Origin of the sequence: Pseudomonas sp. OV226 (assembly GCF_003148705.1) — a bacterium.
GTDB lineage: Bacteria > Pseudomonadota > Gammaproteobacteria > Pseudomonadales > Pseudomonadaceae > Aquipseudomonas.
This window is the reverse complement of sequence record NZ_QGGS01000023.1, coordinates 1-111,077: the sequence shown is the minus strand read 5'-3', so window position 1 is coordinate 111,077 and position 111,077 is coordinate 1. Positions and strand designations below refer to the sequence as shown.

The 111,077-nt window shown below is 58.0% G+C and carries 106 protein-coding genes, 1 tRNA gene, 1 other RNA gene and 2 pseudogenes; 51 read left to right on the top strand and 59 right to left on the bottom strand.

Going from position 1 to position 111,077, the window contains the following annotated elements:
• Positions 1-360: 360 nt before the first annotated feature.
• The 6 genes from C7534_RS26740 to queA all read right to left on the bottom strand — a co-directional run bounded on the left by C7534_RS26740 (position 361) and on the right by queA (position 6,446).
• A complete protein-coding gene (locus C7534_RS26740; protein WP_046026633.1) occupies positions 361-909 on the bottom strand; it encodes a glycine zipper 2TM domain-containing protein in 549 nt (182 codons plus the stop codon).
• Between the two features lie 121 nt (positions 910-1,030).
• Complete coding sequence (gene secF / locus C7534_RS26735; RefSeq protein ID WP_109787575.1) at positions 1,031-1,945, bottom strand: protein translocase subunit SecF; 915 nt, start codon at positions 1,943-1,945, stop codon at positions 1,031-1,033.
• A 9-nt stretch (positions 1,946-1,954) separates the two neighbouring features.
• Positions 1,955-3,823 carry a protein translocase subunit SecD gene (gene secD, locus C7534_RS26730; protein WP_077431309.1) on the bottom strand — a complete coding sequence of 623 codons (1,869 nt, stop codon included), beginning with the start codon at positions 3,821-3,823 and terminating at the stop codon, positions 1,955-1,957.
• A 64-nt stretch (positions 3,824-3,887) separates the two neighbouring features.
• Positions 3,888-4,223, bottom strand: coding sequence for a preprotein translocase subunit YajC (gene yajC / locus C7534_RS26725; RefSeq protein WP_007982729.1), 336 nt, complete (start codon positions 4,221-4,223; stop codon positions 3,888-3,890).
• 43 nt (positions 4,224-4,266) lie between these two features.
• Positions 4,267-5,382: a tRNA guanosine(34) transglycosylase Tgt gene (tgt, locus tag C7534_RS26720; protein WP_128870527.1), complete on the bottom strand. Its 1,116-nt coding sequence runs from the start codon at positions 5,380-5,382 to the stop codon at positions 4,267-4,269.
• A gap of 14 nt (positions 5,383-5,396) precedes the next feature.
• Entirely contained in the window at positions 5,397-6,446 is a 1,050-nt protein-coding gene (queA, locus tag C7534_RS26715) for a tRNA preQ1(34) S-adenosylmethionine ribosyltransferase-isomerase QueA (protein ID WP_077431307.1), read from the bottom strand.
• Between the two features lie 107 nt (positions 6,447-6,553).
• Here queA and C7534_RS26710 point away from each other — a divergent pair.
• The 13 genes from C7534_RS26710 (at position 6,554) to C7534_RS26655 (ending at position 16,050) form a co-directional block, all read left to right on the top strand.
• A tRNA-Leu gene (locus tag C7534_RS26710) sits at positions 6,554-6,638 on the top strand.
• Between the two features lie 164 nt (positions 6,639-6,802).
• On the top strand, positions 6,803-8,044 hold the full coding sequence (locus C7534_RS26705) for a tyrosine-type recombinase/integrase (protein ID WP_109787574.1): 1,242 nt from the start codon (positions 6,803-6,805) through the stop codon (positions 8,042-8,044).
• A gap of 282 nt (positions 8,045-8,326) precedes the next feature.
• A complete protein-coding gene (locus C7534_RS32975) occupies positions 8,327-9,166 on the top strand; it encodes a hypothetical protein (protein ID WP_256594821.1) in 840 nt (279 codons plus the stop codon).
• A 90-nt stretch (positions 9,167-9,256) separates the two neighbouring features.
• The gene (locus C7534_RS26695) at positions 9,257-9,538 is read left to right on the top strand and encodes a helix-turn-helix transcriptional regulator (RefSeq protein WP_109787573.1); all 282 of its coding nucleotides are present in this window, start codon (positions 9,257-9,259) and stop codon (positions 9,536-9,538) included.
• Positions 9,535-10,143 (top strand): hypothetical protein, encoded by a 609-nt coding sequence (locus C7534_RS26690; protein ID WP_109787572.1) that lies wholly within the window; start codon positions 9,535-9,537, stop codon positions 10,141-10,143. Before C7534_RS26695 ends, C7534_RS26690 begins: the two co-directional genes overlap by 4 nt.
• A complete protein-coding gene (locus tag C7534_RS26685) occupies positions 10,140-10,445 on the top strand; it encodes a hypothetical protein (RefSeq protein WP_109787571.1) in 306 nt (101 codons plus the stop codon). Before C7534_RS26690 ends, C7534_RS26685 begins: the two co-directional genes overlap by 4 nt.
• A 373-nt stretch (positions 10,446-10,818) precedes the next feature.
• Positions 10,819-10,977, top strand: a complete 159-nt coding sequence (locus C7534_RS32640) for a hypothetical protein (protein ID WP_177412281.1) — start codon at positions 10,819-10,821, stop codon at positions 10,975-10,977.
• Positions 10,974-11,258 (top strand): hypothetical protein, encoded by a 285-nt coding sequence (locus tag C7534_RS26680; RefSeq protein WP_109787570.1) that lies wholly within the window; start codon positions 10,974-10,976, stop codon positions 11,256-11,258. Before C7534_RS32640 ends, C7534_RS26680 begins: the two co-directional genes overlap by 4 nt.
• Positions 11,255-11,527, top strand: coding sequence for a DUF3077 domain-containing protein (locus C7534_RS26675; RefSeq protein ID WP_109787569.1), 273 nt, complete (start codon positions 11,255-11,257; stop codon positions 11,525-11,527). Before C7534_RS26680 ends, C7534_RS26675 begins: the two co-directional genes overlap by 4 nt.
• The gene (locus C7534_RS26670) at positions 11,524-14,430 is read left to right on the top strand and encodes a DUF927 domain-containing protein (protein ID WP_109787568.1); all 2,907 of its coding nucleotides are present in this window, start codon (positions 11,524-11,526) and stop codon (positions 14,428-14,430) included. Before C7534_RS26675 ends, C7534_RS26670 begins: the two co-directional genes overlap by 4 nt.
• Positions 14,431-14,521: 91 nt before the next feature.
• Positions 14,522-15,466, top strand: coding sequence for a chromosome segregation protein SMC (locus tag C7534_RS26665; RefSeq protein WP_109787567.1), 945 nt, complete (start codon positions 14,522-14,524; stop codon positions 15,464-15,466).
• Positions 15,429-15,617, top strand: a complete 189-nt coding sequence (locus tag C7534_RS26660; RefSeq protein ID WP_109787566.1) for a hypothetical protein — start codon at positions 15,429-15,431, stop codon at positions 15,615-15,617. Before C7534_RS26665 ends, C7534_RS26660 begins: the two co-directional genes overlap by 38 nt.
• Positions 15,618-15,684: 67 nt before the next feature.
• The gene (locus tag C7534_RS26655; RefSeq protein WP_109787565.1) at positions 15,685-16,050 is read left to right on the top strand and encodes a histone-like nucleoid-structuring protein, MvaT/MvaU family; all 366 of its coding nucleotides are present in this window, start codon (positions 15,685-15,687) and stop codon (positions 16,048-16,050) included.
• Positions 16,051-16,319: 269 nt separating this feature from the next.
• Here the strand turns inward: C7534_RS26655 and C7534_RS26650 are convergent, their stop codons facing one another.
• From C7534_RS26650 to C7534_RS26635, 4 genes are all read right to left on the bottom strand, one after another.
• Positions 16,320-17,312, bottom strand: coding sequence for a hypothetical protein (locus C7534_RS26650; protein ID WP_109787564.1), 993 nt, complete (start codon positions 17,310-17,312; stop codon positions 16,320-16,322).
• On the bottom strand, positions 17,299-19,785 hold the full coding sequence (locus tag C7534_RS26645) for a hypothetical protein (RefSeq protein ID WP_109787563.1): 2,487 nt from the start codon (positions 19,783-19,785) through the stop codon (positions 17,299-17,301). Before C7534_RS26645 ends, C7534_RS26650 begins: the two co-directional genes overlap by 14 nt.
• A gap of 272 nt (positions 19,786-20,057) precedes the next feature.
• Positions 20,058-20,450, bottom strand: coding sequence for a hypothetical protein (locus C7534_RS26640; protein WP_256594820.1), 393 nt, complete (start codon positions 20,448-20,450; stop codon positions 20,058-20,060).
• Positions 20,431-21,564: a polymorphic toxin type 44 domain-containing protein gene (locus C7534_RS26635; protein WP_109787561.1), complete on the bottom strand. Its 1,134-nt coding sequence runs from the start codon at positions 21,562-21,564 to the stop codon at positions 20,431-20,433. The genes C7534_RS26640 and C7534_RS26635 overlap by 20 nt, the downstream gene beginning before the upstream one ends.
• Before the next feature lie 891 nt (positions 21,565-22,455).
• Here C7534_RS26635 and C7534_RS26630 point away from each other — a divergent pair.
• The 4 genes from C7534_RS26630 (at position 22,456) to C7534_RS26615 (ending at position 25,067) form a co-directional block, all read left to right on the top strand.
• A complete protein-coding gene (locus C7534_RS26630) occupies positions 22,456-22,935 on the top strand; it encodes a hypothetical protein (protein ID WP_109787560.1) in 480 nt (159 codons plus the stop codon).
• A gap of 144 nt (positions 22,936-23,079) precedes the next feature.
• A complete protein-coding gene (locus C7534_RS26625; RefSeq protein WP_146206197.1) occupies positions 23,080-23,817 on the top strand; it encodes a hypothetical protein in 738 nt (245 codons plus the stop codon).
• Positions 23,818-24,104: 287 nt separating this feature from the next.
• On the top strand, positions 24,105-24,434 hold the full coding sequence (locus C7534_RS26620; protein ID WP_109787558.1) for a hypothetical protein: 330 nt from the start codon (positions 24,105-24,107) through the stop codon (positions 24,432-24,434).
• Positions 24,435-24,566: 132 nt separating this feature from the next.
• Positions 24,567-25,067, top strand: a complete 501-nt coding sequence (locus C7534_RS26615) for a DUF3916 domain-containing protein (RefSeq protein WP_109787557.1) — start codon at positions 24,567-24,569, stop codon at positions 25,065-25,067.
• Between the two features lie 79 nt (positions 25,068-25,146).
• Here C7534_RS26615 and C7534_RS32970 read toward each other — a convergent pair whose 3' ends face one another.
• Genes C7534_RS32970 through C7534_RS26600 form a run of 3 tightly spaced genes read right to left on the bottom strand, consistent with a single transcriptional unit; the run spans position 25,147 to position 26,826 of the window.
• Positions 25,147-25,503 carry a DUF7079 family protein gene (locus tag C7534_RS32970; protein ID WP_109787556.1) on the bottom strand — a complete coding sequence of 119 codons (357 nt, stop codon included), beginning with the start codon at positions 25,501-25,503 and terminating at the stop codon, positions 25,147-25,149.
• Positions 25,488-26,270, bottom strand: coding sequence for a hypothetical protein (locus C7534_RS26605; RefSeq protein ID WP_109787555.1), 783 nt, complete (start codon positions 26,268-26,270; stop codon positions 25,488-25,490). The genes C7534_RS32970 and C7534_RS26605 overlap by 16 nt, the downstream gene beginning before the upstream one ends.
• 10 nt (positions 26,271-26,280) lie before the next feature.
• A complete protein-coding gene (locus C7534_RS26600; protein WP_109787554.1) occupies positions 26,281-26,826 on the bottom strand; it encodes a PAAR domain-containing protein in 546 nt (181 codons plus the stop codon).
• 671 nt (positions 26,827-27,497) lie between these two features.
• On the opposite strand from C7534_RS26600, the gene C7534_RS26590 reads away from it, so the two are divergent.
• The gene (locus tag C7534_RS26590; RefSeq protein ID WP_109787553.1) at positions 27,498-27,806 is read left to right on the top strand and encodes a DUF3077 domain-containing protein; all 309 of its coding nucleotides are present in this window, start codon (positions 27,498-27,500) and stop codon (positions 27,804-27,806) included.
• A gap of 160 nt (positions 27,807-27,966) precedes the next feature.
• Here the strand turns inward: C7534_RS26590 and C7534_RS26585 are convergent.
• Positions 27,967-28,336, bottom strand: a pseudogene (locus tag C7534_RS26585) (PH domain-containing protein).
• Between the two features lie 334 nt (positions 28,337-28,670).
• Here C7534_RS26585 and C7534_RS26580 point away from each other — a divergent pair.
• The 8 genes from C7534_RS26580 to C7534_RS32965 all read left to right on the top strand — a co-directional run bounded on the left by C7534_RS26580 (position 28,671) and on the right by C7534_RS32965 (position 37,361).
• Positions 28,671-29,147: a formate dehydrogenase subunit gamma gene (locus C7534_RS26580; RefSeq protein ID WP_109787552.1), complete on the top strand. Its 477-nt coding sequence runs from the start codon at positions 28,671-28,673 to the stop codon at positions 29,145-29,147.
• Positions 29,144-30,676: a formate dehydrogenase beta subunit gene (locus tag C7534_RS26575; protein WP_109787551.1), complete on the top strand. Its 1,533-nt coding sequence runs from the start codon at positions 29,144-29,146 to the stop codon at positions 30,674-30,676. The genes C7534_RS26580 and C7534_RS26575 overlap by 4 nt, the downstream gene beginning before the upstream one ends.
• Positions 30,673-33,561, top strand: a complete 2,889-nt coding sequence (fdhF, locus tag C7534_RS26570) for a formate dehydrogenase subunit alpha (protein WP_109787550.1) — start codon at positions 30,673-30,675, stop codon at positions 33,559-33,561. The genes C7534_RS26575 and fdhF overlap by 4 nt, the downstream gene beginning before the upstream one ends.
• Positions 33,558-33,779: a formate dehydrogenase subunit delta gene (locus C7534_RS26565; RefSeq protein WP_077431296.1), complete on the top strand. Its 222-nt coding sequence runs from the start codon at positions 33,558-33,560 to the stop codon at positions 33,777-33,779. The genes fdhF and C7534_RS26565 overlap by 4 nt, the downstream gene beginning before the upstream one ends.
• Before the next feature lie 229 nt (positions 33,780-34,008).
• The gene (locus C7534_RS26560) at positions 34,009-34,374 is read left to right on the top strand and encodes a hypothetical protein (protein WP_109787549.1); all 366 of its coding nucleotides are present in this window, start codon (positions 34,009-34,011) and stop codon (positions 34,372-34,374) included.
• A gap of 128 nt (positions 34,375-34,502) precedes the next feature.
• A complete protein-coding gene (locus tag C7534_RS26555) occupies positions 34,503-36,425 on the top strand; it encodes an alkaline phosphatase D family protein (protein ID WP_109787548.1) in 1,923 nt (640 codons plus the stop codon).
• 14 nt (positions 36,426-36,439) lie between these two features.
• On the top strand, positions 36,440-36,934 hold the full coding sequence (locus C7534_RS26550) for an adenylate kinase (RefSeq protein WP_109787547.1): 495 nt from the start codon (positions 36,440-36,442) through the stop codon (positions 36,932-36,934).
• 163 nt (positions 36,935-37,097) lie between these two features.
• The gene (locus tag C7534_RS32965; RefSeq protein ID WP_256594819.1) at positions 37,098-37,361 is read left to right on the top strand and encodes a prevent-host-death protein; all 264 of its coding nucleotides are present in this window, start codon (positions 37,098-37,100) and stop codon (positions 37,359-37,361) included.
• Between the two features lie 155 nt (positions 37,362-37,516).
• Here the strand turns inward: C7534_RS32965 and C7534_RS26540 are convergent.
• Positions 37,517-38,699: pseudogene (locus C7534_RS26540) on the bottom strand (aspartate aminotransferase family protein).
• Positions 38,700-38,801: 102 nt separating this feature from the next.
• On the opposite strand from C7534_RS26540, the gene C7534_RS26535 reads away from it, so the two are divergent.
• Both C7534_RS26535 and C7534_RS26530 read left to right on the top strand, forming a co-directional pair.
• On the top strand, positions 38,802-39,707 hold the full coding sequence (locus tag C7534_RS26535) for a LysR family transcriptional regulator (protein ID WP_109787545.1): 906 nt from the start codon (positions 38,802-38,804) through the stop codon (positions 39,705-39,707).
• Between the two features lie 74 nt (positions 39,708-39,781).
• Positions 39,782-40,795 (top strand): sensor domain-containing diguanylate cyclase, encoded by a 1,014-nt coding sequence (locus tag C7534_RS26530; RefSeq protein WP_109787544.1) that lies wholly within the window; start codon positions 39,782-39,784, stop codon positions 40,793-40,795.
• Positions 40,796-40,814: 19 nt separating this feature from the next.
• Here the strand turns inward: C7534_RS26530 and msrA are convergent, their stop codons facing one another.
• From msrA to msrB, 3 genes are read right to left on the bottom strand one after another with little or no spacing between them, the layout of a single operon-like run.
• Positions 40,815-41,519, bottom strand: coding sequence for a peptide-methionine (S)-S-oxide reductase MsrA (gene msrA, locus C7534_RS26525; RefSeq protein WP_109787543.1), 705 nt, complete (start codon positions 41,517-41,519; stop codon positions 40,815-40,817).
• A gap of 31 nt (positions 41,520-41,550) precedes the next feature.
• Positions 41,551-43,314: a cytochrome c biogenesis protein DipZ gene (locus C7534_RS26520; protein ID WP_109787542.1), complete on the bottom strand. Its 1,764-nt coding sequence runs from the start codon at positions 43,312-43,314 to the stop codon at positions 41,551-41,553.
• Positions 43,315-43,357: 43 nt separating this feature from the next.
• The gene (gene msrB, locus C7534_RS26515; protein ID WP_109787541.1) at positions 43,358-43,876 is read right to left on the bottom strand and encodes a peptide-methionine (R)-S-oxide reductase MsrB; all 519 of its coding nucleotides are present in this window, start codon (positions 43,874-43,876) and stop codon (positions 43,358-43,360) included.
• Positions 43,877-44,027: 151 nt separating this feature from the next.
• Here msrB and C7534_RS26510 point away from each other — a divergent pair, with 151 nt between their 5' ends.
• From C7534_RS26510 to C7534_RS26500, 3 genes are all read left to right on the top strand, one after another.
• A complete protein-coding gene (locus C7534_RS26510) occupies positions 44,028-44,744 on the top strand; it encodes a response regulator transcription factor (RefSeq protein ID WP_046026664.1) in 717 nt (238 codons plus the stop codon).
• Positions 44,741-46,258: a sensor histidine kinase gene (locus C7534_RS26505; protein WP_109787540.1), complete on the top strand. Its 1,518-nt coding sequence runs from the start codon at positions 44,741-44,743 to the stop codon at positions 46,256-46,258. The genes C7534_RS26510 and C7534_RS26505 overlap by 4 nt, the downstream gene beginning before the upstream one ends.
• Before the next feature lie 154 nt (positions 46,259-46,412).
• Positions 46,413-47,117, top strand: a complete 705-nt coding sequence (locus C7534_RS26500) for a hypothetical protein (protein ID WP_109787539.1) — start codon at positions 46,413-46,415, stop codon at positions 47,115-47,117.
• Positions 47,118-47,180: 63 nt separating this feature from the next.
• Here the strand turns inward: C7534_RS26500 and C7534_RS26495 are convergent, their stop codons facing one another.
• Positions 47,181-47,681, bottom strand: coding sequence for a RidA family protein (locus C7534_RS26495; protein WP_046026667.1), 501 nt, complete (start codon positions 47,679-47,681; stop codon positions 47,181-47,183).
• Between the two features lie 123 nt (positions 47,682-47,804).
• On the opposite strand from C7534_RS26495, the gene C7534_RS26490 reads away from it, so the two are divergent.
• Entirely contained in the window at positions 47,805-49,214 is a 1,410-nt protein-coding gene (locus C7534_RS26490; protein WP_109787538.1) for an aminotransferase-like domain-containing protein, read from the top strand.
• A gap of 76 nt (positions 49,215-49,290) precedes the next feature.
• On the opposite strand, the gene cyoE is transcribed toward C7534_RS26490, so the two are convergent.
• The 7 genes from cyoE to hmpA all read right to left on the bottom strand — a co-directional run bounded on the left by cyoE (position 49,291) and on the right by hmpA (position 56,952).
• The gene (gene cyoE / locus C7534_RS26485; RefSeq protein ID WP_046026670.1) at positions 49,291-50,178 is read right to left on the bottom strand and encodes a heme o synthase; all 888 of its coding nucleotides are present in this window, start codon (positions 50,176-50,178) and stop codon (positions 49,291-49,293) included.
• Between the two features lie 11 nt (positions 50,179-50,189).
• Positions 50,190-50,537, bottom strand: a complete 348-nt coding sequence (gene cyoD, locus C7534_RS26480) for a cytochrome o ubiquinol oxidase subunit IV (RefSeq protein WP_046026671.1) — start codon at positions 50,535-50,537, stop codon at positions 50,190-50,192.
• The gene (locus C7534_RS26475) at positions 50,537-51,163 is read right to left on the bottom strand and encodes a cytochrome o ubiquinol oxidase subunit III (protein ID WP_046026672.1); all 627 of its coding nucleotides are present in this window, start codon (positions 51,161-51,163) and stop codon (positions 50,537-50,539) included. The genes cyoD and C7534_RS26475 overlap by 1 nt, the downstream gene beginning before the upstream one ends.
• A gap of 3 nt (positions 51,164-51,166) precedes the next feature.
• The gene (gene cyoB, locus C7534_RS26470; RefSeq protein WP_046026674.1) at positions 51,167-53,197 is read right to left on the bottom strand and encodes a cytochrome o ubiquinol oxidase subunit I; all 2,031 of its coding nucleotides are present in this window, start codon (positions 53,195-53,197) and stop codon (positions 51,167-51,169) included.
• Positions 53,198-53,200: 3 nt separating this feature from the next.
• On the bottom strand, positions 53,201-54,145 hold the full coding sequence (gene cyoA, locus C7534_RS26465) for a ubiquinol oxidase subunit II (RefSeq protein ID WP_046026675.1): 945 nt from the start codon (positions 54,143-54,145) through the stop codon (positions 53,201-53,203).
• Positions 54,146-54,975: 830 nt separating this feature from the next.
• A complete protein-coding gene (locus C7534_RS26455; protein ID WP_046026676.1) occupies positions 54,976-55,485 on the bottom strand; it encodes a disulfide bond formation protein B in 510 nt (169 codons plus the stop codon).
• Positions 55,486-55,770: 285 nt separating this feature from the next.
• Positions 55,771-56,952 carry an NO-inducible flavohemoprotein gene (hmpA, locus tag C7534_RS26450; RefSeq protein ID WP_046026677.1) on the bottom strand — a complete coding sequence of 394 codons (1,182 nt, stop codon included), beginning with the start codon at positions 56,950-56,952 and terminating at the stop codon, positions 55,771-55,773.
• 148 nt (positions 56,953-57,100) lie between these two features.
• Here hmpA and norR point away from each other — a divergent pair, with 148 nt between their 5' ends.
• The 5 genes from norR to C7534_RS26425 all read left to right on the top strand — a co-directional run bounded on the left by norR (position 57,101) and on the right by C7534_RS26425 (position 61,523).
• Positions 57,101-58,651 (top strand): nitric oxide reductase transcriptional regulator NorR, encoded by a 1,551-nt coding sequence (gene norR / locus C7534_RS26445; RefSeq protein WP_109787537.1) that lies wholly within the window; start codon positions 57,101-57,103, stop codon positions 58,649-58,651.
• Between the two features lie 281 nt (positions 58,652-58,932).
• Entirely contained in the window at positions 58,933-59,835 is a 903-nt protein-coding gene (locus C7534_RS26440; RefSeq protein WP_046026679.1) for a chemotaxis protein CheV, read from the top strand.
• A gap of 27 nt (positions 59,836-59,862) precedes the next feature.
• On the top strand, positions 59,863-60,321 hold the full coding sequence (locus tag C7534_RS26435; protein WP_046026737.1) for a GNAT family N-acetyltransferase: 459 nt from the start codon (positions 59,863-59,865) through the stop codon (positions 60,319-60,321).
• Between the two features lie 42 nt (positions 60,322-60,363).
• Complete coding sequence (locus C7534_RS26430; RefSeq protein ID WP_109787536.1) at positions 60,364-60,690, top strand: hypothetical protein; 327 nt, start codon at positions 60,364-60,366, stop codon at positions 60,688-60,690.
• Positions 60,691-60,773: 83 nt separating this feature from the next.
• Entirely contained in the window at positions 60,774-61,523 is a 750-nt protein-coding gene (locus C7534_RS26425) for a YkgJ family cysteine cluster protein (protein WP_109787535.1), read from the top strand.
• A gap of 67 nt (positions 61,524-61,590) precedes the next feature.
• Here C7534_RS26425 and C7534_RS26420 read toward each other — a convergent pair whose 3' ends face one another.
• Positions 61,591-62,730, bottom strand: a complete 1,140-nt coding sequence (locus tag C7534_RS26420; RefSeq protein ID WP_109787534.1) for a transporter substrate-binding domain-containing protein — start codon at positions 62,728-62,730, stop codon at positions 61,591-61,593.
• Between the two features lie 141 nt (positions 62,731-62,871).
• Positions 62,872-63,129 (bottom strand): hypothetical protein, encoded by a 258-nt coding sequence (locus C7534_RS26415; RefSeq protein ID WP_054045524.1) that lies wholly within the window; start codon positions 63,127-63,129, stop codon positions 62,872-62,874.
• Between the two features lie 370 nt (positions 63,130-63,499).
• On the opposite strand from C7534_RS26415, the gene C7534_RS26410 reads away from it, so the two are divergent.
• The 6 genes from C7534_RS26410 (at position 63,500) to C7534_RS26385 (ending at position 72,012) form a co-directional block, all read left to right on the top strand.
• Entirely contained in the window at positions 63,500-64,660 is a 1,161-nt protein-coding gene (locus C7534_RS26410) for an efflux RND transporter periplasmic adaptor subunit (RefSeq protein WP_109787533.1), read from the top strand.
• Positions 64,657-67,758, top strand: coding sequence for a multidrug efflux RND transporter permease subunit (locus C7534_RS26405; RefSeq protein ID WP_109787532.1), 3,102 nt, complete (start codon positions 64,657-64,659; stop codon positions 67,756-67,758). The genes C7534_RS26410 and C7534_RS26405 overlap by 4 nt, the downstream gene beginning before the upstream one ends.
• A gap of 9 nt (positions 67,759-67,767) precedes the next feature.
• Entirely contained in the window at positions 67,768-68,445 is a 678-nt protein-coding gene (locus C7534_RS26400; protein WP_007916978.1) for a heavy metal response regulator transcription factor, read from the top strand.
• On the top strand, positions 68,435-69,799 hold the full coding sequence (locus tag C7534_RS26395) for a heavy metal sensor histidine kinase (protein ID WP_109787531.1): 1,365 nt from the start codon (positions 68,435-68,437) through the stop codon (positions 69,797-69,799). The genes C7534_RS26400 and C7534_RS26395 overlap by 11 nt, the downstream gene beginning before the upstream one ends.
• Before the next feature lie 280 nt (positions 69,800-70,079).
• Positions 70,080-70,304 (top strand): hypothetical protein, encoded by a 225-nt coding sequence (locus C7534_RS26390; RefSeq protein ID WP_046026687.1) that lies wholly within the window; start codon positions 70,080-70,082, stop codon positions 70,302-70,304.
• A gap of 259 nt (positions 70,305-70,563) precedes the next feature.
• Positions 70,564-72,012, top strand: a complete 1,449-nt coding sequence (locus tag C7534_RS26385) for a sensor domain-containing diguanylate cyclase (protein WP_177412283.1) — start codon at positions 70,564-70,566, stop codon at positions 72,010-72,012.
• 205 nt (positions 72,013-72,217) lie between these two features.
• Here the strand turns inward: C7534_RS26385 and lpxC are convergent, their stop codons facing one another.
• The 18 genes from lpxC to rsmI form a co-directional block, all read right to left on the bottom strand.
• On the bottom strand, positions 72,218-73,129 hold the full coding sequence (gene lpxC / locus C7534_RS26380) for a UDP-3-O-acyl-N-acetylglucosamine deacetylase (RefSeq protein ID WP_008060300.1): 912 nt from the start codon (positions 73,127-73,129) through the stop codon (positions 72,218-72,220).
• Positions 73,130-73,241: 112 nt separating this feature from the next.
• Entirely contained in the window at positions 73,242-74,435 is a 1,194-nt protein-coding gene (ftsZ, locus tag C7534_RS26375) for a cell division protein FtsZ (RefSeq protein ID WP_046026689.1), read from the bottom strand.
• Positions 74,436-74,506: 71 nt separating this feature from the next.
• The gene (gene ftsA / locus C7534_RS26370; RefSeq protein ID WP_109787529.1) at positions 74,507-75,766 is read right to left on the bottom strand and encodes a cell division protein FtsA; all 1,260 of its coding nucleotides are present in this window, start codon (positions 75,764-75,766) and stop codon (positions 74,507-74,509) included.
• Between the two features lie 15 nt (positions 75,767-75,781).
• Positions 75,782-76,651 carry a cell division protein FtsQ/DivIB gene (locus C7534_RS26365; protein ID WP_046026691.1) on the bottom strand — a complete coding sequence of 290 codons (870 nt, stop codon included), beginning with the start codon at positions 76,649-76,651 and terminating at the stop codon, positions 75,782-75,784.
• Between the two features lie 4 nt (positions 76,652-76,655).
• A complete protein-coding gene (locus C7534_RS26360) occupies positions 76,656-77,612 on the bottom strand; it encodes a D-alanine--D-alanine ligase (RefSeq protein ID WP_109787528.1) in 957 nt (318 codons plus the stop codon).
• Positions 77,609-79,069, bottom strand: coding sequence for a UDP-N-acetylmuramate--L-alanine ligase (gene murC, locus C7534_RS26355; protein WP_109787527.1), 1,461 nt, complete (start codon positions 79,067-79,069; stop codon positions 77,609-77,611). Before murC ends, C7534_RS26360 begins: the two co-directional genes overlap by 4 nt.
• Positions 79,062-80,132: an undecaprenyldiphospho-muramoylpentapeptide beta-N-acetylglucosaminyltransferase gene (murG, locus tag C7534_RS26350; RefSeq protein ID WP_046026694.1), complete on the bottom strand. Its 1,071-nt coding sequence runs from the start codon at positions 80,130-80,132 to the stop codon at positions 79,062-79,064. The genes murC and murG overlap by 8 nt, the downstream gene beginning before the upstream one ends.
• Positions 80,122-81,339, bottom strand: a complete 1,218-nt coding sequence (gene ftsW, locus C7534_RS26345) for a putative lipid II flippase FtsW (protein ID WP_046026695.1) — start codon at positions 81,337-81,339, stop codon at positions 80,122-80,124. The genes murG and ftsW overlap by 11 nt, the downstream gene beginning before the upstream one ends.
• Positions 81,336-82,682, bottom strand: coding sequence for a UDP-N-acetylmuramoyl-L-alanine--D-glutamate ligase (murD, locus tag C7534_RS26340; RefSeq protein WP_077431281.1), 1,347 nt, complete (start codon positions 82,680-82,682; stop codon positions 81,336-81,338). The genes ftsW and murD overlap by 4 nt, the downstream gene beginning before the upstream one ends.
• A 6-nt stretch (positions 82,683-82,688) precedes the next feature.
• The gene (mraY, locus tag C7534_RS26335) at positions 82,689-83,771 is read right to left on the bottom strand and encodes a phospho-N-acetylmuramoyl-pentapeptide-transferase (protein ID WP_046026697.1); all 1,083 of its coding nucleotides are present in this window, start codon (positions 83,769-83,771) and stop codon (positions 82,689-82,691) included.
• Entirely contained in the window at positions 83,771-85,138 is a 1,368-nt protein-coding gene (locus C7534_RS26330) for a UDP-N-acetylmuramoyl-tripeptide--D-alanyl-D-alanine ligase (protein WP_109787526.1), read from the bottom strand. Before C7534_RS26330 ends, mraY begins: the two co-directional genes overlap by 1 nt.
• A complete protein-coding gene (locus tag C7534_RS26325; protein ID WP_109787525.1) occupies positions 85,131-86,594 on the bottom strand; it encodes a UDP-N-acetylmuramoyl-L-alanyl-D-glutamate--2,6-diaminopimelate ligase in 1,464 nt (487 codons plus the stop codon). Before C7534_RS26325 ends, C7534_RS26330 begins: the two co-directional genes overlap by 8 nt.
• Entirely contained in the window at positions 86,594-88,333 is a 1,740-nt protein-coding gene (locus tag C7534_RS26320; RefSeq protein WP_175649036.1) for a peptidoglycan D,D-transpeptidase FtsI family protein, read from the bottom strand. Before C7534_RS26320 ends, C7534_RS26325 begins: the two co-directional genes overlap by 1 nt.
• Positions 88,333-88,626 carry a cell division protein FtsL gene (gene ftsL / locus C7534_RS26315; protein ID WP_046026702.1) on the bottom strand — a complete coding sequence of 98 codons (294 nt, stop codon included), beginning with the start codon at positions 88,624-88,626 and terminating at the stop codon, positions 88,333-88,335. Before ftsL ends, C7534_RS26320 begins: the two co-directional genes overlap by 1 nt.
• Positions 88,623-89,570 carry a 16S rRNA (cytosine(1402)-N(4))-methyltransferase gene (gene rsmH, locus C7534_RS26310; protein WP_442963233.1) on the bottom strand — a complete coding sequence of 316 codons (948 nt, stop codon included), beginning with the start codon at positions 89,568-89,570 and terminating at the stop codon, positions 88,623-88,625. Before rsmH ends, ftsL begins: the two co-directional genes overlap by 4 nt.
• Positions 89,567-90,022, bottom strand: coding sequence for a division/cell wall cluster transcriptional repressor MraZ (gene mraZ / locus C7534_RS26305; RefSeq protein ID WP_008025967.1), 456 nt, complete (start codon positions 90,020-90,022; stop codon positions 89,567-89,569). The genes rsmH and mraZ overlap by 4 nt, the downstream gene beginning before the upstream one ends.
• 355 nt (positions 90,023-90,377) lie before the next feature.
• Positions 90,378-90,731: RNase P RNA component class A (rnpB, locus tag C7534_RS26300), an RNA gene on the bottom strand.
• A gap of 75 nt (positions 90,732-90,806) precedes the next feature.
• Positions 90,807-91,712: a 16S rRNA (cytidine(1402)-2'-O)-methyltransferase gene (gene rsmI, locus C7534_RS26295; protein WP_177412280.1), complete on the bottom strand. Its 906-nt coding sequence runs from the start codon at positions 91,710-91,712 to the stop codon at positions 90,807-90,809.
• Between the two features lie 176 nt (positions 91,713-91,888).
• On the opposite strand from rsmI, the gene C7534_RS26290 reads away from it, so the two are divergent.
• From C7534_RS26290 to C7534_RS26275, 4 genes are all read left to right on the top strand, one after another.
• Positions 91,889-93,700 (top strand): penicillin-binding protein activator, encoded by a 1,812-nt coding sequence (locus C7534_RS26290; protein ID WP_109787524.1) that lies wholly within the window; start codon positions 91,889-91,891, stop codon positions 93,698-93,700.
• Positions 93,700-94,062, top strand: a complete 363-nt coding sequence (locus C7534_RS26285; RefSeq protein ID WP_109787523.1) for a YraN family protein — start codon at positions 93,700-93,702, stop codon at positions 94,060-94,062. Before C7534_RS26290 ends, C7534_RS26285 begins: the two co-directional genes overlap by 1 nt.
• 104 nt (positions 94,063-94,166) lie before the next feature.
• Complete coding sequence (locus tag C7534_RS26280; RefSeq protein WP_046026706.1) at positions 94,167-94,760, top strand: phosphoheptose isomerase; 594 nt, start codon at positions 94,167-94,169, stop codon at positions 94,758-94,760.
• Positions 94,757-95,335, top strand: a complete 579-nt coding sequence (locus tag C7534_RS26275; RefSeq protein ID WP_046026707.1) for a BON domain-containing protein — start codon at positions 94,757-94,759, stop codon at positions 95,333-95,335. Before C7534_RS26280 ends, C7534_RS26275 begins: the two co-directional genes overlap by 4 nt.
• A gap of 167 nt (positions 95,336-95,502) precedes the next feature.
• Here C7534_RS26275 and C7534_RS26270 read toward each other — a convergent pair whose 3' ends face one another.
• The 7 genes from C7534_RS26270 to rplM all read right to left on the bottom strand — a co-directional run bounded on the left by C7534_RS26270 (position 95,503) and on the right by rplM (position 100,390).
• Positions 95,503-95,916 (bottom strand): ClpXP protease specificity-enhancing factor, encoded by a 414-nt coding sequence (locus C7534_RS26270; RefSeq protein ID WP_046026708.1) that lies wholly within the window; start codon positions 95,914-95,916, stop codon positions 95,503-95,505.
• 16 nt (positions 95,917-95,932) lie between these two features.
• A complete protein-coding gene (locus C7534_RS26265) occupies positions 95,933-96,550 on the bottom strand; it encodes a glutathione S-transferase N-terminal domain-containing protein (RefSeq protein ID WP_007905304.1) in 618 nt (205 codons plus the stop codon).
• Between the two features lie 150 nt (positions 96,551-96,700).
• A complete protein-coding gene (locus tag C7534_RS26260) occupies positions 96,701-97,483 on the bottom strand; it encodes a cytochrome c1 (RefSeq protein ID WP_046026709.1) in 783 nt (260 codons plus the stop codon).
• A complete protein-coding gene (locus C7534_RS26255; protein ID WP_046026710.1) occupies positions 97,483-98,694 on the bottom strand; it encodes a cytochrome b in 1,212 nt (403 codons plus the stop codon). The genes C7534_RS26260 and C7534_RS26255 overlap by 1 nt, the downstream gene beginning before the upstream one ends.
• Entirely contained in the window at positions 98,694-99,287 is a 594-nt protein-coding gene (gene petA, locus C7534_RS26250) for a ubiquinol-cytochrome c reductase iron-sulfur subunit (protein WP_046026711.1), read from the bottom strand. The genes C7534_RS26255 and petA overlap by 1 nt, the downstream gene beginning before the upstream one ends.
• Before the next feature lie 267 nt (positions 99,288-99,554).
• The gene (gene rpsI, locus C7534_RS26245; protein ID WP_002555064.1) at positions 99,555-99,947 is read right to left on the bottom strand and encodes a 30S ribosomal protein S9; all 393 of its coding nucleotides are present in this window, start codon (positions 99,945-99,947) and stop codon (positions 99,555-99,557) included.
• Between the two features lie 14 nt (positions 99,948-99,961).
• On the bottom strand, positions 99,962-100,390 hold the full coding sequence (gene rplM / locus C7534_RS26240) for a 50S ribosomal protein L13 (RefSeq protein ID WP_007905295.1): 429 nt from the start codon (positions 100,388-100,390) through the stop codon (positions 99,962-99,964).
• A gap of 245 nt (positions 100,391-100,635) precedes the next feature.
• Between rplM and C7534_RS26235 the strand changes: the two genes are divergently transcribed.
• The gene (locus C7534_RS26235; protein ID WP_046026712.1) at positions 100,636-101,676 is read left to right on the top strand and encodes an NADP(H)-dependent aldo-keto reductase; all 1,041 of its coding nucleotides are present in this window, start codon (positions 100,636-100,638) and stop codon (positions 101,674-101,676) included.
• A gap of 118 nt (positions 101,677-101,794) precedes the next feature.
• Here the strand turns inward: C7534_RS26235 and C7534_RS26230 are convergent, their stop codons facing one another.
• Positions 101,795-102,931 carry an acyl-CoA dehydrogenase family protein gene (locus tag C7534_RS26230; protein WP_109787522.1) on the bottom strand — a complete coding sequence of 379 codons (1,137 nt, stop codon included), beginning with the start codon at positions 102,929-102,931 and terminating at the stop codon, positions 101,795-101,797.
• A gap of 243 nt (positions 102,932-103,174) precedes the next feature.
• On the opposite strand from C7534_RS26230, the gene C7534_RS26225 reads away from it, so the two are divergent.
• On the top strand, positions 103,175-104,071 hold the full coding sequence (locus C7534_RS26225; protein ID WP_175649035.1) for a GlxA family transcriptional regulator: 897 nt from the start codon (positions 103,175-103,177) through the stop codon (positions 104,069-104,071).
• Between the two features lie 59 nt (positions 104,072-104,130).
• On the opposite strand, the gene zapE is transcribed toward C7534_RS26225, so the two are convergent.
• From zapE to C7534_RS26210, 3 genes are all read right to left on the bottom strand, one after another.
• A complete protein-coding gene (gene zapE / locus C7534_RS26220; RefSeq protein WP_109787521.1) occupies positions 104,131-105,225 on the bottom strand; it encodes a cell division protein ZapE in 1,095 nt (364 codons plus the stop codon).
• A 91-nt stretch (positions 105,226-105,316) separates the two neighbouring features.
• Positions 105,317-106,672, bottom strand: a complete 1,356-nt coding sequence (locus C7534_RS26215; RefSeq protein ID WP_109787520.1) for a tryptophan--tRNA ligase — start codon at positions 106,670-106,672, stop codon at positions 105,317-105,319.
• 24 nt (positions 106,673-106,696) lie between these two features.
• Positions 106,697-107,326 carry an alpha/beta hydrolase gene (locus C7534_RS26210; RefSeq protein WP_109787519.1) on the bottom strand — a complete coding sequence of 210 codons (630 nt, stop codon included), beginning with the start codon at positions 107,324-107,326 and terminating at the stop codon, positions 106,697-106,699.
• A gap of 144 nt (positions 107,327-107,470) precedes the next feature.
• Here C7534_RS26210 and C7534_RS26205 point away from each other — a divergent pair, with 144 nt between their 5' ends.
• Entirely contained in the window at positions 107,471-107,905 is a 435-nt protein-coding gene (locus C7534_RS26205; RefSeq protein WP_109787518.1) for a YhcB family protein, read from the top strand.
• A 99-nt stretch (positions 107,906-108,004) separates the two neighbouring features.
• On the opposite strand, the gene C7534_RS26200 is transcribed toward C7534_RS26205, so the two are convergent.
• Positions 108,005-108,715 carry an OmpA family protein gene (locus C7534_RS26200; RefSeq protein WP_109787517.1) on the bottom strand — a complete coding sequence of 237 codons (711 nt, stop codon included), beginning with the start codon at positions 108,713-108,715 and terminating at the stop codon, positions 108,005-108,007.
• Between the two features lie 104 nt (positions 108,716-108,819).
• Positions 108,820-109,464: an MBL fold metallo-hydrolase gene (locus C7534_RS26195; RefSeq protein WP_046026720.1), complete on the bottom strand. Its 645-nt coding sequence runs from the start codon at positions 109,462-109,464 to the stop codon at positions 108,820-108,822.
• Positions 109,465-109,674: 210 nt separating this feature from the next.
• Here C7534_RS26195 and C7534_RS26190 point away from each other — a divergent pair.
• Positions 109,675-111,077, top strand: a 1,403-nt coding sequence (locus tag C7534_RS26190) for a M10 family metallopeptidase C-terminal domain-containing protein (protein WP_177412279.1), incomplete at its 3' end; no start/stop codon positions are given.

The window sequence follows — 111,077 nt, the reverse complement described above, 5'->3', positions numbered from 1 at the left end:
CAACCGGCCTGACGACAACCCTGAGCTCCTACACGGCTGTAAGGCCGTTCCACTAATTAGGGTCGTTGGGCATCGATTCTCATCGAGGCGCGGGGTGACAGCCCCACTCAGACGCCGGATAGATGAAAGCAAGCCAAACACGACATCAAAAACAGTATTGCAGAAAAGGGGGTAACCATAGATGTAGGAGCCGGGCTTGCCCGCGATGGCGGTGTGTCAATCACCATGAACGGTGCAGGTGAAACCGCTATCGCGGGCAAGCCCGGCTCCTACAGGTTTACAGGTGTTCCCGCCGTCGTATTCCGGGCACAAAAAAAGCACCCCGAAGGGTGCTTCTTTTCCAATCTGTAACCTGAGTATTCAGCGATTCTCTTCGTTCTGCGACAGGATCAGCTTGCCTTCCTTGTCGACCGGTATCTGGTTACCCGGATCACGATCCATCCGCACCTTGCCTTCCTTGCCATCCAGCGAATACCGAACATCGTAGCCAACGACCTTGTCGCTGATGTCATTCACGGTGTTACAGCGAGTTTGAGTCGTGGTGTAGGTATCACGCTCTTGCATGCCTTCCTGAACCTTGTTGCCCGCATAACCACCGCCGACAGCGCCTGCGACCGTAGCAATCTTCTTGCCGGTGCCGCCGCCGATCTGGTTACCCAACAGACCGCCCGCCAACGCACCCACTACGGTACCGGCGATCTGATGCTGATCTTTGACCGGCGCTTGCCGAGTCACTGCGACATCCTTGCAGACTTCACGTGGCGTCTTGATCTGAGTCTTGACCGGCTCAACGGCGAGTACTTGCGCAAACTCAGGGCCGCTTTTAACCAAGCTGTAGGTGGCAACAGCACCCCCGGCAGTCACACCGACAGCACCCAATACCGCACCAACCAGCATCGACTTGTTCACATGAACCTCCTGACCATCACATGCGGGACAAACCCGCGCTTCTCCCAGCCTTGGAGCACAAAAAAAGGCGCGAGTTCAACTCGCGCCTTTTTGGGCTAACTACCGGGAAATGCGATGGCCGTTATGGACGGTCGTCGACTTCCTTCTCGGTATTGGCCGGTGGAATCAGGTCTTCAGTGCTCAGGTTCAGCCAGATCAGCACCACGTTAGCGATGTAGATCGACGAGTAAGTACCCGCCAGAACACCGACGAACAGCGCAATGGAGAAGCCGAACAGGTTGTCACCGCCGAAGAACAGCAGGGCCGCAATCGCCAGCAACGTGGAGATCGAAGTCGCCATGGTCCGCAGCAGGGTTTGCGTGGTCGAGATGTTGATGTTCTCGATCAGACTGGCCTTGCGCAGTACCCGGAAGTTCTCACGAACCCGGTCGAATACCACGATGGTGTCGTTGAGCGAGTAACCGATGATCGCCAGTACCGCCGCCAGCACCGTCAGATCGAAGGTGATCTGGAAGAACGACAGGATACCGATGGTCACGATCACGTCGTGGATCAACGAAACAATCGCACCGACCGCAAACTTCCACTGAAAGCGGAACGCCAGGTAGATCAGGATGCCGCCCAGCGCCATCAGCATGCCGAGGCCGCCCTGGTCGCGCAGCTCTTCACCCACCTGCGGGCCGACGAACTCGACGCGTTTGACCGTCGCCGGGTTGTCGCCGCCGACTTTCAGCAGCGCTTCTGCCACCTGGTGACCCAGTTGCGGATCTTCACCCGGCATACGCACCAGCAAGTCGGTAGTTGCACCGAAGCTTTGCACGATGGCTTCGTGATAACCCGATGCCACCAGTTGCTCACGCACCTTGGTGACGTCAGCTGGACGCTCGTAGGTCAGCTCAATGAGCGTACCACCGGTGAAGTCCAGGCCCCAGTTCATGCCCTTATGGAAGACACTGAAAATGGCCAGCGCCGTAAGGAACAATGTGACGCCGAACGCAAAGTTGCGAACGCCCATGAAGTTGATTGTACGTAACATGGCAGCCCCTTAAATCCACAACTTCTTGAAGTCACGACCGCCGAAGATCAGGTTGACCATCGCGCGGGTCACCATGATGGCCGTGAACATCGAGGTAAAGATCCCGAGGGACATGGTCACTGCGAAGCCTTTGACCGGGCCTGTGCCCATCGCAAAGAGAATCCCGCCGACCAACAAGGTTGTCAGGTTGGCGTCGAGAATCGCGGTGAATGCCCGGCCGAAGCCTTCGTTGATTGCCCGCTGTACGGTCATGCCCGCCGCGATCTCTTCACGGATCCGCGAGAAGATCAGTACGTTGGCGTCGACCGCCATACCCATGGTCAATACGATACCGGCGATACCCGGCAGGGTCAGCGTTGCACCCAGCAGCGACATCAAGGCCAGCAGCAGCACCATGTTCACCGCCAGAGCGACGGTGGCGATGAGGCCAAAGAAGCGGTAGATGACCATGATGAACAGCGAGACAAACAGCATGCCCCACAGCGATGCATCAATACCTTTGGTGATGTTGTCGGCACCCAGGCTTGGACCAATGGTGCGCTCTTCAGCGAAGTACATCGGTGCAGCCAGACCACCGGCACGCAGCAGCAGCGCCAGCTCGGAAGATTCGCCCTGGCCGTTCAGGCCAGTGATGCGGAACTGAGCACCCAGCGGCGACTGGATGGTCGCCAGGCTGATGATCTTCTTCTCTTCCTTGAACGTCTGGACCGGCACGTCTTTCTCGACGCCGTTAACCATTTGCTTGACGTAAGTGGTCACCGGACGCTGTTCGATGAAGATCACCGCCATGCTGCGACCGACGTTGCTGCGAGTCGCACGACTCATCAGCTCGCCACCGTGACCATCCAGACGGATGTTCACTTCTGGCGTGCCGTGCTCGCCGAAGCCAGCCTTGGCGTCAGTCACCTGGTCACCAGTGATGATCAGGCCACGCTCGATCTGTGCCGGCGGACGCTTGCCTTCACGGAACTCGAAGGTTTCGGAGGTAGCTTTCGAAGCACCCGGCTCAGCAGCCAGACGGAACTCAAGGTTGGCCGTCTTGCCGAGGATACGCTTGGCTTCTGCGGTGTCCTGGACGCCCGGCAGCTCAACCACGATGCGGTTGGCGCCCTGACGCTGAACGATCGGTTCGGCAACACCCAGCTCGTTGACGCGGTTACGTACCGTGGTCAAGTTCTGCTTGATGGAGTATTCACGGATTTCCGCCAGCTTGGCCGGGGTCATCGCCAGACGCAGCACCGGTTGACCATTCAGGTCGGCCGGAACAATGTCGAAATCGTTGAAGTTCTTGCGGACCAGCGCACGGGCCTCTTCGCGGGTTGCTTCATCAGTGAAGCCCAGCTGAATGGCACCGTTGAGTTGCGGCAGGCTGCGATAGCGCAGTTTTTCTTTACGCAACAGGCTCTTGACGTCGCCTTCGTACACTTTCAAACGTGCGTCGATTGCTTTGTCCATGTCCACTTCCAGCAGGAAGTGCACACCACCGGACAAGTCCAGACCCAGCTTCATCGGGTGCGCGCCCAGGCTGCGCAACCATTGCGGCGTGGTTTGCGCCAGGTTCAGTGCAACGACGTAGTCATCACCCAACGCCTTGCGCACGACGTCTTTGGCAGGCAACTGATCTTCAGCCTTGGTAAGGCGAATCAGACCACCCTTGCCGTTCGCCGCCAGCGTGGCAGCCTTGACGTTGATCCCGGATTCCTTGAGCGCAGTGCTCACACGATCCAGATCAGCCTGATTGACGAGCAGCGCAGTACTTGCACCGCTGACCTGAATGGCCGGGTCATCAGGATATAGATTGGGAGCGGAATAAATCAGACCGACCGCCAGCACCGCCAGGATCAGAATGTATTTCCACAGAGGATATTTGTTCAGCATCACGCCGCCCGTTTATGACGCGGGGCGCCTTGCGCGCCCCGTCGATTGAATATGAAGTTGAAACTTAGATCGCTTTCAGCGTGCCTTTTGGCAGCGTCGCGGCAATAGCGCCCTTCTGGAACTTCATTTCGACAGTGTCGGAAACTTCCAGAACAACGAAATCGTCTGCAACTTTAGTGATCTTGCCGGCGATACCGCCAGTGGTCACAACTTCGTCGCCTTTTTGCAGGCTGCTCAGCAGGTTCTTTTGTTCTTTGGCGCGCTTGGCCTGTGGACGCCAGATCATCAGGTAGAAGATGACCAGGAAACCGACCAGGAAAATCCACTCAAAACCGCCACCCATAGGGCCCGCAGCAGGTGCAGCGGCGTCAGCCATGGCATTAGAGATAAAAAAGCTCATTTAGCACTCCAGTTGCAAATGTTGAATCTTGGGGTCAGAAAACTCAGTCCAAAGGCGGAACAGGTAACCCGCGTTTGGCGTAGAAGGCATCGACAAAGGCGGCCAATGTACCCTGTTGAATAGCCTCGCGCAAACCAGCCATAAGCACTTGATAATGACGCAAGTTATGGATGGTATTGAGCATGCTCCCCAGCATTTCGCCGCACTTGTCCAGGTGATGCAGATAAGCACGGGAGAAGTTCTGGCAGGTATAGCAATCGCAGGTCGGATCGAGCGGCGAATCATCATGGCGATGGAACGCGTTACGGATCTTCAGCACGCCGGTATCAATGAACAGATGCCCATTGCGGGCATTACGGGTTGGCATCACGCAATCGAACATGTCCACACCGCGGCGCACACCCTCAACCAGATCTTCCGGTTTGCCAACGCCCATAAGGTAACGAGGTTTGTCAGCCGGCATCTGACCCGGCAGGTAATCCAGCACCTTGATCATTTCGTGCTTGGGCTCGCCCACCGATAGACCGCCAATGGCCAGGCCATCAAAGCCGATCTGGTCGAGGCCTTCCAGGGAGCGCATGCGCAGGTCCTGGTGCATGCCGCCCTGAACGATGCCGAACAGCGCCGCCGTGTTGTCGCCATGGGCTTCTTTCGAGCGCTTGGCCCAACGCAACGACAGCTCCATCGACACGCGAGCGACGTCTTCGTCAGCCGGGTACGGGGTGCATTCGTCGAAGATCATCACGATGTCCGAGCCCAGGTCACGCTGAACCTGCATCGACTCTTCCGGGCCCATGAACACCTTGGCGCCGTCGACCGGGGAAGCGAAAGTCACGCCCTCCTCTTTGATCTTGCGCATGGCGCCCAGGCTGAACACCTGGAAGCCGCCGGAGTCGGTCAGAATCGGGCCTTTCCACTGCATGAAATCGTGCAGGTCGCCGTGCTTCTTGATCACTTCAGTGCCAGGACGCAGCCACAAGTGGAAGGTGTTACCCAGAATGATTTCCGCGCCAGTGGCGGTGATATCCCGCGGCAGCATGCCCTTGACCGTGCCGTAGGTGCCCACCGGCATGAAGGCCGGGGTTTCTACGGTGCCGCGTGGAAAGGTCAAACGACCGCGACGAGCCTTGCCGTCAGTAGCAAGCAACTCAAACGACATACGACTTTGGCGACTCATTCTTTGTCCTCAGGGCCACGTGGTGCGGGGTTACGGGTGATAAACATCGCATCACCGTAGCTGAAAAAGCGGTATCCATGCTCGACGGCCGCTTTATAGGCAGCCATGGCTTCGGGATAACCGGCGAACGCCGAAACCAGCATCAACAGCGTGGATTCAGGCAAATGGAAGTTGGTGACCAGGGCATCGACCACATGAAACGGTCGGCCCGGGTAGATGAAAATGTCGGTGTCGCCACTGAACGGCTTGAGCACGCCATCGCGCGCAGCACTTTCCAGCGAACGCACGCTGGTGGTCCCCACGGCCACCACGCGACCACCGCGAGCGCGGCAAGCGGCAACCGCATCCACCACGTCCTGGCCGACTTCCAGCCATTCGCTGTGCATGTGGTGGTCTTCGATCTTCTCGACGCGTACTGGCTGGAACGTACCGGCACCGACGTGCAGCGTCACGAACGCGGTCTCGATGCCCTTGGCGGCAATCGCCTCCATCAGCGGCTGATCGAAATGCAGCCCCGCCGTCGGCGCCGCCACGGCACCCAAACGCTCGGCGTACACGGTCTGATAACGCTCGCGGTCCGAGCCTTCGTCCGGGCGGTCTATATAAGGTGGCAGCGGCATGTGCCCGACGCGGTCGAGCAGCGGCAACACTTCTTCGGCAAACCCCAACTCGAACAACGCATCGTGACGCGCCAGCATCTCGGCCTCGCCACCGCCATCAATCAGGATCTTGGAACCCGGTTTCGGCGACTTGCTGGAACGCACATGGGCCAGCACGCGATGACTGTCGAGCACCCGCTCGACCAGGATTTCCAGCTTGCCGCCGGAAGCCTTCTGGCCAAACAGCCGCGCCGGAATCACCCGGGTATTGTTGAACACCATCAAATCGCCCGGGCGCAAATGCTCAAGCAAATCAGTGAATTGACGGTGTGCCAGGGCGCCGCTGACCCCATCAAGGGTCAACAGGCGACTGTTGCGACGCTCGGCCAAAGGATGGCGGGCGATCAGCGAATCTGGGAGCTCGAAGGTAAAGTCAGCAACGCGCATGATGGGGTTCGTCTAGCAGGGCCGGGAAGTCTAGCGGAAATATCAAAAATTCTCTATGTACCTGATTGACCGACGGTAATCTCATCTCTATACTTCGCCGCCATTGAGCCCTGATGGCGGAATTGGTAGACGCGGCGGATTCAAAATCCGTTTTCGAAAGGAGTGGGAGTTCGAGTCTCCCTCGGGGCACCATATAGCAGTATCTGAAAGTCTCTACCAGGCTTTCAGACCCAGAGAAACCGGCCACTTGGCCGGTTTTTTTGTGCCTGTCTATCTACCCCTGTCTCTCCCTATACGTTGTATCCCTGTATCCCTGCTTGTATCCTGAGAAAAATACCGAACTTTGGGATACAAGGATGAAGCGCGCAGACATCAAGCGCCGCCCCCTCGCTGACACGACACTTGCGGGGCTGGAGCCGGAATCAAAGGAATACCGGGAGCTCGACGGAAACGGCCTCTACTTCAGGGTCAAACCGGATGGTGGTAAATCCTGGCAGCTCCGCTACAAACGTCCGGCGGGCAATTGGGCTTGGATGGGGCTCGGGGGTTACCCGGAAGTAAGTGGTGCGTTGGCACGGGACAAAGCTGCCGATCTACGCAAAGTAGTGAGTGGCGGTGCCGATCCCCTTGAACAAAAGCGATCCGCGAAAGCTGCTATCGATGCGGCCAAAACCCGAACCTTTCGAGCTGCCGCTGATGCCTGGCTGAAGGCAAAAGAGGAAAAGGGTCTCGCACCCTCCACTCTCAACAAAATCCGCACCTACCTCGACAAAGACATACTCCCGGCACTGGGAGATAAGCCTCTAGACGAAATCACCCGTACCGACTGCGCGGAACTCCAAGCATCCATCGAAGCCAGGGACGCACACAACGTGGCTGAAAAGTGTCGCACCTGGATAAATCAGATCTTCGGTCGAGCCATCGGATTAGGCTTGACCGAAAACGACCCGGGAAGCCGACTTCGCGATATCGCTGCCCAAGCCCCCAAAACTCAACAGCATCCTCATTTGCTGGAACCTGAACTTGGCGACTTTCTGACCGCGCTGAAACACACCCCAAGCAGACTAACGGCCCGAACTGCGGCGTGGCTCTGCATATGGACGGCATCGAGACCGGGAATGGTCCGCTTAGCTGAATGGAAAGAGTTCGACCTTGATAAAGCCACCTGGACGACACCTGCCGCCAAGATGAAGATGCGGAGAGATTTCGTGTGCCCACTCCCTAAGCAGGCGTTATTCGCTTTAAAGGAACTCCGGTGTCTAACAGGGCGCAGTCGGTGGTTGTTCCCCGGCGTCGGAGCTAAGAACCCGACAATCAGTGAAAACACCATCAACAAAGTCTTTGCGACGGTTGGTTACAAAGGTCGCTTGGTCGGCCACGGAACTCGCCATACCGCCAGCACCCTGCTTAGAGAACACGGTTGGCCGAAAGAGCACGTCGAAGCGCAGCTCGCTCATAAAGAAGAGGGGATCTCTGGGATCTACAACAAGGCTCAATATCTTGATCACAGAGTGAAGATGATGCAGTGGTACGCCGATTACCTTGATCAGTTGGCTGTTGGAAATGTCCTCCACGGACAGTTCGATGAGGTGGTATGAGCGCGTATATCCATATCCCCTCCAAAATCCGTGTTACAGGTGTTACTCGTGTAACGACCTGTGGCGAACGCCCGAATTCATTGGCTCCCACGCCTGTTACACGATTGCGCGTCTTCTCGTACACCCGATGTAACGCCGTTCAAACGTGTAACGCCAAAAAAAGCCCTCGTTTACTGCGGGCCGACGTCCGGCGCACGCTCATACAGCGGGACTCTCGCTGGTTACGCCTGCAAAACACAGGGCGTGGGATAGGGCGTTACACGTTGCCAGAGACACTTAGCGATGACTGATCAGCAACCCACTTCACACTCAATGCTAAGCGCTGGGCTGATCAAGTACCTCTCCGCCCAACCGCTTTACGGACTCTGCCGCGAACAACTCGCTGCTGTGTGCCACTTGATCGATCAGTGTTGCCAGCGAATCCAAACCGGTGGCATCGATAGTGATCTGAGCAGCATGTGCATCAAGACGACGATGCATGAGGAGATTATTTTCCAGTACGCCTCTACTGACAACAGAGCGCGCCTCGCTCATTGGGTTCGTCAATACAGCAACTGCTACTCGGCTTCGGACCGCGAAGCGCATGCGGCCTACATCATGGCCTGTGCTGTCAAAGCGCTGGAGGTTCTTAACGACTGGATGCGCGCCGCCGATAACGCGGCCTGGTTGCATATCAAGGAAATACCGACCGACTGGCCATGGGATCTGTACTGCCGGTTTGTGGAATCTCAGGTTGATACAGCCGAGCGCACGAGGGCACTCGACGAGTATGTCTTCTATTTGCAGCCGATCACTTCCCTGCCCTGCTTGATCGATGACGAACTGACACCCCTCGCTGATCAGGCAATGAGGTCAGCTATCCGCAGCAAAGGTGGCATTATCAGCGGGATGGAGCGAAGCCAAGACGTCAACGCCCGAGACGCTGCAATCGTTAGTCAGGCTGACCATTATTTGGCGATGGGCATGCCAAGAAAGAACGTCAAAACAGCCGTGCATGCCTGGCTGAAACGTGAAGTCGCTAAGCCTCTCAAACAGCGCCCTGAGTGGGTCACCCCCGAGACTGAAAAGGTGCTGACTCGCAAAAGCGTGGAAGCCATTCTCGAGCGCAACTTCGTGCTGTAACTGAAATTTCAATTGGAAGTGAACTGCTCACCGCCATTCAATCTCTAGACCATTGCTCTCGTCAGTCCAAATCAATCGAGAGCAATACCTATGAACACCTCTGTCACCGATTTTCCCCGCAGGTCACCTGCTAACGCCCCTTCACATTTCGATGCTTCTTCGACTTTGATCCGAATGCGAGAGTTGGAGGGCATCGTTGGAATGAAGCGCTCCACCATCTACAAACTCATGCAGCGCCCCGACATTGGCTTTCCCCAGCCCGTCAAATTGAGCAACAGCAACGCGCGCGGCGCCCCTGTCGCCTGGGTTCTTTCCGAAGTGCAGGCATGGACACGCAGCCGCATCGAGGCGCGTGACCAGGTGGCCGCATGAAGCGCAATTACTGCCCTTTCAAGGGGCCGTTTCTCGACTCCTACAGCATCGGATTTCGCCTCTATCAAGCGGAAGCAATCAACTGGCGCCACCGCACCATCGCCGGTGTGAGCTGGAACGGCGAAGAGCAAGAAGCGTGCTTTTTTAGCCCTGACGGCCTCGTTCTCCCGCTCAAAGCCAATCCTTGGGAATTGCCCGAACTGATCCGCAAAAACGCGGTGCGCAGAGAGTTTTCGAGCGTCCACGGCACCGGTTATTTCGCAATGAGCGGCAGCCGCCTCGCCTCACTGAAAACGCGTGGTATGACCGACTGGGTCACCTACTGGCTGGTGGATCAATCGGCGGGGTACGCGAACGATCCGGTGGTATGGCAACGCATCACGGATGAGGATCTCGCCGTGGAGAAAACCGCAACCGAGCGCCTTCACCACGACATGCGCTTGACCTCGGATCTTACCCAGTATGTGGATGAATGCCTCGCACAGAGCCGTGATTCGCTGGCTGTCGAACACCGCCGACGTTGCGCCGAAGACAGCAAGATCTTGGCTTGGCTCAAAGGCGAAACACCGCCGCCGCTGTTTGCCTCCGCGCAGGAGGCAGCATGAGCCGAAAGATCGCGAACAGCGCTTTTATGCACCCGTTTTCGGTATTGCGCCGAATTGGCTTTTCGCCCCGCCTCATGCAGCGCCTTGAGCGCTATCGCAGCCAACAGGACAAGCAAGGTCGCGTGGTCAGCGTACTCAGCTGGGCCGACGGCACCTGGTGTGCCCTCTCCCTCCACTGCGAAAAGACCGGAACCGTGATCGTCGATGAAGGCCAGCAAACTCAAGCCTACGAAGACGCACGATCCATGCTCAACGGTGGCTTCCTGCCCCTCCTGTCCCTGCGCTGGGAAGCCCATGCCTGAAACGAAAACGCCTCCGGGAGCGATCCGGAGGCGTTGAGGTAAATCTACATGCACGAACAATTTATGCCGCACCTGAAAAAACCGCAAGTCATGAACACAGTTGCACTTTCAAAAAACGGACGTTACTCTCTGGTCGTCGCTGCAAATTCAGCGACCGGGTTTGGCGACCCGAGTTACTTGGCGCACAGGCGCCCCAACCGACAGCAGGCGCTTTTTTTGTGCCCGCCGTTTCGTGTTATGGCAGCTGTGCGTGGGAGACCTTCGGGTCTGCCGGGTTCCAAGTTCCCGGTTCGCCAACCTGCGCACAGCTGCCACCTTATATCGTTTGGCGACGATCAGTGGCAGCTCCATCTTCAAACTTGGAGTGTCACCTATGCCTGCTCTCAATCCGTCCAAATTTCGCGCCGCTGCCCATCGGGCAATGGCTCTCGCCGCTTTACACGCCAACTCCAGCCTCGCTACACGTCTTGCCCGCTACAACGACCACATGGCCAAAGCCCGCGCACTCGAAACCGCAGGCGGTGCCCAATGAACAGTGCCCTGAGCTGTGCCCTGCCTGAAGACCTGCTCTGCGTTAATCCGAAAGCGGAAGCCGGTGTCCCCATCGACGCCATCACCTGCGCCATTGATCGCGCCGACTCGGTACTGACGCTGCTTGAGGATCACTTCGAAAACGAATCCTCGCGCCTCGCCAATCACATCATTGCCGCCGTTCTTTGGGACGTGCGCGGCACCCTCGGCCTGATCAAAACGCTCGCCTTGCACGGTGACACCACGTCGACTCCTGCGGCGCAGAAAGGCGGTGCGCTATGAGCACTTCCACCACCCTTGGCCACGCCACATTTACTCGCGTGAATGCCACCGATTTGAAGTTGTTCCGGGTCAATGCCGGAATACCGGTCGAGGATGCACTGGAGATGGTTTCCCTGCTGCAACATCACGCAAACCAGCTCAACTTCGACGCCGCCATGAGCGACAGCGGCGAGCGTTTCAGTTGGCCTGCGCTGTACTTGGGCGAGATGGCCAAAGCATTGATCGATGACATCAACGACGCGCTGTTTTTGGCGAGGGCTGACGCATGAGCCAACGCCCGAGCAACTCAGCGAAACGTCCCAGCTTCGCCGACGTGAAAACCGCCGCACTGAAAGACATTGATCGTGTCCTGTCGCACTGGCTGCCAAACGGCAAGCGCGTGGACGGCGGCAAGGAATACACCGCACCGAATCCGACCCGCAGCGACAAACGCGCCGGTTCGCTCAAGATCAATCTGAGCAAGGGCACATGGGCCGACTTCGCCACCGGTGACAAGGGCGGCGACCTGATCGATCTGGTGCGCTATCTGGACGGCGGCACCGACGTCGAGGCCTGCAAAAAGCTGGCAGAGCTGTTCAACGTATCGCCCGGCGCCGCCCAGACCAAGCCAGCGTCTGCCAAGACAAAAGCACCTGAGTGGATTGCCATTCAGCCGATCCCGGCCGAGGCCATGAATAAGTGCCCGGCCAAGCATCGGCAACACGGCGCGCCGTCCAAGGTGTGGATCTACCGCGACGCGCAGGGCCAGCCGCTTATGGCGCTATACCGCTTCGACCTCGCGCCGGATGAAGACGGCAAACCGAAGAAAGTCTTTGCTCCCCTGACATGGTGTCAGCGCGCTGATGGCCAGTCCACGCAATGGCGCTGGCAGGGTCTGCCCGATCCGCGTCCACTGCTGCGCCTTGACGAACTGACCCAGCGCGCTGACGCACCGGTTATTCTCTGCGAAGGCGAGAAAGCTGCCGACGCCGCCGCCGAACTGTTGCCCGGCTACGCGGCCACCTGCTGGCCGAACGGCTCCAACTCCTGGCACAAAGCCGACCTGACACCGCTCAAGGGTCGCGAAGTGCTGTTGTGGCCGGACAACGATGTCAGCGGTAAAGCCTGCATGGAAGCCGTGGCCGACAAGCTGCGCGAAATCGGCGCCGCCTCGGTCCGGTTCATCGCGCTGGACGTGTTCAAACGTAAGCCCACACTGAAGAACGACCGCGCCGCCTTCGCCAAAGGTGGTCAATGGGTCGACGGTGACGATGCTGCCGATGCGCTCGCGAAAGGCTGGACGGCGGCGCACTTCGCCGAGCTGGAAAGCAGCGGAGAAATGTTCGGTTTGGTTGTCGAAAAGACGGAGCCTGAGCAGGCCGAGACCAAACCAGAACCGAAGACAAAAACCGCCGCCAAGCGCCCCGCAAAATCGAAAAACGACCTGATGCCCGGTGGCTTTCGCCTCACGTCCGAAGGCGTGTTTTATGCGGGCGACGACGGCGAGGCGCGGCCGGTGTGTTCGCCACTGGAAATCCTGGCTCGCACCCGCGACGACAAAGGCCAGAACTGGGGCCTATTGGTCGAGTTCGACGATCCCGACGGAGCCAAGAAACGCTGGAATATCCCGGCGCGCACCATGACCGGCGACTTCGGCAAGGACGTACTCGGACCGTTGGTAAATATGGGACTGCGCCTCGCGGGCAGCCGCTCAGGACGCAACGCACGCAACGACCTGCAGAGTTACCTCGGCGGCTTCGACAGCGCGCAACGGGCACGACTGGTCACCCGCTTGGGCTGGCACGACAGCGCCTTTCTGCTGCCAGAGCAACAGGTCGGCGCACACAGCGAACACCTACACTTTTACGAGACGGGTTCTCAGCTTCCGCCAATCAGCGAAGCAGGCTCGCTTGAGCAGTGGCAGGAGCAGATCGGCGCACTGTGCGTCGGCAATCATCGATTGGCGTTCGTCGTCGGCGTGGCCTTTGCTGGCCCGCTGCTGCACATGCTCGGCCATGAGTCGGGCGGCTTCCACTTGTACGGCGACAGTTCAGGCGGCAAGACCACGCACCTGCAAGTTGCTGCCTCGATCTACGGCGGACCGCGTCTGGTGCGTTCGTGGCGTTCCACCGACAACGCGCTGGAATCCATCGCCGCCGCGCATTCCGATGGGCTTCTGGTGCTGGATGAAATCGGCATGTGCGATCCGCGCATCATCGGCGAGACGGTGTACATGCTCGGCAACGGCACTGGCAAGGCACGCGCCAATGATCGAGGGCAAGCAGGCCGCCAAGTACAGGAGTGGCGTCTGCTGTTTCTCTCCACCGGAGAGAAGACGCTGGCTCAGCACATGGCCGAAGCCAACAAGGAGCTGAAAGCGGGCATGGAGGTACGTATGCTCGCCGTTCCGGCCGATGCGAGCAAAGGCCTCGGCATGTTCGATGCGTTGAACGGCTTTGAGGATGCGGCGTCACTCGCCGACGCCCTCAAGGCGCGGGTAGCGAAGTATTACGGCACTCCACTCACCGCTTTCCTCACGGCGCTGTGCGAACCGGGCAAACGTCACGGTTGGTCCGCCATCCTGCGTCGCACGCTGGAAGGGTTTATCGCTCAGTCGCTACCGGCCTCGGCCAGCGGACAGGCACACCGGGCAGCCGCTCGTTTCGGCCTCGCGGCCGCAGCGGGTGAGCTGGCCACCGCGATGGGGATTACCGGCTGGCCGGATGGAACCGCCACCACCGCCGCTCGCGTATGCCTCAACGCCTGGATGAACGAGCGTGGCGGCGCCGGGAACTTCGAAGGTGATGCGATCTTGGCGCGGCTGCGCCAAGTCATCGAGCGCTTCGGCGAAAGCCGTTTTACCCGCTGGGAATCGGCGGCGGCAAAGATCGACGAACACGGCCCGCGCACCATCGACCGCCTCGGCTTTCGCAAGACGCTGGAGCACGGGTTGGGCGACTCCCTTCACACCACCAATACCTACTACGTGCTGCCCGAGTTATGGCGCTCGGAGATCTTCCGGGGCATGAACATCAACGCCGTGAACAAAGAGCTGCTACAGCGCGGCGTTCTGGAGCCGGGAGGTGATGGCAAGGCGTCGAGTTCGATCCGGTTGCCCGGCCTAGGCACGCAACGCTGCTACGTCGTGAAGACGATTCCGGGAATGGATGAGAGCGAGGCTCGGGCTGCCTGAGGGCATCTCTGCTGATCGAGGTAGCGCCGGCTTAATCCCGGCCTCGCCAGCCACTCAACCCACCCAATCGAATTGAACAGAGACTAAACAGATGAACGAGATTCAAGACCTGAAAGACAGTCGCGACCAATTGCTGAGCGAGGCAGAAGGATTGCACGCCGAACTGCTACCACTTGAGGCCGTGCTGGAAAGTGAAGACCCCATCGAACCGGATCGGAAGCGCGAACTGTGGGACAAGTATAACGAGCTGAAAAGGAATTTTGATTCGCGCAACAACAATGCTGACCTTCTAAATCGGAAAATCAGTCGCCGTGAGAACCTCGCCAATTGCGACTCCTTGATGGTGGGTTACATCGAGGCGATGGATAACTGGACCGGTGATGAGCAGGAGCTGAACGAAAAGCGCCAGAGCCTCAGCACCCGCCTGGCACAGATCCAACAACAGGCGGTTGAGGACATGGCCAAAGCCCGTCAGGCCGAAACAGACGCCGCCACTGCGTACGCGCAGGCCGTCGCTTGGGGCGACACCGAAGGCGAGGAGACCGCCAACGCCGACGCACAAAAGGCCGCGAAGAATCTTACAGCGGCCGCCGAACATAACCGTCGGCAAACACTGATGATGACTGCTCTGGAACAGGAGCTAGTCACGGTAGATAAATACATCGCCGAAGCACAGGAAAAGCATAAGGGGATAGAACGCACCGCCCTCTGGCTCTCGCAGACGGTCCTGGAAGAGCAATGGAACGAGGCCGCAAAAGCGTTGTTCGATGTGGGCGGAAAGCTTTGGGCAAATTACAGACTGCTGGGGCTTGATCAGATAAACCTTATGAAACTGGCCGTTCCAGAGGAAGGCGAAAACTTCGGGAAATGGACGTGGCACGAGCTTTCCGACCGCTCTCGTCAATACAGCGCACGGGACTTAGTCCAGCTCAACAGTCTGCCAATACCGCAACAGCCCGAAAACCTGAGCAATCCAGAACAACGCAAGGATGAACGCAATGAACAAGCCACTACAGAACAGCGCGACCTGGTCTGATACGCTCGAAAGTCGGAAAGCCCACCTGAATACCCTGTTGAAAACCATCAACGCAGGTGCGGGCAAAATCAGTCACATACAAACACTGACAATCAACGCGATCAAAGCGGAAATGGCGAATATTGAAAGGCAACTGAACGGCCGTAAATAGCGCTGAACTTGTAACAAGCATGACTATCTTAATAATCACGTAAGCCTCCACAGACCAAGGAATCAAAATGTCCAAACTTGCAGAATACCGTCAGCTGGAAAAAAATCTCGCTGAGCAACTCCAGGCACTGGAGGCACTGAAAGGTGATGATGGCCTAAAAAAAGAGATCGAGTTCGAAACGAAGCTGCGCAAACTGCTCGAGCATTACGGCTTTAGCCTGAAGCACATTATTAACCTGCTCGATCCGCAAACCACTGCACGGCGCCAATCTCCGGCCCCGGCCGCGAGCACACGCAAACCACGCGAACTCAAGGTGTACAAAAACCCCAATACCGGTGAAGTGATCGAAACTAAGGGTGGGAACCACAAAGCTTTGAAAGAGTGGAAAGCAGAGCACGGAGCGGACGTCGTCGAGGGATGGTTGAAGAAGTAAGACAGCTTCACCTGAAAAAGGGCCCACACGGGCCCTTTTTGGTAACTACTTGACTGAAAGTGAACAATTTCGTCGTCAACTCACAGCTAACTTACGAATCTCCAATATTTCCTAGTTTCCACTACGAAGATCGAAGACCACTTCGGGCAATAGCGGACGTTAACGAATGACCGCTTCGGCTAGAAACCACTAATCATAACATGCCTAAGACCCACTCCAGAGATTCATGGGCTTGCAGCATGTCTCAGCGCGACCGTTGATCCGGTCGCTCAGCGTTCATAGTAATAATTGAGGACTTCATTGAATCCCACGTTTTCAGCAATCAGCCTCGCTGCCAGTTTGTTGAGGTGTGCGATACTTGGCAGTTCATTTGTCCCCGATATTTCAATAGAAAAGTCCGCTCTATAACTTTTGCCAATTCTCGAGAACTCACAGCCGAGTTGCTTCAAAATGTCGTCTCTTAACAAAATTTGGTTTCGTCGGAACCGTATCATTCGATGACAGTCGAAGAAATCCGACCTCTTTGTAGAGTCAAATTTCCTACAACTCCAACCAGTAATTCGAGTGGCTCGATATAACGCTCGCTCTTGTATATCGTTCCACACACGAAAATCGAAATGATTGGTCGGGTTTGGATCCTCGTACGTGGCCTGGCGATGGAAGTCGGCAGCCCTAAATTGAAACTTGTCAAGGACCCCCAACGTTCTGTTCTGTGCAGCTAGCACACGTTTCATTGATGTTGGCATGTCGAAGCGCATTACCTTGGTTTCATCTAATATGCGTAATTCTCTTGGAAGCTCCTCGTTCTCTCGATCCCAGTGCCTCTCATTCCGTTTGGGAACACACTGAAAATGCCTACCAAAGAGGCGCATAATGCCGACTGAACTCAAAGGAACTATGTGAATTTCTTCCTGATCATTATCTTCGTGAAGAAAATAATACGCTTTTCCGAGCCGAATTAGAGTTTGTGCTATTTCGCTCACTAGTTCGCGTACTGTTTCGTCTACCGAACGTGGTGCGTGTCTCGTCTTAACGTTGCCAAGGAGTTTTTGCACGACCCTATCGTCGTTCGTTACGATCTCAAAAAGATTCCCACCTCGGCGGTTCTTCGAGCGGAACAATCTCGCAAAATCCTCATCAAACATTCGGCGATGAAAGTCTGCCTTTTGCCGTATTCGATTGAAGAACAGTCTGTCTATTAATCCAAGCTGATTATCAGGATTATATTGCCAGTATGAAGGCTCAGCCTTAAAAACCCTCACCTTGCACCTCGTCGTCGTCGCGCAGTTGTTGTGCTAGGGACGTTATGCTATGGCTTACTTTGAAGTCAATTGGTTTGACCTGGGGAAGAACGTGTTTTGCAAAAAAAAGATGAGATGCATCACAGTTTGACTGCAGGAAATCCCTCACGATTTTGTTTGGATGCGGCTTCCCTCGCCTCATACTTATCTGATCTCCAAAACCGTCGTTTCTCGCACGATGTTCGAACGACATTTTCCAATTAATCCGGATTAAGTCACGCGGTGAGGCACTTGCGCTAAAACTGAACGGGTCTGAAAGAAGCAACATTCTTTTTAGGTATTGTTGCTTGTCGGCAGCTCGCGTGATCCAAGTGTCAAATTTGGCGAGAGCGTCTTTCGATAAGCTCTCATTATTGAAGTATGCATCGTAAAGGATGGCGAATCCTAAAACCGAGGCCAAATCAATGATTACAGTTGAAAACAGATGAAGTCGGTACTCGTCGCTTACTTTCAGTGAAGTGTCTCTAAACTTCGTATCTGCAACAAGTAACGTAAGAGACATGAACATGGGGAGAACCTTGTCCAACTTGCTTTCATTATTTTGCTCAAGCGCACTTATACATGCTTCGCTCAGCTCAAAATAAATCTGCCCAAAGTGATCCGGCATTTCATCGTTGTATCTTGATGTAAAAATGTATCCGACCATGGCTTCGTTGCCGAGCCAGGCAATCGCCTCATCTCGTGCTGAGGCAAGTTGCGCTGCCATCTCGTCAGTATTTACCTCAGGCAGTTTGTATTGCTCTTCAGTATAGTGTCCATAATCATAATATCGACCCATGAGCTGTGTAAGATCGTGAAACCAACGTGGCAATTTCGAATAACTGTGCAAGCTCGCTAGAACAACCTGAGTTGCGGCCTCGGACATTTTCAGCCTTGTCATCGACTCCACGAAATTCGTAATCAAATGCTGATAAAAACTGCATATAGCGGGCAGAACTCCTGCATAATGTTTTAATAACTTTTGGACGGCCAACTGTTGGACATATTTAGGCTTAGATAGGCGCTGCCCTTCAATCTCACGCTCAAATTCGATGCGTTCGATGATAAAGCCAAGCTCCACTTGCATAAAAGCAGGCAGACGACGCAACGACCTCTCGCTCCATTCGTCTGCCTCAAAAAACTGTTTCAACTCTTTCTCAAAGGTCACCATTCGGCGTAGTGTTTCTAAGCAAAGATTGCTCCCCAACGCAGCCCACGTGTCTGCTATGACAATTCTTTTTTTCACTGATTCATCATCCGTTGCTACGTCCGATGAGGACAGAGTATGTTCAATGATCTCCTTGAATTTTATTATCTCCTGCATGCCTATATCGAACTGAAAACGATGCGCATAACCTGATATACGGTTCGAAAAGCGAGCGAGAAGTTTCAATGCGAGATCGAAGTCACCGGCCTGAAACGCAAACTCCACGTGGCCTGCTAATCTGTCCACGATCTCGTTTTCTAGCCATTGATGATCGGTTTTTTCCTCAATCAGAACTTGTTGGCTGCTCGTTCGAAGAGCCATAGACGTCGCGCTATCCCCAGCTAAAAACCATTGTTTGTGTTTTATTCGTCTCGGGAACCAGTAGCTATTTGGGTCGATTGTGTGTTTCTGCTGAAGGTAATGCAGCAGTAAGGCCGCATAGCATTCGCTTAGTGCGGGCAGAGTGTCTTCTAAACTCTCCTTTCCTACTTTGACGCGACCATCAATATAAGAAAGTTGCTCAAGCGCCTTCTGCGCCGCCCTCGAGTGATGATTGGCTAGAGATATCGAAGTCCGAGGACTTGCCGCACCTTCAATGTGGCGAACAATGTTAGGGAGTATTTCACTACGAGCCAAAACATTGAGATCAAAAAAATTAAACAATCTCTGACCCAAAGGAAACAATGCCAAAGCGCTTAGTAAAATTAATCCGGTACCTACTATATAAATGAATAGGCCAGGCTCGTATCTAAACAAAGGGAATGTGGTAGCTATCAGGCAGAAAATCGTTGACAGCACTAAAATTCTAGAATAAATACTGCCCACTTGTTCGTTGGTGAGCATTTGTATGATGTCTCGGCGAAGCCTGGTGTAGCCAGCACTCAGTATGATTCCAGTTGTCGCGAAATAGATCGAGAATATCGCAGTAAGCATTTGGGCATACAGCCTAAGCTGCTCAATTATAAAAACCTTGTCCTTATCATTTAATGGCGGCAACCAAAGTTGACTGCTTCTAACATAGGCCTCAACATAATTTAGCAGCGCCAAAATTGAAACTACCCAAAAAAGGCTTTTGACTCCAATCCACGCAATGGAGCCTGAAACTCGTGCATTCTCCATCGACCCGGTGACTGAAGCGTTCATCTTGTACGAGCTACGATCGAAGAAAAAAACAATTTTTCCTAGCCATGCTCGTGCTTTCCAAAACCAAGACTTGGAACTTGCTAAAACCTTAAGTCGTTCAATCACATTTTTCACTCTCTATGCCTACCACTCATATATAGTTGGCTTCAATTAGAATTGCGAGACTTTAAATCTGAACAAGTACTTATCGTGCAAAAATTTATAATATTTCGGGGGTTTTCTTAAAATCTTCAAGCGAGTCCACGGTACATAACTGTACGCTTAAAGCTTGCTCCACTGCTACATTGCCCCTCACAGCGAACGTCCGCTTTTGGCCGGAGCATTCCCTCTAGCCCTTTGCGATCACCTTAAACAGAGGACCAGGTTCCCTGAGCTGTCTATTTTGGTAGCGCCCCACATGCTTCGATTACATTGCTATCAGTGCGGCTATCGATAGCACCATCAGCCCCGATGTAGACATCGGTGTTCGGCCACTTCGGTTTAACCCGGATGCAGTGCGATACTCCACCGTTGTTCCAATTGAATTCCATAAAAAATTGGTTGTTCGGGAAGATGTGCCCAGCCCCACCAGTTGCTTCGCCGGGATAGATCTCGCCCTTTGAGATGTCGTGCTGAACATTCAAAATGTAACCGAGACGCCCCTGCCCCTTGTCAGAGAAATGGAAGCTCACTTGGGGCGTGGCGACATACCAAAAGACGATTGGGGCGAGTAAAAGCGCCACCACCCAGCGCCAGTAATGCCGTTTCGGTTTATTTGCAAACGTGGTCACGTGTACCATCTCCCCAGCTTGAACGTGGTAGTGCTAAAACTTCATCCATGAGCATCTTTGCCGTAATCCCACCGTTTGGGTGCTGCTTGTACAGTTCGACTCCAATGCTGATAGAGACTCGGTCGCCTATATCGTCCCAAGCCCGCATTCCTTCGATGTCTGCTGAGCGGTGAGGCCCTTTTCGCTCGTCCCACTTCTGAACTTTTCGAATAGAGTCTGATGCAATCTGCTCAAGCCCAGCGCCGTCCAGAAGAACGCTTTCAGAAAGGCCACCAGCGCGCCCTATGTAGCCATAGTGGATGTTCGACCAGATGTCATAGAAGTAGTCCAGCTGACCTTGCTTCTGCCAAGTCCCGCCGAACTGTTGCCCAATCGTCACCTTGTGATCCCATGGCCGATTTTGACCAACCCGCTCAGTCCAAAGGGCCATCGCAGCAGTAGTGTTACCAAGCTCCATTGCTTGGAAATTAGGTGGTGAAAGGCGTGCATACCACGGGAGCTTTTGAAACTTTGCATTTTCCGCTGCTGCATCAAAGCTGATTAGCTTCTTCATTTTCAGTACGGATGGGTGTGTGATGTTGCGGTTCATTTCACCGGCGATGTAGCTGGCCACCTGTTCCATCATGTCAGGGTCTTTGCACGTGACGGGGGCTTTTGATTCAGGCTTTGCCTCTGGCTTTTTCGGAGCGGCTTCGGGGGCTACCAGAGCGTTTGCGGCAACTGCCTTCTCTTTCAACTTCGGGTCAGCGAGCAGTGTGGCCATTTTCTCGTCATCCACAGTGCCATCTGGACGGAATGCACCGAGTGCCATGAAGTTGATGATGGTTGCTCCACCAGCATCGCCCATGACAAAACCGCCACCAACATCGCCTGACCCGGTAATTATCGTTCCACCGTGGCTGGTTGGGCTGCCTAAGTGGGCCATAGGACGCCCGTTCACTTGAATGGATGGGAACCCTGTTGTGATTACGGCGCCACAGCCGCAGGTATCGCCAACACGAGCAGATCCCATGAAGTTGATGTTTACATCGCCACTGGCGGAAGCAATCGGAGTAGTGCCATGACCGGGCATTGGGCAGACATGCTTGTCACCCAATCGAGCGGAGGGAGTCATTCGTCGTCCTTGTCGTGCAATGAAAAACCTCCGTATGGAGGTCAAAAGCGTTCGATAATTTCCGAGAGACTAGCGCACCGGGCGGGGGCGAGTCTGTAAGAAAAGACAGAGTAGCCCCTGCACGGACCTGCTTTGTCCAACAGGTGACCTTAAAATCCCGTTACACCGTTCCGCAGTGTTACACCTGACACAAGGTAAGCCCTCAGCTGGTGTTACATAGCACTTATCCTTTATAAACAGTGAGTTACGAGTAATCGCAACACCTGTAACACCTGTAACACGACATTTGAAAGGTATTTGTCCCCGCTCCCCACTAGCAACGCGTTCCATCAGCGATGAGACCCCAGCAGGTGCCGGGGCCCCTGAGGCGTTTAGATACATGCGGGCTCAGAAACCCGCAGGATCTTGGTAGCGAAAGGATTCCCAGCTTAGTGAACCGGTGAACCCGGTGAACTAAGGTTCACCTGTGCATACGCCCTATCAAATCTGTAATCCGAGTCCACCGTTACCAATGCGGTAACGATGGCCTCTTTTCTTAAAGATCCTTTCAATTTCAAGGTTGAAATTTCAGTAAGCTGGGTCGACTGCCGCTAACAAAATCCCGCGGGTTTCCGACCCCGTACTACGAGATGTTTCCCAGGGGCCCCGCCAATTTAGTCTGCTTTAGGCTGACCACTATCGACCGACTCCACCTACCTGCGCCGCTGATACAAGAATGGGGATAACTGCTCTATCCTCAGATGCACATCGTTGCCCGCTCACTAGACAACATCGGTGATACTCGATAGCTTCGAGCATGAAATCTTCCCCCTAATATCGATGTGCCGACAGTGGTTTCACTAGCTGGTACTGATGCGATTAGGCATAGCCCCTCACTACGCATGGCGCCAAATGACAATTGACCTTCAGTCTTTTATTGCAGGTACTGGATTTACTTTAATAGCAGGATGGCTCACCGCCTTTTTCGCTTTGCGTAAAGATGAACGAGCGATTCATATTGAGCAGGTTACGAAAGAACGAGCCAAGTGGCGCGACAATATGCGGACCCTTACGGAAGAGATAGTAACTATCTTTTTTTTGAAAGAAGATAAAAATAACAAAGGGAAGATTTCAGCGCTGCGATCCCGCCTTACCACGTCTATCAACCCAAAAGATGATACTCATGATCAGGCGATACTTGATCACTTTGACAGGCTTTTTGATGGTAACGGAACTGACATTCATGTATTCACTCGAAGGATTGCATTGCTGCTTAAGCACGACTGGGAAAGAGTAAAATGGGAGTGCATGCCCATATACGAAAAATTATTCACATATCGCTCAACAAAACAGCAACTTTGGCGACGCCCGGATTATAGAGATATCTCCTAGAAATACTTGCTTAAAGCATGCTGCAAATAAATTAGATGACTAAAAAGTCTACCTACCCCAATGGCCTGCCGACCGTAGAGTTGGGCTTAGCGTGAGGACTGACCCCAAACACCCTTTAAATATTAAGCCCAAGCGGGAGAAAAAATGAAGATTCAAAATTTAAAAGAAGGTAAAAAACCAATCCATTTAATAGATCATCCAAGCCTGACCCCCCTATCGCCTCATATAATGTCCTACTTGAAAAAAGGACTAACTGCAATGACTTCGGGAAATACTCGATTTCCTGCATCTAAAATAGAGAACTATGCCAATTATGTATGGGAAAAGGTTGCTGAGCTTGACACTGCATTGGGCTCTTTGCGTTTAGCCTTGAAGTTCGTAACTGAACTTGGTTGCGAGCCCAACCCAAGTCCAGAAGCCTATAGGTATCACTACGAAAACTTTGTCCTAAGAGTTATAGGATTTGTAGACCGTGCACATCGACTGGTCGGGGCATCCCTCTCATTGCCCCAGAGAAAATATGAATCATTTAACGGCAACGCGTTCGTCAAAAGTGAAACAGTAACGAATCATCCGGGCATCCACACCGCACTGGTGGCTGTAGCTACTGCGGTACAAGGCTACCGTGGACCTAGAAATGAGTTAATCCACTCCACCGCCTACTCCAGCCGTGAGCTGGGGTTGTTTATAGCGGTAGAGCACTTCGGTGTGGATACAGGGGATGTCGACATGGATGAGCTCAAGCGAGAGCATTCAGCTGAAGGGTCGAACGAAATTTCAAAAACAATCGGTTGCCTGGTGGAGGCACTCACAGCCTTGATGGAAGAGTTGGGGATTTTATTCGAGGCCGCTCATCAGATCGCCAGTGCCAAGGCCCCATAGCTCTCCTCCCGTTGGCTCAAGGTGGCGATACAGAAAATCAGCAACGACACGCATGTATCCCCAGCTGTATCCCTAACGGTATAATCTAGCTGCAAGCCACGGATTATATGAATGCCTACAGTCTCCCTCGGGCACCAAAATTAAGAAAGGTCTTGCTTAGCAAGGCCTTTTTTTTCGTCTGTAGAAAAGTGACCTCGTCCACCGCTGTCGTGTAGCAGCTGCCGAAGGCTGCGAGCTTTTGATCTTCGTATTCTTGGCCTGTACGACCCTTCTCAAGGATTCACCCCATGGAACTGCAGCTGGAAACCGTCGCCCTGTTCTGCCTCAAGCTTGCTTATGAGACGGAGGATTCGAGTCCGATTCTTCGGGATGATCCAATCATGAGTGATTATGAGCGCGAGGTTTTTGGGTTGTTGGTTCGGCGGGGGGATGTTGAGGGGATTCAGTTTCGGGTGGCGCACTGCGTGAGTTTGGCGCTGGACGTTTTAGGCGGTATTCATACGCCACTGGGACGGGAGCTGCACAGGTTGTCAGCTGATTTCCGCACAGCGCAGACGATGGATCAGCTTGAGGCGCCGCTAATCGCGCTCAAGGATTATCTGAAAGATATTCAGTAATGATTGGGTGGAGCCCCTTCACACCTACTGATACTGGCCGGGGTATGGTTGAAGTGAGAATGGACCTGCCACTAACCCATTACCCCAACTGACAACAACCAAAGATTTTTTCGGCACCACAAGGACGTATCAATGCGGCAAATAGCCCTCAGTAACAAGCCACTCAGAGGCATTCCCCGCCGCCTTCGCGCTCTGGAGCGCTGGGCCTCCAGTTTTCGCGACGAGTTTCACCCGCGATCCGTGAAGATGGAGCGCTACACACACTGGAAGATCCCGGTGCATGCGGCTCTGGTCGAAGGTCCTCAAGCCAGTATCGAAGTTCAAGCCTTCTGCCTTCAGCAACTGCTCGAAGCCGCTAGCCACCTGTCCGACGCTGCTGACCACTCACAAGGTTACTACCGGGTCGCTTGCCTGCTGGTGTGGCCATGGGTTCATCAGAGCGAGGTCACCGTCTTCTATGACCGGGACTATTATTTGGGTTTCCTCGGTGAAACTAACGCGCTCATGCCAGAGCAGATCAGCCATGCTCTTGCGTTGCACACACCAGCGCACTTCATCGAGCACGGACATGACGTAACTCAGCCTGACGATGAAGTCGCAGTACAGTGGTGGTGCATCGGGGAACCGGCTTGAGGCCTAGCGGCATTCGCGAGCAGCCCCCGCTGGGACTGATGACGCTAAACTTAAAAGCAAATCAAACTTCGCTGTCAACTCACAGCCTGCTAACAATCTCCTTCCAGATGTACCCGTAGTTATATTCCAACCAACGAACAAGGAGTTTGTCGTACTGCCTACGAAACCAACTATTTTTCCTGGCGACACGCCTTTCTTCAATCATAGCGTTGAGGGAGTCAGGATCGAAGCCTGTCCATACCGTTGGAAGGGCCGCCGCAATATTGGTAAAGCACACAGGCGCGACTTCGGAGTAAAGGATCTCGTAGAGGGTTTGAGGATCAACTCCTCTCACCTGACTCGCTATGTAATCGTAATTAACCGGGAAATCATTGAACGGATCCGAGAGCGCGACCCTAATTTTTGTCAACTCAGATTGACTCAAAGAATATCCCAATGTGAGAACTCCTCTAATTCCTCATCGAGCGAGTCAGCTACCGTTCCGCCTGCGACGCCCCCAACAACAGTTCCCAGAAACACAACGGCAAATGCACAGATCGGAGCGCCGGGCCCACAGAGCGCGCTGACTCCAAGCCCTGCCAGAATACCGCCCGCCGCGCCGCCGCCCACGATGAGCCCTTGACGCGCCGTTTCCTTTTGTTTGTTTTCAGCATTCAGAATTTGATAAGTCGCGACAGCAGCAGTAATCAAAATGCCAAGTTTGCCCATTAGCTGCATTTTTTTTGTGCCATTTGTGAACTTGGAATTGTCCCGCCCTGCTGCTTCCAAAATTGTGTAATGAACCTTGCTCTGCTCCGTCGGTGAAAGGCTGTCGTAACTCTTTTTGAACAGCTCCTTGGAGTAACGATCAAAGAGCGTTTGAAGCGTTCTGCCATCGGCCTTCTTTTTTTGCACGACAGCCAAGCCCTGCGCAGAGGTAACCTTGCGGTGCTCCATCAAGATCTTGTTTCGCATTTCATGGCTGAACTGCACGCCCTCTCGCGCGGTGATCTTCCCAGCTTTCACATCTGCCAACGTCTGCTGTGACATACGTTTTATGTTTTTCAGGTAGTTCGCCCGGACCTTTTCGTCAGAGATCGCGTCCAGAGAGAACCTAAGTGCAGTGCCCTCCATCAGTTCTAGCGCTCTATCGAGCGGAGAATCTTGCAAGGCGTGCTCACGCTGAACGACATAGCTGCCGGTGACGAGGTATGGCTCTGTCATAGGACGTTCCTTATCCTAGTATCCTGTTCAAAAAGCTCTCTGTAAGAGACGAACTACCGGCGGGAGCCTCATCGTCAAATTTGAGCATCACGCAGGTCTTGCCGGACGGATTCGAAAATTTAACGGCGTTGTCTTTATTGAATACACCTGGCAGAGATGACCCATCCTCAAAATGCGCGGTGCACGGCAAGCCCTCATAGCTTTCGTCAGCAGGAATTCTGAAGCCAATCCAGCTCGCGAAACCAGTTAACGGCGTAGGAGGAACAAACTCGCAGGGGGTATGGGTATCGCCAATTATCACCGTGCCCGAACCACCAATCACGATGCCGCCGTGGGTGCCTACGATATCAATTGTCGCCGCATTCTTGCCGTTAATGAACACGGTCGTAGACAGCCCTGAAGAGAGCGCGCTACCGCAAGTGCAGGTATCGCTCTGACGCGCTGCGGGAAGGCCGTCGAAGAATACGTCGGGAGATCCTGATGCGATAGGGTTGGTACCGTGCCCCGGCAAAGGACAACGGTATAAATCGCTTTTACGCGCTGCTGGCTTAGCCATTTTGACCTCCTGTCAAAAATCCTTTCGAGCGTCATAACCTACCAGATCAGCGCGCCGATTAATTATCGTCGGGCAATATGCATACTCCTATTCAGCGATCAGCATCCACTAAAACTGATCGGCGCTAGCCTCTAGAAATCGAACCAAGATGCAGAAAAAGCCGCTTTAACTGAAGAAGCCGAAAGCCGCTTTCGGCCCAGAGTGGATGAAAATAGATCTGTCACCTTTTCTCCATTTGAAAGCTACTAACTCATGGCAATTGGGTCTTGGAATCGCAACTCTTGCTGGTTGCAGGAAAGACGTCCCCACGATACCCTCCCACCGTCGCTGCCAATTCAGCGGCCGGGCTTGGTAACCCGAGGTAAATCACTGCGCAACAGTGCCATGCGTTCGCAGGCGCTTTTTTTTCGCCTGCGATCTGCGTTATGGCGGCTGTGCGTGGGACGTCTTCGGACGTGCCGGTTTCCTTGATTTCCCGGTTTACCAACCTGCGCACAGCTGCCACCCATTCGCTTGGTAACGAATTGTGGCGGCTCTTAAAAATTAAGGAGCTTCACAATGCGCTGTATGGATACGTACAAAATCTGGCTTTTCCCTCAACGCGACTCTCAGTTGCGTAACGCCCCACCGTCCACCCTCTCCCACCCCCTCTCCGTGATCGGAGGTGGCCAATGACCGATCAATCAGAGCTGAAAACCATCGGCCTAACCCCTGCCATTTACTGCGCAGACCAACCACTCTTCCACGTCACTCGCGGCGTTCCCCTCGGCGATGCATTGGCCATGGCTTCTGACTTTCTGTTTCTCGCCAAGAAGCTGAATGAAGATGCCGCTTACGCCACAGACACAGATCGCCACGCCTGGGCTGCGCATTATTTGACGGCGATGAGTAAGGCGGTGGTTGATGATGCGGTGAAGGTGCTTGGGCGGGGTCGGGGTTCTGCGGCGGCGGCTGAGCGGGCGGCGGCGTCTGAAGGGTAAACGCTGAAAAATGGGGGAGCGGACTGCTTGATGACGGCGGTTGGTTCAGGATTGATGTTGGCTGAACTAGCGCTATCGCGAGCAAGCTCGCACACAGGGATTGCGGCTAGCTGAAGGCCGTTGCTGGCCCCGAGTTTTTCGGGGCTTTTTCGTGTTGGGGTCAGAGGACGTGTTGGGAGATCAGTTTTGAGATTTCTACCATCGATGTCCTGCCGGTGAATTCGAATTTCACTTTGCCCAGTGACGAGAAATAGATCTCCAGCTCTGAATCCAGGTCAAAGGTCCCGGACGTTTCCACCGAGTACGCCACGATGTTTTTGTAGGGCAGCGAGGTGAAGTCTTTTTTGCTGCCGGTGATGCCCTGGACGTTGACGGCGATGATGCGTTTGTTGGTGAACACCACGCCGTCGCGCATGGATTTGTAGGCGTCGATGACCTGCTCCCCTTCCAGCAGCAGTGCTGCTGACGCGTTCGGCGTATTCTTCGTTTTGCTTGAGTTTGAAGAAGCCTTTGTTGTTGAAATCAATCATCTGTCATTCCCTGTTTTTTGAACGTAAATCCCGAGTGCGGGCTGCATACGGCGCCTTGGGCTGGGCCTCGTCTAGACTTAACGGGTAGTAGTCGTAGAAAGAACCAAACACGTCGCTTTGGTGCAGATGAATCAATACCAGCGTGGCAAGCTGCCTTAATGCCCTATAAAAGGTGCGGCAAAGACCGCGCCGGGCACAACAAGATGCCCGCACAGGGTGCCCTGGCCAACGGCCTGACAATGCCACGATACCGTGACGTGGTGTGAATGCCGCAGCCGACACTTTCGGACGACCGACAACCGCCTGGTTTGTCCGTGACCGTGAGGAATGCTGTATGCCTGATGAGATGTTGCAACTGCCTATGGTCAACAGCGTGCTGGAGCGCCACAAGGGCTCTGCGGGTGCATTGTTGCCCATCCTTCATGAGATTCAGGCCGGTATCGGTTACATCCCCGAAGCCGCCATCCCCGAGATTGCCCACGCCCTCAATCAGAGTCAGGCCGAGATTCGTGGGGTGATCAGCTTTTACCATGATTTCCGCACCGCGCCGCCGCCCCGGCATATCCTGCGTCTGTGTCGGGCGGAGTCGTGCAAGAGTCGCGGCGCCGAGCAGTTGGCCGCGCAGTTGCGTGAACGTCTGCAACTGGATGACCACGGCAGCAGCGCCGATGGCAGCATCAGTTTGCGTCCGGTGTATTGCCTTGGCGCCTGCGCCTGTTCGCCGGCGCTGGAGCTAGATGGTCAGGTGCATGCGCGGCTGAGTGCCGAGCGTCTTGATGCATTGCTCGACGCTTGCCGGGAGGACGTATGAGCCTCTATCTATCCTGTGATTCGCTGGCCCGTGCCGTGGGTGCCGATGCGGTGGCGTCTGCCCTTGGCAGCCAGGACCTGCAACGCACCAGCTCTCGTGGCCTCTATTGGCTGGAACCCTTGCTGGAAGTGGACACCCCGCAAGGCCGAATCGGCTTCGGCCCGCTGACGGCGGCCGATGTGCCGTCGGTGCTTGATGCGCTGCAAGGCGAGCCGTCCTCGCATCCACTGGCCTTGGGCCTTGTGGAAGAATTGCCTTATCTGAAGACTCAACAACGCCTGCTGTTCGCCCGCGCTGGCATCACCCGGCCGTTGTCGCTGGACGATTACCGAGCCCACGGCGGTTTCGAGGGTTTAACAAGGGCCGTCACGATTGGCGGCGATGAAACCGCGACCGCGGTGTTCGATTCGGGCTTGCGTGGCCGTGGCGGCGCAGCCTTCCCTGCCGGGATCAAATGGCGCACGGTGCGCGCTACCGAGGCGGCGCAGAAATACATTGTGTGCAACGCCGACGAAGGCGACTCCGGCACCTTCGCCGACCGCATGTTGATGGAAGGCGACCCCTTCCTGCTGATCGAAGGCATGGCCATTGCCGGCATCACCGTCGGCGCCAGCTACGGCTACATCTATGTGCGCTCGGAATATCCACAGGCCATCGCCACGTTAAATGAGGCGCTGGCGATTGCCCGGACTAACGGTTACCTCGGCGCCAACGTCGGCGGCAGTGGCTTGGCCTTCGATATGGAAGTGCGTGTCGGGGCCGGTGCTTATATCTGCGGTGAAGAAACTGCGTTGTTGGACTCGCTCGAAGGCAAGCGTGGGATTGTCCGCGCCAAGCCACCGATTCCTGCGCTGAAGGGGCTGTTCGGTCTGCCGACGCTGGTGCACAACGTGCTGACCCTGGCTTCGGTGCCGCTGATTCTGGCCAAGGGTGCGCAGTTCTATCGCGATTACGGCATGGGCCGTTCCCTCGGCACGATGCCTTTCCAATTGGCGGGCAATATTCGTCGTGGCGGCCTGGTGGAACGGGCCTTTGGCCTGACGCTGCGTGAATTGGTGGAAGACTACGGCGGTGGAACCGCCAGTGGCCGGCCGCTGAAAGCCGCGCAGGTCGGTGGCCCGCTCGGCGCGTGGGTGCCACCTTCGCAATTCGACACGCCGCTGGATTACGAGGCGTTCGCCGCCATCGGCGCCATGCTCGGTCACGGTGGCGTGGTGGTAGCTGACGACACATTGGACATGGCCCACATGGCGCGTTTCGCCATGCAGTTCTGCGCCGAGGAATCCTGTGGCAAATGCACGCCTTGCCGCATCGGTTCGACCCGGGGCGTGGAGGTGATCGACCGGCTGCTGGCCGCGCCGGATCAGAACGGTCGCGATGAGCAGGTGATCATCCTCAAGGACCTGTGCGACACCCTGCAATACGGTTCGCTGTGCGCATTGGGCGGCATGGTTTCCTTTCCGGTCGCCAGCGCCCTCAAGCACTTCCCCGCCGACTTCGGTCTGCAATCTTCGGAGGCCGACCAATGATCACTCTCTTCGACCCGAACACTGATATCGATCTCGGCACCCCGGCCCGCGACAGTCAGGTGCAAGTCACCCTGAACATCGACGGCCGCAGCATCAGCGTGCCCGAAGGCACTTCAGTGATGCGCGCCGCTGCGCTGATGGGCACCACGATTCCGAAACTATGCGCCACCGACAGCCTCGAAGCCTTCGGCTCGTGCCGCATGTGCCTGGTGGAAATCGACGGCATGCGCGGTTATCCGGCGTCCTGCACCACGCCGGTCAGCGAAGGCATGAGCGTGCACACCCAGACGCCGAAACTCGCGACCTTGCGCCGCAACGTGATGGAGCTGTACATCTCCGATCACCCGCTGGACTGCCTGACCTGCTCGGCCAACGGCAACTGCGAGCTGCAAACCGTGGCCGGTCAGGTCGGCCTGCGGGAAGTGCGTTACGGCTATGAAGGCGACAACCATCTGGCCGATGTGAAGGACACTTCCAACCCCTACTTCGATTACGACCCGAGCAAGTGCATCGTCTGCAACCGCTGCGTGCGCGCCTGCGAAGAAACCCAAGGTACTTTTGCACTGACCATTACCGGGCGCGGCTTCGAATCCCGTGTGTCCGCTGCCGGTGGCGATAACTTCCTCGATTCGGAATGCGTGTCTTGCGGCGCCTGTGTGCAGGCCTGCCCTACCGCGACCCTGATGGAAAAAAGTGTGGTCGAGCTGGGTCAGCCTGAACGCAGCGTGATCACCACGTGTGCCTATTGCGGCGTGGGCTGCTCGTTCCGCGCCGAGATGAAAGGCGACCAACTGGTGCGCATGGTTCCCGACAAAAACGGACAAGCCAACCACGGCCACTCTTGCGTCAAAGGACGCTTTGCCTGGGGCTATGCGACCCACCCGGATCGCATCACCAAACCGATGATCCGCCAGCACATCAACGACCCTTGGCAGGAAGTCAGCTGGGATGAAGCGGTGACCTACGCCGCCAGCGAGTTCCGCCGCTTGCAGCAAAAATACGGCCGCGATTCCATTGGTGGCATCACCTCCAGCCGCTGCACCAACGAAGAAACCTATCTGGTGCAAAAACTGGTGCGCGCCGCGTTCGGCAACAATAACGTCGACACCTGTGCGCGGGTCTGCCACTCGCCGACCGGTTATGGCCTGAAACAAACCCTGGGCGAGTCCGCCGGCACCCAGAGTTTCGACTCGGTGATGCAGGCCGACGTGATCCTGGTGATGGGTGCCAACCCCAGCGACGCGCACCCGGTGTTCGCCTCCCAGCTCAAACGCCGCCTGCGTGAAGGCGCTCGATTGATCGTCATCGATCCACGCCGCATTGATCTGGTGGACTCGGTGCATGCCCGCGCTGAATATCATTTGGCCCTGCGTCCGGGCACCAACGTCGCGATGCTCAACGCCTTGGCCCACGTCATCGTCACCGAAGGCTTGCTCGATCAGGCGTTTATCGACGCCCGTTGCGAGGGCAGCGATTTCGCTCGTTGGAGCGAGTTTGTCAGCCGTGCGGAAAACTCGCCGGAAGTGCTGGCCGCCATCTGCGGCGTAGACGCTGCCGACATCCGTGCCGCCGCTCGTCTGTATGCCACCGGCGGCAACGCGGCGATTTACTACGGCCTCGGCGTCACTGAACACAGCCAAGGCAGTACAGCGGTCATGGGCATCGCCAACCTGGCCATGGCTACCGGCAACATCGGTCGGGAAGGCGTGGGCGTGAACCCGTTGCGTGGCCAGAACAACGTTCAAGGCTCTTGCGACATGGGCTCTTTCCCCCACGAGTTGCCCGGCTACCGGCACATCTCCAACGAGGTGGTGCGCGCGCAGTTCGAACAGGCGTGGAACGTCACGCTGCAACCCGATCCGGGCCTGCGTATTCCGAACATGTTTGAATCTGCACTGGCCGGCAGTTTCAAGGGTTTGTATTGCCAGGGCGAGGACATCGCTCAGAGCGATCCGAATACCCAGCACGTCACCGCGGCCCTGTCGGCCATGGAGTGCGTGGTGGTGCAGGACATTTTCCTCAATGAAACTGCCAAGTTCGCCCACGTATTCCTGCCGGGCGCTTCGTTCCTGGAGAAGGACGGCACCTTCACCAACGCCGAGCGGCGCATTTCGCGGGTACGCAAGGTCATGGATCCGCTGGGCGGCAAGGCTGACTGGGAAGGAACGGTGGCTCTGGCCAACGCCTTGGGTTACCCGATGAACTACAAACATCCATCAGACATCATGGATGAAATCGCCAGCCTGACGCCGACCTTCACCAACGTCAGCTACGCCGAACTGGATCGCCACGGCAGCCTGCAATGGCCGTGCAATGCTGCGGCACCGGACGGCACGCCGACCATGCATATCGATGAATTCGTGCGCGGCAAGGGGCGCTTCATGCTCACCGGCTACGTGCCCACCGAGGAAAAGGTCAACAGTCGCTATCCGCTGCTGCTGACCACCGGGCGCATCCTCAGCCAGTACAACGTCGGCGCCCAGACCCGACGTACCGAAAACGTCGCCTGGCACGACGAAGACCGCCTGGAAATCCACCCGACCGACGCCGAGAGTCGTGGCATCAACGAGGGTGACTGGGTCGGCATCGGCAGCCGCGCCGGACAGACCGTACTGCGTGCGCGGGTCACCGAGCGGGTTGCGCCGGGCGTGGTGTACACCACGTTCCACTTCCCTGAATCGGGGGCCAACGTCATCACCACCGACAACTCCGACTGGGCCACCAACTGTCCGGAGTACAAGGTCACCGCCGTGGAGGTCAGCCGCGTCTACCACCCTTCCGAATGGCAAAAACGCTATCAGGCATTCAGCGACGAACAACAGCGGTTGCTCACCGAACGCCGCCAGGCACGCACCGCTGGAACAACCGCCGAGGTGCGCCGATGAGCACTGAAAACCTGATCAAAATGGCCAACCAGATCGCCCAGTACTTCGCCACCGAGCCGGATCAGCAAGCGGCCGTGCTCGGCGTGCGCAATCACATTCAGATGTACTGGACGCCCGGCATGCGCAAGGAATTGCTGGCCTGGCAGACGGAGCATCAGGGGGCAGACATGCACCCATTGGCGCAGGCAGCCGTCAGTGGGGCGGGCTGGGAGGCTTAGGTTCTCTCGAATGACCCCTTGTCCTGTGAAGACAGGGCAAGGGGCGTTCCAGTGATTTTCAAGCCGAGCATTCGAGGGCATGCGCACCCTGACTGACAGACTCAAGTCACGATCTTTCGATCTTTCCTTTCTGTACAAACTTCCAGTTTGATATCTTCCCGCCGTCCAACACTGTGGATTGTGGCCTTAACGCCATCAGCTCACGTGATCAACGAACAAGGAAGACTCAATGATATTCATCGCCCTCTTGGTGTTCTTCGCTGCGTCAGCGGGGATCTGGTTTTGGATCGTTAGAAACCGTGGCAGCTTCAATCTGTGGTTTGCCAACCTGGCCGGGGCCTTGGCCAGTTTCATCGTCGGGATCATCGTGCTGATTTTTATCGGCGCCGAACCACAGGCAGCACGAGGACCGGCCTACTTTCTCTATTCGTTCATGGCGATCATCGGCGCTTTCGTCGGGACATGGCTGTTGGTTATCAACCGACTCAAGCGGGAGGAGTCCCAGGTCCGGAATCATTTGATCGCCGGATCGTGCAGCCTGCTGGCGGCATTCATCACGTTAGTGGTGTGGGCAGTGATCTTTCCTGCCAAGTGATCACCACCCTGCCCCGCCACCTTTCCAAGACACATCCGGTGAGGTTTTAAGCCTTTAGCCATCAGACAACCCCGACCGCTGGCTGCGCTATCATCACGTGCTCTGCGCGCCAAGAGTCCTGAATCTGCATGCCCATGTCTTCGCCACTCCCCGACAGCCATCACGCCCTGCCACCGGTCCTTGTCGGCCCGCTGTTGCGGCGCCTGGAGCCCACACGCCTGGTGTTGTGGCTGGTGGGTTCCCGGGCGCTGGAGCTGACCTTGCGCTTGCAGGGTGTCGGCGATATCCGCCTCGATGGCGGGCAATGCACGGTGATCGCGGTCGGCAAGCATGCCTTTGTGCACCTGGTCGATGTGCCGCTGGACACCGCCCTGCCCTGCGACACGTTGATTGAATATGACCTGCTGATCGATGGCGTTGAATCCGGCATCGCCGATTGGGCGCCGCACCTGTTGTACGGCGATGCCCGTTGCCCGAACTTCGTGCTGCGTTCCCGGGTTGATCAACTGCTGCATGGCTCTTGCCGAAAACCTCATCACCCGGCCATTGATGGCCTGCTCTGCGTCGACCAGTTGTTGGCGACGGAACACGATGCGTTGCAGAGGCCGGCACTGCTGATGATGACCGGCGATCAGGTCTACGCCGACGACGTCGCCGGGCCGATGCTGCGAGCGATTCACGCCTTGATCGAGCGCCTGGGCCTGTTCGATGAACATCTCGAAGGCGCCGTGGTCAGCGACAGCGCCAAACTCTACGAACACCCGGCCAGTTACTACCACCGTGAGGATCTGTTACCGGCGCTTGAGAGCAATGAGACCCTGCGCGAGCGTTTTTTCGGTGGCGCACGCAAGCCGATTTTCACCAGCAGCAGCGCCGACAATCACCTGGTGACGTTCGCAGAAGTCATGGCCATGTACCTGCTGGTCTGGTCGCCGATTCCATGGACCCTGATCGCCCCGCAACCGCCCGCGCTGACACCTGAAAGGCGCAAGCGCTATGCCCTTGAACAAACCCGCATCGATGACTTCAAGTCCGGCCTGGGCCGTGCCGCGCGGGCCATGGCGCACCTGCCGTGCCTGATGATTTTCGACGACCACGACATTACCGACGACTGGAACCTTAGCGCGCAATGGGAGGAAACGGCCTACGGCCATCCGTTCTCCAAGCGCATCATCGGCAACGCCTTGATCGCCTACATGCTGTGCCAGGGCTGGGGCAACAACCCGCAGGCGTTTGGCGATGTGCTGGAAAAAACCCGTCTGCTCGGCGCCACCGGAGGCGATCGTTACCTCGACAGTGCGCTGCAGGATGACTTGATCGATACGCTGTTGCGCTTTCAGCAGTGGCATTACGTACTGCCCACCACGCCCGCACTGGTCGTAATAGACACCCGCACCCGTCGTTGGCGCAGCGAGATGAATCTCAAGCAACCCTCGGGCCTGCTGGACTGGGAAGCGCTCAGTGAACTGCAACAGGAATTGCTGGATCATCCGTCGGCGATCATCGTGTCACCGGCGCCGATCTTCGGCGTCAAACTGATCGAAACCGTGCAAAAAGCCTTTAGCTGGTGCGGTTTTCCACTGCTGGTGGACGCCGAAAACTGGATGGCTCATCGCGGCGCAGCCCAAGTGATCTTGAACATTTTCCGACACTCGCGCACACCGGGTAACTACGTGGTGCTGTCCGGCGATGTGCATTATTCCTTCGTCTACGAAGTATTGATCCGACACCGCAAGGCGGGGCCGAAAATCTGGCAGATCACCAGCAGCGGCATCAAAAACGAATTTCCGCCCACCCTGCTCGAATGGTTCGACCGCCTCAATCGCTGGCTCTATTCGCCGCGCTCGCCACTGAACTGGCTGACCAAACGTCGGCGCATGCGCATCGTCCCGTATACCCCCGAACACGCAGAAGCTGGCGAACGGCTATGGAACTCGGCAGGCATCGGCCAAGTGTTCTTCAATGAGAAAGGACAACCCCAGGATATTTATCAGCACAACTCAAACGGCTCGCCCAAGACCCGGATGGTTGCGCCTGAACATGACGACTGAAACGGCGAGTCACCATGAACCTCACCCGAACGCTGATCATCGGCAACTCTGGCTCAGGCAAAAGCTGGCTGGCTAAACGATTGGCCAAACACCTCAAGGTGCCATGGATCGATCTCGATCGGATTCACTGGGTGTCGGACGAACACAGCATTGCCCGCCCGGGTGCCGCAGTATTGGGCATGGCGCGGATCGCGGCCAGTGAAGAACGCTGGGTAATCGAGGGTGTTTACGGCTGGATCATCAGCGAACTTGTCCACCGAGCGACGGCGCTAATCTGGTTGTGTGTCGATGACGAATATTGCGTCGCCAATATTCGCCAGCGAGAAGAACACGACGACGAGCGACTGATCTCGTTATTGGAGTGGGCCGCAAACTACCATCGCCGTGAAGACTCGAGCGGGCTCGGCGCGCACCGGCGATTGTTTCAAGGGTTTGGAGGTACAAAAATCAAACTCGAGGATCGCGGTGAAATTACGGCGTTTATAGATCGCTTGTTACGGGTTGAGTAATTACTGCGCTGCGGGGTGAGTCCCCAAGCTGAGGTGATGGCAGGCCGGGATGGCGCGTTGTTCGGATGGGGACTACACCGCTCACAGAAACGTCTTTAGGAGGACTGGGCGATACTCGGTACAAGCGTAGAGCTGTCGACTACGCAACGACCATTCAGAGGCAATGCCTTGTCATCCTGTACTCATTTCTGTGTCCCTTGCTTCGAGCGACATCAACTACACCACAGCACGGGTGTATGTGGCTGGAACCATGGATAAGGTCGACGATGACCGAACCCGATGGTTGGAGATGTCTCCTGAACAATACAACGCGCTCGCAGAGACAGCCTATCTACTCCAATCCCCCGCCAATGCTGAGCGCCTTGTCAACTCAATCGGCAATATGAGGGCAGGGAAAATTGAAGCTCGGCAGCTCATAGAAGATTGATCTCACTACCGAACAGTGAATCCAGTCCACTTTTTGATCGTTCCCACGCTCTGCGTGGGAATGCAGCCAGGGACGCTCCGCGTTCCCGAAAGCGTGACGCAGAGCGTCACAAGAGGCATTCCCACGCAGAGCGTGGAAACGATCGGGAACGTATGTCAGGCAATGGTCACGGCCCGACATACGCCTCTGACAATCATCTCCACCTCCCGCTCATCAATCGTCAGCGGCGGCAGCAGGCGAATGGTCTTGCCCCGTGTCACGTTGATCAGCAATCCGTGGTCCCGCGCGGCGATCAAGGTCAGGTCGCGGATCGGCTGCTTGAGTTCGATGCCGATCATCAAGCCCTGGCCACGAATGGCCATGACGTTCGGGTGCCCGGCCAGTTCGGTCTGCAACCTGGCGAGCAAGCGCGCGCCTTGAAGCCTGGTATTTTCCAGCAGACCTTGTTCTTCGATGATGTCCAGCACTGTACATCCGACACGACAGGCCAACGGATTACCGCCGAAGGTGCTGCCGTGGCTGCCCGGAGTGAACAAGTCAGCGGCTTTACCCCGGGCAAGGCAGGCGCCGATGGGGACGCCGTTGCCGAGGCCTTTGGCCAGGGTCATGACGTCCGGGACAATGCCTTCATGCTGGAACGCGAACCATTGACCGGTGCGGCCGATACCGGTCTGGATCTCGTCGAGCATCATCAGCCATGAGTGCCTGTTGCAGAGCTCGCGCACCGCTTTGAGATAACCGCGTGGTGCCAACTGGACGCCGCTTTCGCCCTGGATCGGCTCCATCAGGATGGCCACGATTCTTTGGCCGTGGGCTTGATGCACCTTATCCAAAGCGCCGAGATCACCGAAGGGCACTTTGACAAAATCCCCCGGCAACTCGTTGAAACCCAGGCGCACGGCCGGGCCATCGCTGGCAGATAACGTGCCCAGCGTGCGGCCATGAAAAGCGTTCTCCATGACCACCACCAGGGGTTGCTCGACCCCTTTGTGCCAACCGTGAAGCCGCGCGAGTTTCAGCGCGGTTTCATTGGCTTCGGCGCCGGAGTTGTTGAAGAACGCCCGATCCATACCCGCCAGCGTCGTCAACCTTTGCGCCAGGCGCTGTTGCCAGTCGATGCTGTAGAGGTTCGATGTGTGCAACAGCAAACCGGCCTGCTCGCTGATCGCTGATCGCTGACACAATGCGCGGATGGGAGTGGCCAACGTTGGTCACCGCCACTCCCGCCACTGCGTCCAGGTATTCACGACCGGCCTCATCCCACAGGCGTGTTCCCAGCCCTTTGCTGAAACTCAAGGCCAGCGGTTGGTAAGTGCTCATCAGGCAGGCGGCGGTCATGACATCAAGCTCCATCAATGGTCGGTGTTTTTACAGTATGGTTAGCCACCTGAGCTGGATAAACGCTGTAACACTTCAATCATCTTAAATCTGAGCTTGATAATGGATCTGTTCCAGGCAATGACGGTTTACGTAAAAGTGGTGGAAGCCGGCAGCATGACCGCCGCCGCGCAGCAGTGCGAAATGTCCACAACCATGGTCGGCAATCACCTTCGTTCATTGGAACAACGCCTGGGGGTGCGCCTGCTCAACCGTACAACACGGCGCCAGCGCCTGACAGAATTCGGCTCCGCTTACTACCAGCGCTGCCTGGAAGTACTCGGGCTGGTGGCTGACTCCGAACGCTTGGCCGAACAGAGCCAGGACGCGCCGAGTGGGACCCTGCGCATTACGGCGCCACTGACGTTCGGCACGGAAAGGCTCGCGCCGGCGCTCAGTGAGTTCTCGCTGCAATGTCCGCAAGTCAAACTGGATGTGGTGCTCACCAACGGGCGCCCCGATCTACTCGAGAACAGCCTTGATGTGGCGTTTCGCTTGGGCGCAATCGAGCCGTCCAACCTGATCGCCCGCCCGCTGATCGACTACACCCTGACCATGTGCGCTTCTCCCGAATACCTGGCGCGCCGCGGGATACCGCAAATGCCCGAAGACCTGCAACATCACGCCTGTTTGTCCTTTGCTTACCCGGTCGGGGATGACTGGCAATCGGTCGAAAAACAATGGCGCCTGAGTGGGCCGGAAGGTGAAGTGATGGTGGCTGTCAGCGGCCCGATGCTGATCAATAGTTCGGCGGGGTTGCATCAGGCGGCTCGAACCGGGATGGGCATCGTGATGCTGCCCGATGCGTTGGTAGAGCAAGACTTGCTCAACGGAAAACTGGTAGCACTGATGCAGAACTACCGGCTGCCGAGCCGGCCAATGCACCTGGTATACGCCCAGGATCGCTACCGTTTACCGAAACTACGCCACTTCGTCGACTTTGCCATGCAGTTATGGGGCAAACACTAGCGGGGGCAACGTGCCATGCACTAATCTCGATGCCAGGCGAATCAATTGATATCTGTGCGTCAGGGAGAGCGGTGATGGGGGAAACGTCGAATATCAAGCCGTTGAAGTTCAATGCGTCAGATTTTAGCGAAGACCTGCTGCACACCATTCTGGAACTGGTCAGCGACGGTATTTGGGACTGGAACGCCAACACCGGCTTTGTCTACCGCAATCCCGGTTGGTACAAGATGCTCGGCTACGAGCCTCATTCCCTGGACAACACGGCGTTGACTTGGGAAAACCTCATTCACCCTGACGACTACCCCGCGGTCATGGCCGTGTTTGATGATTACGTGCAACAGCGCGCGCCCACCTACCAGGCCGAATATCGTTGCCGCATGCTGGACGGCAGTTACACCTGGATCGAAGACCGCGGTTATGTGCTGTCCCGCAATGCTGACGGTTCCGTGGCGCGCATGATCGGCGCGCACCGCAGCATCGACGACAAACGTCGCCTGCTTGAAGCGTTGGAACGACGCACTCACTCCCTTGAAGCGACGGTTGAAGAGCGCACCCGGGAATTGTCTCGGGTCAATCAGCAGCTTCAGATCCAACTCGAAGAAAACCGCAAACTGGCGGAAACCGACACGCTGACATCCATCGCCAATCGCTACCTGATGGAAAAAGCCCTGCCTCTGGAATGCGAACGAGCCCAGCGCTTCCGACGACCGCTGTCCCTGATCGCCATGGACATCGACGACTTCAAGATCATCAACGATCACTACGGCCATGCCTTGGGTGATGCGGCATTGGTGCAGGTGGTCGAGGGCGTGAAGCTCTGCGTACGCGAAGGTGATCTGCTGGCGCGGTGGGGAGGTGACGAGTTCATCATCATCCTTCCCGATACCTCGTTGGCTGAAGCCAGACTTCTCGCCGAGAAAATCCGCGACGGATTGTCGAGCCTGCCACCCGTGGGCGAGTTTCAAGTATCCATGAGTTTTGGCGTGGTCCAGCGCTTTGACGAAGAGCAACAGACCGGGTTGCTGGCCAGGGCCGATCAGGCGCTTTATCGGTCGAAGGTAGCGGGCAAGAATGTGATTTCGGGGTGAAACCAACCCCACGTCGATTTTACATTCCAGCCTTCACCAACACCGGTTTCTCCTGGTACCGGTCCGGGTACAGCTGCTTCAACTGCGCCACTTTCGGTAGATCGTTGATCACGATGTACGGATAGCTCGGGTGCTCGGTCAAAAAGTCTTGATGCTCCTCTTCTGCCGGGTAAAAACCGTTGTAGGTTTCCAGCCTGGTCACAATGGGTTTGTTGAACAAATGGGTGGCGTCGAGCTGGGCAATGTAGGCCTGGGCGATGCGTTGCTGTTCGGTGTTTTCAGTGAAAATCGCCGACCGGTATTGGGTACCGCTGTCGGGACCTTGGCGGTTCAGTTCGGTGGGGTTATGAGCCACCGAAAAATAGATCTGTAGCAGCGTGCCATAACTGACCTGAGCCGGATCGAACGTGACTTCGACGGATTCCGCATGGCCGGTGTCGCCCTCGCTGACCTGTTCATATCGGGCGGTGCTGGCCGCGCCGCCGGCGTAACCGGAGACGGCTTGCTTCACACCTTTGACATGTTGAAACACACCTTGGACGCCCCAAAAACATCCGCCGGCAAACACCACCTTTTCACTGTGGGCCTGGGTTGTTTCATCCAGGGCCGGCGGGGGAATGATGACCGCGTCTTCGGCACCGAACGAGAAGGCCGAGCACTGACTGATGATGCCGGCAGCAGCCATCCCCAACAGGGTGCGGCGCCAGGTGATCAGGGTTTTCATGGGACATGACTCCTAGACAAACGAAATGGCTTCAACCGAACGTAAACGCGTAGGCCGACACGCCGGGATCGAGAAACTCGATGCTGAACGTGCGGTCCGTCACGCCGCCGCTCTGGCGCACCAATTGATACAAGCGTTGTTCTTTCACAGTGCCGCTGCCGTCGGGCGCCACATCGGTGCCGTGGGCATCGCCGGGGGCTTTTCCGTCAATCAGCACTTTGAATCGCACTGGTTTTCCGTCGGCAGCAGGGCCCAGCACCAAGTGCAAATCGCGAGCGTGGAAGCGATAGACGATGCGACTGGCGGGGGCGCTGGAAATCGCCCGTTCGGAACCGACATTCCATTTTCCGTCCAGGCTCCAGTCATTGAGGGCCAATTCAGCGGGTGGGGTGTAGGCGGCGACTTTGTCCGGCACAAGGCTGGTCTCGGGAACGAAATGCTCCGCACGCTGGAAACCGACATAGGTTTCCGGTGATTGCACTTCCTTCATGTCCGGCGCGAGCTGAACCCCAGTCGCATCAGCGTTGATCAGGCCATCCGCGACCTTCACCGCTCCCGCTTCACGCAGCAGCTGCTGGATGACCCTCTCCGATTCGACGTACTCGCCTTCACCAAAGTGGTGATAGCGAATGCGCCCCTGAGCATCTGCAAAATAATGGGCCGGCCAGTACTCGTTGTTGAAGGCACGCCAGATCTTGTAGTCGTTATCGATGGCAACCGGGTAGTTGATGCCGAGGTCTTTCATGGCTTTGGTGACATTGCCAACATCCCGTTCGAAGGCGAATTCAGGTGCATGGACACCGATCACTACTAACCCCTGATCGCGGTACTTCTCGGCCCAGGCTTTCACATACGGCAACGTGCGCAGGCAGTTGATGCAGGAGTAGGTCCAGAAATCCACCAGCACGACTTTGCCCTTCAAGGCCTGCGCCGTGAGAGGTGGGGAATTGAGCCACTGCACTGCACCATCCAGTGCAGGAAGGTTGCCTTCAATCGGCAAGACACCGGAGGCCTTGTCACTCGCTTTCATCGTGTCACCGGCGGCCATCATCGCCCCGCTGTTGTTCGGGGATTTGCCGGCCAATCGCCCCACCAATGCCTGTTCGATTCCACCGGTGGACGCGGTCGAAACCCGCGCCAGAATGCCGGTATCCAACCCCAGGGCAATCGCGGCAACCCCCGCCAGCATCGCGGCCCCCAGACCGCGCCGAACCCATTCGCCTGCGCCAATCGAACGTTTCATCGCTGCGAAGACTTTACCGCCCAGCAGCAGCGCCACAGCGAGGGAAGTGGCGGCACCGGCCGCGTAAGCCAGCAGTAGCAATGTGGTTTCGATGCTTGCCCCTTGCAGCGCCGCGCCTGTCAGCAACAGCCCCAGAATAGGTCCGGCGCAAGGCGCCCAGAGCAGGCCCGTGGCAACGCCGATCAGGAAGGAAGCGCCGGGGCGTGGCCGGGCATCGGCGCCGGCGGCCTCCGATAGTCGGCTGCCGGCCGCCACCAGTGGCCGTGTCAGTCGCTCGGCCAGTCGGGGCAGCATCAGCGTCAACCCGAACAGTGCTACGAACAGCAACGCGAGCCAGCGACCGTATTGATTGAGTTGCACCACCCAACCGCCACCCACCGCCGCCAACGTGGCGACCAGCGCGAAGGTCAGCGCCATCCCCGCCAATAGCGGCAAGCCACTTTTCATAAACGGCTGCCCGGTTCGAGCGAAGACAAAGGGCAGTACCGGCAGGATGCAGGGGCTGACGATTGTCAGTACACCACCGAGATAAGCGAGAACCAAAAGCCACATAGCGTCGACCTGCACCAGGTGAATGAAGGGAAATGCCCACGGTTCAAGCCGCCTGCGGCTTGAAGGTCAGCGCCAGGCCGTTCATGCAATAACGCAGACCGGTGGGTTTGGGCCCGTCGTCGAAGACATGCCCCAGATGACCGCCGCATCGCCGGCAGTGAACCTCTTCGCGCAGCACACCAAAGGATCGGTCCTGACGAGTGGCCACCGCTTTGTCCAGCGGTGCCCAGAAACTGGGCCAGCCGGTGCGGCTGTCAAACTTGGTGTCGGATGAGAACAGCGGCAAATCACACCCTGCACAGGCGAAAACACCTGCGCGATGTTCATTGTTCAATGGGCTGCTGTAGGCCCGCTCCGTGCCCTCTTCACGCAAAATCTCGTACTGCTCGTCGCTGAGCAGGGCGTGCCATTCGCTGTCGCTGTGGGTCACCTCGAATACCTCCGCCGCGCCGGCATCACTGACCAGTGCAGTGCTGGCGGCAAATTTTGGCAACACACCGATCACCAACGCTGCAGCCCCCAGCCCGCCGCCCGCTACAAGAAACTGTCGCCGTGAAAACATGGCCTTCTCCAAAATTCCAGGTGCCTGATAGGGAACACAGCCTAGGCTTGGGTTGATCGCCAAATCCTCACGAGGAGTTAAACAATTCGTGATAACTCAGGCTGAGGAAAACCCGCACAATGTGCCCATTCGCGACAAAGGATTGAGCTTTATGGAACAGACCAAACGCGTCCTGGTGGTCGAGGACGACCTGCACATCGCCGACCTGATTTGCCTGCATCTTCGCGATGAGCAGTTCGAAGTGGTGCACTGCGCCGACGGTGATGAAGGCATGCGCCTGTTGCAGCAAGGAAGCTGGGACGCCTTGATCCTCGACCTGATGCTGCCGGGTGTCGACGGCCTGGAAATCTGCCGTCGTGCGCGGGCGATGGCCCGCTACACCCCGATCATCATCACCAGTGCGCGCTCCAGCGAAGTACACCGGATCCTGGGCCTGGAACTCGGCGCTGACGATTACCTTGCCAAGCCCTTTTCGATGCTGGAACTGGTCGCCCGGGTCAAGGCGCTGCTGCGTCGGGTAGACGCCATGGCCCGCAACCTGAAAATGGACTCGGGCAGCCTGATGACGGACGGCCTGTCCATCGACCCGATCACCCGCGAGGTTTCGCTCGACGGGCGGCGCCTGGACCTCACACCACGGGAGTTCGACCTGCTCTACTTCTTCGCCCGCCAGCCGGGCAAGGTGTTCTCGCGCATGGACTTGCTCAATGCGGTATGGGGTTACAGCCATGAGGGCTACGAACACACGGTGAACACCCACATCAACCGTCTGCGGGCCAAGATCGAAGCTGACCCGGCGCAACCTGTGCGCATCCTCACGGTGTGGGGGCGCGGTTACAAATTCGCGGTCAAGGAGGAACAGCCATGAGGCTGACCCTGACACAACGCCTGTCCCTGGTGTTCGCGATTCTGTTGCTGGTGTGCTGTGGCACATCGGCGTGGATGCAAGTGCGCGCCAATCAAATGCATGAACTGGAAGTGGTCCAGGGACTGTCGCGCGATCTGGCGCAACACATCGCCCACGACACCGTGCTGATGGATGCTGGCGGCCTGATGCCCAATGCCGTTCGCGAATTGTTCAGCAAACTCATGCAGGTCAATCCCAGCGTCGAGGTCTATCTGCTGGACTCCGAGGGCAAAATCGTCGGCAGCGCCGCCCCAGAAGGGCGGATACATCGGGAACGGATCGACCTTGGGCCGATCCAGCGCTTGCTCAAGGGTGACGCCCTGCCGATTCTCGGCGATGACCCGCGCAGCGTCGATGGACGCAAAGTCTTCAGCGCCGCGCCATTGCGGGTCAACGGTCAGCCCGCCGGTTATCTCTATGTGGTACTGCTTAGCGAAGAACACGACCGCTTCGCCGAACGCGGCGCCACCAGTGCCGCGCTCAATACCGCCCTGTGGTCCATCGGTCTGGTCGCGTTGTTGTGCCTGATCGCCGGTCTCACGGCATTTGCCCTGATTACCCGACCGTTGCGCCGCTTGACCGAAAGAGTCAGTCAGTTCGACATCGATGGTGTTCCCTCCACACCACCGACCGCGGAACCGCTAGGGAAAGCGGCCAGTCACGATGAAATTGCCGTACTGGACGCAGCCTTCCGGCAAATGCAAACCCGCCTGAGTGAACAGTGGCGCTCACTGACTCGCCAGGATCAGGAGCGTCGCGAACTGGTGGCAAACATTTCCCACGACCTGCGAACACCGTTGGCCTCGCTGCACGGATACCTGGAAACCCTGACGCTCAAAGACGCCACGTTATCCCCCGCCGACCGCCGTCGCTATCTGGGTATCGCCCTGGATCAAAGTCGAAAAGTGGGTGGCCTGGCGCAATCGCTGCTCGAACTGGTCAGGCTGGAGCACGGTTTCGTACAACCGGTGCTGGAACGCTTCTCCATGACCGATCTGGTGCAGGACATCTTCCAGAAATTCGAGCTGACCGCCGAAGCGCGCCAGATCGAACTGAAGGCCACTTTCGCCCCTAACGTTTCCGCGGCCTGCGCCGACCTGGGATTGATCGAGCGGGTGTTGACCAACCTGTTCGACAACGCCCTGCGCAATACCCCTCAAGGTGGAGAAGTCGAATTGAGCCTGCGCCCACAAGGGCCGTTTATCGAAGTCACCGTCAGCGACACCGGCCCCGGCATCGCACCACAGTTGCGCGAAGGGCTGTTCCTGCGTCCCTTCAACATTGGCGGTGCACGGCGCGATGGCGGGCTGGGGCTGCGTATCGTGCATCGGATCCTGCAATTGCATGGTCGCGAGATCCAGCTGATCGATCTGCCCGGACGAGGCGCGACCTTTCGCTTCTCCTTGCCGGTGGATCAGCAAACGGCAGAGCAATGGGCGGTTCGCTCGATGAATCTCAATTCAACCGGGACCTAGTCGGCGGCACACATTCAGGTAACGGCTCGCAAAAATGACGACCAGTTGCCTGTTCACCCGTGACAACGCTGCCACGGTCCAATAGATTAGTCGGCCTGAAAAGGCCCTGTGCTTTCTCGCCTCAATTCAAGTTAAAAGAAGTAGTGAAATTTCAATGTCCGATTCCAACACCGCTGAATCCGTAGTCACCTTGTCGTCCAAAGCGGAATACGAAAACTCCATCAATCTTTCACAGCATGTGCCACAGGCCAAGACCATCAGCGAGATGGTCCTGGACGCTTTTCAGTCCACCCGGGAAAGCGACCAGATCCGCGAGCTGCGCGCCGCGATTCGCCAGGCACATGACAGCTTCGACGACGATAAAGCCTATGAGCTGATGGGCGAACTCAAGCAACTCAAGGACGCGGAAGCGGCCGACATCGCCGCTCTCGAAGACCTGAGCAGCAAATTCCCGATCAGCCGGATTCTCTCCAGCTTCAAGGATGACCCGGCGTTTCAGGAGATCGTCTACGGCCTCGCGCTGAAAGTGCTGAACCAGACTCACCAGGCCATCAGCAATCCGAGCAGTGGCAAAAGCAAAGTGGCTCGCGCCAAGAAAGATCTCGAAGTGTTCACCATCAGCAAGGACGGCATAAACGTCACCCTGCCGCTGCGCACCCCGCGTTCAAGCCTGAACGTTGACCGCAAAGCGCTGGAGTTCCTCGGCTTCACCTTCGTCGGCGAAGGCGATGACGCAGTGATTGAAAGCGAGACGTTCCTCGATAACGCCGGTGTCGAACAAGCGGTCAACCGCAAGAACATCATCACCGCGCTACAGCAGCAAACCGCGTTCGACGGCTACAGCATCGCCGCGCAGTAAATCAGTCGGGTAAACGCCGATGACCGAAAAGCCCTGCCCTTGAAGCAGGGCTTTTTATTGCACTCAGGATGACGGAGCTGACGAATGCAGCGCCACCATCATGTCCACTTCTACCGGCGCGTTTTTCGGCAGCTGATAAACACCGACGGTCGTACGGGTGTGTTTACCGGCATCGCCCAGTACATGCGTAAAGACATCCGATGCGCCATTGGCCACGTCACTGAGATCGACAAAATCAAAGGTGGATTTCACATAGACCGTTATGCGAAGCAGCGCCTTTATGTGCTCCAGTGAACCGATGGCGGCGTAAATCAGCGCCAGCCCACGTATCGCACTGATACTCGCCGCTTCTTGAGCATCTGCCAGGTTGAGCTCCAGCCCCACCCTGCCAGGGTACTGAATTTTGCCGTTCATTCGCGGCACCAGCCCGCTGATGTACAGTTCATCTTCATGTCGAATCAGCGGCGCGTAATGTCCGCCAGCAGCGTTCTCGTCGTAGATATCAAAACCCAGTTCTTTTGCCAGGGCGACGAAGCGTTCGTCGCGAGTCAATTGCTTAATCATCTACCGAACCTTCTTCATCAAGAGAGCGAAAAGCGCAGTTGATGGTAGGCATCAGACACTTGTCTTGTTCAGGGTAAGTTCGTATAGAATCCAACGAACTTTACTGCCAGGGAGACCAGTAAAATGCAGGTTCACCGTGCAGTCATCGCCGCCATCGAACTTCAGCCAGGGATGCCGCTGGTGCAGCAGATCGTCGATCAGCTGACGATGGCGATCAACCAGGGAGGCCTGCCCCATGGGGCCAAACTGCCACCCATTCGCGAGCTCTCGGGCTTGATGAACGTGGGCAAGTCGACAATGGTCGATGCCCTTGACCGGTTGCGCGCCAAGGGACTGGTGGTCTCGCGCCAGGGTTCCGGGCATTACGTTCAGCGAGCCATCAATCCGCCGTCCGCGGTTGCCGGTCCGGACTTGCAACCTCAGGACACGCTCAGCCGGGTCCGCCGTGCACTGTTGCTGGAAAACGGTGCGCTGCGTCCCGGCTGCGGATTCCTCCCCGCCTCCTGGTTGCCCGCCGAAGAACTGCTCAAAGCCGTACGCGCGACACTTCGCGCGACGACGCTGCGCATGGGCGAGTACGGTGAAGTGGGCGGTTATCTGCCGTTGCGCGAGGCATTACGGGTCAAGTTGTCGACCGTCGGTATCGAGGCACCGGTGGAACAAATCATCACCACTTCCAACACCGTGCAGGCGATCGACCTGCTGATGCGCCTGTTGATAAAGCCTGGCGATACGGTAGTACTCGACGACCCGTGTTACTTCAACATGCACGCCAATCTGGCGTTGCACGGCGCCAAGGTCATCACCATTGCCCGCGATTGCGATGGCCTGGACCTTGAGGCGTTCGAGCAATTGCTGATTGCCCATCGCCCCGTGCTGTATATGACCAACAGCACGCTGCATAACCCGACCGGCCACTCGTTCACCGCCGCCCAGGTTTATCGCCTGCTGGAACTGAGTCACCGCTATGGTTTTCATATCGTCGAAGATGACTTGTATGGCGACATCCAGCAGAAACGCACACCGCGCCTGGCCGCGGGCGGGCTGGACACGGTCAGTTACGTCTCCGGTTTTTCCAAGACCCTGACCGCCAACAGCCGTGTCAGCTACAGCGTGTTGTCGCGCCCCTTGGCGGCCCGGATGATTGCTTTGAAAATGGCCTGTGGCGGTGTGACCTCGGAACTCGCGGAGCAGATCACCTGCTCCATGCTCAACAATGGAAGCTACGCCAAACACACCCGCCGCACCGTCGACCGCCTCTACGAATCCAGCAGCCGTGTGGCGCGCTGGCTGGTGGAGGCCGGGTGCTCGGTATCGTCGCTGCCGGGGGAAGGGTTGTTTATCTGGACCCGCTTGCCCGAAGGTTTCCACGCTGAAACCCTGGCCAGCAAAGGCCTCGACATTGACCTGGTGCTGGCGCCCGGCACCTTGCTGAGCAAAGCGGCCGATGCCAGCAGCTTCCTGCGTTTCAATGTCGCGCACAGCGATAACACCCAGGTGCGGGACCGGTTTTTCCGGTTGCTTGATCGCTGAGTTTTTCTGCTTGCCCCCCAACAAAAAGCCCCGCACTTCTCTCGAAGGCGGGGCTTTTGTTTACAGCATCCGACGCTTAAGGCGCGTACGTCAGCAGCAACTCGGTCGGCACTTTGAAGTCCAGGGACATCATCACGCTCAACGCGGTAATGGTGAAGATCGAGAACACGAACAGCTTGCGTGCCCAGACCGTGTCATCCACTGCCTTGTAGCCGGTCCAGGCCATGTACAACCAGTACATGCCCATGGCCGCGGCGACGGCGAGGTAGCTCATGCCGGCGTAGCCGCTGAAGGTCAGCATCAAGGTCGCCACGAGGAAGGCCAGGATGTAGATCAGGATGTGCTTCTTGGCCACCTGGATCCCGCGCTTCACTGGCAGCACCGGAATCGATGCGGCCAGGTAATCGTTGAAGCGGAAGATCGCGATGGCGTAGGAATGCGGCATCTGCCACAGGCTGAACATCACCAGCAGGGTCAGTGCGGCCATGTCGAAGCTGTTGGTCACAGCGACGTAGCCAATCACCGGCGGCATGGCGCCCGACAGACTGCCCACCAGCGTGCCGTGAACCGACTTGCGCTTGAGGTACAGGCTGTAGAAGCCGACGTAGATGATGAAACCGATCACCGCGAACAGCGCGGCCAACGGGTTCGCCACCTTGTACAACAATGCGACGCCGGCAACACCCAGGACGGTCGCAAAGGCCAGGGCCAGTTTCAGGGAGATCAAGCCCTGGACCAGCACCCGGTTCTTGGTGCGTTCCATCTTCAGGTCGATGTCGCGGTCGATGCAGTTGTTGAACACGCAACCCGAAGCCACCACCAGGGACGTGCCGATCATGGCGGCCAGGAAAATGGCCAGATCGACATGCCCTTTCGAGGCCAGGAAAAATCCGCCCGCCACAGAAAGCACGTTACCGAAAATGATCCCCGGTTTGGTGATTTGGATAAAGTGCTTAAAGGACATCCGGACTTTCCTCAGTGCGCCATCATGACGGTGTGGATGCTGAACATGATCCACAGCGACAAGCCAACCAACAGAACGATTACCAATGCGGCGAAAACAAACGCGATCACGTTGTTACGCTGGGCAGCGGAGCGGTCCAGGTGGAGGAAGTACACCAGGTGAACAAGCACCTGGATAACTGCGAAGACCAGTACGATCCACAGGGTCATGGCTTTCGGCAGCGACGGGTACATCACCAGGCCGAAAGGAATGATCGTCAGGATCACCGACAGGATGAAGCCGATGGCGTACGACTTGACGCTGCCGTGGCTGTCGTCGTGACTGTCGTGGCCATTGTGTGAGTGAGCTGCGTTAGCCATTACAGGGTCCCCATCAGGTAAACAACGGTGAATACGCAGATCCACACCACGTCCAGGAAGTGCCAGAACAGGCTCAGGCAGCTCAGACGGGTTTTGTTGGTCGACGTCAGGCCTTTTTTCTGGACCTGATACATCATGATCGCCATCCAGATCAGACCGCTGGTCACGTGCAGACCGTGGGTGCCGACCAGGGTGAAGAACCCGGACAGGAAGCCGCTGCGGTTAGGACCGTAGCCTTCGGAGATCAGCATGTGGAACTCGTTGATCTCCATGCCGATGAAGCCCAGGCCGAACAGGAAGGTGATGGCCAACCAGCCCAGTACCGCCTTCTTGTTGCCTTTGAACAACGCCAGCATGGCGAAGCCGTAGGTGATCGAGCTGAGCAACAGGCAGGCGGTTTCGCCCAGCACGTATGGCAGCTCGAAGATGTCGTGGCCCGACGGGCCACCCGCTACGTTGTTAACCAGTACCGCGTACACCGCGAAGATCGACGCAAACAAAATGCAGTCGGTCATCAGGTAGAGCCAGAAACCGAATACGGTCATCTCGCCCGAGTCGTGGTGATGGTCATCGTGCCCATGTCCATCGACATGGGTGTGTCCAGCATTGGTCACTAAGTTCGACATGGTTTAAGCCTGTTCCAACGAGGTTTCAACACGGGTGGCAGTGGCCGGGATTTTCCCGGCGGCTACCAGACGCTTGTGCTGCTCGGCTTCGGTGCGCTCGATCACGTCGACCGGCACCATATAGCCCTGGTCATCACGGGCAGCATGGATAACGAAGTAGATCACGGTACCGGCGAGGCCGAAGATGGCCATCCACCAGATGTGCCAGATCATCGCGAAACCGAACACGGTCAACAGAGCACCCATGACCAGGCCGGTCGCGGTGTTGTTTGGCATGTGGATCGGCTCGTACTTGGCCGGGGCCTTGTACGCAGTACCGTTTTCCTTGGCCTCGGTGAACGGGTCGATGCAGTCGGCTTTCGGCAGAACGGCAAAGTTGTAGAACGGTGGTGGCGACGAAGTCGACCATTCCAGCGTGTGGGCATTCCACGGGTCGCCGTGTTCGCACATGTTTTCCGGCTTGTTACGGTCACGGACACTGACGTACAGCTGGATCAACTGGCAGGCAATACCGACAGCGATCAGGATCGCGCCAAACATTGCAACGTGCAGGTAAGGCGTCCACTCAGGGTTGGTGGTGCTGTTCAGACGACGGGTCATGCCCATGAAGCCCAATACATAGAGCGGCATGAACGCGACGAAGAAGCCCGAGATCCAGAACCAGAACGCTGCCTTGCCCCAACCTTCGTGCAGCTTGAAGCCGAACGCTTTAGGGAAGTAGAAGCCGAAGCCTGCGATGTAGCCGAATACTGCGCCGCCGATGATCACGTTATGGAAGTGAGCAATAACGAACAGGCTGTTGTGCAGAACGAAGTCAGCACCCGGAATGGCCAGCAGCACGCCGGTCATGCCGCCGATGGCGAAGGTCACCATGAAGCCCAGGGTCCACAGCACCTGGCTGGTCATGCGCAGACGGCCCTGGTAGATGGTGAACAGCCAGTTGAATAGCTTCACACCCGTCGGGATGGAAATCAGCATCGTCGCCAGACCGAAGAAGGCGTTGACGCTGGCACCCGAACCCATGGTGAAGAAGTGGTGCAGCCAAACCATGAAGCCCAGGATCGAGATCGCGCCCGAGGCGTAGATCATCGAGTGGTGACCGAACAGCTTCTTGCCGGAGAACGCCGAGATGACTTCGGAGAAGATCCCGAATGCCGGCAGAATCAGGATGTAAACCTCGGGGTGACCCCAGGCCCAGAACAGGTTGACGTACATCATCGGATTGCCACCAAGTTCATTGGTGAAAATGTGGAAATCCATGTAACGGTCAAGCGTCAGCAGTGCCAGGGTAGCGGTCAGGATCGGGAAGGAAGCGACGATCAGTACGTTGGCCCAGGTGCAGGTCCAGGTGAAGATCGGCATGTCCATCATTTTCATGCCCGGGGTACGCATTTTCAGCACGGTGGCCAGGAAGTTGACCCCGGTCAGCGTCGTACCTAGCCCGGATAGCTGTAGCGCCCAGATGTAGTAGTCCACACCCACGCCAGGGCTGTAGCCCAGTTCCGACAGCGGTGGATACGCAACCCAACCGGTACGGGCGAATTCGCCGACACCCAGGGACACGTTAACCAGCACAACGCCGGAGACCAGCAGCCAGAAGCTCAGGGAGTTCAGGAACGGGTAGGCAACGTCACGGGCGCCGATCTGCAGCGGCACTGCAAGGTTCATCAGGCCGGTGAAGAATGGCATCGCCATGAAGATGATCATGATCACACCGTGAGCGGTGAAGATCTGGTCATAGTGTTCAGGTGGCAGGTAGCCAGGCGAACCTTCAGTGGCCAGGGCCAGCTGGGAACGCATCATGATGGCGTCGGCAAAACCACGCAGCAGCATGATCATGGCCACGACGATGTACATCACGCCGATTTTCTTGTGGTCGACCGATGTCAGCCACTCGGACCACAGGTAGGTCCACTTCTTGAAATAGGTGATTGCAGCGAACACGCCCAGACCGCCGAGCGCGATCATGGCGATGGTCACCATCACGATCGGCTCGTGGAACGGGACCGCTTCCCAACTTAATTTACCAAACATCGTTTACTCCTCTGCCCCGGCAGCTGAATGCGAACTCATGTCCATCCCTTCCATCTGGGCCACTTCTTTCTCTTTCTTCTCGTGGTCCACTTTCGGACCCGGTTTCATGCCTTCGTACTTGTCGACGATGGTCTGGAACAGGTTCGGCGTGAACGAGGAGTAGAGCTCTACTGGATTGTTCTGGCTTGGTTTGGAAAGGGCTTCGTATTCAGCTTTTTCAAGCTGTTTAGGTGCCTTCTTGACATCACTGACCCAGGCATCGAAATCAGCCTGAGAGGTGGCGATTGCTTTGAACTTCATGCCGGTGAAACCCGCGCCGCTGTAGTTGGCGGAGATACCGTCGAATTCAGCGTTCTGGTTGGCGATCAGGTGCAGTTTGGTCTGCATGCCCGCCATCGCGTAGATCTGGCCGCCCAGGCCCGGAATGAAGAACGAGTTCATCACGGTGTCGGAGGTGATCTGGAAATTGATTGGCGTGTTGGCCGGGAAGACGATCTTGTTGACCGTGGCAATGCCTTGTTCCGGGTAGATGAACAGCCACTTCCAGTCCATCGAGACCACTTGAATGGTGACCGGCTTGACGTCGGATTCCAGTGGTTTGTACGGGTCCAGTGCGTGGGTCGACTTGTAGGTGACATAACCCAGGGCAATGATGATCAGCACTGGAATGGCCCACACCGCGATTTCAATCTTGGTGGAGTGCGACCACTTCGGCGTGTAGACGGCGTCGGTGTTGGAGGCGCGATATTTCCAGGCGAACAGGAAGGTCATGACGATGACCGGTACCACGACAAGAAGCATCAGCAGCGTTGCGGTGATGATCAGGTTTCGCTCATCCAGGCCCACCTGGCCCTTGGGATCGAGCAAGGTCATGTTGCAGCCTGACAGCAACAACGTGCCAATCAGCGGCAATAAGCCTAGTAGTCTGGGGTACCTGTTTTTACTCATCTCACGACCTCTAAAGCAGCTTGCGCAATGCAGTTGGGTTTTGATCGCCAACACTTCACCCTGCCAAGGGTTGGCATTTTTCTTGGATTGAATAAGGGCTGCCCGTCGCGCGTCAGACGCTGCTCGACAAATCCTGGGCCAGCGGTAAGTTCTTATTCGAATTCGTGGTCAAAGGCCTTGTTACAGACCAATTCCATTTGGTGCGGATAGTTGGAAGGCTCCGACACCGGGGAGTCGCATGAAGCCTTCAGGCCTCTCGACGCCCTTCTTTCTGCTCAAGCACCTGATTAAGGGTGAGCAGTGCCGGGAATTCAGTGCGGGCGATTGTAGATATGTAACGATTCATAAACCATGTCTCATCCCGAAATAATTTTTATCCATTCCAGCAACAATCATTAACGTATTTCGTAAAAGTCGGGCATGTTATCGAAATTGATTCTCAACAAAAACACCAAAATTAGTAGGTCTATCTCCCGCAGTTCAGACAGCTTCGAGCCCCCTACACCCTCTCCCGAGATTGCCAAAGCCCCCACGTGACAAGGGCTCCGGCAATTCGCCAGCACTTGTTAAAACTGCCTGCCTCATCACTTTCCGGGCGAATTGAATCAGCATCCGGGCAGTCCAATTTTGTTGCCAGACCTTATGCCAATTAATCCTTTTGAAATGCCTTGCGACACTGCCGATGTGACAACATGTCGCACACGTGTCGCACCCCTTCTTGTCGTGCATCAAGGTCTTTCTACCAACCGTCAGAAATGCAAAACGCCCCGGCCCTCTTAACGAGGACCGGGGCGTTTTTTTTGGATGACGCAGCGGTGAAGCGAACTGCCTCAGCGCAGCGTTTTACGGTTACGTGAAGTGAGCAACGGCACCAGCACCACGATCAACACGAACGCCACCAGCGCCCATTGCGCCAGCGACAGGCCGAGGATCGGCGGGTACGGCGTGGAGCAGAAGCCATCGACCTGGAAGCCCAGCGGGAAGATCTTCGCCAGTGGCAAACCATCGACAATCGGTTGCAGCACGTCGATGCCGCAACTGACCGCAGGATAGAACTGGGTGTAGACGTGATGCCCGGCGACCGCGACGCCTGCAATGGCACTGATGACCACCAGCGTCTCGAACACGGTAATGCTGCGACGGGTGCGCATCGCCGCACCGATGAAGGCGAACACCGCGATAAACAACAACGCATAACGCTGGAGGATGCACAGCGGGCATGGCGCCTCGCCCAACACAATTTGCATGTACAGCGCGCCGCCGATCAGCGCCAGGCAGATGATGCCCAGTAACACCAGATAACGCCGTTCGCGTCCCAACCGCATCGATTCCTCGCTCATCGCGTTTCCCTTTTTGATATCAGTTGCCGCCAGTCTACACGCAGGCTCCGTCGTTTGAGAGCCTGCCGCGTGCCGGTGGATTCGGGGGAATAAACGATAAAGCGGTTAAGGAGGGATTAACTTTTAAAGGATTTGTACGGTTCGGAACCGCAGTGCGGCCAATCGCGGGCAAGCCCGCTCCCACAGGAATTGTGCTTGCCCGCAATCTCTCGAACGACACAAAACCTGTGGGAGCGGGCTTACCCGAGATGAAGGCGACTCGGTCTCCCGAGTCGCCCTGACCAGTTACTCCAGCGCCGAGGCCGGGCCAAAGAACTCGTAGCGGCTTTGCTGCTGCGGTACACCCAAGGCCTTGAGGTGACGCTTGATCGCGGCCATGAAGCCTTTAGGCCCAAGGAAGTAAGCATCCAGGTCACGCTGTTCGGGCAACCACTCGCCCAGTTGCTCCTGACTCAACAACCCGACCTTGTGCGCAGCGGCGCTGACGCCGTCATCTTCGGCGTAGCAATAGAAGCGCTTGAGTTGCGGATGACGCTCGGCCAGACCATCGATCCAGTCACGGAAGGCGTGCACGCTGCCGTTGCGCGCGCAGTGGATGAAATGCACCGGGCGCTCGGTGGCCAGCGCGGCTTCGAGCATTGCCAGCGTTGGCGTGATGCCGACACCGCCACTGATCAGCACCAGCGGTTTGTCACTGGCGGCCAGGGTGAATTCGCCCGACGGCGGAAACAGCTCGATGCTCGCACCGACATGCAACTGATCGTGCAAGTGGTTTGACGCGCGCCCACCGGTTTCACGCTTGACGCTGATGCGGTACTGACCGTTGTTCGCCAGTGCCGACAGCGAGTAATTGCGACGGATCTCTTCGCCGTCGAGGATCAGTTTCATGCCGATGTACTGGCCAGGCTCCGCCACAAGAATCGGGCCTTTGTCGGCAGGTTCGAAGTAGAACGAGGTGATTTCAGCGCTTTCCTCGACCTTGGCCGTCACGATGAAATCCCGCGCCCCGCGCCATCCGCCAGGGGCCTGTTCTTTCTGGTCGTAGATGCTGGTTTCAGCGCCGATCAAAATGTCGGCGAGTTGGCCATACGCGGCACCCCAGGCAGCAATCACTTCAGGGGTGGCGATTTCTTCGCCCAGCACTTCGGCGATGGCGCGCAACAGGCAGGATCCGACAATGGGGTAGTGTTCCGGCAGGATTTGCAGGGCCACGTGCTTGTTGATGATCTTGGCCACCAGGTCACCCAACTGGTCGAGCTGGTCGATGTGCCGCGCGTACATCAACACACCGTTGGCCAGCGCGCGCGGTTGATCACCGCTGGCCTGGTGGGCCTGGTTGAACAGCGGGCGGACCTCAGGGTATTCCGAGAGCATCATGCGGTAGAAGTGGGTAATCAGCGCTTCGCCCCCGCTTTCCAGCAGCGGCACGGTGGATTTGACAATGGCACGGTCTTGGACGCTAAGCATTAAGGCGACTCCGGATCTTTGTGTGAGTTTCCTTAGACCCTTCAGTTTCCATGCCAAAACTATAAACCTTATAAAACAACAACTTAAAAACACAGTAGTCATATCGACACACACTGCCTTATAGTCATCCCGACTACATGGAGTCACTATGACTGCAAAATCCTTGCTCACCGCCCTGCTGCCCCTGGTCTCCGACCTGTCTCGCGAATTGCCCGAAGGCGAGCGTTATCGCCGCCTGCTCGAAGCCATGCGCGCCTTGCTCCCTTGCGATGCCGCAGCCCTGCTGCGCCTTGATGGCGATTGGCTGGTGCCCTTGGCCGTCGACGGGTTGAGTACCGACACCCTGGGGCGACGCTTCAAAGTCAGCGAACACCCGCGCTTCGAGGCATTGCTCAGCAGCCACGGCCCCACCCGCTTTGCCGCCGACAGCGGCCTGCCGGACCCTTACGACGGGCTGATCGAAGGCCTCGATGATCATCTGGAAGTCCACGACTGCATGGGATGCCCGCTGTTTATCGACGAGCGCCCATGGGGCTTGCTGACCCTCGATGCCCTCGATCCGGAACAGTTTGAACCCATCGAACTGGACGCCCTGCAAGCCTTTGCCAGCCTCGCTGCGGCCACGGTCAACGCTGCCGAGCGCATCGAGCGCCTGGCCAATCGCGCCGAAGACGAACACCAGCGCGCCGAGGTTTACCGTCAAGCCAGTGGTCAGCAGGACCGCGAGATGATCGGCCAGAGCAAGGCCCACAAGCGTCTGGTGGAAGAAATCAATCTGGTGGGCGGCAGTGACCTGACCGTGTTGATCACCGGCGAAACCGGCGTCGGCAAGGAACTGGTGGCGCAGGCGATTCACGCCGCCTCTGCACGAGCCGACAAACCCATCATCAGCCTCAACTGCGCGGCGCTACCGGACACATTGGTCGAGAGCGAATTGTTCGGTCACGTGCGGGGCGCCTTTACTGGCGCAACAAGTGATCGTCGCGGCAAGTTTGAGCTGGCCAATGGCGGCACGCTGTTTCTCGATGAAGTCGGTGAATTGTCACTGACAGTGCAAGCCAAGCTGTTGCGAGTGCTCCAAAGCGGTCAGTTGCAGCGCCTGGGCTCGGACAAGGAACACCAGGTGGATGTGCGGCTGATCGCGGCCACCAACCGCGACCTGGCCGAAGAAGTGCGCAACGGTCGCTACCGTGCCGACTTTTACCACCGTTTGAGCGTTTACCCCTTGCTGGTACCGGCGCTGCGCGATCGCGGGCGGGACGTGTTGCTGCTCAGTGGCTACTTTCTTGAGCAAAATCGCTCGCGCATGGGCCTCAACAGCCTGCGTTTGAGCAGCGACGCGCAGACCGCATTGCTGGCGTACAACTGGCCAGGGAATGTGCGTGAGCTGGAGCATTTGATTGGTCGAAGCTCACTCAAAGCGCTGGGCAACTGCAAGGATCGCCCGAAGATTCTCAGTTTGAGTGCAGCGGACCTGGACTTGCCCACTGGCAGTGTCGAGGCTATCACCGAGCAACCGGTGGCCAACCCTGTGGTGCTGGTGTCTGGCGATTTGCGTGAAGCCACCGAGAACTATCAACGGCAATTGATCAGTAGTTGCCTGGAGCGGCACCAAGACAACTGGGCCAGCGCGGCCCGTGAGCTAGGCCTGGACCGGGCGAATCTTGGGCGCATGGCCAAGCGGTTGGGGATGAAATAACTCGGTCCCTGTAGCAGCTGCCGAGCCTGCGAGGCTGCGTTCGAAGACGCAGTCCTCGCCAATCCATCGGCTGCGTTGTATCTGATACATCCGGGATTCAGGGTTTACGGCTGCTTCGCAACCGGACGCAGCCTCGCAGGCTCGGCAGCTGCTACAAAGAATGCATTCACCGATGTGCGACGCAAAGCCCCTAAAGCCTGCCCGCTACAAGTCGATAACCCGATATCGGTAGTTGTGGGCGATCCCGCAATCGCCCATCACCTTTTCCACAGAAGGTTTTTATGTCCACCAATAAAGCCCGCGCAGATTCACTTTCGCTTTTGCTGTTCACGTTGCGCAGCGGCAAGCTGATGGCGATCAACCTGCTGAAAGTCAGTGAAATCATCCCTTGCCCGCCGCTGACCCGGCTGCCGGAGTCGCATCCCCACGTTAAAGGCATCGCCACCCTGCGCGGCGCCTCGTTGTCGGTGATCGACCTGAGCCGTGCCATTGGCGAGCGCCCGCTGGAAGATCCGAACGGTGGCTGCCTGATCGTCACCGACGTCAGCCGCTCCAAGCAGGGCCTGCATGTTCAGGCCGTGAGCAAGATCGTCCATTGCCTGACCACCGATATCCGCCCACCGCCCTTTGGTTCCGGCGGCGTGCGCTCGTACATCACCGGCGTGACCTCGGTCGACGGTACGCTGGTGCAAGTGCTGGACATCGAAAAAGTCATCCACGGCATCGCTCCGGCGCAAATCGAATCGGCCCCGACCGAGCTGAGCATGGAAGACGCCGAAGTCTTGGGCAACGCCCGCATTCTGGTGGTCGATGACAGCCAGGTTGCCCTGCAACAATCGGTGCACACCCTGCGCAACCTCGGCCTGCAATGCCACACCGCCCGCAGCGCCAAGGAAGCCATCGACTGCCTGCTCGACCTGCAAGGCACCGCTTCGCAGATCAACCTGATCGTCTCGGACATCGAAATGTCGGAAATGGACGGCTACGCCTTCACCCGCACCCTGCGCGAAACGCCGGACTTCTCGCACCTGTATGTGCTGTTGCACACGTCTTTGGACAGTGCGATGAACAGCGAAAAAGCGCGTTTGGCCGGAGCTAACGCCGTGCTGACCAAATTCTCTTCGCCAGAGCTGACCAAATGCCTGATCGAGGCAGCCAAGGCTGTCGCTGAACAAGGTCATTAACAGGTGGCCGAGGGCTTTTGCTTTTTGATGCGGCGCAACCTCGCGCAAGGTGTGCCGCCGATTACCTGGCCTCAAGGGATAGTCCTCAGCCCCTACCGGCCTGAATTGGCCGAAGCCGTTCATCGCTTGATGGAACAGGGTTATCTCGAAGGTGGCGGCCGCGTGCCAGCGCTGGAACTGTGGCAACAGCGGTTTGAAACCGATCCCGAATACGATCCCTCCTTGTGTTTCATTGCGCTGGATGCCGACGGTGTCGTTGGCGTGTGCCAGTGCTGGACCAGCGCCTTCATCAAGAACCTTGTCGTGCATCCGCGAGCACAAGGCCAAGGGCTTGGCCGCACTTTATTGCTGCACGCGTTCAATGTGTTTCAGCAACGCCGCGAGGGTTTTGTCGACCTGAAGGTATTGGAAGACAACCTTCGAGCGCAGCGTTTGTATGAAAGTGCCGGGATGGTTGTGGTTCGCCGGGAACCTGTCCCGACGTGACAGACTCAGACCTTGGTCAATCACCCCCAAGGATGCCCGAACATGAAAGCCGTCAGCCTGACCTTCCTCTGCCTCAGCGCCCTCGCCTCCCAGGCCCAGGCTTCCAGCCCCGACGCCTGGGCTGCCTACGACAAAGCGGTACTCACCCGTTGCACCAAGGCCAGCAGCCTGAAAAATGCCAAGCCCGTCGGCAACCCTGCGCAATTCGATGATCGGGTCGACTACACCGCCCTCCTGCTGCAAGGCCAATACCCGCAAAAACACATGAAAGGCCAGCAAGGCACTGAACTGTGCCTCTACAACAAAAAGACCAAAACCGCCTACGTGACCGAATGGGACTCGATCCGTCCGACTGCCAAGGCCCAGTGAGTGGCGTACAACTTGCTTCAAGACCGAGCGCTGCGGCGACATTCTGTCGCCACTTCATGCGTTAACAGGCGGTCCGGTAATCCATGAACACAACGTTTTCCTGCGTAGGTTGCGGCAAGTGCTGCAATGACCACCACGTCCCGCTGACGCTGGCGGAAGCCCGGATGTGGGCGGCCGATGGCGGTCAGGTGATCGTGCTCGTCGAGGGTTTCCTGGGGAACGGCCTGGGCCTGCCGGCGCAGCAACGCGAACATGCCGAACGCCGTTCGGTGGTGGTTCGAAGCGGCGCGTCCGAGGCCTATGTGGCGATCACCTTTGCCGCCTACAACGTCGGTCCCTGCCGGAATCTTGACGAAGACAACCTGTGCCGCATTTACCAACGCCGACCGCTGGTGTGCCGCATCTACCCGGCGGAAATCAACCCACACATCATGCTGGATACGGCGACCAAGGACTGCCCGCCCGAGTCGTGGGAACAAGGCCCGGACTTGATCATCGGCGGCGAAATGGTCGATCAGGAACTGAAAGAGCTGATCCTGCGTTCGCGCCAGGCGGATCGTGATGATGTCCAGGCCAAGGACGCGATTTGCGCGTTATTGGGCATTCGCACGACAGCGCTGAAGGGCGATGGATTTACGGCCTATCTGCCAGACATGACGGCATTTGCCAATGTCATCGACCACGTAACAGCACAACCGTTGGCAGCGTCAGGGGCTGACTGGGTGTTTCATGTGTCGGGAGATGAAATTGCCGGGCAAGTGCAGGCGGCAGGTGCGCAACTGGTGACCGAAGCGCCGGTGAACTACGCGTTTATTTCGTTGCGGGCGGCTTGAGAGGCCCGGCTCCAGACGTCGGAGCCACCGCACAACTCCATTGCACAATGGCCCGTCACCGATAGAACTAGCGGGCCGTGACCGCCAGGCATTCCACTTCTACTTTCGCACCCGCAACCAACTGGCCGGCAAACGTCGTACGAGCCGGCAAACGGTCCACCGGGAAGTAACTGCGATACACAGTACTCATGGCGGAAAAATCCTTGATGTCAGCCAGGATGACCGTGCATTTGGCCACTTGGGCCAGGGATGAACCATTGCCTTGCAATGCCGCACGCAAGTTCTCCATGGCCTGGGTCGTTTGCGGTCCGATGCCGCCCTTGACCAATTTGCCATCAGCTCCGAGGCCGATCACCCCGGACAGGTAAACCGTGTGCCCCACCTGCACCGCATCGGAAAATGGCAGGCCTTCCTCATTAGGAAAGTAACGGGGTGCATCGGTAGTCACGGGGGGCAAGTAACGCTGGGTTATCGCCTGGTACTGGCCATTTCGCTTGAGACGCTCAAGGGCAGCATTCAGGCTATCGCGCAACGCGGTGTCGTTATTGCGCACCCCCATTGCCACACCGCTGCCCAACATAGGATCGTCGAGCACAGGACCGGCAAAGTCGAATGCCTGTCCTTGAGGCCGGCTCAAAAATGCGTGGGTAATTTCGATCGTGTCCTGCAGGGTTGCGTCGATTTCGCCCGCCTGCAAACTGGCAATCAGTTGATCATTCAAATTGAAACTGCGCACCGTCACCCCGGCCTCAGCCCAACGGGTTTTGGCGAACGCCTCGCGGCTGGTGCCCGCCAGAACACCGACGCGCTTGCCTTTGAGCGAGACCACCGACGGTTGCAAACCGGAACCTTGACGCGCCACCAGTCGGCTGCTCAACGGGTAAAGGTTCTCGGTGAAGTCGATCCGTTCACGTCGCGCCGCCGTAGCGGTCATCGGCATGATGACGTCGAAACGCCTGGCTTCAAGGGCAGCGATATTGGTGGCGTAAGCCTGGTCGATCCAGACACAGCGGGCATTGAGTTCGGCACACAAGGCGTTGCCCAAATCGATGTTCAACCCGACCAGTTCGCCATTTTCATTACGGCTTTCAAATGGCGGAACCAGGGCTTCGACCCCGAAACGGATCTGGGGCTCAGGTTTAGAAGACACACAACCGGTGGTCAGGAGCACCAGCGACAGGACGGTGAGCGTTTTTAGCAGAGGCATTTCAGTGGCTTCGTCGAGAATTCTTGGAAACGAATCTTCGACGAAGGGTCACCAACCTTCCCAGAGGACAAGTCGCTCATCCTTGTGGGAACTGTCTCGGCATCAGACAGATTTCTTTCCAGCAGAAAACATAACCGAGGGTCAACGCTTACCCATCGAACGACGCGTGCCCGGAGGTGCTGCGCCTGGCGTCTTGGTATGCCCATTCTTCGCGCCATTCTTGTACCAAGGCTGGTTGGCGTTCTTGGCGGCGGCCAATTCACCCGGTTTGAACGGGAACTTGAATGCCGGGATCGCGGCTTTGGTTTCGCTGTCTGCGCTGGAGTCGACGCTGTCTGGCAGGTCTGCCTGGTCGTCGCTCAAAGCGTCGGCAACCGGCGGTTGTGTCGGGGAAGTCATGAAAGCTCCGGGTGGTGCACATAGAGTCGGGCCCGGTCAGCGAGCCGCGAAAGGCGGCAGTATACCTGTGTCGAGAGCTGCAAGCTTCACGCCGCGAGCGAGTCCGTCGGGTTTTGTGTTGACTGAACTGCCGCCATCGCGGGCAAGCCCGGCTCCCACAAGGACCCAACGTACCTGTAGGAGCCGAGCTTGCTCGCGATGAACGATAACGCGGTCAACCTGACCGAACGCCATGCAAGCAAAATCAAGATCCCTCCCAAACTGACAGCGCCGTCAGTTAGCAGTCACCCTCCTGACGGGCTGACAGGGTTATAAAGGAGGGTATAAACCTGAAAACTCCCCCTATCCCTTAGCCCGGCGCCCCACTCGCATGCAAATTCAGAAAAAAACCGCCTTGATCGCCGGTCTGCTTATTGCTTTGGCCGCGTGGGGCACCTGGTATGTCGTCAAGCCCGCCACGGCGAAGCTCGCTGCGCCTGCGGCCATCCCGGTGCGCGTGGTCAACGTTGTTGAAAAAGACGTCCCACGTTATGTCAGCGGCATCGGTTCGGTGCTGTCCTTGCACAGCGTTGTGGTGCGTCCGCAAATTGACGGCATCCTCACCAAAATCCTGGTCAAGGAAGGCCAACTGGTGAACAAAGGGGACTTGCTCGCGACCATCGACGACCGCTCGATCCGCGCCAGCCTCGATCAGACCCGTGCGCAACTGGGTGAAAGCCAGGCTCAATTGGAAGTCGCACAGGTCAACCTCAAGCGGTACAAATTACTGACGGTCGACGATGGGGTTTCCAAGCAGACCTACGACCAGCAACAAGCGCTGGTCAATCAGCTCAAGGCCACGGCGCAAGGCAATCAGGCGTCAATCGACGCCGCTCAGGTGCAACTCTCCTACACACAGATTCGCTCCCCGGTCACCGGGCGCGTCGGTATTCGTACGGTGGATGAAGGCAACTTCCTGCGCATGACCGACGCCCAAGGTCTGTTCACCGTGACCCAGATCGACCCGATCGCCGTCGAGTTCTCCTTGCCGCAGCAAATGCTGCCGACCCTGCAAGGGCTGATCGGCGACCCACAACGCGCACAAGTGAAAGCCTACATCGGCGCCGACACCGACGGTGAAACCGGCAACCTGCTGGGCGAAGGTCACCTGACCCTGATCGATAACCAGATCAACGCCAATACCGGGACCATCCGCGCCAAGGCCGAATTCAACAACCCCGGACAGAAACTCTGGCCCGGCCTGCTGGTAACGGTAAAAATTCAGACAGCCTTGGAGAAAGATGCGCTGGTGGTGCCGCCCACCGTCGTACAGCGGGGCCTCGATCAACATTTCGTGTACCGGGTCAACGGTGACAAAGTTGAAGCCGTCAACGTGCAGGTCGTCGCTCAAGGCAGCGGCCAGGACATCATCAAAGGCGTGAAACAGGGCGATGTGCTGGTCAGTGATGGCCAGTCGCGGCTCAAGCCTGGTTCAACCGTGCAAGTGCTGACCGACCCGCCGCAAGTGGTGCAATCGGAGTCGAAACCATGAAGGGCCACGGCTCAGTCTCGGCCTGGTGCATCGATCATCCGGTCGCCACTATCCTGCTGACCTTTGCCCTGGTGCTGCTCGGCGCCATCGCCTTCCCGCGCCTGCCGATTGCGCCGCTGCCGGAAGCGGAATTCCCGACTATCCAGGTGGCCGCGCAATTGCCCGGCGCCAGCCCGGAAACCATGGCCTCGTCGGTGGCCACGCCGCTTGAAGTGCAATTCAGCGCCATCCCCGGCGTGACGCAAATGACGTCGAGCAGCGCCTTGGGGTCGACCAACCTGACCCTGCAGTTCACCCTCGACAAAAGCATCGACACCGCCGCCCAGGAAGTCCAGGCCGCGATCAACACCGCCGCCGGCAAACTGCCCAAGGACATGCCCACGCTGCCAACCTGGCGCAAGGTCAATCCCGCCGACAGCCCAGTGCTGATCCTCAGCGTCAACTCCACCCAAATGCCCGGCACCGAGCTCAGTGATCTGGTGGAAACCCTGCTTTCCCGTCAGATCAGTCAGATCGATGGCGTAGGCCAAATCAACATTACCGGCCAGCAACGTCCGGCTATCCGGGTTCAAGCGTCGGCGGACAAACTGGCGGCCATTGGCCTGACCCTCGCGGACATTCGCCTGGCGATCCAGAGCACCAGCCTCAACCTGGCCAAAGGTGCGCTGTACGGCGAATCGAGCATTTCGACCCTGTCGACCAACGACCAGCTATTTCACCCCGAGGAATACAGCCAACTCATCGTTTCCTACAAGGACGGCGCCCCGGTTCATCTGAGGGATGTCGCCAAAGTCGTCAACGGCTCGGAAGATGCCTACGTTCAGGCCTGGGCCGGCGACAGGCCGGGGGTGAACCTGGTGATTTCCCGGCAACCGGGCGCGAACATTGTCGAGACCGTGGATCGCATTCAAGCCGCGTTGCCGGCTCTGGAAGCCATGCTCCCCGCCTCGGTGCAGGTCAAGGTACTGGTCGACCGCACCCAGACTATCCGCGCCTCGCTGCATGAAGTGGAAATCACCCTGCTGATCGCGATCATGCTGGTGGTGGCGGTGATGGCGCTGTTCCTGCGCCAGTGGTCGGCGACGCTGATCGTGTCCGCGGTACTGGGCGTGTCGCTGATCGCCAGTTTCGCGCTGATGTACATCATGGGCTTCAGCCTGAACAACCTGACGCTGGTGGCCATCGTGGTGGCCGTGGGGTTTGTGGTCGACGACGCGATTGTGGTGGTGGAGAACATTCACCGGCACCTTGAGGCCGGCGACGGCATGCGCGAGGCGGCGATCAAGGGCGCCGGCGAGATTGGGTTTACCGTGGTCTCGATCAGTTTCTCGCTGGTGGCGGCATTCATTCCGCTGCTGTTCATGGGCGGCGTGGTCGGGCGGTTATTCAAGGAATTCGCCCTGACGGCCACCTCGACCATCATGATTTCGGTGGTGGTGTCGCTGACGCTGGCGCCCACCCTGGCCGCGCTGTTCATGCGTGCGCCGGTGCATCACGCCCACAGCAAACCGACGTTCGGCGAACGCTTGGTGGCCGGCTATGAAAAACTGCTACGCCGCGCCCTCGCCCATCAAAAGTTGATGATCGGTGTGTTTGGCCTTTCCCTCTGCCTGGCCATCGCCGGTTACATCTTCATTCCGAAAGGGTTCTTCCCGGTGCAGGACACCGGTTTTGTCCTCGGTACGACCGAAGCCGCCGCCGATATTTCCTACGGCGACATGGTGAAAAAACACCTGGCAATGGCCGAAATCGTCGCGGCGGATCCCGCTGTCGCGGCATTTTCCCACTCGGTCGGCGTATCGGGCAGTAACCAGACCATCGCCAACGGTCGCTTCTGGATCTCCCTGAAAAAACGCAGCGACCGCGATGTCTCGGCCAGCCAGTTCATCGACCGGATTCGCCCGAAACTGATGAAGGTCCCGGGCATCGTGCTGTACCTGCGAGCCGGGCAAGACATCAACCTCAGCTCCGGCCCGAGCCGCGCCCAGTACCAATACGTACTCAAGAGCAATGACGGCGCGACCCTCAGCACCTGGACCCAACGCCTGACGGAAAAGCTGCGCGGCAACCCTGCGTTTCGCGACATTTCCAACGACCTGCAACTGGGCGGCAGCATCACGCACATCAGCATCGACCGCAGCGCGGCGGCGCGCTTCGGCCTGACCGCCAGTGATGTCGACGAAGCGCTTTACGATGCATTTGGTCAGCGTCAGGTCAATGAATTCCAGACCCAGATCAACCAGTACAACGTGATTCTGGAACTCGACACCCAGCAACGCGGCAAGGCGGAAAGCCTGAACTATTTCTACTTGCGCTCGCCCCTGAGCGGAGAAATGGTGCCGCTGTCGGCACTGGCCAAATTTGACGCCCCCACGGTCGGCCCGCTGTCCATCGCCCACGACGGCATGTTCCCGGCCGCTAACTTGTCGTTCAACCTCGCGCCCGGCGTGGCGTTGGGCGATGCGGTGATCATGCTCAACCAGGCCAAGGTCGACATCGGCATGCCGGCGGCCATGAGCGGTAATTTCCAGGGCGCGGCGCAGGCGTTCCAGAGTTCGCTGGCCAGCCAGCCGTGGCTGATTCTGGCGGCGCTGGTGGCGGTGTACATCATTCTGGGCGTGCTCTACGAGAGCTTCGTTCACCCGCTGACCATCATTTCGACGCTGCCTTCGGCGGGGCTCGGGGCGGTGATCATGCTGTGGATTTGCGGCCAGGACTTTTCGATCATGGCGCTGATCGGGCTGGTGCTGCTGATCGGTATCGTCAAGAAAAACGGCATCCTGATGATCGATTTTGCACTTGATGCCCAGCGCAACCGTGGTTTACCACCGGAAGAGGCGATCTTTCAGGCCTGTATCACGCGGTTCCGGCCGATCATCATGACCACCCTCGCCGCCCTGCTCGGCGCGCTGCCGCTGATGCTCGGCTACGGCACCGGCGCCGAACTGCGCCAGCCGCTGGGGATCGCGGTCGTGGGCGGTTTGCTGGTCAGCCAGGCGCTGACGCTGTTCACCACTCCGGTCATATACTTGTGGCTTGAGCGGCTTTTCCACAGGCCCAAACCTTCGCCGGTACCGGCGTTGGCGACCACAGACTGAGGCGGGGTCATGCGCGTTCTGATTATCGAAGACGAAGAAAAAACCGCGGATTATTTACACCGCGGCCTGACGGAACAGGGTTACACCGTGGACCTGGCGCGCGACGGCGTCGAGGGCCTGCACCTGGCGCTGGAAAGCGACTACGCGGTGATCGTCCTCGACGTCATGCTGCCGGGCCTGGACGGCTTCGGCGTGCTACGTGCATTGCGTGCACGCAAGCAAACCCCGGTGATCATGCTCACCGCCCGCGAGCGCGTCGAAGACCGCATCAAGGGCCTGCGCGACGGCGCCGACGATTACCTCGGCAAACCGTTTTCGTTCCTTGAACTGGTGGCACGCCTGCAAGCGCTGACCCGCCGCAGCGGCGGCCACGAACCGGTGCAAGTGAGTATCGCCGACCTGTGGATTGATTTGATCAGCCGCAAGGCCACCCGCGCCGGTACTCGCCTTGATCTGACGGCCAAGGAGTTTTCGCTGCTCAGTGTGCTGGCCCGCCGGCAAGGTGAAATCCTCTCGAAAACAGCGATTGCCGAGATGGTCTGGGACATCAATTTCGACAGCGACGCCAACGTCGTCGAGGTCGCGATCAAGCGCCTGCGGGCCAAACTCGATGGCCCCTTCGACGAGAAATTGCTGCACACGATTCGTGGCATGGGTTATGTGCTGGAGAGCCGTGGTGTCCAGTAACAGCATCGCATTGCGCTTGAGCGGGATGTTCACGCTGGTGGCGCTGTTGGTGTTTTTGTTGATCGGCTGGGCCTTGTACCAGCAGGTCGACAAGGGCTTGGGATTGCTGCCCGAAGCCGAACTGGACGCGCGCTACAGCGTGCTCGAATCCACCGTTGGCCGTTACGGCACGCCCGAACATTGGGTGAAGATCAACAACAAACTCAAGTTGCTGGGCGAGGAAGACAAGCGCATCAGTTTCTGGATCACCAGCGGTGATCCGCGCTACGAATACGGCAACCCGACACCGCAAATCCGCGCCTTTGCCGAAGGGCCGCTGGGCATGCGTGACTTGCAGCTACCGGACCATCCCTACCCGCTGAAAGTACTGGTGAGCCAGTTCCCGGCCAAGGATCAACGCCCGCCGCTGCGCTTCATGATCGGCATCGACACCGAGACCTTTTACCAGACGCAACATCACCTGCTGATCGCCCTGATCAGCCTGGCGATTGTCGGGGTGTTGCTGGCGTCTGCATTGGGCTATTGGGTCGCACGCATTGGCCTCAAGCCACTGATCAAGCTGTCTCAGGAAGCCCAGCGCCTGGCACCGCCGCTGCGTTCCGGACGGCTGCGATTATCGTCGCTGCCGCCAGAGTTGAATCAGTTCGTCAATTCATTCAACTCCACGCTGGAACGGGTAGAGCAGGCTTACTCGCGGCTGGAGTCGTTCAATGCCGACGTGGCTCATGAACTACGCTCGCCGCTGACCAACCTGATCGGGCAGACCCAAGTGGCGCTCACACGCGGACGCTCTGCCGAACACTATTTCGAAGTGCTGCAATCGAACCTCGAAGAGCTGGAACGCCTGCGCTCGATCATCAACGACATGTTGTTCCTCGCCAGTGCCGATCAGGGCAGCAAGGCCACCAAACTGACGTCCACCTCGCTCGCCAATGAAGTGGCGACGACGCTGGAGTATCTGGATTTCATTCTTGAAGATGCGCAGGTTCAGGTGCAGGTCAGCGGTGATGCGCAGGTGCGAATCGAGATCGCGCATCTGCGCCGGGCGTTGATTAACTTGCTGAGCAACGCGGTGCAACACACCGAACCTGGGCAGGTGATTCAGGTGCGGATCGAGGTCGAAGAGCACCAGGTGAGCATCGGCGTGGCAAACCCGGGTGCACCGATTGCCAGCGAGCATTTGCAGCGCTTGTTCGAGCGTTTTTATCGGGTGGATGCCTCGCGCAGCAACAGTGGCAACAATCACGGCCTGGGGCTGGCGATCGTCAAGGCGATTGCATTGATGCATGGCGGTGATGTGTTTGTGCGCAGTGATCAGGGCATGAATACCTTCGGCATTCACCTTCCCGTTTAATCCTCGCACGGTCCTGTAGCAGCTGGCGAAGCCTGCGTCCGGCTGCGTAGCAGTCGTAAAGTCTGTGTTTGCGGTCTTTCTGAAACACTGCATCGTCTGATTTTACGACTGCTGCGCAGCCGGACGCAGGCTTCGCCAGCTGCTACAGAGGCGGCGTTGGTGTTCTTACTGTTGCTTCAGGCGCAATAGTCCTTTCTTGAATTGGCTCTGTTTCCCGTCGGCCAGGATCCTTATCTTTGCCCGCACCAAACAGCACTTGCCAAGCAAGAAGGTTTAAAAGATGTCCAACATTACGGGTACTGCCAGCGCTTTCGTTTTGTCCTCATTGTTTCTGTCTCCGTTCGCAATCGCGGAAGAGTCGCAGACGTTCGTCACGCAAAATGCCGCACGTGCCGCCGCCTACGATCAGTATCAGAGCGAAATGACGGCCAAGGCTGAAGACGCCGCGCAAACCCCTCAAGCGTCCACTTCTGCGACCCAGCCGCGGGTTGAGAAAGACAGCTGACTCATCGAACGATTCTGTTTCCCTCGACACTTTTCATCGGCTCTTCCCTTTGAAAAGTTGTCTTCAAAGCCGCTGCTATCAGCGGTTTTTTTTCATTGGGGGCTAGCGCAAGTGCGTTCCCGCTCAATGTCTTCTAAGCTTGAATAAGTAAAGGCCAGCGCGTTTTGCTGGCCTTTTTTATGCGCCTCAAACAGACATCAGCCCCATGCCAGTGAGCCACCCCCAACACCTTTCAGGCAAGACCGGTCGGCCTGAGCTCATGGTGATGCTTGGCAGCTTGCTGACGGTGATCGCGATTCTCAGCATCGTTGCCTTTCTGCTGATCCGCGAACACGCCAACGCCCAACAATCCGCCACACGCAGTGCGACCACCATTGCGCAGTTGATCGACGCTGACGTGCTGCGCACCGTCGAGCTCTACGACTTGACCCTGCAAGGCCTGATTGCCGCCTCGCAACGCGAAGACCTGAAACAGGTTTCGCCGCAGATTCGTCACATGGTGCTGTTTGATCGCTCCACCACGGCGCGCTTCAAGGGCGACATTCTGTTGCTGAACCAGCACGGCGAAGTCATTGCCGATTCATCGCTGATCGAGCCCAAGCCCGGTAACTTCGCGGACCGCGACTATTTCCTCGCCCATGCGTTTAACCGCGACACCGGCATGTTCATCAGCCGCCCGTTCAAACCGCGCTGCGACTGCGACGACAGCGAGGAATGGCGGATCAGCTTCAGTCGGCGTATCTCCTCGTCCACGGGCGAGTTTCTGGGTGTTGCCGTGGCGTCGATGCGCCTCGCGTACTTCGAACAGTTATTCAACAGCCTGGACATCGGCAACGACAGCACCCTGAGCATCATCAATGACGACGGTATTCTGCTGGCGCAAAAGCCCCATCTGATCAACGACCCCATCGGCAAGAACTTTGCCGGTCGGCCCAATATCGTGCGCATCCTGCGTGAGGGCGCGGGCAGCTTTGACAGTGTGTCGAGCGTCGATCACCTACAACGCCTGTACACCTTTTCCAGGGTCGGCAACCTGCCATTGACGGTCATCGTCGCGCTCTCCGGCAACGAAGTGTTCGCCACCTGGAAGCGCACTGCGCTGGTGATCAGCGGTGCCACCGGCGTCCTGTGTATCGGCCTGCTCTGGCTGACCTGGCTGCTGTGCCGCGAACTTCGCCTGCGCCATCATGCCGAGCTGGAACTGGCGTTACTGGCCGCCACCGATGCCTTGACCGGTGTCGCCAACCGTCGAACCCTGGATCAAACCCTGCGTCACGAGTGGTTTCGCGCGCAACGCTCCGCAAAACCGCTGTCGGTGATGATGATCGACGCCGACCACTTCAAGGCGTTCAACGATCGACATGGCCACCAGGGCGGCGACGATGCGTTGCGGGCCGTCGCCAAGGTGATCTGCGCCAATGTGCGACGGCCAAGTGATTTGGTGGCGCGGTACGGTGGTGAGGAGTTTTCGGTGATCCTGCCGGAAACGGACACTGCAGGGGCCCGGCAGATCGCTGAAAAAATCCGCACGGCGGTGGAGCAGATGCCATTGGTGGCGGGCGATGAAACACCGATTACTGTCAGCATCGGAATCAGCACCTGGACGACAGAAAAAGAAATCAGCCTGGAACAACTGTTGTTTGTGGCAGACAAGGCGCTGTATCAGGCCAAGGAAGGTGGGCGAAATCGGGTGGTGGCTTCGCAGTAAATCCTGCGTTGCAGCGGAGGGCCTCATCGCGGGCAAGCCCGGCTCCCACAAGTAATGCGTCGGACCTAAATCTGTGCCTCTCCAAATAACCTGTGGGAGCCGGGCTTGCCCGCGATGAGGCCGGAACGAACATCGCATTACTTTCCCAAGGGCATAAAAAAAGGCCACCCGAAGGTAGCCTTTAAAAACTAGAGAGGTTTTTTGCTTACACGGCCGCGACTGGACGCATGTAAGAGATCGGTGCAGTGCTGGCGTCTTCGAAAGTCACGACTTCCCAAGCATCTGTCTGCTCAATCAACTTGCGCAGCAGCTGGTTGTTCAATGCATGTCCGGACTTGAAGCCCTTGAACTCACCAATCAGGCTATTGCCCAGCAGGTAGAGATCACCAATTGCATCGAGGATCTTGTGCTTCACGAATTCGTCTTCATAGCGAAGGCCGTCTTCGTTCAGTACACCATCCGCGTCGACCACAATAGCGTTTTCAACGCTGCCGCCGAGTGCGAGGTTGTGCTTGCGCAGGTACTCGATGTCACTCATGAAACCAAAGGTACGGGCGCGGCTGACTTCTTTTACGAACGAAGTGCTGGAAAAATCCACGCTTGCACTTTGTGTGCGGTCACGGAAAACCGGGTGATCGAAATCGATCTCGAAGCTCACTTTGAAACCTTCGAAAGGGACGAAAGTGGCGCGCTTGTCGCCATCTTCCACTGTCACTTCACGCAGGATCCGGATGAACTTCTTGGCTGCGTCCTGTTCTTCCAGGCCGGCCGACTGAATCAGGAATACGAAAGGTCCGGCGCTACCATCCATGATCGGTACTTCGGACGCGGAGAGCTCGACGTAGGCGTTATCGATGCCCAGGCCAGCCATGGCCGAGAGCAAGTGCTCCACCGTGTCCACTTTGACGTCACCGTTAACCAGTGTGGTCGACATAGTGGTTTCGCCAACGTTTTCTGCGCGAGCAGGAATCTGCACCACAGGATCGAGGTCAGCACGACAAAACACAATGCCGGTGTCGATAGGCGCGGGCTTGAGGGTCAGGTAAACCTTTTCCCCGGAGTGCAGGCCTACACCTGTGGCACGGATAATATTTTTCAGTGTGCGTTGTTTAATCATGGCTTGGGCCGCTTCAGCGCAAATTGCGAACTGGTATCAACAAAGGCTGGCGATAATAGCAGACCAGACCTTTGCTGAACACCAATCAACTTCATAGCCCTGATACATTCCATCAATCAGCCTGACGACGCAGGAAAGCCGGGATGTCCAGGTAGTCCAGATCATCTTGCGGATTCATCTTCGCGGCAGTCGCAGCACCGGCCTGAGCCTGGTTGCGCATGACGGTCGGACGGTCCAGGTCACGGTAGTTTACCGCCGGTTGATCCTGACGAGCGGGCGCCGATTGTTGCGGCTGCGCGGCCATCGAGGTGTGAACGGTGTTGTCGATGACCTTCACAGGCTTCTCGATTTTTGCGCCCAGACCTGTGGCAACCACAGTCACGTGCAGCTCGTCGCGCATGTCCGGATCGATAACGGTACCGACCTTGACCATCGCGTGCTCGGAAGCGAAGGCTTCGATGATGCTACCCACGTCGGAGTACTCACCCAGGGACAGGTCAGGACCGGCGGTGATGTTCACCAGGATGCCGCGTGCACCTTGCAGGTTCACGTCTTCGAGCAACGGGTTGCGAATGGCCGCTTCGGTGGCCTCGCGTGCACGGTTCGGACCGCTGGCGCAGCCAGTGCCCATCATCGCCATGCCCATTTCGCTCATCACGGTGCGCACGTCGGCAAAGTCGACGTTGATCATGCCCGGGCGCTTGATGATGTCAGAGATACCGCGAACGGCACCGGCCAGCACATCGTCAGCCTTGGCGAATGCGGACAGCAGGCTTGCGTCCTTGCCAAGGATGGTCAGCAGTTTCTCGTTCGGAATGGTGATCAGCGAGTCAACGCTTTCCGACAGCAGGCGGATGCCTTCGTCGGCGATCTGCATGCGCTTGCGACCTTCGAACGGGAACGGACGGGTCACCACCGCAACGGTGAGGATCCCCATTTCCTTGGCCACTTCAGCAATGATTGGCGCAGCACCGGTACCGGTACCGCCGCCCATGCCAGTGGTGATGAACACCATGTTGGTGCCCTGCAGGACTTCGGCAATGCGCTCACGGTCTTCGAGAGCGGCCTGACGACCTACTTCAGGGTTGGCGCCAGCGCCCAGACCTTTGGTCACGCCGGTACCCAGTTGCAGGATGGTCCGCGCGCCGATGGATTTCAGCGCCTGGGCATCAGTGTTGGCGCAGATGAATTCAACGCCTTCAATGTTGCTCTTGACCATATGATTCACGGCGTTTCCGCCGCCACCGCCAACACCGATAACTTTAATAACCGGGCTTGCGGGGATGTTGTCTACGAGTTCGAACATTTTCCCTCTCCTTTGCATTCTCTAGTTTTTTCGCCTACTGCCTGTATCTACAACGGTGCTGCGGTAAATCTTTAGAAGTTGCCTTGTACCCAGCTCTTGATGCGATCGAGCAAGGCGGCTTTCGGTTCGTCATTGCTGTAGTTGTCGCGGCTGCTGATGCCCGAGAACGAAATCCCGTCGGACTGCTTTTGCAGGCCGTACATCAACAGGCCAACGCCAGTGGAATAAATCGGGTTGCGGACCACGTCGTCCAGGCCCTTCACGCCATGCGGCACGCCCAGGCGGACCGGCATGTGGAAGATTTCCTCCGCCAGCTCGGTAGCGCCTTCCATCTTCGACGTACCGCCGGTCAGCACGATGCCGGCCGGGATCAGGTCTTCGTAGCCGCTGCGGCGCAGTTCGGCCTGGATCAGCGTGAACAGCTCGTCGTAACGCGGCTCGACCACTTCGGCCAGGGCCTGGCGGGACAGCTCGCGCGGTGGACGGTCGCCAACGCTTGGAACCTTGATGGTTTCACCGGCACCGGCCAGTTTGGCCAGGGCGCAGGCGTAGCGAATCTTGATTTCTTCGGCGTACTGGGTCGGGGTGCGCAACGCCATGGCGATGTCGTTGGTCACCTGATCGCCCGCAATCGGGATCACGGCGGTGTGACGGATCGCGCCTTCGGTGAAGATGGCGATGTCGGTGGTACCGCCGCCGATGTCGACCAGGCACACGCCCAGCTCTTTCTCGTCATCGGTCAGGACCGAATACGCAGAAGCCAGTTGTTCGAGAATGATGTCGTCGATTTCCAGGCCGCAGCGGCGCACGCATTTTTCAATGTTCTGTGCAGCGTTGACGGCACAGGTGACCACGTGGACCTTGGCTTCCAGACGTACGCCGGACATGCCCAGTGGCTCACGAACGCCTTCCTGGTTATCGATCACATAATCCTGCGGCAGGGTGTGCAGCACGCGCTGGTCAGCCGGGATCGCCACGGCCTGGGCTGCGTCGAGGACGCGCTCAAGGTCGGCCGAGCTGACTTCGCGATCGCGAATGGCGACGATGCCGTGGGAGTTCAGGCTGCGGATATGATTGCCGGCCACGCCGACAAATGCCGAGTGAATGCGGCAACCGGCCATCAGCTGCGCTTCTTCGATAGCCCGCTGGATCGACTGCACGGTGGACTCGATGTTCACCACCACGCCTTTCTTCAGGCCACGGGACGGATGCGTACCGATCCCGACGATTACGAGCGAGCCGTCGTCCGCAACCTCGCCCACCAGCGCCACCACCTTGGAGGTGCCGATATCGAGACCGACGATCATTTTGCCGCTTTGCACGTTTGCCATGGGTCCTGCCTCTTCTTAATTCTTCGCGACAGCGGGTTGGGCTGTCGTGGGCGCTACAGGTTCCCGCCAGCCAACAGCGAGGCCGTTGGCGTAGCGCAGATCGATGCGCGCAATGTTCGTAATCTGTTCTTTAAGCGTCTTGTCGTAGATGGCGATAAAACGGCGCATCTTTTCCACCAGGTTGCCGCGCCCCAGCAGCAGTTCGATCCCGGGACCGGCACTGCCAGCGCCGGTGGTCAGGAACCAGCTGCCTCGTTCACGCAATTCCAGGCGTGCAATCGAGAAGCCCAGCGGCCTGAGCAACTGGCTCAGCACCTGGTATTGCTGCATGACCTGCTGTTGAGCCCGTTGTGGGCCGAACAGCTGTGGCAAATGTTCGTAGTTCGCCAGCTCGCGCGGCGTGAACGCCTGCCCCTGGTTGTTCAACAGCGATTCATCACCCCAGCGGGCCACCGGCAGTTGTTCTTCGAGGCGGATCACCACTTGATCCGGCCACACCCTGCGCACTTCGGCGTGGGCAATCCATGGCATGGTTTCAAGCTCGGTACGCATGCTCTCCAGGTCGATCGTGAAGAAGCTCGACGCCACGTACGGGGCAATCCGCTGCTGCACCGCTTGCTGGCTGATGTAGCTCAAATCGCCTTGCACGTTGATCTTGGTGATCGGCCGGTCGGCGTACGGCAGCAAACGCTGCGCGCCTTCGTAAGTGCCAAACCCCAGTGCAACCAACAGCACCGGCCAGAACAAGGCCTTGAGAAAACCAAAATTGGCTTTCGGCAGGCGCATAGACATCGGCTCTTTGGCCACCATTCGGCTGGCACCCCGAGGCACCGGCTTGCGGCCGGGTGCTGGAGGGGGCTGATGTCTTAGCTGCGCGCCTTGCATGGTCTTAACCTCTTACCTCGAAACTGGCTGCCAGGATGGCCAGAACCAGTTGCTGGAAATCCAGACCGGCGGCACGGGCCGCCATCGGCACCAGACTGTGATCGGTCATGCCCGGCGCCGTGTTCACTTCCAGGAACCAGAACTGCCCGTCGGCATCCTGCATCACGTCTGCCCTGCCCCAACCGGCGATACCCAGCGCCTCGCAGGCTTTCGCCGTGAGGTCCATGAGTTCTTTTTCCTTGGTGCTGTCCAGCCCGCACGGAATGCGGTACTGGGTATCGTTGGCGATGTACTTGGCGTCGTAGTCGTAGAAGCTGTGCGTCGTGCCCAAGGCAATCGGAGGCAACACCTGGTCACGCAGGGTGGCGATGGTGAACTCCGGACCGTGGATCCATTGCTCGACCAACACTTGCGAATCGTAGGTACTGGCCGCTTTCCAGGCGTCGATCAATTCAGACGCGGAACTCACTTTGGCCATACCGATACTTGAACCTTCATGGGCCGGTTTGACGATCAAAGGGAAGCCCAGTTCCGTCGCAGCCGAAATACAATCGGCCTCGCTGCTCAAGACGGCATGACGCGGTGTTGGAATACCCAGGCTGTGCCAAACCTGCTTGGTGCGCAGCTTGTCCATGGCCAGCGCCGAAGCAAGAATGCCGCTACCGGTGTAGGGAATGCCCAGGCATTCGAGCAGGCCCTGCATGCTGCCGTCTTCACCGCCACGACCGTGGAGGATGACGAAGGCGCGGTCGATCTTTTCGTTGAGCAAACGCTGCAGCAGGTCATCGCCGACGTCGAGGCCAAACGCATCCACACCGGCACTTTGCAGTGCGGCGAGTACCGCGTTACCTGACTTCAGCGAGACTTCCCGCTCGGCACTCTTGCCACCGAACAGCACGGCGACACGGCCGAAATCTTTCGGCGCGACGGTGGAGACGAGGTTGGCGTAAGCAGCAGTCATTTCAACTTCCCCACGCTTGGCGCAGCAACAGCGCCAGCGAACAACGGACTGTTCAACAGTTTTGGTGCGAGACCACCGATATCACCGGCGCCCTGGCACAGCAGGATGTCGCCGGCTCGCAGCAGCGGCTTGACCACTGGCGCGAGGTCGACACCGCGCTCGATGTAGATCGGGTCCAACTGCCCGCGCTGACGAATGCTGTTGCACAGCTTGCGGCTGTCAGCACCCGGAATCGGCTCTTCGCCGGCCGGATAAACTTCCATCAGCAACAGAACATTGGCGTCGGCCAGCACATTGACGAAGTCGTCGTACAGATCGCGGGTGCGGCTGTAACGGTGCGGCTGGTAAACCATCACCAAACGGCGCTCCGGCCAGCCACCGCGTACGGCTTTGATCACAGCGGCGACTTCGGTCGGGTGGTGACCGTAGTCGTCGACCAGCATCACGCTACCGTCTTCGACCGGCAGTTCGCCGTAGACCTGGAAGCGTCGGCCGACACCCTGGAACCCGGACAGGCCCTGGACGATGGCTTCATCGCTGACGCCCTCGTCAGTGGCGATGCAAATGGTGGCCAGCGCGTTCAATACGTTGTGGTTGCCCGGCATGTTCACCGACACATCGAGCGGCTCACAATCAGGGCGCAGAACCGTGAAGAACGTCTGCATGCCTTGCTGACGCACATTGATGGCGCGCACGTCGCAGTCATCGCCGAAGCCGTAGGTAACGGTCGGACGTTTGACCAGCGGGAGGATTTCACGCACCACCGGATCGTCCAGGCACACCACGGCCAGACCGTAGAACGGCAGGTTGTGGAGGAACTCGACGAAGGTTTTCTTCAGCTTGTTGAAGTCACCGTCGTAGGTCGCCATGTGGTCGGCGTCGATGTTGGTGACCACGGCCACCAGCGGCTGCAAGTGCAGGAAACTGGCGTCGCTTTCGTCGGCTTCGGCAATCAGGTAGCGGCTGGTGCCGAGCTGGGCATTGGTGCCCGCGGCATTCAGACGACCACCGATGACGAACGTCGGGTCCAGGCCACCGGCCGCGAACACCGAAGCGATCAGGCTGGTGGTGGTGGTTTTGCCGTGCGTACCAGCGACGGCGATGCCGTGACGGTAGCGCATCAGTTCGGCCAGCATTTCGGCGCGCGGCACCACCGGAATACGGCGTTCCAGCGCGGTCGCGACTTCCGGGTTGGAGGTGTTGACGGCGCTCGACACCACCAGCACATCGGCAGCGGCAGCGTTTTCGGCGCGGTGACCGATGAAGATCTGCGCGCCGAAAGATTCCAGGCGCTCGGTGACCGGCGAGGCTTTCAAGTCGGAACCGGACACGTCGTAGCCCAGGTTCAACAACACTTCGGCAATCCCGCACATGCCCACACCGCCGATACCGACGAAGTGGATTTTACGGATGCGGCGCATTTCCGGTTGCGGCATGGCTTTCTGATTCTCAACCATGGGCCACCTCCAGGCAGGTATCGACCACGTTACGGGTGGCATCGGGTTTGGCCAGGCGGCGTGCGGCCGTGGCCATATCGTTGAGTCGTTGTGGTTGCATCAGGACCTCTGTCAGGCGAGCGGCAAGATCCGCTGCGCCAGTCGTTCTTTGCGGCATCAGGAAGGCAGCGCCTTCACGGGCCAAATAATCGGCGTTGCGGGTCTGGTGATCGTCGATCGCGTGGGGCAATGGCACCAGCATCGAGGGCAGACCGGCGGCGGCCAGCTCACTGATGGTCAGCGCACCTGCGCGACACACCACCAGGTCGGCCCAGCCATAGGCTTGGGCCATGTCTTTGATGAAAGGCTGCACTTGCGCCTCGACGCCAGCCGCGCGATAGCGCTCTGCAGTCACTTCATCATGGTTTTTGCCGGCCTGATGGAACACTTCCGGACGCAGGTCGGGGGCGACTTGCGACAGGGCTTCAGGCAGCAATTTGTTCAACGGTTCTGCGCCCAGGCTTCCACCCAGGATCAGCAAACGCGCCTTGCGACCGGCCAGGGCAGGTCGTGCCGTTTCGAGGAACAGCTCGGTGCGCACCGGGTTACCGGTGGTCCGACGGCTGTCCGACAGGGTAAAGGTGTCGGGGAACGCTTCACAGACCCGGGCGGCCAACGGCACCAGCAACCGATTGGCGGTACCGGCCACAGCGTTCTGTTCGTGAACGATCACCGGCACGCCGGCCAGTTTGGCGGCAACACCACCAGGACCGGTCACATAACCACCGAAGCCGACCACGCACACTGGCCGCAACTGGCGAATGATCGCCCGCGCCTGCCAGACGGATTTGAGCAACATGAACGGGGCCTTGAGCAGGGACAATTTGCCCTTGCCGCGCAAGCCGCTGGCGTTGATGCGATGCAGTTCGATCCCGGCCAGTGGCACCAGGTCGTTCTCGATACCGCGGGGTGTCCCGAGCCAATGCACGGTGTAACCGCGGGCCTGGAATTCGTGAGCGCACGCCAGCGCAGGGAACACGTGGCCCCCGGTGCCGCCCGCCATGATCAATACGTTAGCGCCCATGGGGTGGCTCCTCGGCGAAGTCGCTCTCATGGAACTCCATCTCTTCACTGCCCAGGTGGGTTCGACTCTCCCACTCGATGCGCAGCAACAAGCCGAGACAGGCACAGCAAATCACCAGCGAGCTACCGCCATAGCTGAGGAATGGTAGCGTCAGGCCTTTGGTCGGCAGCAGGCCGACGTTCACACCGATGTTGATCAGGAACTGACCAATCCACAGGAACGACAAGCCATACGCGATGTAGGCGGCGAAGAATTGCTTGGCCTTCTCGGCCCAATAACCGATGTACATGCCACGAATACAAACAAAGACGAACAGGGCCACGGTGCACAGCGAACCGACGGCGCCCAGTTCTTCAGCCAGTACCGAGAACACGAAGTCGGTGTGAGCTTCCGGCAGGTAGAACTGTTTCTGCACGCTGTTGCCCAGGCCAACGCCAAACCACTCACCGCGACCAAACGCGATCAATGCTTGCGACAACTGGTAGCCAGCACCGAACTGGTCGGCCCACGGGTCGGCAAAGTTGGTCAGGCGCGCCATTCGATAGGGCTGCACTTGAATCAACAGCACCACCGCCGCGACCGCCAGCACCACCATCAAGGAAAACCGGAACAGCCCGACTCCGCCCAGGAACAGCATGGCCGCCGCCGCCCCCATCATCACGACGGTGGCACCGAAGTCCGGCTCCATCAGCAACAGCCCTGCCATGGGCAGCAGCACGATGAATGGCTTGAAGAAGCCCATCCAGCTTTCACGCACTTCTTTCTGGCGACGCACCAGATAGCCGGCGAGATAGATCACCACGAACACCTTGGCGATCTCGGAAGGCTGAACGTTGAAGAAACTGAAGCCGATCCAGCGCATCGAACCGTTCACTTCACGGCCAATCCCTGGAACGATCACCATCACCAGCAAACCGAACGCACCCAGCAGCATCAGCCAGCCCAGGCGTTGCCAGGTGGCGATCGGAATCATCATGGTGATGACGCAGGCCCCCAGGCCCAGCACCACGTAGATAAGGTGGCGAATCATGTAATACAGCGCACTGCCCGACTGCACCGCCCCCACTTCGGTCGATGCCGATGCAATCATCACCAGCCCCAGGCCGATCAACGCCAGGCAACCGGCAAGCATCGGGAAATCGAGGTCGATACCGCGCCCGGTGATGATTGGCGACGGGTAAGGCTTGATGATGTTCAACAGGCTCATGCCAGTTCCTCCACGGCTTGGACGAACTGGTGACCACGGTCTTCGTAGTTCTTGAACATGTCGAAACTGGCGCAGGCCGGCGACAGCAGCACCACATCACCGGGATGGGCAGCAGCGCGGCATTGCTCCACGGCTTCAATCAGCGAGCCAGCGCGGATCAGCGGCACGGCATCGCCGATGGCCTCGCCGATCTTGTCGGAATCACGGCCCATCAGGATCACGGCGCGGCAGTTGGCCGCCACCGGATCACGCAGGTCATTGAACTCGGCACCCTTGCCGTCGCCACCGGCGATCAGCACGATCTTGCCTTCGATGTCCGCACCCAGGCCTTCGATGGCAGCCAGGGCGGCGCCAACGTTGGTGGCTTTGGAATCGTTGTAATAGCCGACGCCATCCAGGTCACGGACCCACTGGCAGCGATGTTCGAGGCCGGCAAAGCTGCGCAGGGCCGTCAGCATGGCGTCGAATGGCAGACCGACAGCGTGGCCCAGCGCCAATGCCGCCAGGGCGTTGGACTGGTTATGGGCGCCACGAATTTTCAACTCGCGCACCGGCATCAGGTTCTGGAATTCGAACGACAGGTATTTCTCGCCGTCTTCTTCGCGGATACCGAAGGCCTTGAAATCAGGCTTGCTCAGACCGAAAGTCCAGCACGGCTGGCCCTCACCCATCAACGGACGGCTCAGGGCATCCTGACGGTTCACTACAAACTGTTTGGCGCCACGGAAGATCCGGTGCTTGGCCAGGTGATAGGCCGGCAGACCGCTGTAACGGTCCATGTGGTCTTCGCTGACGTTGAGCACGGTCGCCACTTCGGCGTTGAGCTGATCGGTGGTTTCGAGCTGGAAGCTCGACAGTTCCATCACGTACAGCTCGATGTCATCGCTGAGCAGGTCCAGTGCCGGCGTACCAAGATTGCCGCCGACGGCAACACGCTTGCCCGCCGCAGCCGCCATCTCCCCGACCAGCGTGGTGACGGTGCTTTTGGCGTTGGAACCGCTGATGGCCACGATCGGCGCCTTCGCGTTACGCGCGAACAGCTCGATGTCGCCGGACAATTTCACACCTCGGGCGGCGGCGGCTTGCAGGGCCGGGGTCGCCAGCGCCAGGCCGGGGCTCACGTAGAGCTCGTCGGCACGGCAGAGGAACTCGACGTCCAGCTCGCCACAACGCACTTCCACGTGCGGATAGTCACGCTTGAGCGTGGCCAGTTCCGGTGGATTTTCCCGCGTATCGGCGACAGCAAACGACGTGCCCCGGTTCGCCAGGAAGCGAACCAGGGACATGCCGCTCTTGCCGAGGCCGACAACGATGCGGAAGTGGTCAGAAGCGATCAGAGACACAAGTTTCTACCTCAGCTTCAGGGTGGCAAGGCCAACCAGCACGAGAATCACGGTGATGATCCAGAAACGGACGATCACGCGCGGCTCAGGCCAGCCCTTGAGTTCAAAGTGGTGATGGATCGGTGCCATGCGGAACACACGGCGACCGGTCAACTTGAAAGACGCAACCTGGATGACGACGGACAGGGTTTCCATGACGAACACACCGCCCATGATGAACAGGACGATTTCCTGACGGACGATCACCGCGATGGTGCCCAGGGCCGCGCCCAGCGCCAGCGCGCCGACGTCACCCATGAAAACCTGTGCCGGGTAGGTGTTGAACCACAGGAAGCCGAGGCCCGCACCGATCAGGGCGCCGCAGAACACAATCAATTCGCCCGCGCCCGGTACATAAGGGATCAGCAGGTATTCAGCGAATTTCACGTTACCCGAGAGGTAGCAGAAGATCCCCAGACCACCACCAACCATCACGGTCGGCATGATTGCCAGGCCGTCGAGACCGTCGGTCAGGTTGACCGCGTTGCTCGAACCGACAATCACGAAGTAGGTCAGGACGATGAAGCCTGCACCCAACGGAATGCTGTAATCCTTGAGCATCGGCAGGATCAGGGTGGTTTCCACCGGTGTAGCAGCGGTCATATAAAGGAAGATGGCTGCGCCCAGGCCAAACACCGACTGCCAGAAGTACTTCCAGCGGCTCGGCAAGCCACGGGAGTTCTTCTCGATCACTTTGCGGTAGTCGTCGACCCAGCCGATCGCGCCGAACAGCAACGTCACCAGCAGCACCGTCCAGACATAACGGTTGCTCAGGTCGGCCCAAAGCAAGGTGCTGACACCGATGGACGACAGAATCAGCGCGCCGCCCATGGTCGGTGTACCCGACTTGGACAGGTGCGACTGCGGGCCATCATTGCGAACGGATTGACCGATCTGACGGTTCTGCAACGTGCGGATCATCCATGGGCCATAGCACAGCGACAAAACCAGCGCGGTCAGCACACCGAGAATCCCGCGCAGGGTCAGGTACTGAAAGACCGCGAAGCCTTTGTAGAACTGTTGCAGATACTCCGCTAGCAGCAGCAGCATTAATGTTTCTCCAGACTGGACCCGCACAATGCGGCGACGATGTTTTCCATCGCAGCGCTGCGCGAGCCCTTGATCAAAATGGTGGTGTTGGTGTCTTGCTCGGCGCCCAGGGCCTTGATCAGCTCAGCCTGAGTGCTGAAGTGAAAGGCCTGTGGACCGAAAGCGTTTACGGCGTGAACCATGTTGGGGCCGACGGCATACAGCGCGGACACCTTGCCGCGGGCGTATTCGCCCACATCACGGTGCCCCTGCTCCGCCCAATCGCCCAACTCGCCGATATCCCCGAGCACCAGGACGGTGCGACCGGAAAAGCCGGCGAGTATATCAACGGCGGCGCACATGGAGGTCGGGTTTGCGTTGTACGTGTCGTCAATTACGCGCATGCCGTTGGTGGCCAGTTGCGCAACGGTGCGCCCCTTGACCGGTTGCACGGCGCCCAGGCCGGCGGCGATGCCCGACAACGACACGCCCAAGGCATGAGCAGCGGCGGCGGCGGCCATGGCGTTGGCAACGTTATGGGTGCCGAGCAGGTTCAGTTGAACGCGCTCCACCCCTTCAGGCGTGTGCAGGTTGAACGCCGGGCAACCGCGAGCATCGCGGTCCAGGTCGCTGGCGTAGAAGTCGGCACTGAGGTTGCTCAGGGCAAATGTCAGCACTTTGCGACCGGCAGCACGGGTCTTCCAGATTTCAAAAGCCTTGTCATCGAGATTAAGAACGGCGATGCCATCGGCCTCTAGCCCTTCAATAATTTCGCCTTTGGCTTCAACGATTTTTTCCGGCCCGCCGAACTCGCCAACGTGAGCAGTCCCGGCATTGTTGAGGATGGCCACGTGAGGCTTGGTCATGCCTACGGTGTAGGCAATTTCGCCAAGACGCGAAGCACCGAGTTCGATTACGGCAGCGGTGTGTTCCGGCGCCAATTCAAGCAAGGTCAGCGGCACGCCGAGGTCATTGTTCAGGTTGCCACGGGTGGCCAGTACCGGACCGCGCGTGCGCAGGATGCTGGCGAGCATTTCCTTGACGGTGGTCTTGCCACTTGAGCCGGTGACGGCCGCAACCGGGTTGGTGAACGCCAAACGGTTCAGCGCCCCCAATTGACCCAGTGCCTGACGGGTGTCCTTGACCAGCAATTGCGGCAACGCACTGTTGGCAACTTCGCGTTCGACCAATGCACCGACAGCGCCCTTGGTGGCGACATCGTTCAAATAGTCATGACCGTCAAAACGCGGGCCAGTCAGGGCAATAAACAATTGGCCAGGCTTGATCGCGCGACTGTCGATGCTGACGCCGTCGAACGTGGCATCGGCTGCGATCAGACGAGCGTTCAGCGCGCCGGTCAATTCACTGAGTTTCAAGGCTTTAAGCATGCGCCACCTCCCATGCGGTCAGGGCGTGATCGGCCTCGACCAGATCGGAGAAGTCGTGACGCTCACCGTTGATTTCCTGATAGTCCTCGTGACCTTTACCGGCCAGGACAATCACGTCATCCACTGAAGCGCCAGCGATCAACTGGGCAATCGCCTGGCCACGGCCAGCCACGAACGTCACTTTATCCACAGCCTTGAAGCCGGCGCGGATGTCATCGAATATCACTGACGGGTCTTCGGTACGTGGGTTGTCATCGGTGACCAGTACGCCGTCGGCCAGGCGCTCGACCACTTCGGCCATCAGCGGACGCTTGCCGCGATCACGATCACCGCCGCAGCCGAACAGGCACAGCAGGCGACCCTTGGCGTGCGGACGCAGGGCCATCAGGACTTTTTCCAGCGCGTCCGGGGTGTGGGCGTAATCGACCACCACCAGCGGCTGAGTACCGCCACCGAGGCGCTGCATGCGACCGGCCGGGCCTTCAAGCTTCGGCAGAACGTTGAGAATTTCGTCCAGCGCATAGTCCAGACCGAGCAACGCGCCGACTGCGGCCAGGACGTTGCTCAGGTTGAAGCGACCGAGCAAGGTGCTGCGCAAATGGTGCTCGCCCTGCGGCGTGACCAATATGGCGCGCACGCCTTCGTCGTCAAATTGCGCTTCGCGGCAATACAGGTAGGCGCTGCTGTCTTCCAGGCTGTAGGTGATCAAACGCGACTCACGCCTTTCGGCGGCCAGTTGCCGTCCGAATGCGTCGTCGAGGTTAACCACCCGGCACTTCAGATCGCTCCACGCAAACAACTTGGCCTTGGCTTCGCCGTAGGCCTGCATGGTGCCGTGATAATCGAGGTGATCGCGGGACAGGTTGGTCATCACCGCCACATCGAAGGCCAGCGCGCTCACACGGCCCTGATCCAGACCGTGGGACGAGACTTCCATGGCAACCGCTTTGGCGCCGGCCTTTTTCAGGTCGGCCAGGGTTGCTTGTACGGCGATTGGATTCGGTGTGGTGTGCAGGCCGCTTTCCAGCGCCCCGTAGAAACCGGAGCCCAACGTGCCGACGATGCCGCAGTGTTGACCGAGCAGATCGAGCGCCTGGGCAACCAATTGAGTCACGCTGGTTTTACCATTGGTACCGGTCACGCCCACCAGATTCAAGTGACGGCTCGGGTCGCCATAGAAACGCCCGGCGATGTCCGACAGCTGCGCCGCCAGGCCTTTGACCGGAATCAGCGGCACGTCGGTGATTGGCAATACGGTCGCGCCTTCGACTTCATACGCCACGGCGGCAGCGCCGCGTTGCAGCGCGTCGGCGATGTGCGCACGACCGTCGAAACGCCCGCCAGGAACAGCGAGAAACAAGTCGCCAGCGCGCACGTTGCGGCTGTCGAGCGCCAATTCGCGGATCAATAGATCGCGGCCGGCGTGGGCGAAAATCTTGTTGAGACTCAGAGACATCAGCCGCGCCCTCCATTGGCTTTCAGCGGAACAACGGGGGTGGCGTTCGCGGTTTGTGTCGGCGGCAGGTTGTCCGGCGTGATGTTCATCAGGCGCAGTGTCCCGGACATCACTTTGCTGAACACCGGCGCCGACACCAGACCGCCGAAATAACCGGCCTTGGTCGGTTCATCGATCACCACGACGATTGCATAACGCGGATCGCTCATCGGGCCGAAGCCGGCGAACAGCGAACGGTAAGAGTTCTCGGCGTAGCCTTTGGTGCCCACCGACGTCTTACGCGCAGTACCCGACTTGCCAGCCACGTGATAGGCCGGCACCTGCGCACGGAATACGCCGCGCGGTGCTTCGATCACTTGGGTCAACATGCCCTGCATCGTTTTTGCCACAGCCTCTGGCAGCACTTGCGTGGTCTGCGGCGCCTTGTCGGTTTTGATCAGGGTCAAAGGAGCGAGGCGACCGTTGTTGGCCAACGCCGAAAAGGCGTGAACCAGCTGAATCGCCGTCACGGAAATACCGTAGCCGTAGGACAGTGTCGCGGTTTCAGCCTTGCGCCATTCGCGGTAGTTCGGCAGGTTGCCGACGCGCTCGCCCGGGAAGCCGAGGCCGGTGTCCTGGCCGAGACCGACTTTTTGCGCGAGACGGAAAATGGTTTCGCCGCCGATATCGAACGCGACCTTACTCATGCCGACGTTACTGGAATTGATCAGGATGCCGGTCAAGTCGAGTACCGGGCCTTCGGTCTTGGATACGTCCTTGATGGTGTACTTGCCGATCTGCAGGGAGCCCGGATACACCTCGACGGTGTCGCTTGGTTTCCAGCGGCCGGTTTCGATCGCGGCGCTCATCGAGATCGCTTTCATGGTCGAACCAGGCTCGAACACGTCGATCATCGCGCGGTTACGCATCATCGCTGGCTGCAGATTGCGACGGTTGTTCGGGTTGTAGGTCGGCTGGTTGACCATGGCGAGGATCTCGCCGGTCTTCACGTCCATGATCACCAGGCTGCCGGCCTTGGCACCGTTCTCGATGATCGCGTTGCGCAGTTCACGGTTGGCCAGGTATTGCAGACGCAGATCAATGGACAACGCCAAGGGCTTGCCGGCCTTGGCGTTTTTGGTGACCTGGACATCCTTGATCAGTCGTCCACGCCGGTCCTTGATGACCTGACGCTTACCGGCAACCCCGGCGAGCCATTCGTCATAGGCCAGCTCGACACCTTCACGACCGTGGTCATCGATGTCGGTAAATCCAACCATGTGCGCGGTGACTTCACCGGCCGGGTAGAAACGCCGGAATTCTTCGATGCCATAGACGCCCGGTACTTTCAGGTCGAGCACCGACTGACCCTGCTCGGGGGTCAGCCCGCGCACCAGATAGATGAATTCTTTATTGGCCTGGGCTTCGAGACGCTCAGCCAGCGCTTTCGGGTCCTGACCCAGCGCGGCCGCCAGTGCAGGCCACTTCTCTTTGGCCAGCTGCATTTCCTTGGCGTTGGCCCACAAGGTAGTGACCGGCGTACTCACGGCCAGAGGCTCGCCGTTACGGTCCGTGATCAGGCCACGGTGGGCCGGAATCGGAATATGACGAACGCTGCGTGCATCCCCCTGCCCCTTGAGGAAGGCACGGTCGACGACTTGCAAATCGATGATGCGCCAGGAAATCGCCGCGACCATGATGCCAAGCAACCCCAGCACCACGCGGAAACGCCATGGGAACATTGCGCCTTCGAGTTTCATCATGGCGCCACCATCTTCACGTCAGCCGCGCCAGGAATGTGCATCTTCAGTTGTTCGCTCGCCAGCACTTCGATACGGCTGTGGGCGGTCCAGGTGCTTTGCTCGAGAATCAAGCGGCCCCACTCTGCCTGTGCCTTGTCGCGCACGCTCAACTCGTTGTACAGCGAGTTCAACAGCTGACGGTTCCAGTGGGCGCTGTACGACACGCCGATCGCTGAAACGAGCACGCCAACAAACAGCAGCAGCATGAAAAAGCTTCCGCCGGGCAGTGGCTTGGCGAACAGCTTGCTCACCGCAGCTTCTCCGCGACGCGCATGACGGCGCTACGGGAACGTGGGTTGGCTTTGAGTTCGGCGTCGGAGGCCGTCTGCGCTTTGCCATGGACTTTGATTTTCGGTTCGAATGCAACGTGGCGAACCGGCAGGTTGCGCGGCAGGTTGTCGGCTTCGCCTTTCACCAGTTTGCGCATGAACAGTTTGACGATGCGGTCTTCCAGCGAATGGAAGCTGATAACGACCAGGCGGCCGCCGACTTCCAGGCATTCCAGTGCGGCTTCGAGGCCGGCTTCCAGATCGCCCAATTCGTTGTTGACGTGAATGCGCAGGCCCTGGAACGCACGGGTCGCCGGGTTCTTGCCTTTTTCCCACGCAGGGTTGGCAACTTTCAGGACTTCGGCCAGGTCAGCTGTGCGCTCGAACGGCTTGATGTCACGACGCTCGGCCACGGCACGGGCCATGCGGCCGGAGAAACGCTCTTCGCCATATTCTTTGAACACACGAGCAATTTCTTCCACCGGCGCGGTGTTGACGAATTCGGCAGCGCTGATCCCGCGGGAGGGGTCCATGCGCATGTCCAGCGGGCCGTCATTGAGGAAGCTGAAACCGCGTTCAGGGTCGTCGAGTTGCGGCGAAGACACGCCGAGGTCGAGCAAAACGCCGCTGACCTTGCCGGCCAGACCGCGCTCAGCCACTTCCGAACCGAGCTCGGCAAAGCTGCGCTGCACAACGACAAAGCGGCCGTCTTCGGCCGCTAGCGTCTGCCCGGTGGCAATCGCTTGAGGATCTTTATCAAATCCCAGCAACCGACCATCAGGCCCCAGCTGACTCAAGATCAGCCGACTGTGCCCGCCGCGCCCGAACGTGCCATCCAGATAGCAGCCATCAGGACGTACGGCGAGAGCCTCGACGGCTTCGTCAAGCAGTACGGTGATGTGGTTAAAGCCGCTATCAATAGTCACAGGATCAAATCACGCAGTTCATCAGGCATGGCGCCCGGTTGTTGAATAGCAGCCAGGTCAGCGGCAGAAACCGCATCCCAGGCATCCTCGTCCCACAATTGGAACTTGTTCAGTTGGCCTACCAGCATCGCGCGCTTATCCAACCTGGCATATTCACGAAGACGCGGTGGAACCAGAAAACGACCACTGCCATCGAGCTCAAGATCGACGGCATTACCAATCAGTAAACGTTGCAGGCGGCGGTTCTCTTCGCGAAGCGAAGGCAGTGCGCGCAGTTTGGTTTCAATTATTTCCCACTCATCGAGTGGGTAAACACACAAACATGGATCAACGGCATCAATGGTGACGATTAACTGACCGGAACTACGCGAAACGAGCTCGTCACGGTACCGGCTCGGCATGGCGAGACGGCCCTTTGCATCGAGACTGATAGCGTTAGCTCCGCGAAACACGTCAGCGTTTCTCCAAATTTTAGCGTTTTACGTTCAAAAAACCCACTTCATGCCACTTTCCGCCACTTGCGCACACTATAGGAATGCGGCCACCGCACCGTCAAGGCGCGGATTGAAGGAAAACCCTTACAGAACTGAGATTTAGGAGAGGGAAAGGAGGAGGAACGAGAATCTGACAGATGAATTTGTTCGATAACTTGAATCAGCACAGAAGGCTGCGTTCGAAAGTTAAAGTAGTTTGTTAAGAGTAAGATTTTTTCGGTATTACGAAAGCGCTTCTGCTGATGATTCTGTACGAAGGGAAAACGCTACTACCAGCGCCCTGTTCAATGATTCAAACAGGGGGATAAAAAAGGTGGAGAGTCGATCTGTAAGCCGGGTTCTGTCTTGAACAGTCATTCGTCTACGATGGCCATCACTGGACATCTTTAGCAACCTACCCGGTCCCAGCGCGGGCCACGCCTTGGGACCCTATTTGGTCTTGCTCCAAGTGGGGTTTACCTAGCCACGAACTGTTGCCAGACGTGCGGTGCGCTCTTACCGCACCTTTTCACCCTTACCGGCGCCGAAGCGCTTAGGCGGTTATTTTCTGTGGCACTTTCCGTAGGCTCACGCCTCCCAGGCATTACCTGGCACTTCGCCCTATGGAGCCCGGACTTTCCTCCCCCCCCTAATTTTCATAGAGGGCAGCGACTGTCCGATCGACTCTCCGCCGCGAAGGTTAACGGCAGAGCGGCCGAAGAACAAGCGCTAAACGCCTTTGGCCACTCCTGCACGTCGGGTTTTACTCACCCTTTTGCTGATCCAGCGCGATCTGATACAACACATTTTTGCGCTCGCCGGTGATTTGCGCCGCCAATGCCGCGGCACGCTTGAGTGGCATCTCTTCCAGCAGCAGATTGAGGATGCGCATGGCTTCGCTGCTGACAGCGCCTTCCGTCTCGGGTACGGTCCAGCCGGCGACCAGCACCACGCACTCACCACGCTGCTGATTGCTGTCCGACTCAACGAATTCGCGCAACTCGGCCAATGGCAAACCTTTAAGGGTTTCAAAGGTTTTGGTGATTTCACGAGCAAGCAATGCCGGACGCTCGCCACCGAACACCAATTCCATGTCCTGCAGGCATTCAAGGATGCGGTGCGGCGCCTCGTAGAAAATCAGCGTACGCGGCTCTTCCTTAACCAGCTCCAGCCGAGCGCGGCGACCGACAGCCTTGGCCGGCAGGAAGCCTTCAAAGATAAAACGGTCGGACGGCAGACCCGCCGCCGATAACGCCGCGATCAACGCGCACGCTCCCGGGACCGGCACCACATTGATCCCCGCAGCACGAGCCTGGCGCACCAAGTGATAGCCGGGATCGGAAATCAGCGGTGTGCCGGCATCCGAAATCAGCGCCACATCATCGCCGGCCAGCAAACGCGTAATAAAACGGCTACCTTCATCTCGCTCATTGTGTTCGTGGCAGGCCGCCAGCGGCGTGGAGATGCCGAAATGCTGCATCAACCGCTGGGAGTGGCGCGTATCTTCGGCAGCAATCAGCGCGACCTCGCGCAGGATCTTCAGCGCGCGTGCACTGATGTCGTCCAGGTTGCCGATGGGCGTCGCCACCACATAAAGCGAGCCAGCAGCGGAATTCAAAGCACCTGGAGCAGTCAAAGCGCACACCTCATGATCGGTAAAAGGCGACATTGTAGCGCGTAGCGACACTTGCGATACGCCTCGCCATTCCCGGTTTTTTCTGCCAATTGTGCGGTGCTGCAACATTTGCACGAGCTAAATTGATCGATTCACGCCAGTAACATCGCGCCCCGGCCAGTGCTTGGGTACAATTCCACGCTAATTTGATCGAGTATCAGGAACACTACATGATCGCTTGCCTGCGGCTGTTCACTGCCCTCTGCCTCGCTGCCTTGCTGGCGGCTTGCGCCAGCTCGCCCTCCTCCAGCCTTGGCGAACTTCCACGGACCCCGGATGCCAGCATCGAGCAACTGCTCGATCAGGCCAACCAAAGCAAGGACCCGGAAAAAGCCGCCCTGCTACGCCTGAGCGCTGCTGACCAGGCCTACCGTCAGGGGAATGCCGGTCAATCCGCGCAAATCCTGCAACAGGTCCCGGTCGAGCAACTCAAGCCAGGCCCACAAGTTTTCGCCAGTACCCTGGCGGCAGAACTGGCGATGGTGCGCAATCAGCCCAAAGCAGCGCTGACTGCCTTGAGCCATCCGAGCCTGCAATACCTGGGAGAGCTGCCAGCCGAACAGCAAGTTCGCACTGGCACTGTTCACGCCCGCGCCCTTGAAGCGGATGGCCAGACCCTGGCTGCCGCACGGGAGCGTATTTTCATCGCGCCGATGCTGAGTGGTGAAGCGGCCAGCAAAAACCACGAAGCGATCTGGACCCTGATTGCCTCCCTGCCTACCGACCAATTGCAGCCAAACACCTCCGACGACCTCGGCGGCTGGATGGGCCTGGCATTGGCTGTGAAAACAGCCGGGACGCTGGAGCAACAGCAAGCCGCAATCGATAACTGGCGCGCCCAGAACCCGAAACACCCGGCCGCCGTACATCTGCCGCTGGCACTGACCAACCTCAAGCAACTGGCCAGCCAACCGCTGAACAAGATCGGCCTGCTGCTGCCACAAGACGGTCCGCTGGCATCGGTCGGCAAAGCGTTGCGTGAAGGCTTCATGGCGGCTCACTACCAGGCCCAACAATCCGGGCAGAAGCCACCGGCCATCGAGTTTTATGACAGCTCGAAGCTGACGTCGATGGACGAGTTCTACCGCAAGGCCCAGGCCGATGGCGTGCAACTGGTGATCGGCCCGCTGGAAAAACCACTGGTTAAACAACTCAGCGCTCGCCCGCAATTGCCGATTACCACCCTGGCACTCAATTACAGCGAAGGTGAACAAGGCCCGGCCCAACTGTTCCAGTTTGGTCTGGCTGCTGAAGACGAAGCCCGTGAAGTGTCTCGCCGTGCTCGCGCCGACGGCTTGCATCGCGCCGCCATCATGGTGCCGAAAGGTGAATGGGGCGACCGTGTACTGCGCGCCTTCAGCCAGGACTGGCAAGCCAACGGCGGCAGCATCGTCGCCACCGAGCGCGTAGACCAACCGGTTCAACTGGCCCAGCAAATCGCTGACATGTTCCAGCTGCGCCAGAGCGAAGGCCGCGCCAAAAGCCTGCAAAGCACTGTCGGCGGGCAGGTAGCGGCCCAGCCTTCGCGTCGTCAGGACATCGAGTTCATCTTCCTGGCCGCCACACCGCAACAGGCCCAGCAGATCAAACCGACCCTGAACTTCCAGTACGCCGGCGACGTCCCTGTCTACGCCACGTCCCACGTGTTCAGCGCCAGCGGCGACGTGAATCAGTACAACGACATGAACGGCATCCGCTTCTGCGAAACCCCGTGGTTGCTGGACGCCAACGATCCCCTGCGCAAACAGGTCACGGCTCAATGGCCACAAGCGGCAGGCAGCCTCGGCCGCCTGTACGCCATGGGCGTTGATGCTTACCGTCTGGCACCACGCCTGGGGCAACTCAAGGCCTTGCCGGACAGCCGCATCGCGGGTGAGTCGGGCAGCCTGGGGATGACTGCGAACCAACGCGTCGTGCGCCAGTTACCATGGGCCCAGTTCGTCAACGGCCAGGTTCAACGCCTGCCGGACACCCCGAACTGATGCCCGACAGGTCACGCCAGCAAAGCGGTAAAGATGCCGAGCGCCATGCGCTCGAGCATCTGCAACAACAAGGTCTGCGCCTGTTGGCACAGAACTGGCTGTGTAAACGTGGCGAGCTTGATCTGGTCATGCTTGATGGCGATACAGTAGTATTCGTTGAAGTCCGCTACAGAAAAAACACCCAGTGGGGTGGCGCGCTCGATAGCATCGATGAGCGCAAACGGCAGAAACTGATTTTCGCCGCACAGTATTTTCTTCAGCGCGAGTCGCGTTGGGCCAATTCCCCTTGCCGCTTCGACGTGATTGCCATCGTCAGCAACGTTGATCAGTTGAACTGGCTGCAGAATGCCTTCGACAGCTGATCGCATGCGTCACGAACCGGACACCTTTACCCAACATTTTTGCTCTTTGCTTTGCGGGCTGCACATTCATGTGCCAAGTAGCCGCGCTAATTAAGGTCACACAGATGGACATGCAATCCCGAATTCGCCAGCTTTTTCAGGCCAGTATCGACACCAAGCAAATGGCGATGGACGTACTTGCACCGCACATCGAGCAAGCCAGCCAAGTGATGGTCAACGCCCTGCTCAATGAGGGCAAAATGCTTTCCTGCGGCAACGGCGGTTCCGCCGGCGATGCCCAGCACTTTTCCTCGGAGCTGCTCAACCGCTTCGAGCGTGAACGCCCGAGCCTGCCAGCCATCGCGCTGACTACCGACAGCTCGACAATCACCTCGATTGCCAACGACTACAGCTACAACGAAATCTTCTCCAAACAGATCCGCGCCCTGGGCCAGCCGGGCGACGTATTACTCGCGATTTCCACCAGCGGCAACTCGGCAAACATAATTCAGGCAATCCAGGCCGCACATGATCGCGAAATGATTGTCGTAGCATTGACCGGTCGCGATGGTGGCGGCATGGCGTCACTGCTATTGCACGAAGACGTCGAGATTCGCGTACCGGCCAATGTCACCGCACGCATTCAGGAAGTTCACCTGCTGGCGATCCATTGCCTTTGCGATTTGATCGACAGCCAATTGTTCGGGAGTGAAGAATGACCCCTAATCGCCTAGGCCTATTGGCCTTGACCCTGTGCCTCGGCATCAGCGGCTGCACCTCGGTGGTTAATGCCAGCCGTGAAGCGCCGATTGAGGATGACCGTGGCACACGCACCTTCGGCAGCAAAATCGACGACTCCCTGATCGATACCAAAGTCGGTGTAAACGTCGCCAAGGCCGACCCGGCCCTGGACAAGGACTCACACATTGTCGTCACCAGCTTCAACGGCGTGGTGCTACTCGCCGGGCAGACACCTCGCGAAGACCTCAAGGTCAAAGCCGAACAGGCCGCTGCCGCTGTTCAACGGGTAAAAACCGTCCACAACGAATTGCAGATTCTGCCGCCCTCCTCTTTGCTGGCCCGCCAGAACGACGCGTGGCTGACCACCAAGATCAAGGCCCAGATGCTCACCGATGCCAACATCCCCGGCTCGCGGATCAAGGTTGTAACCGAAAACGGCATCGTCTACCTGTTGGGCCTGCTGACCAAACAGGAAGCCGCTCAGGCGACCAACCTGGTACAAGGCGTTTCCGGTGTACAGAAGATCGTGAAGCTGTTTGAGTACATCGACTGACATCCACCCTGCAAGGAGCACGACTTGCCGGCAATGGCGCCCTTGAAATCGCCATCAACCTGTAGGAGCACAGCTTGCTGGCGATAGCGCCTTCAAGATCGCCATCGCCGGCAAGCCGTGCTCCTACACGCAATAAAAAAGGCGATCCATCCGGATCGCCTTTTTTATTACTTCACCACTTTTAAACTGGGTCGACCACTGGGACGCGGCGGCTCGCTGTCGGGTGGCGGAAGATCATCATCCGGCTCGATCTCTTCCTCGTCTTCCATAGGCGATTCCAGATCGAACACCATGCCCTGGCCATTCTCCCGGGCGTAAATACCCAGAATCGATGCGATAGGCACGTACAAGGTGTGCGGCACACCGCCGAAACGCCCTTCAAAACTGACCGCCTCGTTATCCATGTGCAGGTGACGCACAGCTTGTGGCGACACGTTAAGGACAATCTGTCCGTCACTGGCAAAACCCTGAGGCACCTGCACCGATGGATATTCGGAATTGACCAGCATGTGCGGGGTGCAATCGTTGTCCACAATCCACTCGTAGAGCGCGCGGACCAGATAAGGTCGACTGGAGTTCATAGCGGCTCCTTAAGCCTTAGCGCATATCGCGTTCGACACCAGACAGACTTGCCTGGAAAGCCTCACGCGCAAACGAGCGCTCCATGTAATCAAGCAGCGGCTTGGCAGGCCGCGGCAGTTCAATACCCAAAATTGGCAATCGCCAGAGTATTGGCAATAGGCAGCAATCCACCAGACTTTGTTCCTCGCTGAGGAAAAATGGCTTGTCGGCGAACAACGGCGACACACCCGTCAGGCTTTCGCGCAACTCTTTACGAGCGACAACGCGGGCGGCTTCCTTGGTCCGCGAATCCAGGATCAGATCCACCAGGCCACACCAGTCACGCTGTATACGATGAATCAGCAAACGGCTGTTGGCACGCGCCACAGGATAAACCGGCAGCAAGGGCGGGTGCGGGTAACGCTCATCCAGATATTCCATCACCACGGTCGACTCCCACAACGCCAGGTCACGATCGACCAGGGTGGGCAGGCTTCCGTAAGGGTTCACCTCAATCAGTTTAGGCGGCTGACGACCAGCTTCCACGTAAATGATCTCGGCGCTGACACCCTTCTCTGCAAGTACGATACGCACTCGGTGGGAATAGTGGTCGGCGGGGTCGGAGTAACAGGCCAACCGATTGGTCACGCCCATGGCGGTCCTCCTCGCTTGTAGAAATTATCGAAAGCGGAAAAACGAGCGCGCCCAGAGGGCGCCTCCCGTAACGACTGGTTCACCAGGCTCGTTACACCTTCAGAGGCGCCCTTGGGCGCGCGCGATTAACAGCAATAGCTTGAAGCTTTATCAGTGCACATCTTTCCAGTATTCGCGCTTGAGCAAATAAGCGAATACGAAGAAGAATGCCAGGTACAGCAAAACGTATGTACCTATGCGCTGATGTTGCAGCTTAACCGGGTTAGCCGAGTAAGCCAGGAAGGTTACCAGATTCTTGACCTTCTCATCGAACTGCTCTTGGGTCAAAGCACCGCTTTTCGGCACGATGGTCAACTGATCGCACGCTTCATGGGTCAGCGCCGTACCGGTCAGAGGATCAAATTGCTTCTTGCCGTCTTCGACGATCTGAACCTGCTTGCAACCCACGACCTGACGGCCTTGCAGACCCGCCAGGACGTTAGGCATACCCACGTTCGGGAAGACCTTGTTGTTCACGCCCCATGGACGCGACGGATCTTCGTAGAACGACTTCAGGTAGCCGTAGAGCCAGTCAGTACCACGAACACGAGCCACCAGCGTCAGGTCGGGCGGAGCCGCACCGAACCAGGCCTTGGCGTCTGCCGGCTGCATGCCGATGCTCATGTGGTCGCCAATCTTGGCGCCCGTGAACACCAGGTTCGAGAGCATCAGATCATGGGGAATGCCCAAGTCATCGGCGACACGTTCGTAACGCTGGAACTTGGCGCTGTGGCAACCCATGCAATAGTTGGCAAAGGTACGCGCGCCATCCTGCAGGGCAGCCTTGTCAGAAACGTCGATATCGACCTTTTCCAGCTCGGGACCACCGTGTTCGGCCGCGAAGGACAGGACAGGCAGAGCAGCAAAAATCAGTGCAAAAAATAACTTTTTCATCAGCCAGTCACCCTTTCCGGAACCGGTTTGGTCTTCTCGAGCCTGGTGTAGAACGGCATCAGAATGAAGTAGGCGAAGTACAGGAAGGTGCACACCTGCGACAGCAACGTCCGCTCTGGAGTTGGCGCCAACACGCCCAGCACGCCCAGGATCACGAACGAAATGCAGAACACCCACAGCCAGATCTTGCTCAGCCAGCCTTTGTAGCGCATCGACTTGACCGGGCTACGGTCCAGCCACGGCAGGACGAACAGCACAGCAATGGCGGCGCCCATGGCGATAACGCCCAGGAGCTTGTCCGGAATCGCCCGCAGAATCGCGTAGAACGGCGTGAAGTACCAGACCGGAGCAATGTGCTCTGGGGTCTTGAAGGCGTTCGCCACTTCGAAGTTTGGCTTCTCGAGGAAGTAGCCGCCCATTTCCGGGAAGAAGAACACGATCGAGCAGAAGATGAACAGGAACACCACCACGCCGACGATATCTTTCACGGTGTAGTACGGGTGGAAGGCAATGCCGTCCAGCGGTACGCCGTTTTCGTCTTTGTACTTCTTGATGTCCACGCCGTCCGGGTTGTTCGAGCCGACTTCGTGCAACGCCAGAACGTGCAGCACCACCAGACCGAGAATCACGATTGGCAGGGCAACAACGTGCAAGGCGAAGAAGCGGTTCAGGGTAATCCCGGAAATCAGGTAGTCACCACGGATCCACTGGGTCAGGTCGTTACCGATGACCGGGATCGCACCGAACAGCGAGATGATCACCTGGGCACCCCAGTAGGACATCTGGCCCCACGGCAGCAGGTAACCCATGAAGGCTTCAGCCATCAGCGCCAGGTAGATCAGCATGCCGAACACCCACACCAGCTCACGCGGCTTCTGGTACGAACCGTAGAGCAAGCCACGGAACATGTGCAGATAGACCACGATGAAGAACGCCGAAGCGCCAGTGGAGTGCAGCAGACGCAGGATCGAGCCGTACTCGACGTCGCGCATGATGTATTCGACGGACGCAAACGCCTCTTCCGCCGACGGGGTGTAGCTCATGGTCAGCCAGACACCGGTGACGATCTGGTTGACCAGAACGAGCAGCGCCAGGGAACCAAAGAAATAGAAGAAGTTGAAGTTCTTCGGGGCGTAGTACTTGCTGAGATGGTCTTCCCACATTTTGGTCGCGGGAAAGCGCGCATCAACCCAATCCATGAACTTGCTCATCACGCTTTCTCCGTATCGACGCCAATGACAATGATGTCATTGGTCTCATAGGAATGCGGGGGAACTGGCAGGTTCAAAGGCGCAGGTTGCGACTTGTAGACGCGGCCAGCCAGATCGTAATGGGAACCGTGGCAAGGGCAGAAATAGCCACCTACCCAGTCCTTGCCCAGATCAGCGGGTGCCACTTCGGGACGGAAGGTCGGAGAGCAACCCAGGTGCGTGCAAATACCGATCAGCAGCAGAATCTCTGGCTTGATCGAACGCAGCTCCGGATCAACATATGTAGGTTGCGTGGAGTTCTTGGAATCCGGATCGGAGAGCTGGCCCTCGATCTTTTTCAGGTTCCCCAGGATTTCCTCGGTACGGCGGACAATGAAAACCGGCTGGCCGCGCCACTCAGCAATCATCTGCTGGCCTGGCTCGATTTTGCTGACATTCACTTTCACCGGTGCACCTGCGGCTTTCGCCTTGGCACTGGGAAACCATGACCCCACGAACGGGACCGCAGCCCCCACCGCTCCTGCAGCACCCACCACGGATGTGGCTGCTACCAAGAAGCGACGCCGGCCTGCATTCACGCCGTCATTGCTCATTCAGTCCTCTCCCATCAGCTTTGTGGCCTGTTAAATCAGGCATCTACTAAGTAAATCTATGTGCTTATAAAAATTTTGCCGAATGGTAATGAAAAGCCCCAATTCTGACAAGGTAATTACCGAGGGGCTCCACTGCCAAGCCTTGTAGTATAGGGGCTCTACGGATGTGGCAAGTTGTCACAGCGCAATTCTTTGATAATCGCACGCACAAAAAAACGCCCAGCTCCGTGAGGAAACTGGGCGTTCTTTTTTGAACGTGAAAGCGTATTAACGCTTCGAGTACTGCGGACGCTTACGCGCTTTACGCAGACCGACTTTCTTACGTTCAACTTCACGAGCATCGCGAGTAACGAAGCCAGCTTTGCGCAGAGCGCCACGCAGGGTTTCGTCGTACTGCATCAGAGCGCGAGTGATACCGTGGCGGATTGCGCCAGCTTGACCACTTACACCACCGCCGATCACGGTGACGTAGATGTCGAACTTCTCGACAGTCTCAGTCAATTCCAGCGGCTGACGAACTACCATGCGGGCAGTTTCGCGGCCGAAGAAATTATCCAGCGAACGGTTGTTGATGGAGATGTTACCAGTACCCGGACGCAGGAAAACGCGTGCGGTTGCGGTCTTGCGACGGCCAGTGCCGTAATTTTGAGTCGCCGACATAATGAACTATTCCGTTAAAACTTCAGTTCTTGGGGCTGCTGAGCAGTATGAGGGTGTACAGCGCCCGCATAGACTTTCAGCTTACGATACATGTCGCGACCCAGCGGGTTCTTAGGCAGCATGCCTTTGACCGCGGTCTCGATCACGCGCTCAGGGGCTTTAGCGATCAGCTTTTCGAAGTTGATCGACTTGATGCCGCCCGGGAAACCGGAGTGGGAGTAGTAGATTTTGTCGGTGGTTTTAGCACCGGTTACACGAATCTGCTCGGCATTGATAACGACGATGTAATCGCCGGTGTCAACGTGAGGAGTGTACTCAGCTTTATGCTTGCCACGCAGACGGCTCGCGATTTCGGTGGCCAGACGACCCAGGGTCTGACCTGCAGCGTCGACGACAAACCAGTCGCGCTGTACTGTTTCCGGTTTAGCAGTAAAAGTTTTCATTCTTTATAGCCTCAGGGGCCGCCCTGTAAATTAGACGGCGGATCTTACTGAATAGTGCGTACTTTGACAAGTCAAAGGCAGCCGGATACAGACGCTTTCGGGGGCTCGGGTCGGCGCGTCCGTTCAACGGCAAGATTCTTCGGCGGCGGCGCATCACTTCCACTGCAGAAAGAGGTGCGCAATTATGCAGATTGCGAAAAATAATTCAACCTGCTTTTATGATTGTTTTGCTCAAGGAGCACCCGATGGACTATCGCCAGCTAGGCCGAACCAATCTGAATGTGAGTGCCATCTGCCTCGGAACCATGACCTGGGGCGAGCAAAACAGTGAAGCTGAAGCCTTCGCCCAGATTGAACGGGCCAAAAATGCCGGGATCAATTTCATCGACACCGCCGAAATGTACCCGGTGCCACCCAAGGCCGAAACCTACGCCACCACCGAACGCTACATCGGCAATTACTTCAAAAGTCGCGGTGATCGCGCCGACTGGATCCTCGCCAGCAAGATCGCCGGCCCCGGCAACACCATCGATTACATCCGCGACAAGAACCTGCGCCACAACCGCCAGCACATCACAGAAGCCGTAGATGCCAGCCTCAAGCGCTTGCAAACCGACTACATCGATCTGTATCAACTGCACTGGCCCGAACGCAGCACCAATTTCTTCGGCCAATTGGGCTACAAACACAAGAGCGAAGCCAATCTCACGCCGCTGGAAGACACCCTCGAAGCGCTGGACGAGCAGGTCAAGGCCGGCAAGATCCGCCACATCGGCCTGTCCAACGAAACGCCATGGGGCACCATGCGCTTCCTCGCCCTGGCCGAAGCCCGTGGCTGGCCGCGCGCCGTGTCGATCCAGAACCCGTACAACCTGCTCAACCGCAGCTTTGAAGTCGGCCTGGCAGAAATCGCCATTCGCGAACAATGCGGCCTGCTCGCTTATTCGCCGCTGGCGTTCGGTTTTCTCTCGGGCAAGTACGAAGGTGGCGCGCGCCCACCGAAAGGCCGCCTGAGCCTCTACAGCCGCTTCAGCCGCTATTTCAATCCACAATCGGAAGCAGCGTGCAGCCGTTACGTCGCCCTGGCCCGTGAACACGGTCTGGACCCGGCGCAGATGGCATTGGCATTCGTGACCCAGCAACCGTTCGTCACCAGCAACATCATTGGCGCGACGACGATGGAACAACTGGAGAGCAATATCGCCAGCTTCGAGCTGAAGCTGTCGGATGAAGTGCTGGAGGGGATTGAGGCGATCCACAAGGATCACCCGAACCCGGCGCCTTGATGGATTCATAGATCCAATCGCGAGCAGGCTCACTCCTACAGGTTTTGCACAATCCCTGTAGGAGTGAGCCGGCTCCGGGCGGCGTTCCGACGATAGCGGTCTGATAATCACCGCAAGGTCAAAGCGACCGCGCAATAATCTCTTTCATGATCTCGTTGGTGCCGGCATAAATCCGCTGCACTCGCGCATCTGCCCACGCCCGGGCAATCGGGTATTCCCACATGAAGCCGTAGCCGCCATGCAACTGCACGCATTCGTCGAGCACCTTGCATTGCAGGTCCGTGCCCCAATACTTGGCCATCGCCGCTGTCGGCACATCCAGTTTGCCTTGCAGGTGCAACTCCAGGCAGCGGTCGACGAAAACCCGGCCAATCTGGATCTCGGTGGCCATCTCCGCCAGCTTGAAGCGAGTGTTCTGGAAGTCGGCAATCGCTTTGCCAAACGCCTTGCGCTCGCGGGTGTAGTCCAGCGTCCATTGCAACGCAGCTTCAGCGGACGCAAGCCCGCCGACGGCCACGGTGAGGCGTTCTTGCGGCAGTTCCTGCATCAGGTAAGCGAAGCCCATACCGGCCTGTCCCAGCAGGTTTTCCTTGGGGACACGAACGTCCTGGAAGAACAGCTCCGACGTGTCCTGAGCCTTCATCCCGACCTTTTCCAGACGCTTGCCCTTGTCAAAACCCGGTGTGTCGGCCTCCACCAGAAACAGGCTGGTGCCCTTCGCCCCGGCCTTTGGATCAGTCTTGGCCACGACAATCACCAGGTCCGCCAGAAAGCCGTTGGTGATGAAGGTTTTCGACCCATTGATGACGTACTCGTCGCCATCCAGCACCGCCGTGGTCTTTACCCCTTGCAGGTCGGAACCGGCACCCGGCTCGGTCATGGCGATCGCCGTGACCATCTCGCCCGACACCAGTTTTGGCAGGTATTTGTGCTTCAGCGCTTCACTGCCGTAATGCAGGATATACGGCGCCACGATGTCCGAATGCAGGGAAAAACCGATCCCGGTCAACCCCAGGCGCCCGACCTCTTCGATCACCACTGCGCTGTACAAAAAGTCGGCCCCCAGCCCGCCGTATTCCTCCGGCAAGTGCGAGCACAGCATCCCCGCCTCCCCCGCTTTATTCCAGAGCTTGCGGTCGATAAAGCCTTGTTTTTCCCATTGTGCATGGAACGGCACGGCTTCTTTTTCGAGGAACGTTCGCACGCTGTCGCGAAAGAGTTCGTGCTCGGAACTGAACAAGGTTCTGGGGATCATGCGGCACCTGTCGTTATTGTTAGAGGACTTGACCTCCAGAGACTAAGCCTCGCGTCCGACACAGGACACTGGACACATCCGACAAAAAATAAGACGATCCAGCCGTTTGATGACCACTTTCCCTTATAAAAATAAAGTTGAATTATGTCTAAGCAAGTCTCCACGCCCCTGCGGCGCGTCAGCATCCTGGCGATCGACCGGGTTTTCGCTTCCACCCTCATGCAAGCCAAGGATTTCTTCCATCTGGCCAGCCTGCGCTATGGAAAACAGCTGGGCCAGGGCCTGACGCCGACCTTCGAAACCCGTCTGGTCAGCCCCGATGGCAAACCGGTGAACAGCTTCAGCGATGTGATCATTCCAGTGGACGGCGGCCTGGAAAATGCCGATGTCATCATCCTCCCTGCCTTCTGGGACGACTTCGACACCCTCTGCAAACGTTATCCACAGGTCCTGCCATGGCTACGCGAGCAACATGCTCGCGGCGCGGTGTTGTGCGGCGAAGCGACCGGGGTGTTCTGGCTCGCAGAGGCGGGCCTGCTCAACGGCAAGGAAGCGACCACTTACTGGCGTTTCTTCAACGCTTTCGCCGAGCGCTTCCCACAGGTTCAGCTCAATCAGGACAAACACCTGACCGACGCCGACAACCTGTATTGCGCTGGCGGCACCACCTCGGCCTGCGACCTCTACATCTACCTGATCGAGCGCTTCTGCGGCGCCAACGTATCGCAAGCCGTGGCGCGGGACATTCTGTATGAAGTCCAGCGCAGCTATTCACCGGGGCGCATCGGTTTTGGTGGGCAGAAGCTGCACCAGGACGTGATCATCCTGCAGATCCAGCACTGGCTCGAAGACCATTTCGCCGACAAATTCCGTTTTGAAGACGTGGCCCGCGAACATGGCATGAGCATTCGCAACTTCATGCGCCGCTTCCAGACCGCGACCGGCGACAAGCCCCTGCATTACTTGCAACGCCTGCGCATCGAAACAGCCAAGGGCTTGCTGTCCGGCAGCCGCAAGAGCATCAAGACCATCAGCTATGAGGTCGGTTACGACGATGCGAGCTTCTTTGCGCGCCTGTTCCGTCAACACACCGAACTGTCCCCGAACCAGTATCGGCAGCAGTTTCAGCAAGCGGCGTAGTCTTCAGCGCACAAAAAAGGGCCTGCAATTGCAGGCCCTTTTTTATTTTCCGAATCGTCTTACGGCTTATGCGCCCGAGACAGGAATTCGTGGGACTGCATTTCCAGCAGACGGCTGAGCGTGCGCTGGAACTCGAAGTTCAAGCGGCCGCCGGTGTAGAGGTCTTTAAGCTCGACTTCGGCAGAAATGATCAGTTTGACGTTACGGTCGTAGAACTCGTCGACCATGTTGATAAAGCGACGGGCGATATCATCAGTGGTGACACTCATCTGCTCGACATTGCTGAGCAATACGGCGTGGAAAATCTTGCCCAATTCGATGTAATCGTTCTGGCTACGCGGGCCATCGCACAGTTCACGGAAGTCGAACCAGGCCACGTCATCGCAGGTGCGCACGGCACGGATAGCGCGATTCTCGATCATCAGCACGTCGTTCTCGACCGCTGCCGTGCACTCCGGCGTCAGCGCACGGAAGCTCTTGCGCAGGCTTTCCTGAGCGGCTTCATCCAGCGGAAAGTGGAACAGCTCCGCTTGTTCGAGGTGACGCAGACGGTAGTCGACGCCGCTGTCGACGTTGACGATGTCGGTGTTCTGCTTGATCAGCGCGATGGCCGGCAGGAAGCGCGCACGTTGCAGACCGTCCTTGTACAGACCGTCCGGCACGATGTTCGAAGTCGCGACCAGGGTCACGCCGTTCTTGAACAGTTCTTCCATCAAGGTGCCGAGAATCATGGCGTCGGTGATGTCGGAAACGAAGAATTCATCGAAGCAGATCACTCGCGACTCGTCGGAGAAACGCTTCGCGATGATGGTCAGCGGGTTCTTTTCGCCGCCGAGGGTCTTCATCTCTTCGTGCACACGCTTCATGAAGCGGTGGAAGTGAGTACGGGTCTTTTCCTTGAACGGCAGCGCTTCGAAGAAGGTGTCGACCAGGTAAGTCTTGCCGCGACCCACGCCGCCCCAGAAGTACAGGCCCCGGACCGGCGCCTGCTCTTTTTTGCCAAACAGTTTGCCGAGCAGGCCCGGTTTATTCTGCGAGGCCGCGACCAGATCGTCGTACAGGCGCTGCAAATGGCGCACGGCCGTTTCCTGCGCGGCGTCATGGAAGAATTCCGGGCGCTTCAGATCAGCTTGATATCGTTCTAGGGGCGTCATAATTCGTTAGCAAGGCAACAAAAACGGGCCGTCACTGTAGCGATGGCCCGTGGGAATGGCAATCGGCCCTTGGTCGAGCCGAGCCGCTGATTTATTCCTGAACCGGCGTCAGCGCGACGCGCAGGGCGTCGATGGCGATGTCGCGGGCCGAGCTGTCGGCGAACGCCGGGCTGTCTGCCACGCACTCGCCTTCCAGCCAGACGCTGAAGCTCAGGTCTTCGTTGCGCACGTCCAGAGGCTGGCCTGCTTGCAGTTGCTTGGTCACTTGGCCTGCGGTTTTGCCATCGGCGAAGTTACGCGACAACAACAGTTGCTCGCCATCGGCCGCCAGCAGACGGAAGCGGAAGCTGCCGTCGTCTTCGCGGAAGCTGACGAATCGCGCAGCCTTCGCGGCTTTCTTCTTGGTGGTGGCGGCGACTTGCGTCTGAGCCACGAAAGAACGCAGGCCGACCGCTTCACGCAGTTCGTGGAGGAACGGCGTCGCGACTGCACGGGCCTTTTTGGCGCCCACTTGCAGCATGTCTTCGAGGTCCGCCGGGCGTTCGATCAACTGGTGATAACGCTCGCGGGACTCGCCCAGTTCGCTGTCGAGCAGTTGGAACAAACGATTCTTCGCCTCGCCCCAACCCAGGCCCTGCAACAGTTCGCTGCGGAACTCATCAGACTGATCTGGCGTAGCAAACGCCTGGAACAGTGTGAACAGGTGCGAGTTGTCCGGGTCCTTGGCTTCACCCGGTGCGCGGGAGTCGGTAACGATCCGCGAAATCGCGTCCTTCATCTCTTTGGCGCTGCTGAACAACGGAATAGTGTTGTCGTAGCTCTTCGACATCTTGCGACCGTCGAGGCCTGGCAGCGTGGCAACGCTTTCTTCGATCAATGCCTCAGGCATGGTGAAGAATTCCTTGCCCTGACCGAACAGATGGTTGAAGCGCTGGCCGATGTCGCGGGCCATTTCCACGTGCTGGATCTGGTCGCGACCGACCGGCACCTTGTGTGCGTTGAACATCAGAATGTCCGCGGCCATCAGCACCGGGTAGCTGTACAAGCCCATGGTGATGCCGGCGTCCGGGTCTTCGCCGGTCTCGACGTTCTTGTCCACCGAGGCCTTGTAGGCGTGGGCACGGTTGAGCAGGCCCTTGGCGGCGACGCAGGTCAGCAGCCAGGTCAGCTCGGGGATTTCCGGGATGTCGGACTGGCGGTAGAACGTCACGCGATCCACATCCAGGCCACCGGCCAGCCAGGTCGCGGCGATTTCCAGACGCGAGCGCTGGATACGCAGCGGGTCATCGCATTTGATCAGGGCGTGGTAGTCGGCCAGGAAGTAGAACGAATCGGCATTGCTGTCACGGCTGGCGACAATCGCCGGGCGGATGGCGCCGGCGTAGTTGCCCAAGTGTGGCGTGCCGGTAGTGGTGATGCCGGTGAGGATACGGGTACGAGTCGTCATGGGTAATCGCTTGTCAGACTGCAATCAATTCGAAAGACGCGGCAGGATCAGATCCTTGAGATCGGTCAGCTTGCCATGAAAAAAGTGTCCGCATTCTGCCACTTTCAGCAGCTCATGGGGGCGATCGAGTTTCTCGGACCAGTCGTAGACGGCTTGCGGGTCGATCACTTCGTCGGTTTCCGGCTGGATCAGGGTCAGCTCGCCGTGTTGCGGCAGTTGATCCTGATCGCCCAGGCGCATCACCGCCGGCGCAACCATGAACAGGTGCTTGATCTGCTCCCCCTGCGCTTCCAGGCGCCCGCCGAGACTTGCGGCAACAAAACCGCCGAAGGAAAAACCGAACAGGGTCAGTGGCAAGTCAGGGCGCTTGGCCCGCAGCCATTCTGCGGCTGCCTGAGCGTCGTCGACCTCGCCGGTGCCCATGTCGTGCGTGCCTTCACTGGCGCCGACGCCACGGTAATTGAATCGCAAGGTAATCAAACCGGCGTCGCGCGCGGTGCGCTGCAGGGTCGAGACTACTTTGTTGAGCATGGTGCCGCCCTGCACCGGGTTCGGGTGGCAGATCAGCGCAATGCCGCGCGGCTGCTCGTTATCAAGATACAACGCTTCCAGTTGACCCACCGGGCCATCAATCACTACAGGGGTTTCGCGCATAAGCAAGGAAGGAACTCCGTGACCTCGAATCGGGTCGACTCGTCTAGCAAATTGTCTGTGCCAATCTATTGCGAGTGAATCGCGGTATACAGCGCAGGTTCGAGCCGTTAACGTAAAGCAAAGCCGTTTATAGAGGAAGGACTCGTGGAACACTCGCTCTTAGTTTGGTTGTTACCGACTCTTGCCCTGGTTGTGGGTGTCGCCATTGGATTCCTGATCGCTCGCCTGGTGCCGAATGCCGCGCCCAGCAGCACGCAACGTCAGCTGGATGACATTCAGGAACGTTTCGACAGTTATCAGAACGAGGTGGTCACCCACTTCAACAGCACTGCAAACCTGGTCAAAAAACTGACTGCGAGCTATCAGGAAGTTCAGGATCATCTCGCCGAGGGTGCCAACCGCCTGGCCCTGGACGAGCAGACTCGCCAACGCTTGCTGGCCGCCCTGCACGCCGATGCGACGACGGCCCCACGCGAGCGTCTGACGCCACCGCGCAATCAGGAGCCGCCTCGCGACTACGCACCCAAGACCCCGAACGCGCCGGGCATGCTCGATGAGCATTACGGCCTGAAGAAGTAATCAGGCTTCGCGCGACACAAAAAAGCCCGCCCGATCTGTTGAGGATCGGGCGGGCTTTTTTACGCCTGGGGTTCAGTCAGGTTGGTAAAGGGATTGCGCTTATTGCACGGCACCATACTGCTGACCCGGGATCGCCTTCAAGTTGACTTCAACGCGACGGTTCTGTGCCCGACCGTTGACATCACTGTTACTGGCAATCGGGCTATCCGGGCCGGCACCGCGAGCCGAGAGGTTGGCACCGCTCACACCTTGCGAAGTCAGGTAGGTCGCCACGCTCTGGGCACGACGCTGGGACAGGTCCATGTTGTGCTGACGTGCACCGGTGCTGTCGGTGTAGCCGACAATCTCGATCTGGTTCTGGTTGAACTCTTTGAGCGAGCCCGCCAGGTTGTTCAACGGCTGATAGAAGCTTGGGGCAATGTTCGCCGAATCGGTCGCGAACGTGATGTTACCCGGCATGATCAGTTTGATCTGGTCCCCCTGGCGCTGCACTTCAACCCCGGTGTTGGCCATGCTGGCACGCAGCTTCTTCTCTTGCTGGTCGGCGTAGTAGCCATAACCGGCGGCGGAAGCACCCACCACTGCTGCGCCGATCAACGCGCCCTTGCCACGGTTATCGTGGTTGATGGCGGCACCCGCCAAAGCGCCGGCCAAGGCACCGAGACCGCCGTACTTGGCGGTTTTGCTCATGCCTTGGGAACCGCTATCGGCCTGACCCTGGCTTTGACCATTGTAAGGGTTGGGCGAGGCGCAGCCGGACAGCAAGGCCACTGCGGTAGCGACAATAATCAAACGACGCGTGGTGAACATTAAGAGCTCCTACTTTTTTGCATTCTGTGGTGCAACGGACTTAAGCATTGGACCTTTGCGGGCGTTGGATCGCCTCACCGGTCAAAAATTCCCTGTGTTACAAATCAGGCCCGCACAAACGGATTTTCGCGCATTTCATCACCCAAGCGCGTGTCCGGACCATGGCCGGTCACCACCGTCGCGTCTTCGTCGAGGGTATACAGCCGCTGCTTGATCGACCGCACGATGGTCGCCTGATCGCCTCCCCACAAATCCGTGCGCCCGACTCCGCGACGGAACAACGTGTCACCGGCAATCAGCAGCTTGGCCTCCGAAAACCAGAAACTCATGGAGCCTGGCGTATGACCCGGCGTGTGCAACGCCACGCCACACCCGCAGGCCAGTTCTTCATCATCGGCCAACCATCGGTCCGGCGATGGCACCGGTGTGTAAGGCACACCAAACATCTGACACTGCATCTCCAGGTTGTCCCAGAGGAATTGATCTTCTTTATGCAGGTGCAGGGTGGCGCCGGTTTTCTCCTTCAACTGACCGGAGGCCAGGAAATGATCAAGGTGCGCGTGGGTGTGGATGATACTGACCACCTTCAAGCCCAGTGCGTCGAGGCGCGCCAGGATCAGTTCATGGTTGCCACCCGGGTCGACCACGATCGCTTTTTTGCTGATCGGGTCGCCGATGATCGTGCAGTTGCACTGCAAAGGGCCGACGGGGAAGGTTTCGCGAATTAGTGCAGGGGTTGTAACGGTCATGGGAACTCGATGGCCTGTATCAGACAGTAGGCAGTCACGGTGCTTCAGGATTCTACGCCACTCGCCGATACAGTTCGCCAGGCCAATTACTTGACGTCAGCAAAATAAAAGTAGTGGCTAGATGATGTCAAACGCATCATTTGTGGTGCAAAATTGTTTTTTTGTAGCGGTCGCATTCAGGAAGGACCGCAGCGCACTCAGGAAATCAGCATGCCTTCTCCGACCGATTACGCTTACTCCACCTGGACAATGTTGACCGGCAACAAGCCTCTCGACAGCTTATTGGAAGGTGACTACTGGCTGGGCGCCTCCCCGTTTTACAAAGCAGGGGCACCGACCTTGCTGACGTACAGCTTTATCACCACGAATTCTTATTTTGCCCGCGACTACAGTCCTCACAATGAATACCTCAACGGATTCACGCTGACGTCGGCCCAACAGGTCGCGGTAACCAGTGCGCTTTCCATGTGGAGTGCAGTCGCCAACATTCAGTTCACGCTAGTGCCGGAAAGCATCTGGAACGTCGGTGATTTGCGATTCGGCGGTTACATGGGCATGGACCCCAAGTTTGCCGCCTGGGCTTACTTCCCGGACCGAACGGCCGCTGCGGGGGATGTATGGATTGGTCCGAGTACAGATAACCCGTCCCCAGTGAAAGGCTCGTTCGACTATCTGACCTTTGTGCATGAAATCGGCCATGCCCTGGGGCTCAAGCACCCGTTTGAAGCCAGCGACGATAACAATACGATCCTTACCCCAGCCCTTGATGATGTCCGTTATACCGTTATGAGTTACAACGACTCGTACTCGTATCAACCGACCACCCCGATGTTACTGGACATTCTCGCCATCCAGAAATTGTATGGCGCCAACACCCAGTGGCAGATTGGTAACAACGTCTACAATTGGGCTCCCAATCAGTCCGTTTTTGAAACCATCTGGGATTCAGGTGGCGTCGATGCCATTGATGGCAGCAATCAGGCCTCGGCTGTACGAATCAATCTCAATGAAGGTGAGTTCAGCCAGATCGGCAAGGCATTCCTCAACTTTGATACCCTGACTTCGTTCAACGAAGGCCTGGCCATTGCCTATGGCACGAAAATCGAAAATGCAATTGGCTCAGCATTTGACGACACCCTGATTGGTAACGCTCTGGATAACTTGCTCAACGGCATGGCCGGAGCGGACACCATGGACGGCGGGGCCGGCAATGACACCTATATCGTCGACAACATCGGCGACGTCGTGATCGAACGCGGCACCTCGGTTTCGGAAATCGATAACGTCAACGCCTGGATCGATTACACCCTGGGTGCCAACCTTGAGTACCTCAACCTGGTAGGCGTTGCCAATCTCAACGGGACCGGCAACTCGCTCAGCAACCGCATCACCGGCAACGCCGGCAACAACCTCCTGGACGGCGGGGCCGGAGCCGACTTCATGGCCGGGGGCACCGGCAACGACACCTACATCGTCGACAACCTCGGCGATGTCATCAGCGAAACCAGCACCCTGGCTGGCGAGATCGACACCGTCCGCTCCTCGGTGACCTACACCCTGGGCGCCAACCTGGAAAACCTCACCCTCACGGGCACCGACAGCATCAATGCCAT

Bases quoted from the DNA above. Each gene is read 5' to 3' on its own strand.
- C7534_RS26500 (WP_109787539.1), top strand. From the start codon at position 46,413: ATGTCCGATTCCAACACCGCTGAATCCGTAGTCACCTTGTCGTCCAAA.
- C7534_RS26630 (WP_109787560.1), top strand. From the start codon at position 22,456: ATGACAATTGACCTTCAGTCTTTTATTGCAGGTACTGGATTTACTTTA.
- C7534_RS26635 (WP_109787561.1), bottom strand. From the start codon at position 21,564: ATGACTCCCTCCGCTCGATTGGGTGACAAGCATGTCTGCCCAATGCCC.
- C7534_RS26475 (WP_046026672.1), bottom strand. From the start codon at position 51,163: ATGTCGAACTTAGTGACCAATGCTGGACACACCCATGTCGATGGACAT.
- C7534_RS26535 (WP_109787545.1), top strand. From the start codon at position 38,802: ATGGATCTGTTCCAGGCAATGACGGTTTACGTAAAAGTGGTGGAAGCC.
- C7534_RS26255 (WP_046026710.1), bottom strand. From the start codon at position 98,694: ATGAGCAAGTTCATGGATTGGGTTGATGCGCGCTTTCCCGCGACCAAA.
- C7534_RS26690 (WP_109787572.1), top strand. From the start codon at position 9,535: ATGAAGCGCAATTACTGCCCTTTCAAGGGGCCGTTTCTCGACTCCTAC.
- C7534_RS26235 (WP_046026712.1), top strand. From the start codon at position 100,636: ATGGACTATCGCCAGCTAGGCCGAACCAATCTGAATGTGAGTGCCATC.
- C7534_RS26385 (WP_177412283.1), top strand. From the start codon at position 70,564: ATGGTGATGCTTGGCAGCTTGCTGACGGTGATCGCGATTCTCAGCATC.
- C7534_RS26425 (WP_109787535.1), top strand. From the start codon at position 60,774: ATGAACACAACGTTTTCCTGCGTAGGTTGCGGCAAGTGCTGCAATGAC.
- C7534_RS26670 (WP_109787568.1), top strand. From the start codon at position 11,524: ATGAGCCAACGCCCGAGCAACTCAGCGAAACGTCCCAGCTTCGCCGAC.
- C7534_RS26265 (WP_007905304.1), bottom strand. From the start codon at position 96,550: ATGGGCGTGACCAATCGGTTGGCCTGTTACTCCGACCCCGCCGACCAC.
- C7534_RS26685 (WP_109787571.1), top strand. From the start codon at position 10,140: ATGAGCCGAAAGATCGCGAACAGCGCTTTTATGCACCCGTTTTCGGTA.
- C7534_RS26600 (WP_109787554.1), bottom strand. From the start codon at position 26,826: ATGGCTAAGCCAGCAGCGCGTAAAAGCGATTTATACCGTTGTCCTTTG.
- msrA (WP_109787543.1), bottom strand. From the start codon at position 41,519: ATGAAAACCCTGATCACCTGGCGCCGCACCCTGTTGGGGATGGCTGCT.
- C7534_RS26275 (WP_046026707.1), top strand. From the start codon at position 94,757: ATGACCCCTAATCGCCTAGGCCTATTGGCCTTGACCCTGTGCCTCGGC.
- C7534_RS26290 (WP_109787524.1), top strand. From the start codon at position 91,889: ATGATCGCTTGCCTGCGGCTGTTCACTGCCCTCTGCCTCGCTGCCTTG.
- rplM (WP_007905295.1), bottom strand. From the start codon at position 100,390: ATGAAAACTTTTACTGCTAAACCGGAAACAGTACAGCGCGACTGGTTT.
- C7534_RS26440 (WP_046026679.1), top strand. From the start codon at position 58,933: ATGTCCACCAATAAAGCCCGCGCAGATTCACTTTCGCTTTTGCTGTTC.
- C7534_RS26260 (WP_046026709.1), bottom strand. From the start codon at position 97,483: ATGAAAAAGTTATTTTTTGCACTGATTTTTGCTGCTCTGCCTGTCCTG.
- ftsZ (WP_046026689.1), bottom strand. From the start codon at position 74,435: ATGTTCGAACTCGTAGACAACATCCCCGCAAGCCCGGTTATTAAAGTT.
- norR (WP_109787537.1), top strand. From the start codon at position 57,101: ATGACTGCAAAATCCTTGCTCACCGCCCTGCTGCCCCTGGTCTCCGAC.
- C7534_RS26490 (WP_109787538.1), top strand. From the start codon at position 47,805: ATGCAGGTTCACCGTGCAGTCATCGCCGCCATCGAACTTCAGCCAGGG.
- C7534_RS26520 (WP_109787542.1), bottom strand. From the start codon at position 43,314: ATGTGGCTTTTGGTTCTCGCTTATCTCGGTGGTGTACTGACAATCGTC.
- ftsW (WP_046026695.1), bottom strand. From the start codon at position 81,339: ATGAGCCTGTTGAACATCATCAAGCCTTACCCGTCGCCAATCATCACC.
- C7534_RS26420 (WP_109787534.1), bottom strand. From the start codon at position 62,730: ATGCCTCTGCTAAAAACGCTCACCGTCCTGTCGCTGGTGCTCCTGACC.
- C7534_RS26580 (WP_109787552.1), top strand. From the start codon at position 28,671: ATGCCTGATGAGATGTTGCAACTGCCTATGGTCAACAGCGTGCTGGAG.
- msrB (WP_109787541.1), bottom strand. From the start codon at position 43,876: ATGTTTTCACGGCGACAGTTTCTTGTAGCGGGCGGCGGGCTGGGGGCT.
- C7534_RS26325 (WP_109787525.1), bottom strand. From the start codon at position 86,594: ATGTCTCTGAGTCTCAACAAGATTTTCGCCCACGCCGGCCGCGATCTA.
- murG (WP_046026694.1), bottom strand. From the start codon at position 80,132: ATGGGCGCTAACGTATTGATCATGGCGGGCGGCACCGGGGGCCACGTG.
- petA (WP_046026711.1), bottom strand. From the start codon at position 99,287: ATGAGCAATGACGGCGTGAATGCAGGCCGGCGTCGCTTCTTGGTAGCA.
- C7534_RS26435 (WP_046026737.1), top strand. From the start codon at position 59,863: ATGCGGCGCAACCTCGCGCAAGGTGTGCCGCCGATTACCTGGCCTCAA.
- murC (WP_109787527.1), bottom strand. From the start codon at position 79,069: ATGGTTGAGAATCAGAAAGCCATGCCGCAACCGGAAATGCGCCGCATC.
- C7534_RS26400 (WP_007916978.1), top strand. From the start codon at position 67,768: ATGCGCGTTCTGATTATCGAAGACGAAGAAAAAACCGCGGATTATTTA.
- queA (WP_077431307.1), bottom strand. From the start codon at position 6,446: ATGCGCGTTGCTGACTTTACCTTCGAGCTCCCAGATTCGCTGATCGCC.
- C7534_RS26675 (WP_109787569.1), top strand. From the start codon at position 11,255: ATGAGCACTTCCACCACCCTTGGCCACGCCACATTTACTCGCGTGAAT.
- zapE (WP_109787521.1), bottom strand. From the start codon at position 105,225: ATGACGCCCCTAGAACGATATCAAGCTGATCTGAAGCGCCCGGAATTC.
- C7534_RS26365 (WP_046026691.1), bottom strand. From the start codon at position 76,651: ATGCAAGGCGCGCAGCTAAGACATCAGCCCCCTCCAGCACCCGGCCGC.
- C7534_RS26625 (WP_146206197.1), top strand. From the start codon at position 23,080: ATGAAGATTCAAAATTTAAAAGAAGGTAAAAAACCAATCCATTTAATA.
- C7534_RS26330 (WP_109787526.1), bottom strand. From the start codon at position 85,138: ATGCTTAAAGCCTTGAAACTCAGTGAATTGACCGGCGCGCTGAACGCT.
- C7534_RS26195 (WP_046026720.1), bottom strand. From the start codon at position 109,464: ATGACCGTTACAACCCCTGCACTAATTCGCGAAACCTTCCCCGTCGGC.
- mraY (WP_046026697.1), bottom strand. From the start codon at position 83,771: ATGCTGCTGCTGCTAGCGGAGTATCTGCAACAGTTCTACAAAGGCTTC.
- C7534_RS26655 (WP_109787565.1), top strand. From the start codon at position 15,685: ATGTCCAAACTTGCAGAATACCGTCAGCTGGAAAAAAATCTCGCTGAG.
- C7534_RS26530 (WP_109787544.1), top strand. From the start codon at position 39,782: ATGGGGGAAACGTCGAATATCAAGCCGTTGAAGTTCAATGCGTCAGAT.
- C7534_RS26210 (WP_109787519.1), bottom strand. From the start codon at position 107,326: ATGCGCGAAACCCCTGTAGTGATTGATGGCCCGGTGGGTCAACTGGAA.
- C7534_RS26320 (WP_175649036.1), bottom strand. From the start codon at position 88,333: ATGAAACTCGAAGGCGCAATGTTCCCATGGCGTTTCCGCGTGGTGCTG.
- C7534_RS26560 (WP_109787549.1), top strand. From the start codon at position 34,009: ATGATATTCATCGCCCTCTTGGTGTTCTTCGCTGCGTCAGCGGGGATC.
- C7534_RS26390 (WP_046026687.1), top strand. From the start codon at position 70,080: ATGTCCAACATTACGGGTACTGCCAGCGCTTTCGTTTTGTCCTCATTG.
- C7534_RS26575 (WP_109787551.1), top strand. From the start codon at position 29,144: ATGAGCCTCTATCTATCCTGTGATTCGCTGGCCCGTGCCGTGGGTGCC.
- C7534_RS26660 (WP_109787566.1), top strand. From the start codon at position 15,429: ATGAACAAGCCACTACAGAACAGCGCGACCTGGTCTGATACGCTCGAA.
- rsmI (WP_177412280.1), bottom strand. From the start codon at position 91,712: ATGTCGCCTTTTACCGATCATGAGGTGTGCGCTTTGACTGCTCCAGGT.
- C7534_RS32975 (WP_256594821.1), top strand. From the start codon at position 8,327: ATGACTGATCAGCAACCCACTTCACACTCAATGCTAAGCGCTGGGCTG.
- secF (WP_109787575.1), bottom strand. From the start codon at position 1,945: ATGTTACGTACAATCAACTTCATGGGCGTTCGCAACTTTGCGTTCGGC.
- C7534_RS26405 (WP_109787532.1), top strand. From the start codon at position 64,657: ATGAAGGGCCACGGCTCAGTCTCGGCCTGGTGCATCGATCATCCGGTC.
- C7534_RS26215 (WP_109787520.1), bottom strand. From the start codon at position 106,672: ATGACGACTCGTACCCGTATCCTCACCGGCATCACCACTACCGGCACG.
- tgt (WP_128870527.1), bottom strand. From the start codon at position 5,382: ATGTCGTTTGAGTTGCTTGCTACTGACGGCAAGGCTCGTCGCGGTCGT.
- C7534_RS26200 (WP_109787517.1), bottom strand. From the start codon at position 108,715: ATGTTCACCACGCGTCGTTTGATTATTGTCGCTACCGCAGTGGCCTTG.
- C7534_RS26430 (WP_109787536.1), top strand. From the start codon at position 60,364: ATGAAAGCCGTCAGCCTGACCTTCCTCTGCCTCAGCGCCCTCGCCTCC.
- C7534_RS26695 (WP_109787573.1), top strand. From the start codon at position 9,257: ATGAACACCTCTGTCACCGATTTTCCCCGCAGGTCACCTGCTAACGCC.
- cyoA (WP_046026675.1), bottom strand. From the start codon at position 54,145: ATGAGTAAAAACAGGTACCCCAGACTACTAGGCTTATTGCCGCTGATT.
- C7534_RS26415 (WP_054045524.1), bottom strand. From the start codon at position 63,129: ATGACTTCCCCGACACAACCGCCGGTTGCCGACGCTTTGAGCGACGAC.
- yajC (WP_007982729.1), bottom strand. From the start codon at position 4,223: ATGAGCTTTTTTATCTCTAATGCCATGGCTGACGCCGCTGCACCTGCT.
- C7534_RS26495 (WP_046026667.1), bottom strand. From the start codon at position 47,681: ATGATTAAGCAATTGACTCGCGACGAACGCTTCGTCGCCCTGGCAAAA.
- hmpA (WP_046026677.1), bottom strand. From the start codon at position 56,952: ATGCTTAGCGTCCAAGACCGTGCCATTGTCAAATCCACCGTGCCGCTG.
- C7534_RS26665 (WP_109787567.1), top strand. From the start codon at position 14,522: ATGAACGAGATTCAAGACCTGAAAGACAGTCGCGACCAATTGCTGAGC.
- C7534_RS26615 (WP_109787557.1), top strand. From the start codon at position 24,567: ATGCGGCAAATAGCCCTCAGTAACAAGCCACTCAGAGGCATTCCCCGC.
- C7534_RS26605 (WP_109787555.1), bottom strand. From the start codon at position 26,270: ATGACAGAGCCATACCTCGTCACCGGCAGCTATGTCGTTCAGCGTGAG.
- C7534_RS26270 (WP_046026708.1), bottom strand. From the start codon at position 95,916: ATGAACTCCAGTCGACCTTATCTGGTCCGCGCGCTCTACGAGTGGATT.
- rpsI (WP_002555064.1), bottom strand. From the start codon at position 99,947: ATGTCGGCGACTCAAAATTACGGCACTGGCCGTCGCAAGACCGCAACC.
- C7534_RS26555 (WP_109787548.1), top strand. From the start codon at position 34,503: ATGCCCATGTCTTCGCCACTCCCCGACAGCCATCACGCCCTGCCACCG.
- cyoE (WP_046026670.1), bottom strand. From the start codon at position 50,178: ATGTCCTTTAAGCACTTTATCCAAATCACCAAACCGGGGATCATTTTC.
- C7534_RS26680 (WP_109787570.1), top strand. From the start codon at position 10,974: ATGAACAGTGCCCTGAGCTGTGCCCTGCCTGAAGACCTGCTCTGCGTT.
- C7534_RS26505 (WP_109787540.1), top strand. From the start codon at position 44,741: ATGAGGCTGACCCTGACACAACGCCTGTCCCTGGTGTTCGCGATTCTG.
- ftsA (WP_109787529.1), bottom strand. From the start codon at position 75,766: ATGGCAAACGTGCAAAGCGGCAAAATGATCGTCGGTCTCGATATCGGC.
- C7534_RS32965 (WP_256594819.1), top strand. From the start codon at position 37,098: ATGCCTTGTCATCCTGTACTCATTTCTGTGTCCCTTGCTTCGAGCGAC.
- C7534_RS26565 (WP_077431296.1), top strand. From the start codon at position 33,558: ATGAGCACTGAAAACCTGATCAAAATGGCCAACCAGATCGCCCAGTAC.
- secD (WP_077431309.1), bottom strand. From the start codon at position 3,823: ATGCTGAACAAATATCCTCTGTGGAAATACATTCTGATCCTGGCGGTG.
- C7534_RS26410 (WP_109787533.1), top strand. From the start codon at position 63,500: ATGCAAATTCAGAAAAAAACCGCCTTGATCGCCGGTCTGCTTATTGCT.
- C7534_RS26705 (WP_109787574.1), top strand. From the start codon at position 6,803: ATGAAGCGCGCAGACATCAAGCGCCGCCCCCTCGCTGACACGACACTT.
- C7534_RS26455 (WP_046026676.1), bottom strand. From the start codon at position 55,485: ATGAGCGAGGAATCGATGCGGTTGGGACGCGAACGGCGTTATCTGGTG.
- C7534_RS26590 (WP_109787553.1), top strand. From the start codon at position 27,498: ATGACCGATCAATCAGAGCTGAAAACCATCGGCCTAACCCCTGCCATT.
- cyoB (WP_046026674.1), bottom strand. From the start codon at position 53,197: ATGTTTGGTAAATTAAGTTGGGAAGCGGTCCCGTTCCACGAGCCGATC.
- cyoD (WP_046026671.1), bottom strand. From the start codon at position 50,537: ATGGCTAACGCAGCTCACTCACACAATGGCCACGACAGTCACGACGAC.
- C7534_RS26550 (WP_109787547.1), top strand. From the start codon at position 36,440: ATGAACCTCACCCGAACGCTGATCATCGGCAACTCTGGCTCAGGCAAA.
- C7534_RS26620 (WP_109787558.1), top strand. From the start codon at position 24,105: ATGGAACTGCAGCTGGAAACCGTCGCCCTGTTCTGCCTCAAGCTTGCT.
- C7534_RS26230 (WP_109787522.1), bottom strand. From the start codon at position 102,931: ATGATCCCCAGAACCTTGTTCAGTTCCGAGCACGAACTCTTTCGCGAC.
- lpxC (WP_008060300.1), bottom strand. From the start codon at position 73,129: ATGATTAAACAACGCACACTGAAAAATATTATCCGTGCCACAGGTGTA.
- fdhF (WP_109787550.1), top strand. From the start codon at position 30,673: ATGATCACTCTCTTCGACCCGAACACTGATATCGATCTCGGCACCCCG.
- C7534_RS26285 (WP_109787523.1), top strand. From the start codon at position 93,700: ATGCCCGACAGGTCACGCCAGCAAAGCGGTAAAGATGCCGAGCGCCAT.
- C7534_RS26280 (WP_046026706.1), top strand. From the start codon at position 94,167: ATGGACATGCAATCCCGAATTCGCCAGCTTTTTCAGGCCAGTATCGAC.
- C7534_RS32640 (WP_177412281.1), top strand. From the start codon at position 10,819: ATGCCTGCTCTCAATCCGTCCAAATTTCGCGCCGCTGCCCATCGGGCA.
- C7534_RS26510 (WP_046026664.1), top strand. From the start codon at position 44,028: ATGGAACAGACCAAACGCGTCCTGGTGGTCGAGGACGACCTGCACATC.
- C7534_RS26360 (WP_109787528.1), bottom strand. From the start codon at position 77,612: ATGACTGCTGCTTACGCCAACCTCGTCTCCACCGTCGCGCCGAAAGAT.